The sequence below is a fragment of the Nonomuraea sp. JJY05 genome, from assembly GCF_043496855.1.
Lineage (GTDB): Bacteria > Actinomycetota > Actinomycetes > Streptosporangiales > Streptosporangiaceae > Nonomuraea.
Genome location: NZ_JBIEIS010000041.1, coordinates 41,164 through 122,801, shown reverse-complemented (window position 1 = coordinate 122,801; position 81,638 = coordinate 41,164). Strand labels below are relative to the sequence as shown.

At 69.9% G+C, this 81,638-nt stretch carries 72 protein-coding genes and 4 pseudogenes; 49 read left to right on the top strand and 27 right to left on the bottom strand.

Features of this window, described 5'->3' with window-relative positions; genetic code table 11:
- Window positions 1-288: pseudogene (locus ACFKCF_RS46260) on the top strand (hypothetical protein); the annotation flags it as partial.
- 85 nt (window positions 289-373) lie between these two features.
- Here ACFKCF_RS46260 and ACFKCF_RS46255 read toward each other — a convergent pair.
- Entirely contained in the window at window positions 374-1,045 is a 672-nt protein-coding gene (locus ACFKCF_RS46255) for a TetR/AcrR family transcriptional regulator (RefSeq protein WP_394501740.1), read from the bottom strand.
- A 154-nt stretch (window positions 1,046-1,199) separates the two neighbouring features.
- Here ACFKCF_RS46255 and ACFKCF_RS46250 point away from each other — a divergent pair, with 154 nt between their 5' ends.
- The 4 genes from ACFKCF_RS46250 (at window position 1,200) to ACFKCF_RS46235 (ending at window position 5,685) form a co-directional block, all read left to right on the top strand.
- Window positions 1,200-2,423 carry an oxygenase MpaB family protein gene (locus ACFKCF_RS46250; protein ID WP_394501739.1) on the top strand — a complete coding sequence of 408 codons (1,224 nt, stop codon included), beginning with the start codon at window positions 1,200-1,202 and terminating at the stop codon, window positions 2,421-2,423.
- Window positions 2,424-2,572: 149 nt separating this feature from the next.
- Complete coding sequence (locus ACFKCF_RS46245) at window positions 2,573-3,529, top strand: D-alanine--D-alanine ligase family protein (RefSeq protein ID WP_394501738.1); 957 nt, start codon at window positions 2,573-2,575, stop codon at window positions 3,527-3,529.
- Window positions 3,526-4,908: a UDP-N-acetylmuramoyl-tripeptide--D-alanyl-D-alanine ligase gene (gene murF, locus ACFKCF_RS46240; RefSeq protein ID WP_394501737.1), complete on the top strand. Its 1,383-nt coding sequence runs from the start codon at window positions 3,526-3,528 to the stop codon at window positions 4,906-4,908. The genes ACFKCF_RS46245 and murF overlap by 4 nt, the downstream gene beginning before the upstream one ends.
- Before the next feature lie 84 nt (window positions 4,909-4,992).
- The gene (locus ACFKCF_RS46235) at window positions 4,993-5,685 is read left to right on the top strand and encodes an aspartate/glutamate racemase family protein (RefSeq protein WP_394501736.1); all 693 of its coding nucleotides are present in this window, start codon (window positions 4,993-4,995) and stop codon (window positions 5,683-5,685) included.
- Window positions 5,686-5,734: 49 nt separating this feature from the next.
- Here the strand turns inward: ACFKCF_RS46235 and ACFKCF_RS46230 are convergent, their stop codons facing one another.
- Together ACFKCF_RS46230 and vanY-N are read right to left on the bottom strand one after the other, a co-directional pair.
- The gene (locus ACFKCF_RS46230) at window positions 5,735-7,777 is read right to left on the bottom strand and encodes an ATP-binding protein (protein ID WP_394501735.1); all 2,043 of its coding nucleotides are present in this window, start codon (window positions 7,775-7,777) and stop codon (window positions 5,735-5,737) included.
- Window positions 7,778-7,876: 99 nt separating this feature from the next.
- Window positions 7,877-8,449: a D,D-peptidase/D,D-carboxypeptidase VanY-N gene (gene vanY-N, locus ACFKCF_RS46225; protein ID WP_394501734.1), complete on the bottom strand. Its 573-nt coding sequence runs from the start codon at window positions 8,447-8,449 to the stop codon at window positions 7,877-7,879.
- Window positions 8,450-8,639: 190 nt separating this feature from the next.
- Between vanY-N and ACFKCF_RS46220 the strand changes: the two genes are divergently transcribed.
- The 4 genes from ACFKCF_RS46220 (at window position 8,640) to ACFKCF_RS46205 (ending at window position 11,699) form a co-directional block, all read left to right on the top strand.
- On the top strand, window positions 8,640-9,314 hold the full coding sequence (locus tag ACFKCF_RS46220) for a response regulator (protein WP_394501733.1): 675 nt from the start codon (window positions 8,640-8,642) through the stop codon (window positions 9,312-9,314).
- A gap of 7 nt (window positions 9,315-9,321) precedes the next feature.
- Window positions 9,322-10,812 (top strand): ATP-binding protein, encoded by a 1,491-nt coding sequence (locus tag ACFKCF_RS46215; RefSeq protein ID WP_394501732.1) that lies wholly within the window; start codon window positions 9,322-9,324, stop codon window positions 10,810-10,812.
- The gene (locus ACFKCF_RS46210) at window positions 10,809-11,303 is read left to right on the top strand and encodes a hypothetical protein (protein WP_394501731.1); all 495 of its coding nucleotides are present in this window, start codon (window positions 10,809-10,811) and stop codon (window positions 11,301-11,303) included. Before ACFKCF_RS46215 ends, ACFKCF_RS46210 begins: the two co-directional genes overlap by 4 nt.
- Window positions 11,304-11,573: 270 nt before the next feature.
- A complete protein-coding gene (locus tag ACFKCF_RS46205; RefSeq protein WP_394501730.1) occupies window positions 11,574-11,699 on the top strand; it encodes a hypothetical protein in 126 nt (41 codons plus the stop codon).
- Here ACFKCF_RS46205 and ACFKCF_RS46200 read toward each other — a convergent pair.
- Complete coding sequence (locus tag ACFKCF_RS46200) at window positions 11,684-12,322, bottom strand: hypothetical protein (protein ID WP_394501729.1); 639 nt, start codon at window positions 12,320-12,322, stop codon at window positions 11,684-11,686. The genes ACFKCF_RS46205 and ACFKCF_RS46200 overlap by 16 nt on opposite strands.
- 937 nt (window positions 12,323-13,259) lie before the next feature.
- Here ACFKCF_RS46200 and ACFKCF_RS46195 point away from each other — a divergent pair.
- Window positions 13,260-14,093 carry a cellulose binding domain-containing protein gene (locus ACFKCF_RS46195; RefSeq protein WP_394501728.1) on the top strand — a complete coding sequence of 278 codons (834 nt, stop codon included), beginning with the start codon at window positions 13,260-13,262 and terminating at the stop codon, window positions 14,091-14,093.
- A 182-nt stretch (window positions 14,094-14,275) separates the two neighbouring features.
- Here the strand turns inward: ACFKCF_RS46195 and ACFKCF_RS46190 are convergent, their stop codons facing one another.
- Window positions 14,276-15,775, bottom strand: a complete 1,500-nt coding sequence (locus tag ACFKCF_RS46190; RefSeq protein ID WP_394501727.1) for an alpha/beta fold hydrolase — start codon at window positions 15,773-15,775, stop codon at window positions 14,276-14,278.
- 948 nt (window positions 15,776-16,723) lie between these two features.
- Here ACFKCF_RS46190 and ACFKCF_RS46185 point away from each other — a divergent pair.
- Both ACFKCF_RS46185 and ACFKCF_RS46180 read left to right on the top strand, forming a co-directional pair.
- A pseudogene (locus ACFKCF_RS46185) lies at window positions 16,724-16,920 on the top strand (hypothetical protein); the annotation flags it as partial.
- Window positions 16,921-17,251: 331 nt separating this feature from the next.
- Complete coding sequence (locus ACFKCF_RS46180; protein WP_394501726.1) at window positions 17,252-17,905, top strand: CAP domain-containing protein; 654 nt, start codon at window positions 17,252-17,254, stop codon at window positions 17,903-17,905.
- Window positions 17,906-17,989: 84 nt separating this feature from the next.
- On the opposite strand, the gene ACFKCF_RS46175 is transcribed toward ACFKCF_RS46180, so the two are convergent.
- A complete protein-coding gene (locus ACFKCF_RS46175; RefSeq protein WP_394501725.1) occupies window positions 17,990-18,271 on the bottom strand; it encodes a hypothetical protein in 282 nt (93 codons plus the stop codon).
- 592 nt (window positions 18,272-18,863) lie between these two features.
- Here ACFKCF_RS46175 and ACFKCF_RS46170 point away from each other — a divergent pair.
- Together ACFKCF_RS46170 and ACFKCF_RS46165 are read left to right on the top strand one after the other, a co-directional pair.
- Window positions 18,864-19,556 (top strand): response regulator, encoded by a 693-nt coding sequence (locus ACFKCF_RS46170; RefSeq protein ID WP_394501724.1) that lies wholly within the window; start codon window positions 18,864-18,866, stop codon window positions 19,554-19,556.
- On the top strand, window positions 19,556-20,674 hold the full coding sequence (locus ACFKCF_RS46165; RefSeq protein ID WP_394501723.1) for a sensor histidine kinase: 1,119 nt from the start codon (window positions 19,556-19,558) through the stop codon (window positions 20,672-20,674). The genes ACFKCF_RS46170 and ACFKCF_RS46165 overlap by 1 nt, the downstream gene beginning before the upstream one ends.
- Before the next feature lie 234 nt (window positions 20,675-20,908).
- Here the strand turns inward: ACFKCF_RS46165 and ACFKCF_RS46160 are convergent, their stop codons facing one another.
- From ACFKCF_RS46160 to ACFKCF_RS46150, 3 genes are all read right to left on the bottom strand, one after another.
- Complete coding sequence (locus tag ACFKCF_RS46160; protein WP_394501722.1) at window positions 20,909-21,400, bottom strand: hypothetical protein; 492 nt, start codon at window positions 21,398-21,400, stop codon at window positions 20,909-20,911.
- 140 nt (window positions 21,401-21,540) lie between these two features.
- Entirely contained in the window at window positions 21,541-23,325 is a 1,785-nt protein-coding gene (locus ACFKCF_RS46155) for an ABC transporter ATP-binding protein (RefSeq protein WP_394501721.1), read from the bottom strand.
- Between the two features lie 75 nt (window positions 23,326-23,400).
- On the bottom strand, window positions 23,401-23,616 hold the full coding sequence (locus tag ACFKCF_RS46150; protein ID WP_394501720.1) for a hypothetical protein: 216 nt from the start codon (window positions 23,614-23,616) through the stop codon (window positions 23,401-23,403).
- A 213-nt stretch (window positions 23,617-23,829) separates the two neighbouring features.
- Here ACFKCF_RS46150 and ACFKCF_RS46145 point away from each other — a divergent pair, with 213 nt between their 5' ends.
- Complete coding sequence (locus tag ACFKCF_RS46145; protein ID WP_394501719.1) at window positions 23,830-25,077, top strand: DUF418 domain-containing protein; 1,248 nt, start codon at window positions 23,830-23,832, stop codon at window positions 25,075-25,077.
- Between the two features lie 1,122 nt (window positions 25,078-26,199).
- Here the strand turns inward: ACFKCF_RS46145 and ACFKCF_RS46140 are convergent.
- Window positions 26,200-27,084, bottom strand: a complete 885-nt coding sequence (locus tag ACFKCF_RS46140; protein ID WP_394501718.1) for a LysR family transcriptional regulator — start codon at window positions 27,082-27,084, stop codon at window positions 26,200-26,202.
- Window positions 27,085-27,173: 89 nt separating this feature from the next.
- Here ACFKCF_RS46140 and ACFKCF_RS46135 point away from each other — a divergent pair, with 89 nt between their 5' ends.
- From ACFKCF_RS46135 to ACFKCF_RS46120, 4 genes are all read left to right on the top strand, one after another.
- Window positions 27,174-27,542 (top strand): VOC family protein, encoded by a 369-nt coding sequence (locus tag ACFKCF_RS46135; protein WP_394501717.1) that lies wholly within the window; start codon window positions 27,174-27,176, stop codon window positions 27,540-27,542.
- A gap of 134 nt (window positions 27,543-27,676) precedes the next feature.
- Window positions 27,677-28,954, top strand: a complete 1,278-nt coding sequence (locus ACFKCF_RS46130) for a serine hydrolase domain-containing protein (protein ID WP_394501716.1) — start codon at window positions 27,677-27,679, stop codon at window positions 28,952-28,954.
- Between the two features lie 277 nt (window positions 28,955-29,231).
- Window positions 29,232-29,747, top strand: coding sequence for a DinB family protein (locus ACFKCF_RS46125; protein ID WP_394501715.1), 516 nt, complete (start codon window positions 29,232-29,234; stop codon window positions 29,745-29,747).
- Window positions 29,748-29,831: 84 nt separating this feature from the next.
- Window positions 29,832-29,966, top strand: coding sequence for a hypothetical protein (locus ACFKCF_RS46120; protein WP_394501714.1), 135 nt, complete (start codon window positions 29,832-29,834; stop codon window positions 29,964-29,966).
- Between the two features lie 307 nt (window positions 29,967-30,273).
- On the opposite strand, the gene ACFKCF_RS46115 is transcribed toward ACFKCF_RS46120, so the two are convergent.
- The 5 genes from ACFKCF_RS46115 to ACFKCF_RS46095 form a co-directional block, all read right to left on the bottom strand.
- Window positions 30,274-30,822, bottom strand: coding sequence for an RICIN domain-containing protein (locus tag ACFKCF_RS46115; protein ID WP_394501713.1), 549 nt, complete (start codon window positions 30,820-30,822; stop codon window positions 30,274-30,276).
- 197 nt (window positions 30,823-31,019) lie between these two features.
- The gene (locus ACFKCF_RS46110) at window positions 31,020-31,199 is read right to left on the bottom strand and encodes a hypothetical protein (RefSeq protein ID WP_394501712.1); all 180 of its coding nucleotides are present in this window, start codon (window positions 31,197-31,199) and stop codon (window positions 31,020-31,022) included.
- A gap of 333 nt (window positions 31,200-31,532) precedes the next feature.
- Window positions 31,533-31,775 (bottom strand): hypothetical protein, encoded by a 243-nt coding sequence (locus ACFKCF_RS46105; RefSeq protein WP_394501711.1) that lies wholly within the window; start codon window positions 31,773-31,775, stop codon window positions 31,533-31,535.
- Between the two features lie 16 nt (window positions 31,776-31,791).
- On the bottom strand, window positions 31,792-32,241 hold the full coding sequence (locus tag ACFKCF_RS46100; protein ID WP_394501710.1) for a hypothetical protein: 450 nt from the start codon (window positions 32,239-32,241) through the stop codon (window positions 31,792-31,794).
- A 154-nt stretch (window positions 32,242-32,395) separates the two neighbouring features.
- The gene (locus ACFKCF_RS46095) at window positions 32,396-32,521 is read right to left on the bottom strand and encodes a hypothetical protein (protein WP_394501709.1); all 126 of its coding nucleotides are present in this window, start codon (window positions 32,519-32,521) and stop codon (window positions 32,396-32,398) included.
- 636 nt (window positions 32,522-33,157) lie between these two features.
- Here ACFKCF_RS46095 and ACFKCF_RS46090 point away from each other — a divergent pair.
- On the top strand, window positions 33,158-34,165 hold the full coding sequence (locus tag ACFKCF_RS46090) for a hypothetical protein (protein WP_394501708.1): 1,008 nt from the start codon (window positions 33,158-33,160) through the stop codon (window positions 34,163-34,165).
- A 1,067-nt stretch (window positions 34,166-35,232) separates the two neighbouring features.
- Window positions 35,233-35,604 (top strand): hypothetical protein, encoded by a 372-nt coding sequence (locus ACFKCF_RS46085; RefSeq protein WP_394501707.1) that lies wholly within the window; start codon window positions 35,233-35,235, stop codon window positions 35,602-35,604.
- A 237-nt stretch (window positions 35,605-35,841) separates the two neighbouring features.
- Here ACFKCF_RS46085 and ACFKCF_RS46080 read toward each other — a convergent pair whose 3' ends face one another.
- Both ACFKCF_RS46080 and ACFKCF_RS46075 read right to left on the bottom strand, forming a co-directional pair.
- A complete protein-coding gene (locus tag ACFKCF_RS46080) occupies window positions 35,842-36,606 on the bottom strand; it encodes a class I SAM-dependent methyltransferase (RefSeq protein ID WP_394501706.1) in 765 nt (254 codons plus the stop codon).
- Window positions 36,607-36,694: 88 nt separating this feature from the next.
- On the bottom strand, window positions 36,695-37,831 hold the full coding sequence (locus ACFKCF_RS46075) for a transposase (protein WP_394501705.1): 1,137 nt from the start codon (window positions 37,829-37,831) through the stop codon (window positions 36,695-36,697).
- Window positions 37,832-38,057: 226 nt separating this feature from the next.
- Here ACFKCF_RS46075 and ACFKCF_RS46070 point away from each other — a divergent pair, with 226 nt between their 5' ends.
- From ACFKCF_RS46070 to ACFKCF_RS46015, 12 genes and pseudogenes are all read left to right on the top strand, one after another.
- Window positions 38,058-38,207: a hypothetical protein gene (locus ACFKCF_RS46070; RefSeq protein ID WP_319710823.1), complete on the top strand. Its 150-nt coding sequence runs from the start codon at window positions 38,058-38,060 to the stop codon at window positions 38,205-38,207.
- A gap of 50 nt (window positions 38,208-38,257) precedes the next feature.
- Window positions 38,258-39,217: an MvdC/MvdD family ATP grasp protein gene (locus ACFKCF_RS46065; protein WP_394501704.1), complete on the top strand. Its 960-nt coding sequence runs from the start codon at window positions 38,258-38,260 to the stop codon at window positions 39,215-39,217.
- Window positions 39,214-40,212: a TIGR04500 family putative peptide maturation system protein gene (locus ACFKCF_RS46060; RefSeq protein WP_394501703.1), complete on the top strand. Its 999-nt coding sequence runs from the start codon at window positions 39,214-39,216 to the stop codon at window positions 40,210-40,212. The genes ACFKCF_RS46065 and ACFKCF_RS46060 overlap by 4 nt, the downstream gene beginning before the upstream one ends.
- A complete protein-coding gene (locus ACFKCF_RS46055) occupies window positions 40,209-40,397 on the top strand; it encodes a hypothetical protein (protein ID WP_394501702.1) in 189 nt (62 codons plus the stop codon). Before ACFKCF_RS46060 ends, ACFKCF_RS46055 begins: the two co-directional genes overlap by 4 nt.
- Window positions 40,398-40,417: 20 nt before the next feature.
- A complete protein-coding gene (locus ACFKCF_RS46050; protein ID WP_394501701.1) occupies window positions 40,418-42,529 on the top strand; it encodes a peptidase domain-containing ABC transporter in 2,112 nt (703 codons plus the stop codon).
- A gap of 416 nt (window positions 42,530-42,945) precedes the next feature.
- Window positions 42,946-43,608: an ABC transporter permease gene (locus ACFKCF_RS46045; RefSeq protein ID WP_394501700.1), complete on the top strand. Its 663-nt coding sequence runs from the start codon at window positions 42,946-42,948 to the stop codon at window positions 43,606-43,608.
- Entirely contained in the window at window positions 43,605-44,342 is a 738-nt protein-coding gene (locus ACFKCF_RS46040; RefSeq protein WP_394501699.1) for an IclR family transcriptional regulator, read from the top strand. Before ACFKCF_RS46045 ends, ACFKCF_RS46040 begins: the two co-directional genes overlap by 4 nt.
- A 14-nt stretch (window positions 44,343-44,356) precedes the next feature.
- Window positions 44,357-45,694 carry a histidinol dehydrogenase gene (gene hisD / locus ACFKCF_RS46035; protein WP_394501698.1) on the top strand — a complete coding sequence of 446 codons (1,338 nt, stop codon included), beginning with the start codon at window positions 44,357-44,359 and terminating at the stop codon, window positions 45,692-45,694.
- On the top strand, window positions 45,691-46,917 hold the full coding sequence (locus tag ACFKCF_RS46030; RefSeq protein ID WP_394501697.1) for an alpha-hydroxy acid oxidase: 1,227 nt from the start codon (window positions 45,691-45,693) through the stop codon (window positions 46,915-46,917). The genes hisD and ACFKCF_RS46030 overlap by 4 nt, the downstream gene beginning before the upstream one ends.
- Complete coding sequence (locus ACFKCF_RS46025) at window positions 46,896-47,621, top strand: SDR family NAD(P)-dependent oxidoreductase (RefSeq protein WP_394501696.1); 726 nt, start codon at window positions 46,896-46,898, stop codon at window positions 47,619-47,621. The genes ACFKCF_RS46030 and ACFKCF_RS46025 overlap by 22 nt, the downstream gene beginning before the upstream one ends.
- A gap of 269 nt (window positions 47,622-47,890) precedes the next feature.
- Window positions 47,891-48,026, top strand: a pseudogene (locus ACFKCF_RS46020) (IS30 family transposase); the annotation flags it as partial.
- Between the two features lie 43 nt (window positions 48,027-48,069).
- On the top strand, window positions 48,070-48,294 hold the full coding sequence (locus ACFKCF_RS46015) for a hypothetical protein (RefSeq protein WP_394501695.1): 225 nt from the start codon (window positions 48,070-48,072) through the stop codon (window positions 48,292-48,294).
- A 95-nt stretch (window positions 48,295-48,389) separates the two neighbouring features.
- Here ACFKCF_RS46015 and ACFKCF_RS46010 read toward each other — a convergent pair whose 3' ends face one another.
- On the bottom strand, window positions 48,390-49,328 hold the full coding sequence (locus tag ACFKCF_RS46010; protein ID WP_394501694.1) for a hypothetical protein: 939 nt from the start codon (window positions 49,326-49,328) through the stop codon (window positions 48,390-48,392).
- Complete coding sequence (locus ACFKCF_RS46005; protein WP_394501693.1) at window positions 49,325-49,657, bottom strand: PadR family transcriptional regulator; 333 nt, start codon at window positions 49,655-49,657, stop codon at window positions 49,325-49,327. Before ACFKCF_RS46005 ends, ACFKCF_RS46010 begins: the two co-directional genes overlap by 4 nt.
- Window positions 49,658-49,877: 220 nt before the next feature.
- Between ACFKCF_RS46005 and ACFKCF_RS46000 the strand changes: the two genes are divergently transcribed.
- From ACFKCF_RS46000 to ACFKCF_RS45980, 5 genes are all read left to right on the top strand, one after another.
- Window positions 49,878-50,162, top strand: a complete 285-nt coding sequence (locus ACFKCF_RS46000) for an SDR family NAD(P)-dependent oxidoreductase (protein WP_394501692.1) — start codon at window positions 49,878-49,880, stop codon at window positions 50,160-50,162.
- Between the two features lie 202 nt (window positions 50,163-50,364).
- Window positions 50,365-52,185 carry a flavin-containing monooxygenase gene (locus ACFKCF_RS45995; RefSeq protein ID WP_394501691.1) on the top strand — a complete coding sequence of 607 codons (1,821 nt, stop codon included), beginning with the start codon at window positions 50,365-50,367 and terminating at the stop codon, window positions 52,183-52,185.
- Window positions 52,182-52,535, top strand: a complete 354-nt coding sequence (locus ACFKCF_RS45990) for an SMP-30/gluconolactonase/LRE family protein (RefSeq protein ID WP_394501690.1) — start codon at window positions 52,182-52,184, stop codon at window positions 52,533-52,535. The genes ACFKCF_RS45995 and ACFKCF_RS45990 overlap by 4 nt, the downstream gene beginning before the upstream one ends.
- A 51-nt stretch (window positions 52,536-52,586) precedes the next feature.
- A complete protein-coding gene (locus tag ACFKCF_RS45985) occupies window positions 52,587-53,120 on the top strand; it encodes an SMP-30/gluconolactonase/LRE family protein (RefSeq protein ID WP_394501689.1) in 534 nt (177 codons plus the stop codon).
- A 498-nt stretch (window positions 53,121-53,618) separates the two neighbouring features.
- On the top strand, window positions 53,619-55,493 hold the full coding sequence (locus tag ACFKCF_RS45980) for an alginate lyase family protein (RefSeq protein WP_394501688.1): 1,875 nt from the start codon (window positions 53,619-53,621) through the stop codon (window positions 55,491-55,493).
- Window positions 55,494-55,551: 58 nt separating this feature from the next.
- On the opposite strand, the gene ACFKCF_RS45975 is transcribed toward ACFKCF_RS45980, so the two are convergent.
- The 3 genes from ACFKCF_RS45975 to ACFKCF_RS45965 form a co-directional block, all read right to left on the bottom strand.
- On the bottom strand, window positions 55,552-58,365 hold the full coding sequence (locus ACFKCF_RS45975; protein WP_394501687.1) for a BTAD domain-containing putative transcriptional regulator: 2,814 nt from the start codon (window positions 58,363-58,365) through the stop codon (window positions 55,552-55,554).
- 109 nt (window positions 58,366-58,474) lie between these two features.
- A complete protein-coding gene (locus tag ACFKCF_RS45970; protein WP_394501686.1) occupies window positions 58,475-58,681 on the bottom strand; it encodes a peptidoglycan DD-metalloendopeptidase family protein in 207 nt (68 codons plus the stop codon).
- Window positions 58,682-59,200: 519 nt separating this feature from the next.
- Entirely contained in the window at window positions 59,201-60,238 is a 1,038-nt protein-coding gene (locus tag ACFKCF_RS45965; protein WP_394501685.1) for a helix-turn-helix transcriptional regulator, read from the bottom strand.
- 130 nt (window positions 60,239-60,368) lie between these two features.
- Between ACFKCF_RS45965 and ACFKCF_RS45960 the strand changes: the two genes are divergently transcribed.
- On the top strand, window positions 60,369-61,493 hold the full coding sequence (locus ACFKCF_RS45960) for an epoxide hydrolase family protein (protein WP_394501684.1): 1,125 nt from the start codon (window positions 60,369-60,371) through the stop codon (window positions 61,491-61,493).
- Entirely contained in the window at window positions 61,490-62,290 is an 801-nt protein-coding gene (locus ACFKCF_RS45955; RefSeq protein WP_394501683.1) for a winged helix DNA-binding domain-containing protein, read from the top strand. The genes ACFKCF_RS45960 and ACFKCF_RS45955 overlap by 4 nt, the downstream gene beginning before the upstream one ends.
- A 251-nt stretch (window positions 62,291-62,541) precedes the next feature.
- Here ACFKCF_RS45955 and ACFKCF_RS45950 read toward each other — a convergent pair whose 3' ends face one another.
- Window positions 62,542-62,733, bottom strand: coding sequence for a hypothetical protein (locus ACFKCF_RS45950; protein WP_394501742.1), 192 nt, complete (start codon window positions 62,731-62,733; stop codon window positions 62,542-62,544).
- Here ACFKCF_RS45950 and ACFKCF_RS45945 point away from each other — a divergent pair.
- The 5 genes from ACFKCF_RS45945 to ACFKCF_RS45925 are packed head-to-tail and all read left to right on the top strand — an operon-like array spanning window position 62,690 to window position 73,626.
- The gene (locus ACFKCF_RS45945) at window positions 62,690-64,528 is read left to right on the top strand and encodes an acyltransferase domain-containing protein (RefSeq protein WP_394501682.1); all 1,839 of its coding nucleotides are present in this window, start codon (window positions 62,690-62,692) and stop codon (window positions 64,526-64,528) included. The two genes, ACFKCF_RS45950 and ACFKCF_RS45945, sit on opposite strands and share 44 nt — an antisense overlap.
- Window positions 64,525-67,461 carry an SDR family oxidoreductase gene (locus tag ACFKCF_RS45940; protein ID WP_394501681.1) on the top strand — a complete coding sequence of 979 codons (2,937 nt, stop codon included), beginning with the start codon at window positions 64,525-64,527 and terminating at the stop codon, window positions 67,459-67,461. Before ACFKCF_RS45945 ends, ACFKCF_RS45940 begins: the two co-directional genes overlap by 4 nt.
- Window positions 67,458-69,989, top strand: a complete 2,532-nt coding sequence (locus ACFKCF_RS45935; RefSeq protein ID WP_394501680.1) for an SDR family NAD(P)-dependent oxidoreductase — start codon at window positions 67,458-67,460, stop codon at window positions 69,987-69,989. Before ACFKCF_RS45940 ends, ACFKCF_RS45935 begins: the two co-directional genes overlap by 4 nt.
- Entirely contained in the window at window positions 69,986-71,320 is a 1,335-nt protein-coding gene (locus ACFKCF_RS45930; RefSeq protein ID WP_394501679.1) for a cytochrome P450, read from the top strand. Before ACFKCF_RS45935 ends, ACFKCF_RS45930 begins: the two co-directional genes overlap by 4 nt.
- Window positions 71,317-73,626, top strand: coding sequence for an SDR family NAD(P)-dependent oxidoreductase (locus tag ACFKCF_RS45925; protein WP_394501678.1), 2,310 nt, complete (start codon window positions 71,317-71,319; stop codon window positions 73,624-73,626). Before ACFKCF_RS45930 ends, ACFKCF_RS45925 begins: the two co-directional genes overlap by 4 nt.
- 50 nt (window positions 73,627-73,676) lie before the next feature.
- Here ACFKCF_RS45925 and ACFKCF_RS45920 read toward each other — a convergent pair whose 3' ends face one another.
- Genes ACFKCF_RS45920 through ACFKCF_RS45910 form a run of 3 tightly spaced genes read right to left on the bottom strand, consistent with a single transcriptional unit; the run spans window position 73,677 to window position 76,406 of the window.
- A complete protein-coding gene (locus ACFKCF_RS45920) occupies window positions 73,677-74,813 on the bottom strand; it encodes a mandelate racemase/muconate lactonizing enzyme family protein (protein ID WP_394501677.1) in 1,137 nt (378 codons plus the stop codon).
- On the bottom strand, window positions 74,810-75,745 hold the full coding sequence (locus tag ACFKCF_RS45915; protein ID WP_394501676.1) for a dihydrodipicolinate synthase family protein: 936 nt from the start codon (window positions 75,743-75,745) through the stop codon (window positions 74,810-74,812). Before ACFKCF_RS45915 ends, ACFKCF_RS45920 begins: the two co-directional genes overlap by 4 nt.
- A complete protein-coding gene (locus tag ACFKCF_RS45910; protein WP_394501675.1) occupies window positions 75,732-76,406 on the bottom strand; it encodes a GntR family transcriptional regulator in 675 nt (224 codons plus the stop codon). The genes ACFKCF_RS45915 and ACFKCF_RS45910 overlap by 14 nt, the downstream gene beginning before the upstream one ends.
- 179 nt (window positions 76,407-76,585) lie before the next feature.
- Between ACFKCF_RS45910 and ACFKCF_RS45905 the strand changes: the two genes are divergently transcribed.
- The 4 genes from ACFKCF_RS45905 (at window position 76,586) to ACFKCF_RS45890 (ending at window position 81,221) form a co-directional block, all read left to right on the top strand.
- Complete coding sequence (locus tag ACFKCF_RS45905; RefSeq protein WP_394501674.1) at window positions 76,586-77,944, top strand: ABC transporter substrate-binding protein; 1,359 nt, start codon at window positions 76,586-76,588, stop codon at window positions 77,942-77,944.
- A complete protein-coding gene (locus ACFKCF_RS45900) occupies window positions 77,941-78,873 on the top strand; it encodes a carbohydrate ABC transporter permease (protein ID WP_394501673.1) in 933 nt (310 codons plus the stop codon). Before ACFKCF_RS45905 ends, ACFKCF_RS45900 begins: the two co-directional genes overlap by 4 nt.
- Window positions 78,870-79,775 (top strand): carbohydrate ABC transporter permease, encoded by a 906-nt coding sequence (locus ACFKCF_RS45895; RefSeq protein WP_394501672.1) that lies wholly within the window; start codon window positions 78,870-78,872, stop codon window positions 79,773-79,775. Before ACFKCF_RS45900 ends, ACFKCF_RS45895 begins: the two co-directional genes overlap by 4 nt.
- A 360-nt stretch (window positions 79,776-80,135) precedes the next feature.
- Window positions 80,136-81,221 carry a GRAS family protein gene (locus ACFKCF_RS45890; RefSeq protein ID WP_394501671.1) on the top strand — a complete coding sequence of 362 codons (1,086 nt, stop codon included), beginning with the start codon at window positions 80,136-80,138 and terminating at the stop codon, window positions 81,219-81,221.
- A 97-nt stretch (window positions 81,222-81,318) separates the two neighbouring features.
- Here ACFKCF_RS45890 and ACFKCF_RS45885 read toward each other — a convergent pair.
- Window positions 81,319-81,638, bottom strand: a pseudogene (locus tag ACFKCF_RS45885) (hypothetical protein); the annotation flags it as partial.

The window sequence follows — 81,638 nt, the reverse complement described above, 5'->3', positions numbered from 1 at the left end:
AAGGTCATCGACTCGGCGGCCCTCGGCTCCAGCGGCACCGTCTACCTGACCTTCAACTCCGCCAACGGCAACAACTGCGTGGCCACGATCAAGAAGACCTCGCTCGGCAAGGCCACCGCCACCGCCGCCTTCCTGGAGGTCAAGGGCAAGACCCGGGCCACCGACACCGGCAACTTCGACTACTACGCCGGACCCGTACGGGCCGCCGCCGCCGACAAGTGCGTCAAGTGGGGCGGCAAGGCCGGGACGAGCACGTACGAGAGCCCCTTCGAACACTGCGGCGGCTGATCCGCCGACCCGATGACCGGTGGCCGGATCGCGCAGTTGGCGATCCGGCCACCGGCGGTTCGCACAGCCGGCGGGAGACCGGAGATCAGGCCGGCGGCTCCAGCATGGGCACGAGGAAGCGCCGGGCCACGGCAGCCAGTTGCTCGTCGTCGTCCAGGTCGATGATGGCACTGGGAATCGTCAGGAAAGAGGTCGAGATCCGCACCATCATCTCGGCGACGAGGTCGACGTCAAGGCTGCTCGACACGTTGCCCGCGCGTTGCTCGCTGCGGAGCTGTCCGGCGACGAAATGCCGCACGGTGGCGAGGGTCTGACCCCCGTCAGCCGTCATGGAGGGAACCAGCAGGTCTGGTTCCGTGGCGATGAGTCCGCCGATCAGCGGGTTGCCGTGAATGGCCCGCAATGAGCTTACGAAGCCCAGAACGACCCTGTCGGCAGCGGTGCCGGCTTGCTCTATGTCGATGAGGAACTGGTCGAAATAGCGGCGGAACTCCCGGCGCACCACATGTTCGATCAGCGTGTCCTTGGTGTCGAATCGCCGGTAGACCGTGATCCGCGACACCTTCGCCCGTCGGGCGACGTCCTCCATGGTGGAGCGCCTGATGCCCATCCGGCAGAACTGCTCGTACGCCGCGTCAAGGATGCGCGTCCGCAGCTCGTCGCCGTCGTCGACGCGCTCGACGGCATCGACATAGGCGCGCTCCAGCAACGAATCCGAGTCCGACAGTGCCACGAATCCGGACAGCACAGATTCCACGATCACCTCCTGTAGGGATTCTCCCTCAACTGCGGTCTTGTGATGCCCGTCACACTGTGCTCTGATGATGATACACAGACTCATGATTTGTATCTCAGTATCATCCATTTCTCGCATGCCCTGAGCGGGGCCCCACCTCGAAGGAGTGCAGAGCATGGCAGAGTTGAGCAGGCGCGAGATACTGATCTCGGGCACCGCCCTGGGAGCGCTCGGCGCGTTAGGGATGGCCTCCCCGGCCCAGGCGGACTCCCTGTCCGGCGACTGGACCTGGCCGGCCAGTGGTTCGATCGCGGGCTCCGGCAGCGGCGCCGACCCCCGGTGGGTGTGGGACGACGTGGCCGATCCGCTCCTCGCCTCGCTGCTCGACCGCGGCGCCATACCCGAGGTCAACCGGCTGCTGTACGACTGGAACCGCAACGACCAGCCTCTGCCCGCCGGGCTGCCGGAGGATCTGCGGGCCTTCATCGAGCAGGCGCGTCAGCTGCCCTCGTGGGCCGACCCCGCCTTGCTGGATGCCGGGGCGCGGTTCCACGCGCTCAAGGGCAACTACATCGTCGTCCTCACCATCGTCGGCGCCGGGATGCTGGCCACCGCCATTCCCAAGGAGGCACGCGCCGTCTATTACTCCGCGGGCGGCGCCGACCTGAAAGACCGGATCGCCAAGACGAACATCCTGGCGTACGCGGTCAGACCCCGGAACGCCTGGGGCGCCGGCGGCACGGCCGTGGTCGAGGCGGTGAAGACCCGGCTGGTGCACGCGGCCGTGCGGCACCTGCTGAAGTCGTCTCCCCACTGGTCCGGCCCCATCCCGATCAGCCAGGAGGACATGCTCGTCACGTGGCACACCCTGGCGACCTACTCCATGCGCGGGATGCGGGAGTGGAAGGTGCGCATCTCCTCCACCGAGGCCGCGGGCTACCTGCACTCGGTGCAGATGCTGGGGCACATGCTCGGCATCAGGGACGAGTTCCTCCCCGCCACCTGGGACTCCTCCTACGCCCAGTCGGACCTGGTCCTGCCCAGGAACATGGGGCCGACCCCGGAGGGGGTGGAACTCAACGCCATCCTGCGAAACATGCTCGCGGAGCTGACCAGCCCCGGCAGCATCGACAAGCCTCTCGTCAACGCGTTCTCCAGGTACCTCACCGGCAACCAGGTGGCCGACTGGAACGGCATCCGGCCCGAGCCGCTGTGGGACCCGGTGGTCAAGACCGCTTGGCCGCTGCTGGTGCAGTTCCGGGAGGGTGTGATCGGGCTGCCGCTGGTGCCCGCCGCCGCCTGGCTCCTCGACGAGATGGTCAAGAAGTGGACCACGTACTACCTCACCAAGGGAGCGCAAACCAAGATCGTGATTCCGACGGGCAACCGGCCCAGCTGATCACGGTCCCCTCCGGTCGGGAACTGGACAGCGAATGGCCTGGTAACCGGTCAGACGAGGAGCCGACACTCGGCAGGCTCATGCTGCGCCGGCGAACCCCGTGTTCGCCGGCCGTGCTGTCTCCGTGCCCTGAGGAAGGCTGATCGATCGTGACTGAACGCGTACGCGTGGCTGTGCTGGCGGGCGGGCCGTCCGCCGAGCATGAGGTGTCGCTGCAGTCGGCGCAGGCCGTGCTCGACGCTCTGCCGAGGGAGCTGTACGAGCCCGTCGCCGTCATCATCGACCGGCAGGGCAGGTGGCCGGTGGAGCTGCGACGCGAGTCGGCGGACGTGGTCTTCCCCGTGCTGCACGGGCCGTTCGGCGAGGACGGCGTCGTCCAGGGTCACCTGGAGACGCTCGGCATCCCGTACGTGGGCTGCGGCGTCCTGGCCTCTGCCGTGGCCATGAACAAGGTCGCGATGCGGCGCACGTTCCTGGCGGAGGACATTCCGGTCACCCCAGGCGTGTGGTTCACCGAGCACGAGTGGCGTACCACCACCGACCATCGGGGTCTGGTGAAGTCGCTCGACTGGCCGATGTACGTCAAACCGGCCAGCATGGGCTCCTCCATCGGCATCTCACGGGTCACCTCCATGGAGGAGCTGCGCGCGGGCGTGGATCTGGCGCTGGCCTACGACCGGGTGGTCATCGTCGAGCAGAGCGTGAGCGCGCGCGAGCTCATCTGCGGCGTGCTCGGCGGCTATGACACTCCGGACGCCTCGCTGCCCGGCGAGCTCATCGTGCCCGGCGACTGGCTCGACTATGAGGCCAAGTACCTCAGCCAGGCCGAGATCGCCATCATCCCTGCCGCGCTGCCGGAACGGGTGGCCGAGGAGGCACGCGAGCTGTCACTGCGCGCCTTCCGGGCGATCGGCGGCTACGGCCTGTCCCGTGTGGACTTCCTCTACGAGGAGGGCACGGGACGCCTGTACGTGCTGGAGATCAACACCATGCCCGGTTTCACCTCCCGTTCCGTCTACGCCAGGGCCTGGGCCGCAAGCGGTGTCCCGTACCCGGACCTGCTGCGCCGCCTCATCGACCTCGCGCTCGCCAGGAGTGGCTCGTGATCCCCATGACGCTGAACGAGATCGCGCAGGTCGTCGGCGCAAGCCTGTGTGACGTGGACGACCCGCAGGCGCTGGTGACGGCGCCCTCGGCGGTCGACTCCCGCGAGGTGGTGCCCGGCGGCCTGTTCGCCGCGACGGTCGGCGCCCGCGTCGACGGTCACGACTACGCGGCGGGTGCCGTCGCGGGCGGCGCCGTCGCCGTGCTGGCCTCAAGGCCCGTCGGCGTGCCCGCCCTCGTGGTCGAGGACGTCCAGCTCGCGATCGGCCTGCTGGCCAGGCACCTGCTCGAACACATCAGCCCGACCGTGATCGGCCTGACCGGCTCCGTGGGCAAGACCACGACCAAGGACCTGCTGGCCCAGGTGCTCGAACGGCACGCCGCGACGGTCGCCACCGACAGGTCGTTCAACAACGAGCTCGGGCTGCCGCTCACCGTGCTGCGCGCCGACGCCACCACCCGATACCTGGTGCTGGAGATGGGAGCGGGCCGGAAGGGCGACCTGACGTACCTGACCGGGCTCGCACCGCCTCAGATCGGGCTGGTGCTCAATGTCGGCACCGCGCACGTGGAGCGGATGGGAACCGGGCCGGCCGACGTGGCCGAGGCCAAGGGCGAGCTGGTCGAGGCGCTTGCGGCGGACGGGTTCGCGCTGCTCAACGCCGACGACCCGTACGTCATGGGCATGGCCGGCCGCACCAGAGCCAAGATCCTGTTGTACGGCCGGTCGCCGGAGGCGCGGGTGCGAGCCGAGGACGTGCGGATGGACGACCGGGCGCGAACCGCGTTCGAGTTGGTGACGCCCGCCGGGCGGGCCCCGGTCGAGCTCGACCTCATAGGCGAGCACCAGGTCAGCAACGCCCTGGCCGCCGCCGCCGTCGCCACCGTACTCGGCCTGGGCGTCGCCGAGATCGCCGATGGGCTGAACGCCGCACGGCGGCGCTCCGCGGGCCGGCTGGAGATCGTCGAACGACCTGACGGCATCACCGTCGTCAACGACGCCTACAACGCCAACCCCGAATCCATGCGGGCCGGGCTGCGGGCGGTGAAGGCCCTGGCCGGCACCCGTCGTACCGTCGCCGTGCTCGGCGCGATGGGGCAGCAGGCGGACGCCTCCCGCGCCCGGCACGCGGAGATGGGCCGGCTCGTCGCCAACCTCCGCTTCGACGTGCTGATCGCGGTCGGCGCGGGGGATCCGCTCGCGATGGCGGAGGCGGCGGAGTCCTCGAACCCGGGCGTGGCCGTCCACACCGTCGAGGACGTGGCCGGGGCCCTCAGGCTGGCCACCGCGCTGCTCGAACCGGGAGACGTGGTGTTCGTCAAGGCTTCCAGCGAGATCGGGCTCGGTGCCTGCGCCCGTGCGCTGGCGGCGCCGAGCTGAGCACGGGGCTGAGCAGCTTTTGGTCTGCTGAATGAGCAGGCACTCCGTCTAGCCTGCCGGCACAAGCTGGCGAAACGGAGTTCCATGCGCACTATAGGTCTCATCGGCGGGTTGAGCTGGGAATCGACGGTGATCTACTACCAGATCATCAACCAGCGGATCCGCGAGCGACTCGGCGGCAGCCATTCCGCCAACAGCCTCATCTGGTCGGTCGACTACACGACCGTCGAGGAGCTGATCTTCGCCGACCGCTGGGACGAGGTGAGCACGTTGCTGACCGGTGCCGGCAGGAAACTGGAGGAGCTCGGCGCCGGCCTCCTGCTCGTCTGCAGCAACACCTTCAGCCGGGTGAGCGACGACGTGGAGCGGGCCGTGAGCGTGCCCGTGCTGCACATCGCCGACGCCGTGGGCGCCGAGATCCGCGCCAGGGGCATGCGCAAGGTCGGGCTGCTCGGCACGCAGTTCACCATGGAGCATCCCTTCTACCGGGATCGGCTGGCCGCCCACGGCTTCGACGTGGTCGTCCCGCGGCGTGAGCAGCGGGAGCTGGTGCATCGCGTGATCTTCGACGAACTGGTGCGCGGGGTGCTCCGGGAATCGTCCAGGGACGCGTACGCCCGGATCGTCGACGATCTCGCAGCCGACGGCGCTGAAGGCGTCATCCTCGGCTGTACGGAGATCGAGCTGCTGATCAGCGAGAAGGACAGCGCCGTCCCGGTGCTGCCGAGCGCCCGGCTGCACGCGGAGGCGGCGGCCGGCTTCGCGCTCGCCGGCTGACATGCCCTCTGCCGCGTTCGCCGCCGCACGCGCCGGCGCGTGCGGCGGCTCAGGTGGATCGGTACGCCGGCGCGTCGGTGCCGTACAGCTCCCGGTGCCACAGGTCGGCGCAGACACGTTCGATGCCGGCCGTCAGATGGCGGCGGTAGGTGGTGAAAGGCAGGCCGAGTCGTTCCGCGGCCAGCTCCTGGGTGGGCGTGCCGCGGAGGAAGGTGACCGACAGCGCCCGGTGGAACTTGACCGCCCGCGGATCCTCACGCAGGTCCTCGATCGCCTGGCGGAGCAGGTCGCCCAGTGCCGTGGCCGGGTCCTGCCCGGCCCGCTCGGCGATCAGCCTGGTGCGCGTCAGCGGGGAAGCGGCCAGCGCGTCCGGCCGCGACAGCTGGCGCAACGCCTTGCGCACCGCCTCGGCGAACTCCGCCTGGGACAGCACCGCCAGTCTCACCGTCGCGGCGCTCGGGCCGCCGGCAGGTCCCACGGCGAGCAGTCGGTTCGTCCGCTCCAGCCACGCCTGCGCCGGCACCGCGCGCCAGTCATGAACGAGCAGGGTGTACGCGTCATCCCCCTGCCGTGGCCGCTCGGAGATGTCACGCATCCCCCAATGCCGTAAACGCTCCACCCACGCCTGGTTCGGATGCCGTATCTCGATATATGACCATGCCATCCGCTCGGCCCGCAAACAGTTGCCGATCACTCGCCGCTGGATCACCTCCATCACCGGCGAGTTGCCGCGATACGGCGGCAGCGCCCAGATCCGGCTGACCGCCAGATGCTCACCGGCGCGCAACGGCGTGGTGGCACGCGCATGCGCCCACGCCAGGGCCACGATGGGATCGGCCGACAGCTCCTCCTCATCGAGTTCCGCCAACCGCAACCACGCGGAGAAGGCCACGGGCTCGCCGGTTTCGGTCCGCCGATACAGCCGGAACGCCTGCGGCTGACGTTCCGCCCAGAAGGCGGCGCAGGCCGCGGACGCCGCGCCCTCCCCCGCCGTCGCCACCCGGAGCAGCGTGCCGACGTCCTCCTCCCGCAACGCCTCTTCCTGGAACTCGCCCTCGTCGTGGCGGCCGTGGAAACCGGCCGGCGCCCCGTTGTCGCGATGCAGGTAGAGCAGCGCCGCCACCGCGCCGGGCACGTCGGCGTCGCCCGCCGTGCGCACCCTCTCCGCCAGATGCGCATGCATGCGGTCGTGCATCACCGCGTACCTCTCGGGATCCCGCCATCGCAGGTCCGCCTCCAGCACCTCCCGTACCACGTCATGCGGGAACAACCCGGCGCCGCCCGACTCCACGAACGGCAACCGCCGCAGCCACCGGAACAACCTCCCGGCGTCCTCGGGCAAGATCGCCCGCAGCAGCTCCTCCGTCGTCCTGTACGCATGCGCGCAGATCTCCAGGGCACGCCGGTGCGCCGCCGAAGGCAACTCACCCACCAGCTGATCCAGCAACGCGGCCACCACGTCCTGATGCGGCGTCCACCGCCTGCCGGCCCCGCCGTCCTTCACCGCCACGGCCGCCCCCACCAGCAGCGCCAGCGGATGACCACCGGCGAAGGCCAGCAGGGGCTCGCGTGACTCGGCCGGTACCCCTGAGGAGTCCATCAGGGCCTGCGCAGCTCCGGCCCGCAGGGGGCGCAGCGGCAGTACCTCCAGCGCGCCCGCCCATCCCGGATCCGCCTGCCACCGCATGTCCGGCGGGTTCCGGCCCGCGATCACCACCAGCGCCCCCACGGGCACCCGCGGCAGGAACCGCTCGCGCAGCCATCCCTCCAAGGGCTGAATTCGTTCGAAGTTGTCGACCAGCAGCACCGCGTCCGCATCGCGGAGCACCAGCCCGGCCTCGGTCCCCAACATGCGCCCGTCCACCATGGACACCGGCCGCCCCGCCACCGCGGCCTCGTGGGCGAACCGCCGCAACAAGGCCGACTTCCCGATGCCGCCGGGACCGTGCACGTACAGAACGCTGCAGCCGCCGCCGTACAACGCCGCTTTGAAAACCGCGAGCTCTTCCTCCCGGCCCACGAACGCCGTCTCGCGCGCCGCTTGCAGGCGCCATCCCAGCGATCCGGACCGGTTGTCATTTTCCGATGACATACCCCTAGCACCTCTCCGACGCCCCTGGGGCGCGCTGGTCGGATCATCGGTTCGGTCCCGGGCCCGAATCGCGCACGTGGACCCGGACCCGGATCTGGGCTACAGCTGGTCCCCGTTCCCGATGACGTGGCCCACGCCAGGGTGAGGTCGCCGTCGAGGTGGCGTGCCGCCGCTGTCCGGGCGGTACTCGAAGTGCCACCACTCGTTGTCGTACATGCGGTAGAGGTCGTAGCGGGCGCCGTGTTCCTCGAGCCAGCGCGCGCCTTCGTGGGGGCGCACGTCCAGCGCGATGCCCTTGACGTGGGAGGATTCCGCCGCCGGTAGCACGAGCATGCGTGCCGAGATCGGGGAGCCGGAGCGGCGCACCTCCTCGTCGAACATCCGCTGCTGGACATGGGGGTCGCGGTATCCCGAGGTGAGGCCGAGGAGCTGGCCGTGGCGCCACAGCGCCTCGGTGCGCGCCGCGGTGAACGCCGCCATGGCTCCGTCGGTGAGCCCGGTGAGGTCCTCGGCGGGGAATCGCATCCGCAAAGCCCAGCGGCAGGCCCATTCGCGGGCATGGCCGGGATGGCGAACGACCGCCGCGGGCAGCAGGAGCACGGCCAGCACCAGCGTGACCGCGGCGTACAGCCGGTCTCGGGGCCGAGGTGGGATCGTGCGTGGTTCGTCCATGACGAATCACGATCGGCGACGAATGTGCGCGGGTTGTCCGCCGAATGTCACCGTTTCTCGACGGCGGCGCCGCCGGCGCGACCGTGACACAACCATGACACGGCGCGGACGAGGCGGAGACACGGACGGCCGACAGTAGATTAGGTTGACCGGGGGGCGAGTTACGGAGCAGGCTGTGATACTCGGCGGCGTGTCGCGAGTGTTGTTGATCGAGGATGACCCGGCCGTGCGGGAGGGCCTTGAGCTGGCCCTGACCCGGCACGGGCACCGGGTGAACGCGGTGGAGTCCGGCGAGCAGGGGCTGGACCGGCTGCGTATGGGCCTTCCCGACGTCGTCGTGCTCGATCTGATGTTGCCCGGCATCGATGGGTTCGAGGTCTGCCGCCGCATCCGGGCCACCGGGGAGGTGCCGATCATCATGCTGACCGCGCGCGGCGACGACATCGACGTGGTGGCCGGGTTGGAGGCGGGCGCCGACGACTACGTGGTCAAGCCGGTGCAGCCCAGGGTGCTCGAGGCGCGCATTCGCGCGGTGCTCCGGCGGATCGGCCGCGACCAGGCGGAGCTGGAGCGGCACGGGGACCTGACCATCGATCGGGCCGGGCTGGTGGTCGCCAACCGCGGCGTGCCGGTCAGCCTCGCCCCGACCGAGTTGCGCCTGCTGCTCGAACTCTCCGGCACGCCGGGCCGGGTGCACAGCCGCCAGCAGCTGCTGGAGTCGGTGTGGGAGCACGGGTATTTCGGCGACTCGCGTCTCGTGGACGCGTGCGTGCAGCGGTTGCGCGCGAAGATCGAGGACGACTCGGCGGCCCCCGTCTACGTGCAGACGGTGCGTGGGTTCGGGTACCGGTTCGGGCCGGTGTGAGCCGCCGGTGACACCTCGGCCGAGCCTGGGCCTGCGTGCCCGGCTGTTGTTCGCGTTCGCGCTGCTGTGTGTGGTCACCACGGGGGCGGTGGCCGGCGGGATCTACGTCCAGGCCCGCAACGACATCCTGCAGCGGGCCCAGGATGCCGCGGTGCAGGCGATGAAAAGCCGCATGGAGGAGCTCTTCCCGTTGCGGAGTGCGACGCCGGGCCCGGACGAGCTCGGCGAGATCGCCGGCACCGTGACCGACGGCGACAGCCGCGCGCTCGCCGTCTACCACGAGTTGTACGCGCCGAACGGCCCGCCCGGCCCGCCCGGCCCGCCGCCGGGGCTCTGGAGGCCGGGCGGGATGGGGCAGATCCTGGATCCCGGGGGGCTTCCGCCGAAGCTGCGGCGGATGGTGGCCGACGGCGAGATGGCGTGGCAACGCGTGGTGTGGCAGGGCGAGCCCTACCTGATCATCGGCACGCCGTTGCTGATCGTCGAGCGAGACAGGACGACGCGGGTGTCCGGCATCGAGGTCTACATCGCGCACAGCCTGCTTCCCGAACAGCGCAGCATCGACCGGCTCGCCACATTCGCCTGGCTCACCGGCGCGGCGGCCATGGCGTTCGCGGTCGTCCTCGCGCTGCTGGCCACCCGTGGCGTGCTGCGCCCGGTGCGCGAGCTGGGCCGGGCGGCACGCCTGCTGGGCGAGGGCGAGTTGCGGACCAGGATCGCGGTCCGCGGCTCCGATGAGCTGGCCGACGTGGCACGCACGTTCAACAACACCGCCGCGGAGCTGGAACGGCACGTCAAGCAGCTGCGCGAGATGGAGGCCGACGCCCGCCGGTTCGTGGCCGACGTCTCCCACGAGCTGCGTACCCCGCTGGCCGCGCTCGCCGCGGTCGCCGACGTCCTCGACGAGGAGGCGGCCCGGCTGCCCGAGCCCGCCGGCAGGGCCGCCAGGCTGGTCAGCCAGGAGACGCTCAACCTCACCGGGCTGGTGAACGACCTCATCGAGATCAGCAGGTTCGACTCCGGCGTCGCGGCGCTCGCGCTGAACGAGGTCGACGTGGCCGAGCTGGTGCCCGCGACCCTGCGTACGCGAGGCTGGTCGGAGCAGGTGGACACCGAGCTTCCACCCGCGGTGACGGCACGGCTGGACCCCCGCCGGGTGGACGTCATCCTCGCGAACCTGGTCGGCAACGCGCTGAGGCACGGCGAGCCACCGGTGTCGGTACGGCTCACCGCCGACCCGCACTGGATCGCTCTCGAAGTCCGCGACCACGGGCCGGGGCTGGACGAGGCGGTGCTGCCGCACGTGTTCGACCGGTTCTACAAGGCCAGCGCGGCCAGGGCCAGGTCCGAGGGCAGCGGCCTCGGCCTCGCCATCGCGCGGGAGAACGCGCGCCTGCACCGAGGCGATCTCACCGTCACCAACGCCCCGGGCGGCGGCGCCGTGTTCACGCTGCGCCTGCCACGCCGGGCACACGATCCGGACGGAGGCGCCGAGTGAGGACCGGGCTCGCCCGCCGCGTGTTCGCCGCGGGCCTCGTATCGCTCGTCGCCGTGGCCGGCTGCGGCGTGCAACCCACCGACGCCATCCGCGCCGGCGACCCGCCGAGCGGACCCGTCGCGCCGACCATCACACCAGCCATGAAGATCACCCTCTACCTGGTGAAGAACGGCCGGCTCAGCGCGGTGAAGCGGCGGCCCGTCCGCCGGCTGTCACCGGCGGACACGCTCGCGCTGCTGGCTGCCGGACCCAGCGCGGCGGAACAGGCGGACGGACTCACCACCGAAGTCCCGCGCGAAGCCGCCCCGTTCTCGGTGACCGCCGAGCGGGCCGGCCACTTGGTGGTGGCCCTGTCCACTCCGGCCGGCGAACTGTCCCCACTTGCCGTCGAGCAGATCGTGTGCACGGCCGCCGCCAGGGCGCCGGAAAGCCCTGCCCAGGTCACCGTCGTCGGTGCTGGACAGGGCGCCCCCCGGAGCTGCCCCTTGTGATCCGAGCTTCCGGTTGGTCGCCCGCACCGCCTTGAGCACCAGCCGAGCCGTGATGTGAGGTCCGGCGAAGCCGAACGAGCCGACGCGACAACGATCAGCTGATATGCCCGGTTGATGTCCGGTCGCTGCCCTGGTCCGGGCTTTCCCGCTGCCACACCCTGAGCGAGGCGCTTTATGCGCTCTTTATGGGTCTCGATCGCCATCGAAGGGTGAGCCATGCCGCCAAGCGATCCAGACAGCAACGAAACGGTAGTTCATCGCATTGCGGTGGTGATGATCCTGGTCCTGATCGGCGCCCTCGTCGACGCGCTACCGCCGAAACCCGCGGTGGCGACCGTGGCGCGGGCGAGGGCCGGCGGCGATCCCCGGGCCATGCCCCCTCAGTCGGCCAGGTAGGAGATCGAGCGAACCTCGTAGCCGGCGTTCCCGGAGCCGCGTACGTGCATCAGCATCGCACCGCCCTCATAGGAGTAGGCGCACGAGTAGCCCTGCGGCTCCTTGCTGCAGCCCTGGAAGAAGTGGGTGACGCCGCGCGGGTCGTACTTGACCTTGAACAGCTTCTGCACCGTGGCGGAGGTGGCGACCTCGAGCCCGGCGTACGCGTCGCCCCGCTTCCAGGCGGCGAAGAGATGCTTGGCCACGGTGGGCGGCTTGGTGATGTGCCGCGACAGGTAGACCTTGCTGACCTTCGAGCCGGAGACCACCATCGCGATGCCGTCGAGCCCGCCGGGCACGCGCACGCTTGTGTGCACGAACCGGCACACGTTGGCGGAACAGCCGTCGAAGCGGTCGGGCGCGCGGTAGACGTAGGTGAAGATCGTCTTGACCGCGGCGGGGGTGGCCGCCTTCGCCGCGGCCGTGCGGTCGGCGGCCAGCCAGGCGCGGAACAGCTTGTTGGCCACCGTGCCGGGCGCGGGCGCCCCGGCCGAGGCGTGAGCGGCGAAGGCGGGGCCGGCGGAGGCGAGCGTCAGTGTTGTGGCCGCGGTGAAGGCGGCGCCGAGGAATAGTCGTTTGAACACGCTGCGACGCTAAGGGGAGCGCCTTGCGCAGGGATTGAGCCCGGCTTGCAGTGGTCCGAGAGTCTTGCGGCGGTTGCGTTCGCCCCCTGACGATGCGGCTCAGCATGACGTTGACTCCAGTGAGATCATCCTTGCCGATCAGCGCCGCCACCCGGAGCTCCACCTCGTCGATCGTCGCGTAGCCGACCCTCGATGCCCTCGTCCGGCTGCGCCAGGCCCGGGGACTGCCGTTCCTCGTCTCCTCGTCCCCGTCGCGGCCGCGACCCGCGTCCGGGCGGGTGGCGCTGCACCAGCTGCGCCGACCACCCAGCCGCCGCCGGCCGCACCGCCCCGAACTCCAGGCCAAGTCCCGCCGCCGGCACCTGGCCAGCCTCGCCGATGAAGATCTGGTGTGCGCTCAATACAACGCTCGGAGGGCCATCGAGGCCCGGGACGGATGCAGCTGAGTTCCTCCGCCGCGCCGGCGAGTCGCGCGCCGCCGCCGAGCTGGCGGAGGGTGTGCGTCAAGGAGCCCATCCTGATGACGTCGCACCCTGTCTTGAGCTCGCCCGGTTCCCCTTTGCCATGGTGGCGACCCTGGAAGACGCGCTCCTGGTCCTCCGTCCGTGCGCCGTGCCTTCGCTGACCGACGAGGCTTCGATCTGAGCGCTGGTGAGGTCCACGCCGGGGCGGCATGCAACCTGTGGTCAGCGAGGTCGTACGCCCCAGCGAACCACAGCCCCGGCATCCACGTCGGCGGTTGACACGTTGACGTGGTGTTGGAGCCCGCGCCGTGTTCGCGGCCGACGGCTGGACCCGGTCCAGGAATTGAAAGATTCATCCGCCCACACGGTTCACCAGGAGCTACGCGCGGTGGATCAGGTGGTTCGTTGACTCCATGCATGAGCGCGCACACAATGTCCGTCGAGACGGCCGGGCGACGGAGGGGTGCTGGCTGATGCAGAAGACCTGGGTGGGCTTATCGGGACTCGTCGCGGCGGTCGCGATCATCGCGTTGCTCGCCGGAAACGCCATGGCGGCCCTGGTCGCTGTGCCGTCCTCGTCGCCGGATCCGTCCGGCTCGCCGGCCCCGTGCAGTACGGGGACCTCGCTGCCGACACTACCCCCCAGCAACAGTCCGCCGACCGCGCCCGCGACACTTGAGGTGGTACGGGTGCTGCTCAACTCGGTCGAGTTGCGCTGGACCGCCGCCACGGACAACAACGGCATCGCCTGCTACCGGGTACGGGAGCGGCGCGACGGCACAGCCACCACGGTGGCGACGTTCCAGCCGACGGCCACCGAGGGCACGGTGTACCTGCCGTGGCCTCCGTTCGGCGTGCCCTCGCAGACGCACATCCTGGACGTGGTGGCCGTGGACACGTGGTACACGCCGGGGCCCGCCTCCCCCACGGTGACCGTGACCATCTACAACGACGTCATCTCGTCACCAACCCCGCCGCCGGTGGGCGACTGTGACGTGACGTACGCGTCGTGGGCGTGGAACTCCGGCATGAGCACCAACCTCACGATCACCAACACGGGCAGCACACCCGTCCGCGACTGGCGCCTGACGTTCAACTTCCCCGACGCGGGCCAGCGCGTCACCTCGGGCTGGTCCGCCGCCTGGTCGCAGACGGGCACGGCCGTGACGGCCGGGCACCCGCAGTGGAACAGCGACATCGCGCCCGGACAGACCCTCCGCATCGGCTTCACCGGCTCCAGCACGGGCAGCAATCCCGCGCCTACGGCCTTCTACCTCAACGGCGCGAGATGCCGGATCTCACCGTGACGCCCGTCCTCAGCGGAGAGTAGCGGATCATCGGTAAGTGTGCGTGAGCCTCGGCTCGCCTGCTCCGGTAAGCGGCGGCGACCGCGGTTCCTCGACCACGTGGTCGAGGAACCGCCACCGCTCGCGGCCTTCGAGACCGCGCAGCCCCCAGCGATACGCAGCGTAAGGCTGCCCTGCCGTGGTCAGCAGGCGAGGTCGGAGGCGGGTAGCACACCGGCCGAGAGGAAGTCGTTCACCGCTCCGTTCAAGCACGCGTCGCCGTGGTAGGGGAACGGCGCGTGCGTCCGGGCGTCGACGGTGACCAGGCGTGATCCCGGCAGGCGGGCCGCCACGGCCCGGCTGACGGCGAGGGGCACCGCCACGTCCCTGAGCGCGGCCGTAACGAGTACGCCGGGGGCCCGGTCGGATACCTGGCCGGGCGTCGGCGGCGCCGGGTGGTCCATCGCCGGGGGCCAGAAGGCGCAGGGCGTGATGTTGGCGTTGGCCGGTCCGAAGAGGGGGTACCGCGTGCCGTAGGTAGCGAGGTCCCGCAGGTAGGTACGGGGATCGCGGGGCCAAGGACCGTCGGCGCAGCGGTAGGCGATGTTGACGGCCGTGTGATTGTCCGCAGGCACCCCGGCGACACCCGGCGGCGGCACGGGGCGGATCGGGAACGGCACGAACGGCTCCTGGCCGGCGGCGACGGCCGCCAGCGCCGAGGCGATCAGCCCTGCGTACTGCTCATAGTAGATCCCGGCCACGATCAAGGAGCCGAGTTCGCCCGCGGTCCACGGGTGACCGGCGATGACGATCGGCGACGTCCGCGCCCGATCGAGCAAGCTGCTGACGGCCCGCGTGACCTCCTGAGCGGTGTCGCCGAAGCCGTAGTCGGCGTCCCGCTCGGCGATCCAGTCGGCCAGTTCGGCGAAGCCTCGGTCGAACGCCGGGGTGCGGGCCAGGTCGAACGGGCGCCAGATGATGGCCGGGTCGACCGGGCTGTCCAGCGCGAACCGGTCCACTCGATGCGGGAAAAGGGCGGCGTAGACGGCACCGAGCATCCCGGCGTACGATCCGCCCAGGTAAGAGATCTTGTCCTCGCCCAGGGCCGCCCTGATGAAGTCCATGTCCCGGGCGGCGTTCACGGTGGTGGCGTAGGGCAGCGCCCATCGCGCGGCGCGTTCGCAGTCCTTCGCGTACTGCCGCGCCTCCGTGGAGTCGGCGGCGAAGCTCCCGGGTGTCGCCGTACGGACCCAGTAGCCGGCCGGTTCCTCGACGGGTTGCCCGCAGCTGATGGGGGTGCTGCGTTCGACGAACCTGATGTCGAATCCGATCAGGTCGTACTGGGCGCGGACGTCAGCGGACAGGGACGGCGCCAGGGTGCTCGGCAGCGGCACTCCCGGCCCGCCGGGCCCGCCCCCGGTGGTGAGCAGCACGCCGCGACGCCTGGCGGGGTCGGTGGCGGGGAGCCTGGAGATCGCGATCGAGATCGTACGGCCTCGCGGGTGCCGGTGGTCCAGCGGCACAGTCACGGCGGCGCACTGCAGCTCGGGGTCGGTGATGCCGGCGCATCCGGTCCACTGCGGATTCGGGTGCGCCCCCGCCTCGGCGGTCGGTGCGAACGCCGTCACCACCGCGGCCAGAGCCACGGCCAGCGTACCCCGCACGAATGTCCGAGCCCGTCGTAAGCCCATCGGATCGGCCATCAGCGATCTCCTCGCATCGCGCACCAAGATCAAGCCGATCGTACAGAGCAGACGGCGGGTTCGGCCATCCTTGGCACGGTGACGGATACGCCTGGGAGGAAGTGACAAATACCTCTGGGCAAGGAGTGCCGAACGTCCGTACGCGATGGACGTTCAGTGACAGTTATCGCTAGGAGTCACACCGCGATGGCCAGCGTTATCGATGTCGCGACAGGCTCCAGGCCGCTTGCCGTGAACAGAGCGAGGAGCCTAATCAGGCGTGACGATGTCCCCGTCGTATTCGACGGCAGAACGGTGATGCAGATGCTCGACATTCCGCCCTCCCCCATGGTGGGGGCCGCGATCCGGCACCTCCAGGAGGTTCACCTGGAACGTGGCCCCCTCACCCGCGACGAGGCCGCCACCGAACTTCGCCGCTGGGCCCAGAGCTTTCCGAGGCACTCGATGAGTCGCGAGCCGCCGGGATGTGACACACAGTGAACGTAGTGGCGCTGACGTTCGAGCGGAATCGCCCAGTCGGCGACCAAGGCGCCGCCGACCGCGGTTGACACCAGCGGCGATCGAGCGCCATCTGCCTCCGAGCCTGGTCATACAGCGGCTGCCCATCGCCCGCCAGTCCCCGCAGGAACGAGGGCCGTCACACAGCTACCAACGCCTCACATGCTCCCGCATTCGCGACGCCCTGCTCGGCATCGCCCGACTCCGGCAGACGTGCCTGCCGGGCGACTCAGCGCGGCACGTCTCGAGGGAACGCAAGATCGGGCCGCCGACCGGCGTGGACCCACCGCGCCGTCAGAGCTTGTCCGGCTCAGTGCTGGCGAATTACTCGCGTTACCGACGAGTCTTCGTGCTGCGAGTTTGACCTGTTCACCGCCCAACCGGGCTGGCGTCCGAGCAGACGCTACGGAAACTCGCGAGCCTGCGCGACGACGCCCAAGACTGGCTGAGCTTGTGCCCTACAAGGGCCGCAACAAGCCCGCCTCGCAGAAGGCCGCCGCGCCAAGCTCCGCGGACCGGGCGAACGCGCCAACGCTCGGCCGGAGACCTGGCGCATCCTGCGCAAACTCCGCTGCTGCCCGCTTCTCGCGGGCAACCGCCAATCCTCGTCCTCCAGGTCGGCGAAACGGCATGACAACACTCATTGACCGCTGATCTCGGGGCAGCCCAGTGGCTCCACGATCTCAATGCCGATGGGTGCCACAGTCCCCCTAACGCCAGGACCAGTAGGACGGCTCTACTCCGCCTCTCCACGCCACCACTCCCCCAACCGCTCATCGCCACAATTGGCGAAGCCATCAGCATGGGGCATGTCGATCGCGAGTGGAAGGGTGTCAGTGCCCGAAGGCTGCCGGCCGACACGGAAAGACCGCGCGAGCTCCGGCGGGGCTTCGGCCTGCAGAAATCTGAGTAGGGCCTACTCAGGCGCCCGCCCGGGAGCCGCCGTTTCACTGGAGGCTCAACGAAGGGAGTCCTCTCATGAGCGATCTGTCACCATCCATCCGACGGCGGCCCCAGCTCCCCGCCGTCCTGCCGCGCACCGTCCGCCTGCTCGGTGCTGCCGCCCTCGGCCTGACGGCGCTGAGCGCCGTGGCGAGCGCCCCGGCCGCCGCCGCGCCGAACTGCGCTGCCGCGTCAGCGTATTACGACCAGGCTCCCACCAGCGGCAACCTCACGATGGTGCGGCAGGCGGTGCACTGCCTCATCGATGCTGAGCGCGCCAAGGCCGGGCTGGCCCCGCTCACGCGCAACAGCCAACTCGACGCCGCGGCGGCCGCGCACGCCGACGCCGCCGCGACCCTGAAGTGGTGGCGGCCGGGCGCGGACTCGCACACCAACCCGCAGACCGGTTCGACGCCGTACAGCCGGATAACGGGCGCGGGCTACTGCCCGAACCCGCTCTCCTGGGCCTACGCCGAGACCACCTACACCGGCTGGGGCGGGTCGGGCACGCCGCGGGCCGCCGTCCATTGGTGGGTGTACGTCAGCACGTACGGCCACCGCCAGATCGTACTGAGCCCGACGCTGACCGACGTGGGCATCGGCGCGGCAGCGGGAGCGGCGGACCCGTCCGGCGCGGGCGCGGCGGGCGGTGGGACGTTCGTGGTCGACTATGGACGCTGCCAGCGCTAACCGGGCTGGACCGTCGTGCGTGGCAGCGTTCCCGGCCGGACGTCGACCAAGCGTTCTGGCCCCGGCGGCACGGCAGCTCCCGCGTCACAGCGAACCCGATCCCCGCCTGTGCGGAACCACCGACGGGCGGTCTCGCCAGTCGCGGTCCCAGGCCTGCACGTGATCGTGAAGTTGCCGGGCGAGCTCGGCGCCGGCGCGGCCGTACCCGCAGGTGCCGAACTCCCAGCGAAGCTCGGCGGCCTCATGGCGCTGTGGTTGGCGGATGGTGAGGTAAGCGAAGCTGTCGTGGGTGATGAGGAGGGGACAGTACCAGCGCATGGCCGGCTCGATGAGGGCGCTTTCGCGGTCCGGATCCCGCCAGAACATGCCGGTGCCCCCACCGGCGGAGAACGATGGCACCCGGGCATGGAGAAGGCCCAGGAAGGGCCGGCGTCGCGCCCAAAAGGCTCCTATCGCCGCGAATCGTGACAACCCCGGCACAGTTCAGGAGCGCCGTCCAGATGTCCTTGACCGCCCTTGACGGGTGCGCGGGCCCGATGTCCTCGATGTCCCGCAACCGGCACCGGTACAAGCACACGACCTGCACCGCCCTCGCCCGAGGCAGTCTTCACCGGGCGCACATACGGGATACACCCGCTGATACAACCCGGATAAGTGCGCAGACTCGTTCGCGATGCGTGGTCTGCGGCAGAGCGTCCGGCCTGATGGGCGATGCAGCGCGAGCCGTACGCCAGGAGAAAGGAGTTACCGCATGAGGTTCACTCTTGGTCCGCGAGCCCATCAAGCACCCAGACGGCTCCACCCAGCCGGCGGGGGTATGACCCCCGGCTGGCGGGGATATTACGGACTTCAGGCGGATGCCTTCTAACCTGCCTGTTTCTCAATCTTGAGTCATGGCGCAGCGCTCAGGCACTGCGACCAATCGGAGTTTTAAGATCGGAAAGCAAGGCTGGCCAGAGTGGGCGAGAGCGAGGCGGAGCACGTGATCCGGGTAGTGGTGGTGGACGACGAGGCTCTGGTGCGGTCGGGATTCAGCCTCATCCTCGGTGCGGCTGACGACATCGAGGTCGTCGCGACCGCGAGCGGGGGCGACGCCGTCGAGACCATCCGCCGGGAGCAGCCCGACGTGGTGCTGCTGGACATCCGGATGCCGGACGTCGACGGACTCACCGTCCTGCACCAGCTGCAGATGATGCCGAGCGCACCCGTGGTGGCGATGCTGACGACGTTCGACACCGATGAGTACGTTCTGACCGCGCTGCACTCCGGCGCGGCCGGTTTCCTGCTCAAGGACACCGAACCCGACCAGCTCGCCCACCTGGTGCGCACCCTCGCAGCGGGCGGCGTGGTGCTGTCGCCCAAGGCGTCCCGGGCCCTGCTGCACAGTCACCCCGGTATCGAGGCGGCTGTCGACGAGGAGGCGGCTCGCGTCCGGCTGCTCACCCCCCGCGAGCGTGACGTCCTGGTCCTGGTGGCGGAGGGGTTGTCGAACGCCGACATCGGAGCGCGTATCCACCTGGGCGCCGGCACGGTCAAAGACCATGTCAGCGCGATCCTCACGAAACTGCGGGTGACGAGCCGGGTACAGGCCGCCCTGCTGGCACAGCGGGCCGGGCTGCTCGACGACCGCAAGCAGTCGCAGGCCGGCTGATGAGCCGCGCAGGCGCCCTGTGGGGGCGCGTGCCCGCGCCGGTCGTCGACCTCGCCCTGGTGGCGGTGGCGGCCCTGGACGTGTGGGTGAACACCTGGGAGGAAACCCGCCTCGGCGTCGCGTTCCCCGTGCTCGGCTGCGGCGCGCTGGTCTTCCGGCGCAGATTCCCGTTCGCCGTCTTCCTGCTCACCCTGCCGATCATGGTCACCACCGAGGTGGCCGTGGCTCCGCTCGTGGCGCTCTTCACCGTGGCCGAACGCTCCCGCAACCGCCGCTTTCTCGCGGTATGCGTCGCCTTGACCGCCATCGCGGGCAGCATTCCGTGGCCTCCGTCCGACCTCTCCGAAGTCGGCCAGACCTTTACGCTGCTCTTCTTCGTCTACAACCTGGCGATCGCCGTCGCCCCGGTCCTGTTCGGTCAGCTCGTCCAGGCGCGACGGGACCTGGCCCGGCGGCTGGAGGAGATCGAGGAGGCCAGGGAACACGAACGTGCCCTGCACGCTCAGGCCGTGGTCGCCAGGGAACGTGCCCAACTGTCTCGGGAGATGCACGACGTGGTCTCCCACCAGGTGAGCCTGATCGCGGTGCAGGCCGGAGCCCTACAGGTCGCTACCAAGGATGCGGACGCCAAAGAGGCTGCCCGCACGATCCGTTCGCTGAGCGTCACCACGCTCGACGAACTGCGCACCATGGTCACGCTACTGCGCGCCTCCGGCGGCCACACCACCGAGCTGACTCCTCAGCCCACCCTGGCCGACCTGCATAAATTGGTGGCATCAAGCGGCACTCACGCGGAGCTGACGGGTGAGCTGCCGCCCACCGTGGGCACACCCGCGCAACGGGCCATCTACCGCACGGTCCAGGAGGCGCTGACCAACGTCCGCAAGCACGCCCCCGGCGCCACCGCTTGCGTCGAGCTGTGGCAGGAAGGCGACGACGTGGGAGTGACCGTCACCAACACCCCGCCCACGCGTCCCTCGCTCTCCCTCCCCGGTTCGCAGCAGGGCTTGGTCGGTCTGCGGGAACGGGCCGACATCCTGCACGGCACCCTGGATGCGGGCCCGACCACGGAGGGCGGCTACCGGGTGTGGCTGCGGATTCCCCTCAGCGCGGACTGACCGACCCCTCATGCTGTTCCGTCGGCTTGCGGCTCACGAGACCCACTCGTGGTCCGCGTCCGGCAACGAGAAAGGGGGGCTGGCGCCCGTGCTCCGCCCGGCCTGCACGCTCGTCCAGCTCCCGGTCCTGACCGTGTCCGGTGCCGCGTCAGGACAGCGCAGATCCCGGCACCGGGCTGACGGCCCTGGTTTCACCGCGCCCTCCTCACCGGCATCTGCGAACAAGTCGCCGCGTCACTTCAGCAGGGTGCTGACCAAGGCGACGGCCACCCCTAGGAGCGCGTCGGTACAGCCGATCTTGAGGGCTCGTCCCCACGTGCGGCCCGCGGCCCGGGAGGCGAGCAGGCCCCAGCACAGCAGCAGGACGGTGTTGACTCCGAAGGCGACGTACTCGATGCCTGTGGAGCGCCACCAGCCAAGGCCCGCCCCCCACAGCAGCAGTGTGGTGGGCAACGCCGCCACCACCAGCGGCCATTCGGCGAGCACGGCACGCACCACACCCCGTACGCCGGGATGGCCCTGCGCGTCGCGGTGGGCGATCTCGTGGGCGTATCCATGGGCCAGGGCCGAGGCGAGGGCGGTGAACAGGACCCACAGGGCGTCGTCCATGCGTGCCGCTCGAGTCGTCTCGCCGAACTGGGTGAGCGCGGCGACGGCCGAACCCGACACCAGGAGCCCGTACACGCCGCCGAACAGCGCGGTCGGCTGAGCCAGCCAGTCCCACACCGCACGTCTGTAACGGATGGCGGACTCGGTGCGCATAAGGGGCCTTTCGCGGTCTTGGTTTCCGTGCATGTCGGCGCGTGGGGTTGTCCGGTCGGGAGTGGGGCAGCGGACGACCGGACAACCCCGCGTGTGATGGGTCATCACGCGGGGGCCAGGAGCTGGGTGGCCGCCAGTAGCGCGTACAGCCGGTCCTGGGCCACCAGTTCCTCATGGGTGCCCACCGAGCGGATCCGGCCGGCGTCCATCACGACGATCCGGTCGGCGCCTGTCACCGTCGACAAGCGGTGGGCCACCACCAGCACGGTGGTCTCGCGGGACACCTCCGTGATGACGTCGCGCAGCGCCAGCTCGTTGACGGCGTCGAGCTGCGAGGTCGCCTCGTCCAGGAGCAGCAGCCGAGGCCTGCGGAGCAGGGCGCGGGCGATGGCGATGCGCTGCCGCTCGCCGCCCGACAGCTTCGAGCCGCGGTGTCCGACCGGGGTGTCCAGGCCGTGGGGCAGGCGCTCGACGAGGGTGTCGAGCTTCGTCCGGGCCAGGACGTCGCGGATGTCGTCGTCCGTCGCGTTGGGCGCCGCGAAGACCAGGTTCTCCCTCAGCGTGCCGGCCAGCACCGGAGCGTCCTGCTCCACGTACCCGATGGCAGACCGTAGCTCGGACAGGGACCAGTCCTGTACATCCTTGCCGTCGACCAGGACCCGGCCGCCGGTGGCCTCGTAGAACCGCTCGATGAGCGCGAACACCGTCGACTTGCCCGCGCCCGAGGGGCCCACGAAGGCCGTCATTCCGGTTCCCGGCACCTCGAAGCTCACCTGCTGGTGGGTGTACGGCAGGCCCGGACGGTAGCGGAAGGACACGTCCTCGAAGCGGACCGACGCCGGACCTGACACCGCTGTCCCCTGCCTGGGCAGGGCGCCCTCCTGCCGGGCGGGCGGTTCCGTCGACAGGCGTTCCACCTGCGCGATCCGGGAGATCGCGGCCGCCCCCTCCTGATAGGAGGACACGGCGTCGACCAGCTTGGACACCGGCTCGATCAGGTAGAAGAGGTACAGCAGGAAGGCGATGAGGGTCGACACGGGGATCTCCCCGGACGCCACGCGCGCCCCGCCGACCCCGAGCACGGCGAGAAAGGCCAGCTGTACGGCGAGTTCGTCGGCCGAGCCCGCCACGGCCTCCCACTTCGCGCTCTGCATGCCGTGCCGCCACGCCCGCCGCGCCGCCGCCTCCACCCGGGCGGTCTCCCGCTCCTCGGCACCGGACGCCTTCACCGTGCGAAACGCCCCGAGAGCCCGCTCCAGCGCGACGGAGATCTCCCCGACCGCCTCCTGCGACCGCTCGGTGGCGCGGGCGATCTTCGGCATCACCAGGGCGACGGCCCCGCCGACCAGCACGACCACACCGAGCGTCACGCCGAGCAGTACGACGTCCAGGAACGCCATCATCACGATCGCCGCCACGAAGGCCACCGCGCCGGTGGCCGCGGAGACGACCGCCTGGGTGCTGACCGCCCGCAGCAGCGTGGTGTCCGAGGTGACCCGGGACATCAGATCGCCCGGCGGGGTCCGCTCCCACTCCGCGATCCGCAGCCGCAGCAACCGCCCCACAAGGGTGCGCCGCGCGGCCAGGACCACCGACTCCGCCGTCCGCTCCAGCACATACGCGCCGAACGCCTCGACCGCCGTGCCCAGCACCACCAGCGCTGTGAGCACGATCAGGATCCCGGCGATGGTCTCACCTGTCGCGAGCCGATCCACGAGTGCCTTGGTGGCCAGCGGCTGCAGCAGTCCCCCGGCGGCCCCGACCAGGGCGCACAACAGGCCGAGGGCGACGGCCCACCGGTGCGGCCGGACATGGGCGCACAGTGCCTTGACCGTCTCTCGGGCGGACAGGGACGTTTCATCCGTCGTCGGGGCGGATGCGGTGTTCACGAAGTTCCTTTCTTCTGCAGTCTGCCGGGCACCGCATCAGCGGTCCGGCACACCAGGGCGTGAGCAGGTGTCGGCTCAGTGGACGAATGCGGCCGCCCTCGCGGCGAGGGCGTGCGCCAACCCTTCGGAGACCTCAGGACGCACGACGGACAGGACGAAGGCGCCCGCCGCCGGCGTCAGACCGAGGAATTCCAGCAACTCACCCCTGCCAGGGACGGCGTCACGGGCCGGCGCGTCGGCCGATGATCCGAGGAATCCCTCGCGCTCGTTGTGTCGCGCACGGTCTGTCATGCCTCCAGCCTGGAAGCCCGTCCGCCCCACGCCCACCCGGCAACTGTCGGGTCCACCCCCGCCGAGTGGCTGAAGAAGACCGCCGTCCGGTCGCACCGGACCGGCCGGGGACGAGACTCCGCCGATCGGCAGGGCGGTACCCGCCGATCGGCGGGGGCGTTACCGAAGCCTGCCGGATGGTCCGCCCCCTGACGTCCACACGAGATTCTCCGTATGACACAGACACAGCCGCCGCAGGAGACACCGGCTCCGCAGGAGAACTCGCCTCCGCAGCCCCGAACCCCGCCCGAGTCCGCCGTGCCGGCCTCGCCCGGTCCCTCGATGGGACGCCTCGTCGGGGTGGACCTGGCCCGCGCGCTGGCCGTGTTCGGCATGTACGTCGTGCACATCGGCCCCCCGCTGTCGGCCACGGACGGCGTCGCCAGCTGGGTCCGGTACCTGGCGGACGGTCACTCGTCGGTCCTGTTCGCCACCCTCGCCGGGTTCTCCCTGATGCTGATCGCCGGCCGCCGGGAGCCGAAGACCGGCCTGGCCGGTCGGCAGGCGAAGGCCAGGATCGCGATCCGCGCCGTGATCCTGCTGGCGCTGGGCACCGCGATGGCGATGGTTTACGGGGGAGTGATCATCCTCAACTTCTACGGCGTCTTCTTCCTCCTCGCCCTGCCCCTGGTGCGACTGCGCGCCAGGACCCTCGCGATCACCGCGGCCGTCCTCGCCCTCGTCACACCGCAGCTGGCCTTGGCCCTCAACTCGCTGCTGACCGAATCGCTCCAGCAGAGCATCAACGTCTACGACCCGCTCCACCGCCTCAGCGGCGTGGGAGTGCTCGATCTGCTGCTCACCGGCTTCTACCCGGCGCTCACGTGGATGTCGTTCGTGATCGCGGGCATGGCGCTGGGCCGCCTCGACCTGTCCTCCGGCACTGTCCAGCGACGCCTGGCCGCGCTCGGCGCCGCCCTCACCGTGACCGCGTACGGCATGTCCTTGCTGCTGGCCGGCAAGGACGCGTTGAGGAGCACGGCGGAGGACGGGTCGTCGTCCAGCGGCTCCGTGTCGATACCCCTCGACAGCGGGTCGTTCCCCGATATGCCGGCCTCGTCGCTCCTGACGGCCGGGCCGCACAGCGGCACCACATTCGACATCATCGGCAGCGTCGGAGTCGCGATCCTCGTGATCGTCGGCGCGACGGTGGCGATGGACCGCCTGCCGCGACTGCGCCACCTGGCCAAACCCGTCATCGCCGTGGGCACCATGTCCCTGACCGCCTACGTCGGCCACTTCGTCGCACAGTCCGTGCTGTCCGTGCCCGGCGGGACCGGCACCCAGCAGTCCTGGATGCCGCTGCTCATGTTCATCGGCGGGGCGATCGCGTTCGCCTCCATCTGGTCCCGCTTCTTCCGCCGCGGACCCCTGGAGTACCTGCTCAACGCCTCCACCAAGCCGGCGAAGTACATCCGATGAGACCCGGCCGGGGTGGCCGCCTCCACGCTCCACCCCGGCCTGGACCGCCCAAGGATCCAGCGAGCGCATAGTCCTCGCAGGCTTTCACCCATAAGCCTGGCTCGTCACCGAAAGGTGCACCGAGGGTGTCAACGGCCAAGTCCGTGTGCAGACTGGCTCCGCCCACCACCCGAACCAGCGATAGCACCACTCCTGTTGCGCTCTGTACGTTCAGCCGTGTCAGCTCTGAGCTGCATCAACGCCAGAACGCCACGGCGCGGACCCCGAGAGAACTCCTGCCCATCCGGCAAGGTCACCCGGACCTGAGGCGGGGTCGACTCGGCAGAGGACATGTCGTCACCGTACGGGACGCCGCTTGCGACGCCCCGCCGCTGGTACAGACGCGATGATGGACGTCAGCGCCGAGGTGAGGAGCAGCGCGTGGGAACCAAGCACCTCGCCCGACTGCAGTTCGACGAGGACGGCGGTCGTTTCTTGGGCACCCAGGCGACCGATCGTGCCCTTGTCGACCGCTGGAGGTCCCGTCAGCACCAGTGCTCGCACCGGTCTACGCAGCTGAACAGAAGTACTTGGCAGGGAATGGAACGAAGCCGCAGACCGTCAGGTTCAGCCCGAGGAAGTGGTCGCCGTCGTGGATGAAGGTGAGTGACCGGCTGACGCCGCCGCGTTTGCCACCACCGCGCCGCCCGCGCCGTGCCCGGCGCGGTGGAGGAGAGGTACGCGGTACCGGCGTCGATCGTACCGACGGCCTGGGCCGGCCGACCTGAGCCGTGATCGCCAACTGGCTGCTGCACCGCTCGTCGGCCTCCACCTGGCAGGCGCGGCTGCTGGCGCTGGCCGCGTTCGGCCAGGGGACAGGGCATCTTGGTGATGGTCAAGTCCTCTCGCGGGCGCCGGCTCCGCGGCCGGCCTCACACGGGCGGCCGATGCGGGTCACACTCCGATGCCAGCGGGGGGCGCTCAACCGACTGGGCGTATCCGGCCGTCTCCGATCCGAATGCGGCCTGGAACGGTGCGCTCCCCACCCGGCGACGTGCCCGGCACGACGCCGAGGCGCTCGGCCGTGCCAGACACAGGGTGTCCAGGCTCTCCACGAGCTTGCCTGGGGCGGGCGCGTACGGGTCAAAGGGCGATGGGGCCGAGGTCGCGGGCGGCCTCGGCGAAGTCCCTGATCAGGGTGGTCTCGGTGGCGGTGCGCCAGATGAGCGCCCAGCGGGCCAGAGGGGCGTCGCGGATGGGCACGTAGATGTGGTCGGGCCGGGCGTAGTAGCGGATGGAGTGTGCGAAACACGGTGAGACGGCCTCGCCGTTCGAGACGAGGGGGATCATCTCGGCAGAGGTGGTGACTATGGGGCCGATCCGAATCGGACGTCCGCTGGGAGTGTGGGTGGGGACAAGCCAGTTGCGCCAATAGTCCGGCCGGGCCCCGCCGAAGACGATCTCGTCCCCGAGGTCTTCGTACGACACCGATTCCCGGTCAGCCAGCCGGTGCTCGGGGCCGACCACGAGCACGACCGGTTCGGTGCAGACGACGGGGCCCACAGTGAGGTCGCTCTCCCTGACGGGTAACCAGGCGATCAGCAGGTCGATGTCTCCGGAGCGCAGCAGCCTGAAGGGATCGGCGAAGCCGGCGTAGCGGAGCTGGAGGTCGCATTCGGGGTGGCGGCTCTTGAAGGCGTCGAACAGCGGGCGCAGGTCCTGGGGATTTTCGTTGACCATGCCCAGGCACAGCACGTTCGTCTTCCCCCGGGCGGTCAGGGCGGCGCGTTCGATGCCGTCGAGCAATCCGCGGTACATCGGCTGGAGGTCGTCGAAAAGCTGCTGCCCGATCGGGGTCAGCGCCACGCGGCGGTTGTCGCGTTCGAACAGGGCGGCGCCGATGCGGCGTTCCTGCTTCTTGATCGCCTGGCTCACGCGTGCCGGTGTCACGTGCAGCCGTTCCGCCGTACGGCCGAAGTGCAGCTCTTTGGCGAGAGTCAGGAAGATCTCGATGTCGCGAAGTTCCACGCGGCCCCGTTCGTCGTTTAGTGAGAGGTTAAGGCACGATGCCGGATCCGGCGTTGTCGTCCCGGATGGCCTGGCGGCACGCTTATGGCGTGAACATCATCGCTTCCGCGGTGACGCTGAACGTCGACGACGTGGCGGCGGCCAGTGCCTTCTTCACCACCCACCTGGGCTTTCACGAGTCGGTGGCGAATGGGGCATATGCCTGTCTCGTCCGACCGGACGCCGGCGCCGACATCGTGCTGCAGCTGCGAGAGGCTGGAGAGCGGCCCGCGACCGGGGTCGTGCTGACCTTCACCGTCACTGACGTCACCGCCGAGTACGACAGGCTCGTGCGAGAAGGGGCAGCCGTCAGCGTGCCGCTGCGCAGGGAGCCGTGGGCGGAGCTGCTGTTCGAGTTGACCGACCCCAACGGCATCGTGGTCCGGCTCGTCGAATGGACGGCGCCGGCAGGCGCCTGAGTGCGACGGCCGGGGCGAGAGCCGATCAGCATGCGGCAGATCAGTAGAACCACCCTGCAATGTTGCGTACATCGTTCCGGACAGCGTGCCATGTGCGCACAGCGAGAACAACCTATAGGAAAGGACGTTTAGCCATGTCGAAAGTCGCCAGTTGGGACATGAAGGGCACCTGGGACACCAAGGGCGCTTGGGACACCAAGGGCCGCTGGGAAGAGCGCGAGCGGCCCGGCCTGTCACAGGCGGGGCTGGAGCGGATGCGCCAGGTCCTGGCCGGACACGTCGGGTCGGGAGCCGTACCCGGGCTGGTCGCGCTGGTCGGCCGGGGCGACGAGACGCACGTCGAGGCCCTGGGGACCCTGCACGCGGGCGGCACCGAGCCGATGCGGCGGGACACGCTCTTCCGGATGGCGTCGCTGAGCAAGCCGGTCACGGCCGCCGCGGTGATGATCCTGGTCGAGGAGTGCCAGCTGCGGCTGGACGACCCGGTCGAGGAGTGGCTGCCCGAGCTGGCCGACCGCCAGGTGCTCAGGAGCATCGACGCCCCGCTGGACGACACGGTCCCCGCGGCCCGGTCGATCACCGTGCGCGACCTGCTGACCTTCACCTTCGGGTTCGGGGTGGTGCTGGCGGCGCCCGACACCTACCCGATCCAGACCGCGATCCGCGAGCTCGGCCTGGACACCACCTCGCCCGACTTCGGGCCGCAGGAGTGGATCCGCCGGCTCGGCACGCTGCCGCTGATGCACCAGCCGGGCGAGCTGTGGCAGTACCACGTCGGCTCCGACGTGCTCGGCGTGCTCGTCGCCAGGGTGGCCGGGCAGCCGCTGGAGGAGTTCCTGCGCGAGCGGCTGTTCGGCCCGCTCGGCATGAAGGACACCGGCTTCCACGTGCCCGCCGACCGGATCCACCGCCTGCCCACCAGCTACGCGCACAACCCCGAGAACGGCGAGCTGGTCGTCTGGGACGAGGCCGCCGGCGGCAAGTACAGCCGCCCGCCGCTCTTCCCGGCCGGCGGCGACGGGCTGGTCTCGACCGTCGACGACTACCACGCCTTCTTCCGCATGCTCCTGAACAAGGGCACCTTCGGCGGAGCCCGCGTCCTGTCGCGGGCCTCGGTCGAGCTGATGACGATGGACCACCTGACGCCGGGGCAGAAGGTCGAGAAGGACGCCTTCGGCGACCACTTCGGCCGGCACGGCGGGTACGGCTTCGGCCTGGCGGTCCGTACCCACCGGCGCGACCTGGCCTCGCCGGGCCAGTTCGGCTGGGACGGCGGCCTCGGCACCACCGGGTACGCCGACCCGGCCGAGGATCTGGTCGGCATCCTGCTGACGCAGAGCGCGATGGACTCCGTCCACACGCCGCGCCTCCACAAGGACTTCTGGACCACCGCCTACCAGGCAACCGGGTGAACGTGACCGGGGCCTTTCTGCCTGCAGCACGGCAGGCAGCCAAGTGGTGCTGACGGCGAAGAGCGCGACAAGGTGACTGGATCCCAACCTCGGAGGGGATCCAGTCACCTTCAGTCCTGTCCACCGACTTCGAGTCGCGCCGCATCGAGCACCACCGCGCGCTGCGCCAACCCCTGGACCCGACGGCGGTCATCGACGGCCAGAGGGATCCTGCAACGTTCGAGGCTGCCGTTCTAACTGTTCGACATGCTCTCCGAGAATGCGGGACGCTACCGCGATGACACAACGAACCGATACGCCGCCCGCATGGGATGAACGCACACAGCTGATCACCTTCCTGGACTACGTCCGTGACACGGCGCGGGCCAAGTGCGAAGGTGTGTCCGCGGAAGACGCCCGCAAGGCCCCCCTCCCGGGTTCACCGCTGATGACGATATGCGGGCTGATCAGCCATCTGCGGTGGGTCGAGCACTACTGGGTCGAGGTGATGTTTCTGGGGCAGGAACTCGAAGGTCCGCTCAAGGAGGCGACCGATGACGACCCCGACCCTGAGATGCGGATAGCGGTCGATGTCCCACTGCCCCAGCTTCTCGCCGAATACGAGGAACAGGGCTCCCGCTACGGTCGGCTGCTCGCCGACCACGACCTGGACTCACCGGCCAAGCGTCCTATCGGGGACGGCCGCCACGTGGACCTCCGCTGGGTGATCCTGCACCTGATTGAAGAGACGTCCCGCCATAACGGCCACCTCGACATCGTGCGTGAGCTCGTCGACGGCCGGACCGGCGTATAGGTAACGGCTTGTCATGAACAATCGCGGCGGTGTCTGTGACACGGCACCGATCACCGGCACCGCACTGATCAACAGCGACAGGTCATGGCAGGGTGCATCCAGGCCATCAAACTGCTGCTTCCGGCCGGCACCACCGTGATCATCTACTACCCGGACCCGGCAAATCCGGCAGAACTGCTTGAAGTCACCGTGCGCGGCGTCGGCCGCTGGCTGGACTGAGCCTGGCAGGGGTTGCGTGGCGAACCGGCCGACCTGGGGACATACGCCGTTCTCGGGGTCGGCCGGTGTTCTCCGTGAAGCGCGCCTGCCTGGTCGCGGGCGGAACGTGTACTCGTCCAGCGGAGGTTTTCATCCGTTGCCGCCGGTCGACCCCGTAGTAGATCGGTGCGCGGTCGTCGAGGGATGCCGCGCCTTTCGGCCAAGAAACCCCGCTCTCAAGCGGACCAGGTCACACTTGGAGGCTCTCCCGAGCCTGCAAGTGTGACCGGCGATCCCCGCACCGCAGCATAGGTCCTGTAGCGAGGGCTCAGCCGTAGTAGTCGCGGATATCCCAGAAGCGGGAGGGGTGGCCGTCGCAGGTGTACTGGACGGCCTCGAGGTTGTTCTCGGTGCTGACGCCGCCGGCGATGGTCAGGCACTTGCCGGTCTGGACGTTCCGGAATTCGATGTGTTGGCCGACCTGATTGCCGAGCGCCCAGTAGCGCGAGGGGTGGGTGTCGCAGGTGTACTGGAGGGCGACGACGTTGTTCTCGGTGCTGACGCCGCCGGCGATGGTGAGGCATTTGCCGGTCTGGCGGTTCTTGACCTGCAGGTACCCACTGGAGTAGCCCCAGACGTCCCAGCGGCGGGAGGGGTGGCTGTCGCAGGTGTACTGGACGGCGTGGACGTTGTTCTCGGTGCTGACGCCGCCGGCGATGGTCAGGCACTTGCCGGTCTGCCAGTTCACGAGCTGGACGTTCGACGCGGCCCAGACGGCCGTGGAGGATGGCGCGGCGGATACCGGGGTGGCGGTCGTCGCGCCGAGGGCGAGGAGCGGAGCGATGACAGCTGCCGCGCGAAGGATGTATGACCTCATGTGACCCAGCGTGCGGGCGTGGGGCCGGTATGGCTTGAGTACCTCGTACTCAATGTGTGCCCTGGGACGGGTTGCGCCGGGCGGGAACAGATGCGCGGACAGGACAAAGACGACAGTTGCCTGCCGTCGGACGAGTGGCTATGAAGACGGAACGTCCCCCCGTCCTGCCGGAAAGGGGGACAAGGGACCGCCGCGCGTCACACCGGGCGCTTGGCACCCGACTCGCCGTCGGCCAGCACCACGGCGCCGGGCGGTGATGGCTGTTGCGGCTTGCGGATCACGGTGTCCGCATGCGCAGGAGTGATGCCCAGCACCAGCACGGCGGCCAGGCCGGCGGCCAAAGCGGCGGCACGGCGAGTCCAGGTACGGGTCTTCATACGGCTCTCCCAGTCGGCCGATGATCATGACAGTACTGTCCACCAGCATCAGTGCTACATCCCCGCCCGTCCACCCCAGGAAGGCCGAGTGGCCACAAGCGGACAGGCCCTCGCACCCGCAGACGTTCACGACGGCTACGGGCTCGCGCCGGTCCCAGTGCAAGAGATCAACGGTGCTCCGGCGTGGTTGTGACGTGCATCGCTCGATGTCCAGCCCGCCGCGACCTGGGCGGATGTAAATCATCGGCGGGCGCAGTGTCGCCGGGGACCTTGTGGGCCACCAGGGCCGTGAGTGGTGCGCGAAACGTCGCGTTGCGGAAAGTCGGCGTACAGCTACGGGGTGGGCCGTGTGGAGCCGTCGTCGAGCGGCTCGGGCCGTCGACTGTGGACGGCCGAGCCTCGGCCGATGGCCACCCGGTCGACAGGGTCGGCGTCGCCAGGTGGAAACGACGTGAGCGATTCGTCCTTCGTGTACGTCAGCGGCTCGTTCGCCTCGAAATAGCCGTCACGCTGGAAATGCACGAGCTCGACCGCGCTCAGGTCAAGTGTCCGGCGAGCAGGGGGAAGCTCAAGCACCGTGCGACTCAGGACCCTAGAAATCCCATCGCTCGGTGGTGACCGGAGAGACCGTCGCCGACTGGACCCTGACCTTCCGCCATGAGAAGGCGTACTTGTTGAATACAGCTTCATTGATGATCCAGCGGTAAGCACCGTACCGGCTGTCCCAGATGAAGACCTGAGGGCTGGAGGCGGACTTGACCAAGTGCGCGCCGTTCAGGTTGGTGAAGCTGCCGAAGCAGGCCGAGAAGTCGTTGAGAATGACGATCCCGTCATAGGTCTCCCAGAGGCTGAAGTACACGGTCTCGTTGGGGATCCATCTGGCTCGATTATCGGGATCCACGAGGAAGATGGCCGGGCTGGTCGGTGACTTGAATCGTTGTCCCGGTGCGGGGCAGGCCGCGCTGCTCTCGCTGTCAGCAGTCGCGGCGGTAGTACCGAGCACAGCCAGCGAAAGTGCGGCCAGTGTGATGCGTAACGTCATGCGAACGGTTCTCATCGTGTTCCCCTTCTCGTCAGGATGGGCTGCGGCCAACCATCGAGATGGCCGGAATCGGCGCACGCGCGCCTCCTCGCGGCAAGTTTCGATCAGCGAGGATGATCAGACCAGGACATACGGCGGGCATTGACCGGGCATGTCATGTCAGGAGGGCGGCAGCTCTCCTGACCAGTTCAACCGGCACCTTGACCCCGCGCGGCACCGGCGCCGGATTCAGCAGCAAATCCACCATGCGGCGGGCCAGGCGGGCCACGTCGTAGCGCACCCCGTCACCTGGGGACAGGGCTCGGCGGGGCGTTGCCCGAGGAGGCGGCCTCAGGCGTTGTGGCGTCTCGTGATCGCCGCGTGGATCTTTGAAACGATCTCCTCGGCGACCGGCGACGCCGTGATCACCAGCATCGCTCCTGGACGACAAGCGCAGGAGCGAGAAGATGTTCGTCACCGTGAGGTAGGCCGAGCGCAGCACCACAACCGATCATCATGCCGCTCACCGGAGCGCCCGGGACACCGCCGGGCCGAGATCGCCCATCCTGCCTACGACCTACGCGGATGAATATTCGGCACGCGCGGGACTGTGATGATCACAGGGAGACATTTTCGGCTGCGGCGTGTGGTTGTGAGAAACCGCCCGTAATACCGGGGGCGCCCGGCACACTACGTGGTGCTGAAGTATCGTTCCTGCCGCCGCACGGCAGGGGCGGACTCGTAACCGACCCCATCGGAGCACGACATCAAGACATCACATCGCCAGGACGTCGAGAGTCACCCGCGCTTACGACTCGTCCGCGCGTTCGCCCGGAGCTCCTTCTCCGCCGCCGTCGCCCTCGCCTTCCTCGCCGCAGCCCTTTCCACGAGCGTCGTCGCCGGCGCCGAATTGGGTACGCGCGGTTCGGAGGAGGTCGTGAGTGCCATCGACGCCCGGCCCAACGACGGCTCCGGCTACTGGCCGGACTTCTCGAACACCGGCTACGCCAACACGCCGGCCAACGCCGGAGGGCTGGGCCTCGGCGCGTACCCGGGCAAGCTCACCGACTACGCGCCGGACATGAGCGCCGACAAACCGCTGAGGCTCGAGTTCCCGGACAACAGCGTCATCTCCTACCAGCGTTTCCTCGGCCTGAAGGTGCTGATCTACGGCGACAATCTCACGTTCGTGGGCTGCCTGTTCGAGGGCACCAATCCCAACGACAACCTCGTCCAGATCTACTCGGACAACAACATCAAGTTCCTCTACTCGACGTTCAAGCCGAACTCCTACGCGATGCCGCCCGGCAACGACGGCACCGTCTCGTCGTCCCACACCAAACCGGGCACGCCCTTCGACAAGTCCTGGCAGCTCGCCACGACGATGAAGGAAGCCGTGGCGGTCATGGACCACAACGACATCTGGGGCAACGCGGGCATGATCATGGTGACGGGTTTCCCGGACCGCCCGTCGACCTGGACGAACAACTACATCCACGACATGGCGGATACGTCGCATGACGAATACCACCACGACGGCATAGGCCCGCAGAGCGAAGGCAACGGCGGCCCCATGATCGTCCACCACAACACCCTGGCCTCCCTGGGCAACACCAACGCCCTGGCCCTGCAGGGCGACGGCGTGTACGACCACATCTCGTTCACGAACAACTACGTCTCCGGCTGGGGGTACGCGATCAGCATCGGCGTCGTGAACAACGCCACGAACATCACCGTCACCGACAACATCTTCTCGGCCGAACTCGAGCAGCTGTACGGCTTCCTGTACGGCAACATCTGGGGCGGGTCGGCGCGCGGCTCCACCTGGCGCCGCAACCTTGTCCAGGCCCGTACGGGAGACGACAACCAGAGCTACACGACGGCTGACCACGGCCGATACCTGTGGCCGAGCGGCGAGACCCACGCCACCGACTACACGGGCTGAGCCCCTTCCCGCCTGACGCGCGCCTCGCTGCTCTTCGTGAGCCACTCCGGACCGGAGAGCGGCGAGGCTGCTGCGGGGCTGTCCGGCGAGAGCCACTCGCCACCTTGACGAGGCGGCCGGTGGCGCCGCCTCCTCAACGGAGGCAGTAATCGCCAAGCCAACGCCGCCCTCTACCGCATCGTCCGCGTTCTGGCACCGCACAACGCCGCGAAGGAGGCCTCCGTTCGCAGCGGCGCAGTCGGGGCCGACGCCGACGCGCACCAGCACTCACAGGGGGCGGGAGGCGCCGGCTGGGAGACAGTGTACTGGCGGTCAGCGCGCGGCGGCCCGGGGCTCGGCCGTGTGCGCCGGGCTTGCTCGGGGTCGCCGAGCGGGCCGCGGCGGTGTCGTCATCGATCGGGTCCTCGCCGCGGCCCGGTCCACGGCGCGGGCACCGAGCTCACCGGACGCCCTCGACGCCTTGATCGTGCTGGCCACCGACGGGCAGGGTGCCGCGGTTCCGCTGCTTCGCCACGCCCTCTACGACATAGGCGAGCCCCGCACCGCGACAGCTCACCGAACTCCTATTCCACGTCCAACGTTGCACCCCACGGCGGGTATGGGTCATGCGGATGAGCGCGCATACGGCCGGTACAAAAGTTCGTTCCACGGCTTTGTCAGGGGCGCGCCATGCTCTGCTCGGCTGCTCTCGACTCTCCGTCCTGCGCCCTGAGGGGAGGCGGTGAAGGTACGGGACCGCGGCCAGCCCCCTGAGTGGGGCAAGCCACCGCACCCTGCGCCTGCGAGAGCGCGTTCCATACCTCGTGCCGCGGGCATGAACCGGGTCGCCATCGTCGGCCGTAACGAACGCGCCCGCGGACGTGACCGTGTTTCCCCCTCACACGTTGGCCGCCGTACGAGGAAGGTTGCCGGTGCTCAGCCGCCCAACCTCCACGTCGCAGCGCACCACATCCCTCTAATGGCCATCGGGTGGATAGCCGCATCTGGGCGTCTTCATCCACACCCCGGTGCCAAGCAGCGGCGCTGTTTGGCTGATCCGCCTGAAAGAGGCGGACGGGGAGGGCACGATGGGGCTCTCACCCGCTGTCCAACTCGTGGAGGAGAAGGTGCAGGACGCCTCGTTCAGCGGTCCGTCAGCCGAGCCGGAACCGATCGTGATGACCCTGTACCCCGAGTATTACGAGCTGATGTGGCAGGGGCTCAAGACGCACGAATTCCGGCGCAGGTTCCTGCGTGACCAGCCGGCGAGGTGGTGGGTGTACCTTAACGCGCCCGTCTCCCGGCTGATGGCAGTCATCGACCTGGGCCCGGCAATCGTGGGCAGCCCGCAGGAGATCGCCGCGATCGCCGAGCGAGTGAGGCCCGGCAACGGGGCCAGCATCTGCGAGAAGATCGCAGGCGGGGAGCCGATCCGGCAGATGACCGTGCACCATCCGTAAGCTGCCGCACCGCGGCGAGGGGATGAAGGGCCGATGGCCCGCCGTACGGAAGCACAGGCAGAACCGTCGCCGCTGCGCCGGGCGCGTGTAGGGCGTCACACTCGCGCGTGTGGTGAGCTGCCACTGTCGCTGGAGTGAGGAACGCGTCTCGATCTCCGCGAGGCTGAGATCGCGTCGCGTGGCCAGGGAGTGGCTTCAAAGTCTCGTCTGCCCGGCGCTGTGTGGTGCGCACGCTCCCTAGGGAATTCGGGGAGGTACGGGCTCTGCGGTATCGCGCCGCGCCACGAACACGAACTCCCTGCCCGGCCGGTCGGGTGCGTCGCGTACGTCCTCGACGACGAAGCCGTGCTCGTGCAAGTCCCGCTCGATCTCCGTACGTTCGCGGAAGCGAAGTGTCGATTCCGAGGTCAGTACGTCCCCGTCCGCAGCGAACACGTGCGTACCCCGGAAGCTCACCAGCGGCAGGCTCACGTCCGTCAGCTCGGCCCAGGTCTCGACGCGGCCGACGCCCAGGATGTCCGTCATGCGGTACGTGGTCTCGCGCGTCCACTCCGCCCACTCCTCCCACACGCGCTGGGCCGGATCGCGCGTCTCGAAGACAAGCCGCCCGCCGGGCCGCAGCGCCTCGTACGCGCCGCGCAGCGTCGTACGCCATGCCTGCGGATCGGCGATCGCCTGGGCGACGTTCCCGGTCATCGTCACCAGGTCGATCTGCATGGGCGGCAGGTCCCCCGCGTCGCCGTCGAGCCAGCGCACGCGCTCCGCGCCCGGCTTGCCACGCGCGACGTCGACGGACGCCCGCGCCGGATCGATGGCGGTGACCGTAAGCCCGCGCTCGGCGAGCAGCAGCGCGAACACGCCCGTACCGCACCCGATGTCCAGCACGGACCGCGCGCCGAACTCCTCCGCCATCGCGAGATACGCGTCGAGATCGCTGCGGTCCGGATCGAGTGGGTCGTAGATGGCGGCGAGGCGCGGATGCCCGAAAGCTGCGTCAACCATGGAGGCGAACGTACGTGGCCCCGAGCCCTCGCGGCCACTGCTTTTTCGGGTTACGGCGATGTCGTGGAGACTCTACGATCAGAGAGGTTCAAAGGCTGAAGTTACGGGGTTTTTGACGAGGCCGCTCTTGGCGATGAAGCCGCTGATCAGCTGAGGTCGGTACTGCATCTTCTTCAGCCGAATCTTGATCAGCCGAGCGAGTTCGTTCAGGGTCCTTGGCCAGGTTGTCCAACGACCGTTTCAGATGGGCCCAGACGCCCTCGACCGGGTTGAGCTCAGGGGCGTAGGAGGGCAGCTGGATGACCGTCAGCCAGGCCCGACGCTCCACCAGAGCGCGCATGGCCGCACTGACGTGGGTGTTCAAGTTGTCCCAGATCAGCACGATGGGGCCGCCGAGTTGCTGGTGAGCGGCATCCAGCAGGGCCGCGTAATCAGCTTCGGAGAACGACTCGCGTTCGCCCTTGCGCCCCCGGCGCAGCCGCATCCGGTAGATCAGCCTCGGCGCGTGGCCGGGCTTGGTGGCGATCAGCCCGGCGATCATCACGGTGCCCGACCTGCCGCCGGACACCGTCACCACCGCTGTCATCCCGCGCCGTCCCCAGCTGCGGCCGCGAGGTGGTCTCAGGCCTTGACCGGCCTCGTCTTGCCAGCAGAGCCAGGCGTCCAGGTTCGCCGCGGCCCTCTTCCTCCGGCCAGCCATGCTCACGCCAGGCAGCGATCGCTGGTTCCTCGCGCTCGGCCCCCCGCCGGGCGGGCACCTGCCGGCCCTTCGTCCAACGCCTGCTGCAGTGCCTGCGACTGCGGCTCGGTGAGCTTGCACTTCTCCCCCGCCCGGCCCCTTGGACAGCAGCGCCTCCCGGCCGCCGGCGGCGGGGGCAGAAGGCTGAGCGCGTGGCCGGAAGTATCCGGTGATCAGGTGCTGATAGTGCCGGTGGAAAGTGGCGTGCCGGAGGCCGAGCCGGCACATGGCGCCCTCGGAGTCGCCCCATGTGACGACATGCACGACGCTGCTGCCAGGACGGCGGCGTGCCAAGTTCAAGACCTGCCGCCCGCTGGGCAGCAGGTACCAGACGGCGGGATCGCCGACGGCTCGTTCGGCCAGGACCTTGGTCGCGGTGATGGTGTCGCGGAGCCACGCCACCATCTCGCGGACCTTCTGCATGTCGAAGCTGGCGGTGGCAGTGCCACGGTCGCGGGTACCGAAATCGTCGCAGAGGCGATTCATCGGCGCCGTCCTGTCCGGCGGCGAGCCCGCCACTGATCACGCCGGTGTCGGGCCCCGCCGGTGCCATGGACCGCGATCCGCCTGACCACCGACTGACGCTGCTCCGCCCCCAGGGTGAGAGCTGATCATCCATGCGACGGACGACGCCCTGTATACCGCCTCTCTAACGTGTTCCACGCGACGGGGTGCATTCGGCTCCCCGCATGGACAAAGGGTGGGAATGAACATGGGTAAGACGCGTACCAGCCTCGACAACATCGCGGCCCTGGGCGCTGAGCTCGACGAGGGCCAGCTGCTCCAGGTGAGCGGCGGCGCCAAGAGCCAGGTCATCGAGATCCACGGCGGCCACACGCACACCTCCGGCGACAGCAACTAGTGAGCCGCGGGGGCGCGACCCAGGTCGCGCCCCCGACCGGAACCACGCTGATGATCCTCGTACTGACCTGCGACGGAGACGAGCACGCCGAACGTGTCGTGGGGGCGCTCGCCGGGACGGACGTCACCGTCTTCGACCCCGCGCAGTTCCCCGCCGCCGCCACCTTGGAGATCGGCCATCTGGGAGACGGCTCGACCGTCCGGACCCTCAACCGTGGCGGACGCCATCTCGTTCTCGACGAGCTGACCGCGATCTGGTATCGCCGCCCGGGGAATCCGGTGGCCCACCCTCTGACGGCCGCCCGCGACCACGTCGAGGAAGAGTGCCGCGTCATGGCCGAGAGCCTGTGGGACGGCCTGGGATGCCTCAAGGTCCCCGCCTCCAGGCCGGTCATCGACCGCGCGGGGCGCAAGCCGTACCAGCTCGAAGTGGCCAGGCAGCTGGGCTTCGAACTGCCCGCGACGCTGATCACGAACGATCCCGAGCGCTTTCTCGACTTCTACGACCGGCACGAAGGCCGAGTGATCACCAAGCCCGTGCACGGCAATCAGCTGGAGGCGGGCGGTGAGCGGTTCGGGCGGTTCGCGGCGCCCGTGACTCCGGCGGACCTCGGTCATGCCGACGCCCTGCGCCTATGCCCGATCATTGTCCAGGCGTACGTTCCCAAGCAGGTCGAAGTGCGAGTGACGGTGGTGGGCGGCGAGCTCTTCGCGGCGGAGATCCACTCGCAGGTCAGCAACCACACACGATACGACTGGCGGCACTACGACCCGGGTGCCACCCCCGTGCTGGCGCATGACCTGCCCGGCGAGGTCTCCCGGCGCTGCCTGGAGCTGGTCGAGCGGCTCGGGTTGTCCTACGGCGCCATCGACCTGATCCTCACGCCGGACGGCCGCCACGTCTTCCTGGAGATCAACCCGAACGGCCAGTTCCTGTGGATCGAGGACGCGACCGGGCTGCCGATCAGCGCAGCGATCGGCGGACTGCTCAAGAGGGGAGTGAAGCGATGACGTACGGGCCGATGCTCGCCGACGCGGTAGGCCTGCTCAGCTCGGGCGGGCCCGAGCGTGGCCTTGAGGGGTTTCGTGCGGCGTACCCGCAGGCCCGGACACGACTGGTGGCTCAGCGCGAGGAGTTCGACGGCTCGCTGCACCACGCCCTGCTCATCAAGGACGGCGACGGTGCCACGATCTCGCTGTCCTGGTGCGCCGACCGGGCCCTGCCATGGCCGTTGCGCGGCGTGCACCGTGCGGGCGAGCACCTGCTGCTTCGGGTCAATGGCATCGAGACACCGGTGGCCAGGGCGATCGCCTGCCTGGACTTCATCTGGGACGAGTCCGCGCTGGCCGACCGGCTCGTCGCCGACAGCCTCGTACGTGAGGAACTGGAGGAGACGCTGGAACCGCTGAGCGACGCAGCGCTGCAGGAGGCGATGGACGCCTTCCGCCGCGCCCGTGGTCTGCTGACCGGGGAGGCGACCCGGGCCTGGATGGAGCGCAACCGCATCTCCCACCAGGAGCTGGAGGAGCTGGTAGCCCTTGAGGCCGCCGTCGCCGCACTCCGCTCGCGGGTGGCCGCGGGACGGGTGGAGGACTGGTTCGCCGAACACGGCGGGGAGCTCGACGTCGCCCGCGTCGCGCGGGCGGTGTTCGTCACCGAACCGGCCGTGCCCGACGCGGCCGGGTTCCTGCACCTGGTCGAGCGGGCCTTCGCCGACGGCAGCGCCCATCCGGGCGAGGTGTTCGCCACCCTCCGCCGGGTCGACCTCGATGAGGAGGTGGGGGAGCGGATCTTCGCGGCCCCTCCGGGGACGATCACCGGGCCGTTCCCGGTAGAGGGCGGCCACCTGCTGGTGAAGGTCTTGGCGGTGGAGCCGGCCGTCCTCGACGAGACCGTACGCGACCTCGTCGAACGCCGGATCTTCAGCGAATGGATCGAGGAGCGCAGGAACGCGGCCAAGATCGAATGGTTCTGGGGAATCGCGGAACGGACGGCGGGCAGGTGAAGCCGCTCCCGTACCGGGAAAAGGCGGTTCACCACCATCAGGGCGTCCGGCGGCACGCCGAGCGCCCCTACCGCCTCTCCGGGACACTCCTGGCCTGGCTGTGGATCTACGTGGGCCTGCTCGCGCTGGCGCTGGCGATCGTGGTGCTGCTCGGCGTCCTTCCCGCGCTCGGTGACGCGCGATGAGGCGGGCCCGGGTACCCGTGATGAGGCAGAACACGATGGCCGACTGCGGCGCGGCGTGCCTGGCGATGGTGCTCGGTCACCACGGGCGCCGCGCGAGCGTGCGTGAGGTCGCCGCGGATCTCCAGGTGTCCAGGGACGGGCTGACTGCCTTCGCGATCGTCGAGGCCGCCAAGTCGTACGGCCTGCGCGCCAAGGCGCTCTCGATCGCGCCCGAGCGGCTCGGCTCGGTGCCGGGGCCGTTCGTCGTGCACTGGCAGTTCAACCACTTCCTGGTCGTCGAGCGCTGGCGCCCGGACGTCGTCGAGGTCGTCGATCCGGCCTCCGGGCGGCGCCGGCTCACGCCGGAGGAGTTCGACCTCGGGTTCACCGGGGTCGTGCTGGCCTTCGAGCCGGGCCCGGACTTCAGCCTCCAGGGGCCCGAGCGGCGTCCGTGGCGCGCCAACCTGCTGCGCGCCCTGCTCGTGCGCCACCGCGGCCTGCTGATCCAGGCGCTGCTCGCCTCAGTGCTCCTGCAGGTGGCCGCGCTCGTGCTGCCCCTGCTCTCCGGGCTCGTCGTCGACGAGGTGCTGCCCGGCCGCGACCGGTACCTGCTGCGCGTCCTCATCGTCGGCCTGCCGATCGTGGTGCTGATCCAGACAATCCTCAACTACCTGCGTACGGCCGTGCTCCTCATGCTGCGGGCACGGGCCGACACGGAGTTCACGGGCGGGGTGGTCGGACAGCTGTTCGCGCTGCCTTACGGGTACTTCACCCTGCGCGGAACGAGCGACCTGGTCATGAGCACACAGAGCGCGGCCAGCCTGAGAGCCATGCTGTCCGGCCAGGTGCTGTCGGCGCTCCTCGACGGTCCGCTGGCCGTGGTGCTCATGATCCTGGTGCTGGCAGGCGATCCCGTGCTCGGCGGGTGCCTGGCCGCGATGGCGGCCGTCCAGGTCGTCCTGCTGCTCCTCACCCGAAGACGGATCGCCGATCTCACCGGGCGCGGGCTGACCGCCGCCGCCACGACCCAGGGCCGGCTCATCGAGTCCATCCGGGGCATCGAGTCGATCAAGGCGTCCAGCTCGGAACGGCGTGCCGTCGAGCGGTGGGCAGCGATGTTCACCTCCCAGATGAACGCCGACCTGCGCCTGGGCCTGACCCGCGGGCTCCTGGACTCGGTCCTGTCCGGCATCAGGATTCTCGCTCCCGCGCTGCTGCTGCTCGTGGGCGCGGTCCGAGTGCTCGACGGCGGGCCGAGCCTGGGAACGATGCTCGCGCTCAACGCGCTCGCCGTCTCCGCGCTCACCCCGCTGACCTCGCTGCTGACCAGCCTCCAGGAGCTCCAGGAGGCCGGAGCTCACGTCGAGCGGCTCGCCGACATCGTCGAGGCCGAGCCGGAACGCACCGGCGGTGCGCGGCCACGGCTGCGCGGGGAGGTGGCGCTGAGCGGCATCGGGTTCCGCTTCGACCCACGTTCCCCCTGGACGCTCAGGAACGTCACGCTCAGGATCGATCCCGGACAGAAGGTCGCGCTGGTGGGCAGCTCGGGCTCGGGCAAGAGCACGCTGGGCAGGATCCTGCTCGGCCTGTACGAGCCGGTCGAGGGCGAGATCCGCTACGACGGGACGCCCGCGCGCGACATAGACCCGGGCTGGCTGCGCGGCCGATTCGGCGTGGTCACCCAGGACCCGCACCTGTTCACCGGGACCATCAGGGAGAACATCGCCCTGGCCATCCCCGGCGCCGCGCTGGACAGGATCGTGGCCGCCGCCAGGCTGGCGCACGTCCACGACGACATCATGGCTATGCCCATGGGGTACGAGACGATGCTCACCGAGGGCGGCGGCCTGTCAGGCGGCCAGCGGCAGCGGATCGCCCTCGCGCGGGCCCTGCTGCCCCAGCCGCGGATCCTGCTGCTCGACGAGGCCACCAGCCACCTGGACACCGTGGCCGAGGCGGCCATCGAGCACAACCTCGCGGCCCTGCCGCTGACCCGCGTCGTGATCGCCCACCGGCTGAGCACCGTGCGCGACGCCGACCAGATCCTCGTCATAGAGGCGGGCGAGGTGGCCGAGCGAGGAACCCACGACGAGCTGATGCGATCCGGCGGACGGTACGCGGCCCTGTCCGACCTGGCACGACCGCGGCTGTGACCCTCCACGGAGCGGGGCTCACAAGGCAGGATCGTCCACACGCCGGGAGTGAAGCCCTCGGTGGCGTTGGTGGCCAGGTGGCGTCCTCGCCGTTCTCTGAACCGCTCCGGGATCGTTGGAGGCGTCACCGCCCGCATCGGACTCTGCAGCAAGAGCCCGCCCGAACCCCCGTTGCACCGTGACCGACCTCGCCCATGTCTGGGTCACCCAGCGCAGATCCTCGGCGGACTGATCAACGAGTACTCCCGGGTCGCCTGACTGAACGCGGATTCTCGGACGCCACACGCCTTCAAGAGCCGGATAGGCACAAGCCAGGAGGGCCGGGCAAGCCGGATGACCTGCATGGTTGACATTGTCGGCAGGCACTGCCAGCCGCTCAGTAATCCCTTTGTGACGGCACGTAAATTACCGAAGTCATGCTTGACGGATCACATCCATTCTGGGCCGCCTTGGTGGAAGGGGTCGCCGACGGCACGCTGCTCACCGACGTATGGGCGAGTGTCCTTCGCATCTCGATGGGGTTCCTGATCAGTTCGGCGCTGGCCGTGCCCATCGGGGTGCTGATGGGCTCGTACAAGGCGATCGAGGCCGCATTGGAGCCGCTGATCGGCCTGATCAGGTACATGCCGGCGGTCGCCTTCATCCCTCTCACGCTGATCTGGTTCGGGACGACCGAATTGCAGAAGACCTGCATCCTGTTCATCGGGGTCTTCTTCCAGCAGGTGCTGATGGTCATGGACAACGTGAAGACCGTGCCCGCGAACCTCATCGACGTGGCGCGGGCCCTCGGGTTCCGGCCGCTGGCCATCCTAGTCCGGGTGGTCGCCAAGTCGGCGCTGCCGGGCATCGTGGACTCCCTGCGAATCTCACTGGGCTGGGCCTGGACGTATCTGGTGGTCGCGGAGCTCATCGGCGCCGACGAAGGGCTGGGCTTCCGCATTCAGCAGGCCCAGCGATTCGTGGAGACGCCGAAGATCATCCTCGGCATCACCGTGATCGGCCTCCTCGGGCTGGCCTTCGACCTCGCCTTCAAGAAGCTGCACGCTCGTTCGTTTCCGTACCTGAGGCGGGAGACATGACCGAACAGATCGAACCAGGCACCACCAGCAACCGATCCGTCAGCCGGGCACTGGCCATCCTGGAACTGCTCGCGCAGACCGGCCGGTCCTCCTCGCTCGGCGAGATCGCCCGAGACCTGAGCCTGCCAAAAAGCAGCGCGCTGACCCTGCTGCGCGCCCTGACCGCGCACGGCTTCATCACCGTGGACGGTAAGGGGAGGTACGTGCTCGGGCTTCAGAGCTTCGAGATCGGCTGTGCCTATTTGCGCAGGATGACGCCGGTGGTGGCGGCCGAGCAACCGTTGCTGGAGCTCACCAGGAAGCTGGGGGTCACCTCCCATTTCGCGGTCTTGGCCGGTGACGAGGTCGTGTACCTGGCCAAGCACGACCCTCCGAGGCCGGCGTTGGGGCTGGCCAGCGCGCTCGGAGCGCGTCTCCCCGCGGAGATCACCGCGGTGGGCAAGGTCCAGCTCGCCTACCGCCACGGGTCCGTGAGCTCATGGCCGCGGCTCCTGCGCGCGGAGATCGACTCTGCGCTGAGGCTCGGCTACGCCACGGATGACGGCCGTACGGCGACCGGCATCCGCTGCCTGGCCGCGCCGGTGTTCGACGACCGCGGCTGCTGCGGCGCCATCGGCGTGAGCTACCTCCTCCACGACGACCTCACCACCCAGATGGCGGCGGCGGAGGTCACCCGTGCCGCCCAGGAGACCTCGCTGCGGCTCGGGCACCGGGTGCAGTGCAAAACCGGCTGAACGAAAGGCACATCATGCCCGAACCCCTGCGCGTCGTCGGCGAGTGGCGACGGCTGTCACCCGAATCGTACTCCACGCTGATGCGGCGGGGGCTGGACCACATCTTCGACGCCTCCCTGCGTGACACGGTCCTGGAGATCATTGAGGATGTACGTGTGGCGGGCGACGAGGCGATCGCACGGGCGCTGCGTACGTTCGACGGCTGCGACGTGGAGCCGGGCGGCCTCCGGGTGAGCGAGGAGGAATTCGCCCGCGCACGGGCGGACGCCGACCCCAGGTTGGTGCGAGCGATCAAGGACAGTATCGAGCGCGTCAAGCGCTTCAACGAGTGGATCATCGAGCGGGCCGGCTGGTGGCGCGAGTGCGCGCCGGGCCTGATGGTCGGCGAGGTGGTCACCCCGATCGAGAGTGCGGGCCTGTTCGTGCCGAGCGGCAAGGGCTCCTACCCATCGGTCCTCATCCAGATCGGCACGCCAGCCGTCGTGGCCGAGGTGCCGCGGATCGCCGTCGTGGTCCCTCCCCTCGCGGGCTCCCACGGTGAGGTTGATCCCGCGGTCCTCATTGTGGCCGACGAGCTGGGGTTGCGCGAGGTATTCCGCGCCAACGGCCCGGCCGGCATCGCGGCGCTGGCGTTCGGCACGGCAACAGTGCCCAGGGTACTCAAGGTCGTGGGCCCTGGAGGGCCACCGGTGACGTGTGCCCAGCTGGAGGTGCAGCGGTTCGGCACGGTCAGCCATCTGCTGCTGGGACCGAGCGAAAGCCTGGTCATCGCGGACGACACGGCCGACCCCGTACTGCTCGCGGCCGATCTGCTGAACGAGGCGGAGCACGGGCCCGACTCCTCCTCTTTCCTGGTCACCGACAGCCGACGGCTGCTCGGCCTGACGCAGGCGGAGGTCGCCAGGCAACTGGCGGAGCTGCCCGAGCCCCGCCGCTCCTACGCTGCGCGGGCGCTGGGACGCAACGGCGGCGCGATCCTCGTCCGTGATCTCGACGAGGCCGCCGAGGTCGCGAATGCGCTGGCGCCCGAGCACATGCAGGTCGTGACTGCCGACCCCGGCAAGCTGCTGCCCCTGCTGAGGAACGCCGGGGAGAACCTGCTCGGCCCATGGACGCCCATCTCTGCGGCGAACTTCGCGATCGGCTGCCCGGCGGCCCTGCCCACCAGCGGGTACGCCAAGGTCTGCGGCGGCGTGAACGCGGACGTCTTCCGCAAGCGGACGGCCATCGCGCAGGCCGACGAACAGGCGCTGATCCGGATGGCGCCCACCATCGCCGCGCTGGCCGGGCACGAAGGGTTCCCGGCGCACGCCGCGAGCGCGCTCCGCCGGTTGCGAGGCCCCGAAAGGTGAGACCACGGCAGATCCTGCGCACCCTGGGCCTCACGGAGCGTCGGCGGCACGGGTCCCTGTCGTCCTGTCACGACATCGAGGACCTGCGCGCGGCGGCACGCAGGCGGTTGCCGCGCGCGGTGTTCGACTACGTCGACGGCGGCGCCGACTCCGAGATCACGCTCACGGCCAACCGGGTGGCCTACGAACGGTGGCGCTTCCTCCCCCGGATCCTGATCGACGTGAGCGAGGCGGACCTGACCGGCGAGGTGTTCGGCGTACGACTGCCCGTCCCCCTGGGCCTGGCACCGACCGGGTACACCCGGATGACCCACCCGGACGGCGAACTCGCGGTCGCGGCCGCCGCCGCGGCGTACGACCTGCCGTACTGCCTGTCCACCCTGGCCACGACGTCGATCGAGGAGGTCGGCGGGACCGGGCACGACAAGCTGTGGTTCCAGCTCTACGTGACCAAGGACCGCGACCTCACCCGTTCGCTCATCGACCGGGCCGCCAAGGCGGGCTTCCAGGGGCTTGAGGTGTCGGTGGACACCGCCGTCTCGGGCCAGCGGGTGAGGGATCTGCGCAACGGCCTGACGATCCCGCCCCGGCTGGGGCCGCGTGCCCTGCTCGACATCGCCGCGCACCCGCGCTACTGGTACGGCATGCTCCGCGCCCCCGAGCTGACCTTCGCCAACGTGGCGGGAACGGCCGTCGCGGCCGGCCGGACGGTCGCCGACATCACCGCGCGCTTCGACGCCGCGCTGAGCTGGGACGACCTCGCGGATATCCGCGCCCGCTGGCCGGGCCCGCTGCTGCTCAAGGGCCCGATCAGGCCCGCCGACGCGGTACGGGCGGTGTCGATGGGCGTGGACGGCCTCCATCTGTCCAACCACGGAGGGCGCCAGCTCGACCGCTGCGTCCCGCCGCTCGACCTCCTGCCGGCCGTACGCCGGGCGGTCGGCGGCGAAACCGTCATCGTGGTCGACTCGGGCCTCCGGCACGGCTCCGACCTGGCCATCGCGCTGGCCTTGGGCGCCGACCTGTGCATGGTGGGCCGCCCCTACCTCTACGGGCTGGCTGCCGGCGGCCGGCGGGGGGTCGAGCGGGCCCTGGAACTCCTCACAGCCGAGTTGCGGCGGACTCTGCAGCTCATCGGCGTGACCTCGATCGGGGAACTGAGAGCTCACGGGAATGCGATCATCATGGAGGAGCACCAATCGTGGACGCACGCCGCATTCTGATCTCCGGGGGAACGAGCGGCATCGGGTACGCCTGCGCGGAACACCTTGCCTCCCAGGGCGCCCGCGTGTGGGTCTTGGGGAGCAACGAGGAGAGCGCCGACGCCGCCAGGCACGCTCTGCCGCTGGCCGGCGCGGGAGCCTGCGACGTTTCCGACGAGCGGGCCGTCGATGACGCGGTACGCGCGGCGGTCGCCTGCCTCGGCGGTCTGGACGGCGTGTTCGTCAACGCCGGCGTGGACGGCCAGGCGAAGCCAGCGGCCGAGGTGACGGCGGCCCACTTCCACCATGTGCTGAATGTCAACGTCATCGGCGCCTTCCTGGTCGCGCGGGCGGCGCTGCGCGATCTGGCCAGGCCGGGCGCCATCGTCTTCAACGCCTCCTCCAACGCCCTACGCCCCGAAGCCCACTTCGTGGATTACAACGCGAGCAAGGCCGCCGTCGTGGCGATCGCCAAGACGCTCGCCCTGGAGGTCAGTGCGGAGGGCGTCTCGGTCACCGCGATCTGCCCCGGCTACCTGCCCACGCGGATGACCACGACCTACCTCGACGATCCCGAGGCGCGCCGGAAGATTCTAGGGCGCATCCCGGCGGGCCGGATCGGCGCCCTCGCCGAGGTGGCCGCGCTGGTGGACTTCCTGCTGGGGCCGGGCTGTCCCTTCCTGACCGGGGGCGTCATCGCGATGGACGGCGGGAGCAGCATCTGAGCGGAGCAGCACGTCCATCCGGACCGACGGGGCCTGTCCGAATCCCGACTTGAAGTGGCTGATCGCATGCAGCTTCTCCTCCACCCAGGGGTGCTCCCGGGGGTAGAGGCGGTCGCCCACCTCGAAATAGGCGCACCCTCAGTCAGTGGTGTATCTGGGCGGAGATGCACGTGTGCCACGAGACCACCGCAGCCCTGGACATGCGAGCTGACCCGAGCGATGCGCAAGCCCCGCCGCCTCGCCCAGCAGCGCCAGTCCCCTGCAGCGTGCCGATGGTCATGATCAGCGAGCGGCTCGCAGAGGCCGACGACCGCGCGGTGCCGGGCCACTGGAAGGGCGACTGCGAACATCATCGGGAAGAACCAGGCATCGTCCATCGGCACTCTCATCGAGCGCACCCCTCGCTAAGTGATGCTCGTCCACCTGCTGATCGACCGCAGTTCAGCGCATGCGCGACGCCCTGGTGGAGGTCATGGTGACCCTGCCCGCCCATCTCAAGCGCTCCCTGACCTGGGACCAGGGCAGCGAGATGGGCCGCACCACGAGTGCTCCGTCGACACCCGCGACCAGCTCGTACGCCGTCGCTGCCGGGCTCAACGCCCGACCACGCAAAACGCTCGACTGGGAGACCACAGCGGAGCGTCTCGTCACGCTGCTCACCGCAGGTACCTAGACCTTGGGTCTACGCGTGAGTTCTGGTATCAAGCTCAGCGACGGTGCCACTACCCAGCTAAGGCCGCCTGGACGTTGATCCGCTGGACGTTCTTCTCAAGAAGCGGGGGCTCGGCTCCGGACGCTCCGCCGCCGGCTCAAGGCAGCCGTGGCGGTGAAGGCCAGGGCCGCGCACCCGAGTTGGGCAAGGGCCGTGGGGGTGGGCACCGACGGCAGGTCCCCGAGGTCGCCCAGCGCCGCCGCGGGCAGGAACAGCAGGAGCGCTGCCCGCCGCCCCACGGCTGACCGGCACGCGTACCCGGCCGCCAGTCCGACCACGACGATCCAGGGCACGGGTTTCCAGGTCACGATGTCGTGGTGGGCGATCACGTCCACCCAGCGCACGATGGCCTTGCCGGCGGTCAGCCCTGCCACGGCGAGCGGCCCCCATAGCAGGAATGCGTGCCGGGGAACGACCGTGATCGCGCGATGCGCCGCGGGTGCGAAGGCGATGGCGACGGTCGCGAGTTGGGCCACCAGGACCGGGCCGTGGTTGGGGAACAGCAGCGTGTCCAGATCCAGGAGGCGGGGGTGTTCGGCCTGATACAGCGCGAACGCGACCACGCCGAGCACGGCGATCCATCGTCGGCCGAGCAGCACGGCCAGCACCGGCAGGGCCGCGATGACGATCGGCTGGGCAAGGTACAGGATCCAGGTCGGCCGCTCCACAACGGCGGCCCCCGCGTTCCCCACGGCTTCGGCACCGTGGAGCAGCCCGGTCGCCAGGGCACCTGTCAGCATCAGGAACGGCCACAGTGCCACGGCGAGTGCCAGCCCGGCGCGCCAGGCCGGCGCGGACACCGGGCCGAAGGCCCGCCGCCCGTGGACGCGCAGCGCGCCCCACAGTAAGTCTGCCGCGTCGCTCGGATGGGGACGGGTCTGGCCGGACCGCGCTCCGGCGAGGAGCACGCCGATCATCTCTTCCTCATGCCGCGCCCGGTGGTCGCGCGGGTAGGCGGCCAGGAGACGGCGGTAACGGGCTTCGAGCGGGCTCATGCCGTTCCTCCCGCGCCGATCGCGCGCAGGCGTGCGGTGGCCGCCTTGGCGTGCCTGCGCATCCGCTCGGCCTCCGCCGCCAGTCTCGTCGCGCCGTCGCCGGTCAGCCGGTAGTAGCGGCGCACCCGGCCGTCGACGATCTCTTCCCGGTCCTCGATGATCAGACCCTCTTCCTGGAGACGGTCGAAGGCGGCGTACAGGGTGCCGGCGCGCAGGCGAACCTGACCGTCCGAGATGCGCTCCACGTCGGTGATGACGCCGTATCCGTGTTGTGGACCGGCAGCTAGCGCGGTCAGGATCAGGAAGGTCGGCTCCTGCATCTGTCTCATGTGATCAATATATACCGACCATCTATCTATAGGCGCGATCGTTGAGCGGCGACGCGGGGCCCCTTGTTCGCCGGACGTGCCACGGACATGGCTCTCACCACCATCCGGACAACACTGTCCACGTACTCGACCTCAGCATGCCCGGCATTCGACAACGATCAGTCAGACGAGCTACATTGCCACCGGACAATATTGTCCGGTTCCAGTCAGGAGAGGACGTTTGAGCGCTTTCGACAGCAAGAGCTGCCTGATCACAGGCGCGGGCTCCGGCATTGGCCGGGCGATGGCGGTCGCCTTCGGCAAGCCCGGCGCTCGCGTCGTGGTCTGTGATGTCAACGAGGAGAGCGCCCGTCGTACCGCTGCTGAGATCGGCGACGAGTCCTCGGCCGCCGCGCCGGTCGAGACCGCGATCGGCACGTACGGGCGGATCGACGTGCTGTGCGACGACGCCGGGATCATGGACACCATGGCCCTGCCCGCCGGCATCACAGCAAGCACGAACTGATCGAGACCATCCAGCAGGCACCGGACCGTCCTGGAGCTGCCGGTGGAATGGGTCGAACTGCGCGAGCGCTGCCGATCGGGCCGAGTTCGCCGCGTACAGGAGCGCCCGCGTCGTCGGCAACCGCAACGAGGACGCCTTTGAGCACACCGCCGAGCTGGGCCTCTACCCGCTCCCCCACCTACTCCCGAATCGAAGGGCATCCATGCACCACTCTCCGACGCCGCCTGCCCACCTCACGGTCGCGGAACTGGGCTTCGACCCGGACGTGCTACGCGCCAGGTACCGCCACGAACGCGACCGCCGGCTGCGGCCCGACGGCAACGCCCAGTACCAGGGCGCCCGCGGCGAGTTCGGCTACTACGCCGCCGACCCGTACACCGAACGCGCCGAGCGGGAACCGGTCCGCGACCGGGTCGAGGCGCTGGTGGTGGGCGGCGGCTTCGGCGGGCTGCTCACCGGCGCCAAGCTCCGCGAGGCCGGCGTGGACGACATCCGGATGCTCGACGAGGCCGGCGACTTCGGCGGCACCTGGTACTGGAACCGCTACCCGGGCATCCACTGCGACATCGAATCATCGGTCTACCTGCCGCTGCTCGAAGAGGTCGGCTACCTGCCCACCATGCGATACGCGCCCGGCGAGGAGATCCGTCAGCACGCCGTCGCGATCGCAAAACTCTACGATCTGTACCGCGACACGCTGTTCCACACCCGCGTCACCGAGCTGCGCTGGGACGACGCCGCAGCCGAATGGCAGGTACGCACCGACCGCGGCGACGACTTCCGGGCCCGCTACGTCGTCATGTCCGCCGGCACCCTGACCCAGCCGAAGCTGCCCGGCATCCCCGGCATCGAGACGTTCCGCGGGCACACCTTCCACACCAGCCGCTGGGACTACGGCTACACCGGCGGCGACCAGAGCGGCGGCCTGCACCAGCTCGCCGACAAGCGGGTCGCGGTCGTGGGCACCGGCGCCACCGGGATCCAGGTCATCCCGCACCTGGGGCGCGACTCGCAGCACCTGTACGTCTTCCAGCGCACCCCCTCGTCGGTCGACGTGCGCGACAACCGTCCCACCGACCCGGCCTGGGCCGCCTCCCTCAAGCCCGGCTGGCAGCGGGAACGGAGGGAGAACTTCCTCACCGTCGTCACCGGCGGGCGCGCCGAACAGGACCTGATCAACGACGGCTGGACCAGCACCGCACGGCTGCAACGCCACCTGCTGGCCGGCACCGTCGACACCGACCTGTCACCCGGGCAACGCGAGTACCTCGACGAGATCGCCGACTTCCAGAAGATGAACCAGATCCGCGCCCGCGTGGACGAGGTCGTCGGCCACCCGGCCACCGCGGAACTGCTCAAGCCCTGGTACCGCTACATGTGCAAGCGGCCCACCTTCAGCGACCACTACCTGCAGACGTTCAACCGGCCCAACGTCACCCTGGTCGACACCGCCGACCACGGCGGCATCACCGCGATGACCGAATCGGCGGTCGTGGTCGGCGAGCACGAGTACGAGGTCGACTGCGTCATCTTCGCCACCGGCTTCGAAGTCGGCGTCTCCGGCATCGTCTCCGGCGCCCTGCCCGTGTACGGCCGGGGCGGCGCGCCCCTGCTCGGCACCTGGCGGCAGGGCCCCCGCACGCTGCACGGCTTCTACAGCCACGGCTTCCCGAACCTGTTCCACCTGGGCCCGCTGCAGAACGCCTCCGCCGTCAACTTCGTACACATCCTGCAGGAGCAGGCCACCCACATCGGCGCCGTGGTCGCAGAGGCCCGCCGGCGTGGCCTCGGCGTGGTCGAGCCGACCAAGGACGCCGAGGACGCGTGGGTCGCCACCATCCGGGAGCTGGCGCCGGACAACAGCCGGTTCCAGGCCGAATGCACGCCCGGCTACTACAACAACGAGGGCAAGCCCCGCCCGGTCAGCCAGACGTACGGACCCGGCCCGGTCGCCTTCCACGACCTGCTGCGCCGCTGGCGCGCCGAGGGCGGCATGGACGAGGTGCTGGCGGGCACCCGATGAACCGCCGCAAGGCCGAGCTGCTGGTCCGGGCGAGTCCGCTGTGGGGTTCGAACGGCATGGCCTTCGGACCCGACGGACGCCTGTACGTGGCCCAGTTCCTCGCCGGGCAGATCAGCGCCGTCGACCTGGCCACCGGCGATGTCGAGGTGGTCGTGCCACCGGACGGACCCCTGCACTCCCCCGACGACCTCGCCTTCGACGCCGACGGCGCGATGTACGTGACCGACCTGGTCCCGGGCCGGGTGTGGCGACGTGACCCGGCCGGAGACTTCGTGCTCGTCACCGACGAGATCACCGCGCGCCCAACGGCATCGCCTGCGTCGGCACGCGGGTGTTCGCCAACGAGATGATCCCGGGTGGACGCCTGCTGGAGCTGTCCCCGGCCGGCGACGAACCCCGCGGTGCTCACGGCGGGCCTCGCCATGGGCAACGCCATGCAACTCGGCCCGGACGGGCGGCTCTACTACCCGCACATGCTCACCGGCGAGGTGTTCCGTATCCCGCTCGACGGCGGTGAGCCGGAGCTGGTGGCCGCGGACGTCCCGGATCCGGTCGCCGTACGCTTCGACCGCGCCGGCACCCTGCTGGTCCTCTCCCGCGGCGAGTCCGGGATCGTCACGCGCGTCGACCTGGCCGGCACCGGCGACCGGTCGGAGATCGTCAGCGAGCTCAACGCCCTGGACAACGCCGCCTTCGACGCCGACAACCGGATGTTCGTCTCCAGCTACGCACATGGCGGCGTCGCCGAGCTCGCGGCCGACGGACGTACCCGCCAGATCGTCCCCCGCGGGCTCGGCGGCCCCTTCGGAGTGACCATCGATCTCGGCGGCGGCGTCCACGTGGCCGACCACTACCGCCTCACCCGGCCCGCCGACGGGCCGGAAGAAGACGTCACCACCACCCAGCTGCTGACCCGCCCTACCACGTCGGCCTGAGATCGTGGTCTTCATCGCTCTTCCGCGGCCCGGAGGAGCTGCCTGGCCGATCCTGTACGACCCCGCACACGCCCTCCTCGTACCGCCGAGACCGGATGGACATTGCGGCGCGGTGGGCAGCCGGGGCCGCGGCTTGCCAGAGCCATAGGAGTTGCGGGCCTTAACCGCCGCTGCCACGACAGCGGCCTGCACACCGCCCTGGAAATCTCCGGCCTGCTCGACCGCCGACGCCCTGCTCGCCCACCCCTCCGGATCAGGCGCTGCTGGAGCGCGTACACGCCCGATTCCGTGCTCACGGCGTCCGTACCTGCCGGCCGTGCGGTGTCCGGGCGGCACGCAGGCCACTTTCCCTCACAGCCGGTTCTTGACCTGTAGCTGCTCGTGCTCGCCGAGGTGTGCGGTATGTGGCGGGTATATCGGGCCGCCTCCACGGCCCTTCCGCCTTGACCTGGTGAGTCGCCGGCTGGCGAAATGGACGTTCAATCTGAAGGGGAATCCGTGCGTCTCTCTCGTCCTCTTGCGGTCAGCATGCTCGTGGCCGCCGCTTTAGCCGTGCCGCAACCTGTCCAGGCGGCTGCGTTCAAGCATCCTGGCGTCCTGGTGAGCCGGGCTCAACTCGACTTCGTCAAGGCCAATCTCGGCAACGAGCCGTGGAAGTCCGCCTGGAACTCCATGCGAAGCAGTTCTTATGCCTCGCTGTCCTATACGGCCAAGCCGCGCGCCACCGTGAACTGCGGCCCCTCGTCGAAACCCGACGAGGGCTGCTCGGACGAGCGCAAGGACGCCATGGCGGCGTACACGCACGCCCTTCAGTGGTACCTCACCAAGGACGACCGTTACGCGAAGAAGGCGATCCAGATCATGGACGCCTGGTCGGCGGTGATCAGCCAGCACACCGGGGACAACGCGCCGCTGCAGACCGGCTGGGCGGGCGCCAACTTCTCCCGTGCCGCCGAGCTCATCAAGCACACCTACACCGGATGGACCCAGGCCGCCCGGTTCGCCGGCAAGCTCCGTACCGTGTACCTCCCGACGTTGATCGCCGGAAGGCCGAACAACAACGGCAACTGGGAACTGATCATGACGGATGCCGCCATCGGCATCGCCGTGCATCTGGACGACCGGGCCTCGTTCGACCGGGCGGTCGCGACCTGGCGCGGCAGGCTGCCCGCCTACATCTACCTCGCGACGGACGGCTCGCTGCCCAAGGCGCCGCCCGGCAGCAAGTACGACACCAAGGCCGAGATCATCGACTACTGGCACGGGCAGACCACGTTCGTGGACGGCCTGACACAGGAGACCTGCCGCGACTTCTGGCACACCGGCTGGGGTCTCGCGGCCATCTCGCACGTCGCGGAGACGGCCGGCCACCAGGGCGTGGACCTGTACGCCACGGCCAAGCACCGCCTGCGCCTCGCGATGGACCTCCACGCCCGCCTGCAGCTCGGCGGCACGGTGCCGTCGTGGCTGTGCGGCGGCAAGGTCACCAAGGACCTCGGGGAGCACTTCGAGGTCGGCTACAACGCGCTGAACCACCGTCTCGGATACGCCATGCCCTCCGCCACGAAGTGGGTCGAGCAGAACCGCCCCGTCGGGGCGTCACACTTCCTGGGCTGGGAGACCCTCACCCATGCGCGGAACCCGCACTTCGGCGGGCCGAAGGGTGAGACGTTGGTCTATGGGGTGCTGCCGGACGGGCGGCTGACGTACACCACCATCAACGCCGCCACCGGCAGGCGCACCCGCGGCGCGGTCCTCTCCACGGCCACCCTCGGTTTCACGCCCAAGGCCATGGCCACAATCGACGCCGACACCATCCTGGTCACCGACGCCGAGGGCAAGCTGTACCGCATCGACGTGACCAGCCGTGACAGCCTCGCCTTCAAGCCGCCCGTCCTCCTGGGCAGCGGCTACCCGCACGACCTGCTCGCGTACGACGGCGCCGGCCACCTGTTCGGCATCACGAACGGAACCCTCCACCGTTACACCGTCACCGCCGCTCAGCCCGCCCTTGACGACATCACCGACAACATCGTCATCGGCGGCGGCTTCACCCTCAAGACCCTCACCGCCACCGGAGCCGACTGGATCCTCGGCACCACGGCCGGGGGGCAGCTCATCTCCTACAACATCAGCGGTGCCGGCTCCTGGAAGCGTTACCAGCTACGCGACTCCACCTGGCAGGGCTTCGACCATCTGCTATCCCCCGGCGGGGGCGTCTACTACGGCCACCACCCCAACGGCTCCGTGCACCGCTACCTCGACATCAACCCCTACGACGGCCGGAAGGACGACCTGATCGGCCAGGGCACCGTCGACACCGAAGGCTGGGTACAGACCCTCCTGTCCGCCCAGCCCGCCACGGTCACGTGAGCGAATGACGATGGAGCGTCACCAAGGACCCCGGTATCGGCCGATGCCGGGGTGAGGGTCAGAGCATGTTCTTGATCGGCTGGGGGGTCTCCGGCACGGGCTGGGCGAGGATCTCGGCCGCCTCCCGTGGGGTGAGCAGGCGGGCGTCGCGCAGAAGTCGGACGGACTCCTCCCACTGCTCCCGTGCCTCGCCGTGCCGCCCGAGGGCATGCAGGGTGTCGCCGAACCTCCAGCGCGACACGGCCTCCTTCAGGCGGTATCCCGACTCGCGGAACAGCCGTACGGCCGTCGAGTAGCTGTCCACCGCCTCGGTCAGCCGGCCGGCATGGCGGTAGACGTCGCCCAGCGAGTCGTGTGCCGAACCCCCGCCGGCGCGCGGGTCCGTCTTCGGCCACAGCTCGACCAGCTCGCGTGCTTCGGCGATCGCCTCGTCGAAGCGCCCCTGCCGGAAGTAGACGTGCACCCGGTTGTTGCGGAGCACGGCCGGGGCCCCAGGGCGTTCGGCGTCGTCGTTGAGCGCCAGAGCGGACTCCAGGTAATCCAGCGCGTCGTCCAGACGTCCCACGATCGTGTGAATGACCCCGAGGTTGCTGAGGGCTCCCACCTTCCTTTTGGGCAGGCCCGCGTGGTCCCAGTCGGTGAGAGCCGTCTTCAGCTGCGCAATCGCGGCGTCGTGGCGGCCCTGGTCCCGGTAGACCCAGCCGAGGAAATTGCGGAGCTGGGCCTTGTCCTCCCATGCCCCGATGCGGTCGGCCACCTCGATGGCGTACGCGTAGACGTCGGCCAGTTGCCTGTGCCAGCCCTGGTAGCTGAAGGGCCATTGGAGTCCGATGGCCAGGCCGATGGCGGTCGCCGGGTCGGCGCAGGCCAGCGCCTGCTGCGCGGCGGCGAGCAGGTTGTCCCGCTCGTCTTGAACCCATCGTTCCGCCTCGGCCGGCTCCTTGAAGACGCTCTCGGGCAACTCGACGGGGCATCGCGGGACGGACTCGTTGTTGAACAGGGCGCTCGCCATCCAGACGGTGGTCAGGTAGTGGTGGAGCGCGCGCTGTACGGCGGCGGCGCGTTCCTGCCCCGGCATGTTCTGGTGTGCCCGTTCGCGGGCGTAGAGGCCGACCAGGTCGTGGAACCGGTAGCGGCCGGGGCCGGCGGCCTCGAGGAGGCGGGCGTCCTGGAGGCGTTCCAGCGCGTCTTCGGCGCGGTGGTGCGGCCAGCCGGTCAGGGCGGCGGTGACGGCGGGGGTGTGGGTGGGCAGGCCGAGCAGGCCGAGCAGGGGCAGCAGCTGGGCGGCGTCGCGGCCGGCGGGCTCTTCCCGGAGGTGGTGGTGGCTGACCGCGATACTGGCGCGGACGGCCAGGTCGGCATACTCCAAGGTGTCCAGGCGGCGGGTGGTGTCGGACAGCCGTGCTTCCAGGTCGGACAGGGTCCAGTCCGGGCGGGCGGCCAGGCGGGCGCCCACGATCCGCAGGGCGAGGGGGAAGCCGCCGCACAACTGGACGATCCGCTCGGCCGCCCGCGCTTCGGCGCGCACCCGGTCGGGTCCGGCCAGCCGGGACAGCAGCGCGGCGGCGTCGGCGGCGTTCAGGGTGCCCAGGTGGAGGCGGCGGGCGTTGTCGAGGGTGGCCAGCGGGTCCCGGCTGGTGATCAGGACCCGGCAGCCGGGGCCGGCGGGGATCAGCGGGCGGATCTGGCGGACGTCGCGGGCGTTGTCCAGGATGACCAGCACGTTGCCGGTCGCGGTCAGGGAGCGGTAACGGGCGGCGGCCTCGCCGGGGTCGGCGGGGACGGCGGCACCGTCCAGGCCGAGGGAACGCAGCAGGTGGCGCAGGGCTTGGCCCGGGGGCAACGGGTCGAGTCCGGGGGTGGATCCGTGCAGGTTGAGGTAGAGGACGCCGTCGGTGAACCGGCCGGCCAGGGCGTGGGCGACGTGAACGGCCAGCGCGGACTTGCCGATGCCGCCGGGTCCGTCGATCACGGTGATGGCGGGCCCGTGCGCGGGTCCGAGCGCCGTGCGCAGGTGGTCGATCTCGGTGCTGCGGGCGGTGAAGGCATGGGTGTCGGCGGGCAGTTCGGCAGGGATGTACGGCCGGCCGGGGGTGATCTGCTGGGCCGGGCTGGTCAGGTCGAGTACGGGGTCCTTGACCAGGACGGCCTGGTGCAGGCGGCGTAGTTCGGCGCCGGGTTCGATGCCGAGTTCGGAGATCATGACCCGGCGGGTGTTCTGGTAGACGGCGAGCGCCTCGGACGGGCGGCCGGCACGGTGCAGGGCGAGCATGAGCTGGGCGGCGGGGCGTTCGCGCAGCGGGTGGGCCCGTACGTGTGCGGCCAGGTCGGCGGTCAGCGCGTGGTGGTCGCCGGCGGCCAGGCGGAGATCGGCGTGGTCCTCCAGGAGGGTGCGGTGCTCTTCCTCCAGGCGGGTGGCCTCGATGCGGGCCCAGGGGTAGGGCAACCCGGCCAGGGGTTCGCCCCGCCACAGTTGCAGGGCGGCGCGGAACAGGGCCTCCGCGGCGGCGCCGCCCTCCCGCGCCTGGGCGCTGCGGGCGCGTTTGGCCAGGCGGGCGAACAGGTGGGCGTCGATGTGATCGGGGTCGAGCGCGAGCCGGTAGCCGCCGGGCACGGTCTGGATGATCTCTTCGGTGGTGTGCGGTGCGAGGGTTTCGCGGAGTTTGGAGATCACGATGTGGAGCTGTTTGGACACGGTCGCCGCGGAGCCGTCCTCCCAGATGTCGGTGAGGACCCGCTCGGCGTGGACGACCTGCCCGGCGTTCAGGGCGAGCCTGGCCAGCACGCCGATGCGTCGTCGCCCGGCGAGCCGGACCGGTGCGTCACCGGCCAGGACCTGCCACGGTCCAAGGAACCCGATCTCCAGCGTCATGTAAAGCGCTCACATCCTTCAACAGAGTCGGCGTATTACGCGGTGAACTGACTCTTTCGCGGCGACGACGGATGAAATGACGCCTTCGCGCGATTTCTGGCGTCTCAGTTCACATGTGCAGGTCTAGACGGGCGGGCTTACACGGGACTTGCAGGTTGCCGATCACGAGGATGTAGGTGGTGAAGTAGCCGCCACCGTGATCGAGCTGCACGACGTTGCCGCCGTTGTCGTGCCAGAAGGATCTGTCGACGGTCCCGCCGGCGGCCGCGATCAGGGTGGCGCCCTCGGTGCCGTGCTGGTCGGGCTCCTTCACCATGTCGAGCGCGGGTGCGTGGGCCCAGCTGTTCAGCTGCCACTTCTGTCCGCACGGAAAGTGGATGGAAATCCGGGGCGGCCGGCGCCGGGCTCACCAGGCCGGCGATTCCGAGTGCGGCGGGGAGCAGCAAGGCAGCGATTTCGCGCCATGAGGCGGCTGGGGACATGCGATTCCTCCAGATGGGATTCATCCAGGAATGGTGCGCGTTCTCCGCGGGATCGCCTCAACGCGATGTCCGCTGTTCCGGTGGTTTCGCCGTGCGGCATCGACCATAGAGATCGGCGGTATGGAGGAGGTATGGCGACCATGCGCGAGGTATGGCGACCGTGCGCGAGCCGGCGAACGGACCGGCCATCCCGCGGGTGAGCGCTTCGGCAGTGCCGAGTTCGCTGTACACCTGGCAGGAGGCCCGCTCCTACCTGCACGCCAGACTCGGCAGCCTGACCGGGGACGCCTCGAGCCACGAGCGGAGGGCCTGCCAGGTTGAACACGCCACCTGGTGGTCCTGTGCGGACAAGATCAACCCTGTCCCGATTCCGGTGGAGACTCGTGCTGCTGGCGATGGCGGCTTCTGTGCGCGGAGCCGGCAGATGTTTGCCGGCTGGCGTCGATCGCCCGCTGATAGCGCTGCGCCAGGTTGTGCAGCGTGTCAACCAGTTCCGGCGAGTCCACGATCGTGAAGTCCGCGTCCAGCAGCCCCAGATAGAGGGCGAGCATCTCTGGATGGTCCGAGCCTGGCTCGAACGCGCACCGGTCTTCGCCCAGGGATTCCACCTCCATGGGGATCGGCAGCCGACCCCGCACGTATGCCGCGGGCGCGTGCACGATCACCCGTGCTCGGTACCGCCAGGTCGCCTCGCCGACTCCGCGCGCCACCTGCGCCGCGATCTCCTGGTCAGGCGGCAGCGCACGGGGCGTGAAGCGCGGCCCTGCCGGCGTCCGCGGCTCGATCCGGTCGACCCGGAAGGTACGCCAGGCGTCCCGCTCCAGGTCCCAGGCCACCAGGTACCAGCGCCGCCGGTCGTTCACCAGGCGGTACGGCTCCACCGAGCGCCGACTGGCCGCGCCGGAATGCGCCCGATAGTCAAACCGGAGCCGCTCATGGTCCCGGCATGCGCTCGCGATCACGGTCAGCACGTCTGGATCCACCTGCGGGCCACGCGACGGCATCGGGAACGCGTACGACTGGAGGGCGCTGACCTGGTGGCGCAGCCGCGAGGGCAGCACCTGCTGCAGCTTCGCCAGCGCGCGCACCGAGGTCTCCTCGATGCCCGCGATCGAGCCGTTCGCGGCGGTACGCAATCCGACGGCGACCGCTACCGCCTCCTCGTCGTCCAGCAGCAGCGGCGGTAGGGCACGACCCGTGCCGAGCCGGTATCCGCCGGCCACACCCGGCCGCGCGTCGACCGGATAGCCGAGCCCGCGCAACCGACCGATGTCGTTACGGATGGTGCGAGTGGTGACGCCGAGCCGGGTGGCGAGCTCGGTACTGGTCCAGTCTCGTTGAGCCTGCAACAGGGACAGCAGGCGCAGCAGCCGCGCCGAAGTTTCCAACATTCTTTGATCCTGGCGCCAATCTAGGAACGATCCTTTCCCTTATTATTCCTAGTCTTCTCCATGTGAGCACAAGAGCTCCCCGTTGAAGCCTCCCGGGCCGTACCGGTCGTGTTGAACAAGGAGAAGCGCCATGAGCGACGACATCCAGCCCTTCCGCATCGAGATCCCCCAGTCCGACCTCGACTACCTGCATGACCGGCTCGCAGGCGCCCGCTGGCCCGGCGAACTGCCCGGCACGGAGTGGACTCGCGGCGTACCGCTGGCCTACCTGAAGGAACTCGCCGAGTACTGGTGCACGCAGTACGACTGGCGCGCCCAGGAGGCGCAGCTCAACCAGTACCCGCAGTTCACCACCGAGATCGACGGCCAGCGCATCCACTTCCTGCACGTCGAATCCGATCAGCCCGACGCCAAACCGCTGCTGATCACCCACGGCTTCCCCAGCTCCGTCGCCGAGTTCCTGCACCTGATCGAGCCGCTGGTCAACCCGGCAGCGGGTCAGGCCTTCCACGTCGTCGCCCCGTCCCTTCCCGGGTACGCCTTCTCGACCCCGCTGGGCGGGACAGGCTGGGCGATGGGTCGCACCGCACGCGCCTGGGCTGAGCTGATGCGCCGGCTCGGCTACGAGCGGTACGGCGTGCACGGCGGCGATGTGGGCGCCGGCGTGTCCGGCATGGTCGCCGGCCTCGACGGCGAGCGGGTCATCGGCGTACACGTGGTGACCGATCCGCTGACCGCCGCGAACGTCGCCACCTTCCTCCCAGGGATGGCCGACCGGCTCGACGAGAACGACCCGGTCGACAAGCTGATCCTGGACCGGATGGACGCCTTCGCCAAGGAAGGTTCCGGGTACCTGGCGATCCAGAACAGCCGGCCGCAGACCATCGGCTACGGCCTGGTCGACTCACCGCTGCTGCAGCTCGCCTGGATCGCCGAGAAGGTCCACGAGTGGACCGACCTGCCGGTCGACCGGGACCAGTTGCTCACCACCGTCAGCCTGTACTGGTTCACCGGCTCCGGCGCCACCGCCGCGCACACCCTGTACGAGCAGGCGCACTCCTCGGACTGGGGCGCGCCGTCGGCCGTACCGCAGGGGTTTGCGGTCTTCGGCGCGGACGAGACGGTCCGGAAGCTGGTCCTCGCTCCGGCCGACGCGCACTGGACCGAGTTCGAGCGCGGCAAGCACTTCCCGGCGATGGAGGCCCCGGCCCAGCTGGCCGCGGACCTGCAAGCCTTCTTCGGACCGCTGAAGTGACCGATGTGCTGAGCCGGCGTGGTCTCAACCGGGCCACGCTGGCTCGCCGGCACCTGCTGGAACGCGCTTCGACATCGGCGATCGACGCGATCGAGCACCTGGGCGGGATGCAGTCCCAGGCGCCGCTCGCTCCTTACGTGGGATTGTGGACCCGTCTCCACGACTTCTCTGCGGCAGAGCTTTCGACGCTGACCGAGCAGCGTCAGGTGGTACGGCTGCACCTGATGCGCAACACCGTGCATCTCGTCAGCGCGCGCGACTGCCTGGACTGGCGCCCGCTGTTCCATCCGCTGCACGCCGCCCAGTTCAGCGGGCACTTTCGCCACGGGACCCAGGGAGTGGACCGGGATGCGCTGCTCAGGCAGGCGAAGCAGCTGCTGAAGGAGCAGCCGCGCACCCGCGCCGAGCTCGGCAAGCTGCTGGCGGAACACTGGCCAGACGCCGATCCGAACGCGCTGGCGTACGCGGCGACGCATCACATCCCGCTGTGCCAGGTGCCGCCGCGGGGCGTCTGGGGCAAGAACGGTCCCGCGGCATGGGCACCGGTGCAGAGCTGGCTGGGCGCGCCGCTGCGTCCGGTAGCGGTGGATGCGCTGGTGCTGCGCCATCTCGGCGCGTTCGGTCCGGCGCAGGTCGCGGACATCCAGGTGTGGTCCGGGCTGACCCGGCTGCGCGAGGTGGTAGAGCGGCTGCCATTGCGGACGTTCCGCGGGCAGGACCGAGGCCGCACAGCTGTACGCGTTCCTTGCGCCCCAAGCGTCGCACGACATGGTCCTCGACAAACCGTAGATCGTTGATTGGTTCCTCGGTGGCCGTGGACCACCCTCCGTGCCGGAGCACCAAGCCGCGCATGCCGCTCGCGACGCCTGATCCCTTGGGCCCTTCCGGTTCACACCCCTGAGGCTGCCCGCCCTGATCGGAATCGGCAGAGCCCGTCCGAAACGGCGGCGTCTCAAACCAACGCCGACGCTCGGCCTGCGCTATTACCACCGGGACTCCGGGGCGGGGAAGAGATGCCGGCACCGCTGGCTGCCGCCGGCCGTCCCGCTCAATCCCGTTTCCCGCCGGGGAGGGTGACCGGCTCCCCGGCGGGGAACGACTCGCTGGCGGCCAGTCCGATCGCCAGGGCGTGGGCGCCGTCCCGCTCGTCCGCGAGCGCCACCGGGGAGGCCGCGCCGTCGAACATCGCGGCCAGCATGCGCTCGTCGGCGCCGCCGTGCCCCTCGTGGACCACCGTCACCGGGACGTCGCGCGGGGGCGCCCACAGAGCGCGCCGCCATCCGGGACACGAACCAGGTGGCCGCGTTCGAGATCGGATCCGGCGGCGCGCTGAAGGAAGCCGCGGAATCACCGTTCCCGACGGGCGGAGAGCGCCCGCTGAGGCACGGGGCGAATGGCCCACCGCCACGCTCGCGCTGATCGCCGGCCCCGCCGTTCAAAACCCGCAGGTTGACCCTTTGTGGGCCCGAGGTCCATTCCACGGCTTTGCGATCACCCCTGACTTCACGCTTGCTTTAGGGGTGTCCGCGATGCGTGTAGCGCGGTTACCTTGGCTTCATCGAGCTCGCACGCGGAATATTCCATGCGAATCCCAGGACTGGGACTTTTGCCGACACCGTGCTCTGAGGGGGACCGGAATGCTGAGCTCCGTTGAAATTGTTGTAGGTCTTTTCCCGGGTCAGGGAGCCTATCTGCCGGGCGCTCTGGCGCGGCTACGCGCACATGACCCCGAAACCGCCAAGGTGATCGAAACCATTGACACGGTGGCCGACGGAATTCTCGGAAAAGGCCTGAGCCGGGCCTTTTCCGATGATTCCGCCGATCAATTGGTCGAAGCGGCGCCGGACGTGCTCCAGCTGGCTGTTTTCGCCACTTCGGTCGCCGCCTTTCGTGCGCTCTCCGATCAGGGAGCGCGGTTCAGCGTGCTCGTCGGGCACAGTCTCGGCGAGATCGCGGCGCTGGTCGCCGGTGGCGCGCTGGGCGTCGCCGAGGGCGCGGAGATCCTCTGCCACCGGATCACCGTGCTGCGCGAGCACGACACCAGCGGCGGCGGACTGCTGGCGCTGGGCTGCGCGCACGACCGGGCCCAGCAGATCCTCGACCTGCTGCCGACCTCCGGCGCCGTGATCGCGGTGGACAACGGGCCGGCGCAGACGGTGGTCGCGGGGCGGGCGGACGCGTTGCGCCGCACGGCGACGATCGCCACTGCGATCGGGCTGCCGTCGACCACGCTGCACTCGCCGCATCCGTTCCACAGCCCGCTGCTCGCCCCGGCGCGGCAGGAGCTCGCCCGCCGGCTCAGCGGATACGGCCGCCGGGGCCTGCGCATTCCCGTCTTCTCACCCGTGCTCGGCCGCTACTACCGTGATTCCGACGACCTCGGCGAACTGCTCGCCTCCCACCTCGTCACGCCGGTGCGGTTCGGACCCGCTGTGGAGCGGCTGCACCGCGCGGGCGCCGGCGTGTGGGTGGAGGTGGGCGCGGGGCGCGCGCTGACGTCCCGGGTCCGCTCGATCGAGTCGTCCGCCTCCGTGCACACGCCGCTGCTGGCGGACCTGGACACGCTCCGCGAGACCGGCCAGTTCCTGGCCCCCGCCGCCGAGCCGCGGACGGTCCGGCACACCGGCACGACCATGGCGGACCCGCCCGCGCCCGCCGCCGTGACACCGGAGCCGAGCGCGCCTCCCGCCTCGCTTCCGCCACAGGACACGAGCACGCCCCCCGTGCGGACGCTGCCACCGACGCCACCGGCGGAGACACCCCCGGGGCCCACGTCGAGGGAGGCGGTCGCCGTCCGGGTGCGTGATCTCTACGCCACCACGCTGGAGTACCCGGAGGAGGTCTTCGAGGACGGCGCCGAGTTGGAGGCCGACCTCGGCGTCGACTCGGTCAAGCGGGTGGAGCTGATGGGCAGGCTCGGCGTGCTGTTCGAGCTGGGCCCGCCGCCTGACGACCTGCGGATGGCCGATTACCGGACGTTCGGCCAGGTGGTGGACTTCGTCGTCGACTCGCTGACGAGGGCGGGCACGACATGACAGGCTTCCACGGCCGTGTCGCCCTCGTCACCGGCGGCGCGGGCAGCGTGGGCGCGCGCATCGTGCGCTCGCTCGCCGAGTCCGGCGCCAGGGTGATCATCAACTGCTTCCACTCCTATGACGAGGCCAGGACCCTCGCGGCCGAGCTGGGCGACGGCGTCGAGGTGATCAGGGCGTCAGTGGCCAAGCCGGATCAGGTGCGGCGCATGTTCGACCAGGTCAGCGCCACCCACGGACGGCTGGACCTGCTGGTGAACAACGCCGCCGGCGGGACGTTCACCGCCTGGGACGAGCTGGCGGAGGAGCACCTGGACCAGGCGTTCGAGGTCAACGTCAAGGGCGCGCTCTGGTGCGCGAGGGCGGCCCGCCCGCTGCTGGCCCGATCCGGCGCGGGCTGCATCGTCAACGTCTCCTCGCTCGGCGCGTTCTACGCCCCGGCCAACTACCTGCCGATCGGGCTGTCCAAGGCGGCTTTGGAGGCGCTGACCCGCTACCTGGCGGCGGAGTTCGCCCCGGACGGCATCCGGGTGAACACCGCCTCCGTCGGGCTCATGGACAATCCGGTCGGCCGCATGTTCCCGGGGTTCGAGTCGGTGAGCGCCAACCTGGTGGCGGCCACCCCGCTGGGGCGGCTGGCCACACCGGACGACCTGGCCGACCTGGTCCTGCTGCTGGCCGCTCCCGGCGCGGGATGGATCACCGGGCAGACCGTGGTGGCGGACGGCGGCATGTCGTTGCAGCGCCGCGCCACGTCCCCAGACCCGGAGCCGAAACCAGTACCAGGCCCGAAGCCGAAACCAGACCCCGAGCCAGAACCAGAACCAAAGCTGGAGACGTATTCCGATCAAGAGGTGGATCCTGTCGCGGTGGTCGGCATGGGGCTGGCCGTGCCGGGGGCCAGCGATCCGGACGGCTTCTGGTCGCTGCTCATGGAGGGCGCGGAGCTGTTCGTCGACGTCCCGGCGGATCGCTGGTCGATGGCGGGCTTCCATGACGACGACCCGAGCGCCGCCGACAAGACCTACCAGCGCCGCTCGGGCTTCATCACCGGCTTCGCGCCGCACTCCAAGCTGGCCGCCGAGCGGCCGGACGACGGGCTCGACTTCACCACGGTGTGGCTGCGGCACAGCGTGCACCAGGCACTGGAGGGCGTGGCCAGGCGGGACGGCGACACGTACACCGCCTGTTTCGGCTACACCCCCGACGGCAGCCAGCACCTGCAGGAAGCGCTCATCCGCGAGGAGCTGGGCGAGGTCCCCGACTCCGTGCTGTGGCACGGTGACGCCACCCGATCGCAGCCGTTCCCGCACCGGATCGGCGCCAGCGCCATCGAGGGGCTGTTGCCGGCGGGCACCCGGCTGCTCATGGTGGACACGGCGTGCTCATCCTCGTTGTACGCGATCGACCTGGGACTGCGTGACCTGTTGTCCGGCCGGGCCGACGTCGCCGTGTGCGGCGGGGCGTTCGCGCTGGTCCCCAGCGGGTCGGTGCTGTTCTCCAAGCTGTACGGGTTGTCCAGGAGCGGAGAGGTGCGCGCGCTCGACAGGACCGCCGACGGCGTGCTGTTCTCCGACGGAGCGGGCGCCGTGGTGCTGAAGCGGCTGTCCAGGGCGCTCGCCGACGGTGACACCGTGTACGGCCTGGTCGCCGGGGTCGGCCTGTCCGCGGACGGCAAGGGCAAGGCCATCTACGCGCCGTCCAGCGCGGGCCAGGAGCTGGCCGTCGCCCGCGCGCTGGACAAGTCGCGCGTGAAAGCCGGCGAGGTCGACTGGGTGATCGCGCACGCCACCGGAACCCCGGCGGGCGACGAGGCCGAGTTCCTGAGCTTGCGCGCGGCCTACGCCGGGACGCATCCGGTCCAGGTGACCTCGAACAAGTCCCTGATCGGCCACACGGGCTGGGCGGCTGGGGTGGTGTCGGTCATCCACGCTCTTCTGGGGCTGCGGCACGAGGTCATTCCCGCTCAGCACCGCTTCTCGGCGGCCCCGGACAGCTTCGGCCTGGAGTCGTGCAACCTGGAGATCCCCAAGCGACCCGTGCCCTGGCCGGCGCGGTCGGACCGGCCGCGCACCGTGGCCGTGTCCGGCTTCGGTTTCGGCGGCACCAACGCGCACCTGCTGATCCAGGAGTTCCGGCCGGGCCGTCGCGGCAAGGCCGGCTACGGAGCCAGGACAGGCGAGCCCATGGTGATCGTCGGCTGGTCGGCGCACGTGCCCGGCGCCGAGAGCAACGCACAGGTCGCAGAGTGGGCGCAGGGAAGGCATATCCTGCCGAACTCCTTCGGCGACGCCTACCCGAGCCCGCCGTTCGCCCGGCTGCGCTTGCCGGCCTCCACGATCCGGGCGACCGACCGCACCCAGCTCATGATCATCGAGTGCATGCACCGGATGGACCCCCGGATCCGCGAATTCTGCCGGCGGCACAGCCGTACCACCGGGGTGGTGGTGGGCCACACCGGGCCCACCAGAAACGCGGTCCTCTACGCGATCCGCGCCCACCTCGACGAGCTCGACCGCCAGGCCGTCCCCAAGGCGCAGGAGCTGCGCGAGCGCGTGACCGGACTGATCGCCGAGCCGGACGAGGACTCCTTCCCCGGCGAGATGCCCAACGTCATCCCCGCCCGGCTGTGCAGCTACTTCGACCTGCGTGGGCTCAACATCGCCGTGGACGGCGGCGGAGCCTCGCTCGCCGACGCCTTAGAGGTGGCCGAGTGTTACCTGGACTTCGGCGACGTGGACGTGGTGCTGGTCGCCGTGAGCAACGGCAACAGTCTCACGTCCTGGGGCCGCCTGCTGGGCTGCGGGGAGATCGGCGAGGGGACGTTCTTGTTCGCGATCACCAGGAAGTCGCTGGCGCTGGCCGAAGGCCTGCCGGTGCTCGCGGAGGTGTCCGTGGAGTCCCCCGTGGAAGAGATGCTGGAGGCCATCGCATGACCCGCGCGAACTTCCTGGGCGCGCAGGGCGGGCGCGAGCTGATCGCCTTCCTGAGCGGCGCGCAGAGCCAGACGGAGGTCGAGCTCAGAGCCGACCGGCGGGCGAGCCCGCGGGTGATCCGGCTGAGCAGGCAGCCGAAAGCGGCCTGTCTGCTGGACCGCCACGTGATCGAGCTGGCGCCCGCCCCACGCCGGCCCATCCGCTCCGCCCCGGCCGCGATCCCGGCGGACTCCGTCGTGCTCACCAACTCCGCCGCATTTCGCACCGCGCTGGACCACCAGGACGGCCGGGCACCCCGGCACGTACGGGTGCTGGTGGACGCCACCGACCCCAGCCTGCGCGAGGCCCGCTGGTCGGACCCGGTCCGCGAGCTGCTCGCACTGCACGAGCGCACGTTCATGACGGCCAAAGAGTGCGCGCCACGCCTGGCGGGCGGCTCGTTCGTGGTGAGCGTGGTGGGCGGCGTCACCGAGGCGGGGGTGCCGCTGCCCATCACCGGCTTGTTCACGGGCCTGGTCAAGAGCCTGGCGCTGGAGCTGCCGGACACGAACGTGCTCGCCACCGTGCATGCGGCGGCGCCGCTGGAGGAGGTGCTGGCCACGGTGAGCGCCGAGCTGGGCGCCGGCCAGCTCCTCCCGGTCACCTATCACGTCGGCGGGCGCCGGCTCACCCCGCGAGCGGTGCCCGCCGAGGCCACGCCGGACGGGGTGCCGGCGCTGGGCCAGGACTCCTTGGTGGTGGCCGCGGGCGGGGCGCGCGGCATCGGCGCGCCGATCCTCGCGGCGATGGCCCGGCGATACCGCCCGCGCATCGTGATCCTGGGCAGCTCCCAGTTGCCCCGCGACTCCGGGGAACTGCCCGAGCGCAGCACGTTCATCAGGGCCCAGCTCAACGGGCCAGGCCGGGTCAGCGTGGCCGAGGCGAACGCCAGGTTCGACCGGCTGCGCGAGCAGCGGCAGGTCCGGGACACGCTCACCGAGCTGGAGCGGCTGTCCGGGCCTGGGCGGGTCCGCTACCTGCGCTGCGACCTCCGGGACCCGGACGCGGTCAAGCGTGCCGTCGACTCCGTGGACGGCCCCGTCGACCTCCTGCTCAACATCGCCGGCACCAACCGGGCCTCCGACGTCACCGCGAAGTCCGTCGGCGACTTCCGCACGGTGCGTGACCTGAAGGTGCATACGTACCTGAACCTCAAGGAGGCGCTGCGCGGTCGGGAGCCGCGCCGCTGGTGCAACTTCGGCTCGTTCATCGGGCTGACCGGCCAGCGCGGCGAGACCGACTACGCCGCGGCCAACGACTTCCTCAACATGGCCGCGATGAGCGCGGAGAACGAGTTCACCATCGGCTGGACACTCTGGCGCGACGTCGGGCTCGGTGCCACCCCGCTGATGCGCGCCTTCCTCGCCGAGATCGACGCGTACACCCCGATGCCGACCGAGGAAGGCGTCGACCATTTCCTCACCGAGCTGACCGCCGTGCGGGACGCGCCGGCCACGGTGTTCCTGGGCGACAAGGAACGTGAACTCGTCAGGGGCATCCGGCCGGAGTTCCTGGACTTCTGCATGGGCGAGGCGCGCGCTCTGCCGTACATCGACACGGTGCTGCGCCGCGACGCCACGGACCTGGTCGCGGAGCGCACGTTCACCCTGGACAGGGACGGTTATCTGGAGTTTCACCAGGTGCGCGGTTATCCGACCTTGCCCGGCACCTTCGTGCCCGAGCTGGCCGCGCAGGCGGCGGTCTCGCTGGTGCCGAACCGGGTCCCGGTCGTCTTCGAGGACCTGCGGCTGGAGTCGTTCCTGCGGATCTACCGGAAGGACCGGCCCGAGGTCAAACGGCTCACCGCCACGCTGCTGCGCACCGACGAGCGCGAGTCGGTGGTCGCCGTCCGCGTGCTGGGCGACGTGGTGGCGCCGAACGGCGTGACCGTCGCCCGCGACAAGCTGCACTTCTCGGTCACCGTACGGCTGCGCGACGCTCCCGTGCCCGGCCCGAGGTGGACGCACTGGGACGAGCACGGCAGCAAGCCCCTCCGCGACCCCTACCACGCGCCCGGGTCGGACGTACTCCTGCGCGAGGTGTTCCGGTCGACCACCGGCACCCGGGAGCATCCGCTGGGACGGCGAGGCCGGCTCGCGCTAGACGCGCCCGCGTTGCGACGCTGGTTCCCCGACCTGCTGGTCCCCTCCGTCACGCTCGACGGTCTGGTGCGCGTGGCCGTGCTCCACACCGTCGCGGACCGCTGGACGCCCGTCGCGATCCCGCGCACGGTCCGCCGTATCGACCTGTACGGCGGCCACACCGACCTGACGCTCGCCGCGCTGACCGAACCGGTCGAGCTCTACGTCACCCCCGTCGACCTCGATCTGGAGGATCCCGAGCCGGAGAACCGGGCGATCGCGGTGGCCGCCGACGGCGAGGTGCTGCTCCAGGTGAAGGACATCACGGGCGCCATCGTCGGCTACGTGGACCAGGAGAGCGGCCAATACCTCGACAGGGAACGATTCGACCGCCAGGAGCGCTCATGACACGCCAAGGAACCTGCCCTGTCGCCCACGGCCCGGCCGGGCTGCCGGTGATCGGTGACGCCATCCCCTACTTCAAGGACCCGCTGGCCTACACCCTGCGCATGCAGGAACGCGACTCGCTGGTGTCGGTCAAGCTGCCCATCCCGTTCGTGCAGGTCACCGAGCCGGAGGCGATCGAGCGGGTGTTGCGTACCAACCCGGACAACTACGTACGGGGCAAGCTCTACCGCGGCTTCTCCGGCGTCATGGGTTCCGGCCTGCTGACGCTCGACACCGACCGGTGGCGCGGGCCGCGCAAGGCCGTCCAGCCCGCGTTCAGCCTGCAGCTCGTGCGGAGCAACGCGCGCGAGGCGGTCTGCGCCACCGAGGAGATCATCCGCCGTTGGACGGCGCACGCGGACTCCGGCAACGTCGTGGACGTGGCACCCGACCTGATGGACATCGCTGCCAGGGTCCTGGGCATGGCGCTGATCAGCCAGGACCTGTCGGGCACCGACTACGCGCGAGCAGCCGCGATCGCCAACAAGGTCATCTTCACCCGCACGATCATGGGCTTGCCCGCCATGATCCCCTCCTTCGTGCCGACCCGGTATCACCGCGACCGGAAGTGGGCGAACCGGGTGCTCGACGGCATCATCCACCGGGTGATCGGCTCACGCCGCGCCAGTGGCGAGTACGGCTCCGACGCCGCGGGGCAGCTGCTCGGCGCCGGCCTTTCCGAGGCGGAGGTGTCGGACAACCTCCGCACCCTGCTGCTGGCCGGCTCCGACACCACCGGCCAGGCGCTCGCCTGGACCATGTACGAGCTGGCCAGGCACCCGCAGGCCCGCCGCGCCGTCGAGCGCGAGGTCGACGAGGTGCTCGCGGGCCAGGCGCCCGCACCGGACCGGCTGGGCGAACTGGTGCAGACCACGGCCGCGATCAACGAGGCGCTCCGGCTGCACCCGCCGGTCTGGCAGTTCCCGCGTGACGCCGTCGAGCCGGACTGCCTGGCCGGCCGCACGGTGCCGGCGGGGACGACGGTCCTGCTCAGCGTGTACGGCACGCACCGCTCACCGGAGCACTGGTCCGACCCGGAGGCCTACGATCCCCGGCGTTTCCTCGACGACACCCAGGGCAAGCGGCACAAGTACGCCTTCCTGCCGTTCGGCGGCGGGCGGCGCATGTGCATCGGCAAGGGGCTGGCGATGGCCACGCTGGTGACCGCGGTGGCCATGCTGTCACAGCGCTACCGGCTGCGGCTGCCGGGTGCGCACACCGTGCGCAGCGGACACTACGTGACTCTGTTCCCCAGCAGCGGGATCCCCGCGGTCGTGCAGGAGCGGACGTGACGGCCGCCGCGCCGGTCCGCCCGCACCTGGTGTCCTTCGACACCACCTCTTTCGTCCGGCCCGTCCGTCGCATGATCTGGGAGCCCGCACCGCACCCGCTTCCGCCTCCCTCCCCTGTGGCGCGGCGGCTGCTGGTCATCGGCTCCGACGCGGAGCTGGCCGCGCAGGTGGCGCGCGCGCTCGGCGCGGACCTCTGCGTGCCCGGCCGCGAACCCGAGCGGGACGACTGGGACGGGATCATCGACCTGAACGTCGTGGGCGTCCCCTACCGGTTCGACGGTGGGGAATGGCGGGACGCACTGGTCAGGACGACCCGGATGGTGCAGCGCAGATACGGTGCCTGGGGAGCCGACCCCCGCGCCGACCGGTACTGCTACATCGCCGTCACCGCCATGGGCGGGCTGATGGGTTACCACGACGGGGCGATCGACTCCCCGCTGGGCGGAATCTGGGCCGGCTTCGCCAAGTGCCTGCCCCGCGAGCTGCCCAACCTCGCGGTAAAAGTGCTGGACGTCGACGCCGTCGACCCGGCCCACCTGGCCGAGCTGCTGACAGCCGAGCTGGCAGCCTGGGACCTGTTCGAGATCGGCTACCGGCGGGGAGTCCGCCACGCCTTGAACGCGCGGCCGAGCCCGGAACCGCCGCCCCGCGTCGAGCTGGGGTCCGACGACATGGTGCTGATCTCGGGAGGCGCCCGTGGCGTCGGCTTCGCCCTGGCCCGCGGGCTCGCCGAGGAGTTCGGCTGCCAGGTCGTGGTGACCGGCCGCGGCGAGCTTCCGGCCGAGGCCGGCTGGCTGACCATGGACGACGCGGACTACTCCGAGTACTGCCGGGCCAGAGTGCGGTCCGCCCGCACCGCCAGGGAACTTCGGGACGTACGCGCCGCGCTCAAACGAGAGACCGAGCTGCGGCAGGTCGGCGCGAACCTGGCGGCGGCCCGGCGGGACGGCCTGCGCATCACGTACGAGCCGTGCGACTGCGTGCGGCCGGAAGAGGTCGACGCGCTGTTCGCCCGCATCCCCGATCCCAGCGTGATCGTCCACAACGCGGGCATCGATCTGCCGACCAGGCTCGACAACAAGACCCCGGAAGACGTGGTGCGAACGGTCGACGTGAAGGTGACGGGCTTCGCCAACCTCACCCGCGCGGTGCTCCACACTCCCGGGAGGCGGGACACGCTCAAGGTGTTCTGCAACGTCGGCTCGCTGGCCGGACGCATGGGCGGCATGATCGGGCAGATCGACTACGCCGCGGGCAACGAGGCTCTGTCCAGACTCGGGTTCTGGGCGCGCAACACGCTCGGGCTGCCCGCGCAGACGTTGTGCTGGCCGACCTGGGAGCGGCTCGGAGTCATCGCCAACTACGACGCGGCGGTCCGCTACGTGTCCACCATCGATCCGGCCGAGGGAGTCCGGCGGTGGATCCGCGAGCTGCGCTCCGGCCGCACCGGGGAGGTCATGTTCATCGGCCAGGTCGGCAGCATGCTGGTGCCCACTCAGCTACGCGGCTTCCGGCTCTTCACCGGGCATCCGGATCTGCCCAGGTTGCACGGGCTCGCGCACTTCCTGGGCACCGTCGAGCTCTTCGAACCGTCCCGCCGGCTAAGCAGCAGCGTGATCCATACGCCGGGCTCCCATCCGTGCCTGGCCGAGTTCACCGTGGACGGGCGTGCCGCGCTGCCGATCTCGGTGCTGATCGAGCAGGCGTGCTCGGTCGCCGACTGGGTCGTGCCGCCCGACCGGCCGCCGCAGCACCTGGTCGAGATGCGGGACGTGGAGGTCCGGCTGTCCGCGCTGATCCTGGCCCCGGACGGGAGCCGGTTCACCACCCGGGCGCTGGGCGAGACCCTCGAGGAAGGCTGGAGCGTCCAGGTCACGATCACGGCCGGGACCGGGGAGACGGCCGGGTCGATGCGACTGCTCTACCGGTCGTCGCCGCCGGTGCCCGCGCAGCCCGTACCGCCATCGGTCACGCGCGGCGTGGCCGCTTCCGGCGGGCGGCTGGCCTGGTCGGGGCTGGTGCTCGGCGCGGGAGACCGGCTGCCCACCGTGACCGCCGCCGATCTGTGGACGTCGCCGTTCCCGCCGCCGCACGGGATCGCCCCCGCCGCGCTCGATGCCGTGGTGCGCCGAGCGGGACCGGTGACGGGCGACCTCGTCAAGATCGCCCGTATCGTTCCGTATCCAGGGGCGCAGCAGGTTGACGAGCTCCGTCCGGTCGCCGGCGGCTGGGCCGGGCTGAGATCAGGCCGCCAGGTCCTGTCCATCGAGGGGGTGGCAGCCGGGCCCGCCCTGTCCACTCCCTGAGCCGCGCTCCGTCGTGGCTGTGTTTTGGCGCGGTACAGGGCCCCGCGGTGTCAGCAGAACGCGAGGGACCCGTCCGGCCGGACGGGGACCCGGCGTTCCCAGTGCACGTAGTCGTCCTCCGCCAGGGCGTCCTCGTCGATGGTGATCCCCCACCCGGGCCGGTCGGGACGCAGCTCCAGGTGCCCGTCGACCGGCACGTACGGGTCCGGGCACCACCTCGTCGTCTCCGGCTTGTACTCCAGGATCGAGAAGTTGCTGCAGGCCGCGGCGAAGTGCACGTTGTGCGCGGTGGCCAGTGGCCCCATCGGGTTGTGGGGCGCCACCATGGTGTTGAAGGTCTCGGCGAGGGTCGCGATGCGCCGCATCTGGGACATGCCGCCCACCACGCAGATGTCGGGCTGGACGAGGTCGGCGCCCCCGTGGGTGAGCAGGTTCAGGAACTCGTGGGGAGAGTAGAGGCTCTCCCCGGTGGCCAGGGGCACCTCCAACTGCTGGCGCAGGTAACCCCAGGAGGCGAAGTGCTCCGGGCGGATCGGCTCCTCCAGGAAGAGCGGGTCCATCGGCGCCAGGGCGTTGCCGAGCTGAACCGCCTGGTAGGGCTCGAAAATCTTGGCGTGCGCGTCGAAGGCGAAGTCGAACTCCTCCGGGCAGCACCGCCTGACCTCCTGAGCCCATTCCGCCGTCTCGGCGACGACGAGGCCCCAGCGTCTGGCGTGCAGGTCCGTACGGAACGGGCTCAGCTTGAAGGCGGTGAGCCCGTGGCGCCGGTGCAGCTCGGTGGTCTGGCGGCGGCACTCGTCGGGGTCGGGCGCGGAGTAGAGCCCGCAGTAGACGCGCACCCGATCCCGTACGGCGCCGCCGAGCACCTGGTAGACGGGCACGCCGAGCGCCTTGGCGGTGATGTCCCACAGCGCGTGGTCGATGGCGGCGATCGCCGCCAGCCCGAGCGCCCCCTGCGGGAACCTGGCGGTGCGGAGGAGGAGCTGGGACACGTATTCCACGCGCCGCGGGTCCGTACCCCTGATCTGCCCGCCGAGGTAGTCGAGCAGGGGGCCGAGCGCCAGGTCGGGACCGTGGTTGTAGGCCTCGCCCCAGCCGCTGACGCCCTCGTCGGTGTCGACGCGCACCAGCACCCGGGGACGCTCGCCGACGCGCTGCACGAACGAGCGCAGGCCGCTGATCCTCATGACGCCGCCGCGGGCAGGGGCCCGAGGTCGTCGGCCTTCGCCCACTCAGTGAGGATCCGCGCGACCTCCTGCCGTTCGCCTTCGCCGAGGACGGTGCTCGGCGCCCGGACCGCGCGGTCGCACAGGCCGAGCTGGTGCATCGCCTCCTTGACGACGCTGACGTTGTTGGCTCCGCCGTCGACCGCGCGCAGGTGCTCGAACCGCGCGATGTCGTGGAGCATCCGCTCCGCCGCCGGATAGCGCTCCTCGCGCAGGGCGTCCCTGAGCCGGAGCGAGAAGCCGGGGTTGACGTTCACCAGCCCGGAGGTGAAGCCCTCGGCCCCGTGGACGGCGTAGGACAGCGCGTACGGCTCGGCCAGCCCGGCGATCCAGACGAACCGGTCGGGGCCTGTCTCCGCGCGTAGCTGCGCGAAACGGTTCACGTCCGCGACGGCGTACTTCAGGGCGATCACGTTGGGGCACAGGTCGCCCAGCCGCGCCAGCAGCCGGCCGTCGACCCAGGCGTTGCGCAGGTAGAGGACCAGGGCCACGTCCGGCACCGCTTCGGCGATCTCCCTGTGGTAGTCGAGCCAGCCCTGGGCCGACACGTGCGGGTGCACCGGCTGGTGCACCATGACCATCCGGATGCCGTGCGCCGCCGCGTGGCGGGCCTCCTCGACGGCGGTGGCGACGTCGAGGCCGATCCCGGCCATGAGGTACGCCTCTCCCCCCACCGCCTCCGCGGCCGCCGTGATCAGCTGAAGCCGCTCCTCGGCGCTCAGGGCGTAGAACTCGCCGGTGTTGCCGTTCGGGGTGAGCACGTTGACGCCCGCGTCGACCAGGCGGCGCAGCAGCGAACGGTACAGCTCGAGGTCGGGAACGCCGCCGGCGTAGGGCGTGACCGGGATGGCGACGACGTCGCGCAGGGCCCGGGAGAGCTCACCGAACCTCACGGCCGGCCTCCTTGATCTGCTGAAGCGCCCGCTCCTGGAACACGCTGATGTGCTGCAACACGAGCCTGGCCGCCTCGTCGGCCTGCCCGTTCAGTGCCGCCTCGAGAATCTGCCGGTGCTCCTGCGCCTCGTCCTCCCAGGAGGGACGCTGGGACCAGACGTTGACGGAGATGAGGGCCGTCTGGTCGCGCAGCTGGTCGAGCACGCCGACCAGCACCTCGTTGTCGCAGTCGGCGTAGAGGGCGCGGTGGAAGTCGCGATTGGCGAGGCTGCGGGTCACCTCGTCCGTGGCCTCGTCCGACTTGCGCAGGGCCTCGCGGGCGAGCCGGCCGCCGTCGCGCAGTCCCGCCTCGACGCTTCGCCGCACCGCGGCCGGCTCGATCAGGCACCGGGCGTCGAACACGCTGCGGGTGAGGCGCTCGTCGACCTTGCGGACCGTCACCCCGGTGTATTCGCTGATGGTGACCAGGCCGGCCCCGCTGAGCGTCTTCAGCGCCTCGCGCACCGGAGTCTTGGAGACACCGAAACGGCTGGCGAGCTCCACCTCCACGAGGGCACGCCCGGCCGCCAGCTCGCCGCTCAGAATGCCGCGACGCAGCGCTTCGAGGACGAGGGCCGTCCTCGAAGACGCTTTGATCGCGCCCAACGCTGTCTCACTCACCCGCGCTCCTTCATTTGTCGTCGATCACCATAACCGGCGCTCCGTCTGGCCGCCGGGGTGGGATCGGAGGGCACATGGCCCATTGTATAGAACCGACCATACCCTAAATCTCATATCTCATGTACCGTATGGCAACCGCACAGCGGAGCGCAGTTCTTGGTGAACGAGAGGAAAGACCCATGACCCGTCAGCACCACCCGGCCGAGGTCCTCGGCCCGCACGCGCTGTCCCGGCGCGGCTTCATCCGGACGGCGGCACGGGCCGGCGTCGCCATGGGTCTGGCGTCCGCGGTGAGCGCCTGCGGCGGCTCAGGCGGCGGCAGCGGCGGCAGCGTCACGCTGCAGTTGTGGGACACCGACACCCGGCCGGAGCGCACGGCCAACCTCAAGAAGCTGATCTCGATGTTCGAGGCCAAGAACTCCGGCATCCGCATCAACTACCTGGGCCTGCCCACCGACCAGTACATGCAGAAGATCAACACCGCCATCGCCACGCGCTCCACACCCGACCTGCTCACCCCGAAGGCGTCCGACCTCGCGGCCCTGGTGGCCCAGAACGCGCTCGCTCCCCTGGACGAACGCGTGCAGAAGGCCGGCCTCGAACAGCACATCTCCGAGCAGATGCTCAAGTCCTCCCGGGCCGCCGCCCCCGACGGCAAGCTCTACCTGACGCCCACCACCAGCCTCGCCGACGTGATCTACTATCGTGCCGACTGGTTCGAGGAGGCCGGGCTGAAGCCGCCGGTCACCTGGGCGGACTTCGACGCGGCCGCGAGCCGCCTCACCGACGCCTCCTCCGGCCGCTTCGGCTACACGCTGCGCGGCGGCAACGGCTTCTTCGCCCAGCTCGTGCAGATGGTCTATCCACGAGCGGGCGTGAGCACGTTCTTCCGCGAGGACGGGTCCTCGACGCTGGACGACCCCGCGGTCATCGCCGCCTGCGAGAAGTACGTGGCCCTGTTCGGCAAGCAGACCGCGCGCAGTGACCTGACCGCCGACTTCAAGACCATGGTGGCCCAGTTCGGCAACGGCGGCGCGGCCATGTTGAGCCACAGCATCGGCTCCTACCCCAACCACGTCGCCGCCCTGGGGGCCGAGAAGGTCGGCGCCGTCGCGCCCTTCCCCGGGCCGGACGGCCAGGTGCTGACCGGCTGGATGACGACCGGGTTCGCGATGTTCCGGGAGAGCGAGCACCAGGAGGAGGCCTGGAAGTTCCTCGCCTACACGATGGAGCCCGAGGGCAACAGCTTCTGGGCCCAGAAGTCCGGATACCTCCCGGGCAACAAGACGGTCGCGAAAGAGCAGTGGGTGACCGAGAACGCCGCCATGAAGGCCGCGCTGGACGCCGCCGCGAAGCCCGGCGTCGTGACCCTGGAACTGCCCTACTACCTGCCGGAATTCACCTCCATCACCGTCACCGACCTGCTTCCGGAATGGCAGAAGGTGCTGCAGGGCAGCCTGACGTCCCGTGACTTCCTCACCGCCGCGGCCGCGGCCCTGACCACGGCCAAGCGCAAGTACGACAAGGAGCACGGATGAGCTCCACGACCGCTGAACCGGTGCGCCGCCCGCCCGCGGCGCGCCGCCCGACCGGGTCCCGGGCCGCGCACGCGTACCTGCTGATCGCCCCGGCCGTCGTGCTGGTGCTGGTGTTCCTGCTCTATCCGGTGCTCAGCGTCTTCTGGGAGAGCCTGCGCCACCACAACCTCACCCGGCCGCTCGACGACGGGTTCGCCGGCCTGGACAACTACCGGGCACTGCTGGCCGACGAGCTGTTCTGGCGGAGCCTGCGCTTCACCGCCCAGTGGGTGTTCGTGGAGGTGGGGCTGCAGTTCGTGCTCGGCCTGGCGCTGGCGCTGGTGCTGAACCGCACCTTCGTGGGCCGCGGGCTGGCCCGCGCCCTGGCCTTCAGCCCATGGGCGGTGTCGGGCATCCTCACGACGACGATCTGGATCCTGCTCTACAACCCCACCACCGGGATCGGGCACTACCTGGCGTCCATGGGCATCGGCGAGTACGGGACCTCCCTGCTGTCGGATCCCGACACGACCTTCTGGGCCTTGGTCATCGCCGAGATGTGGAAGGGCATCCCGTTCTTCGCCATCCTCATCCTCGCCGACCTGCAGTCGGTGCCACTGGAGCTGTACGAAGCCGCGAACGTCGACGGCGCCGGGCCGCTGCGCCGGTTCTCGGCGGTGACCTGGCCGCACATCCGCAGGGCCGTGGTCATCGCCACGCTGCTGCGGGCGGTGTGGGAGTTCAACAACGTCGACCTGCTGTACACGATGACCGCCGGCGGCCCGGCGGGTTCGACGACCACGCTGCCGCTCTACGTGGCCCAGACCGCCATCCACGACCAGGACTTCGGCTACGGCTCCGCGCTCACCGTCACGGCGTTCCTGCTGCTGACCTTCGCGTCTCTGGTCTACCTGCGCATCAGCTCCGGCAATTCCAAGGAGGACAAGTGAGCCTCGCCACCCGCGACGACGTCGGACGGGCCCCGGCGGCACCACCGACCCGGCGGCAAGCGACCGGCGCGCACGCGGCCCGCAAGCGACGGCGCTCGGTGGGCGACCGCCTGATGCTGTGGTTGCCGCTGACGTTGTTCCTGCTCTTCACGCTCGTCCCGTTGTACTGGATGGTGCTGTTCGCCTTCCGGCCGCCGGGTTCCACGGCCCTCGTGCCGTGGCCCATCACGCTGGAGAACTTCCGCAGGGTCTGGGAGGGCTCGGGCTTCGGCGTCTACTTCCGCAACAGCATCGCCGTCGCGGTCGCCAGTCTCATCGTGTCGACGGTGATCGGCATGCTCGGCGGGTACGCGCTCGCCCGCCTCACTTTCCGCGGCAAGAACGTCTTCCTGGTCATCATGCTGTGCACGCAGTTCATCCCGGGCGCCATGATGCTCATCCCGCTCTTCCAGATCTTCAACGGGCTCTACCTGACGAACAGCCTATGGAGCCTGATCATCGCCGACACCGTCTTCCACCTGCCGCTCTCCCTCGTCCTCATGGCGGGCTTCATCAGAAATGTGCCGGTCTCCCTGGAGGAGGGGGCCCAGGTGGACGGGTGCGGCCGGATCCGGGCGTTCTGCGCGGTTGTCCTGCCGCTGCTGAAGCCCGGGATCGTCGCCGTGGGGTCCTTCGCGTTCATCAGCGCGTGGAACAACTTCCTGTTCGCCATCATGTTCATCAGCTCGCAGGACCGGTTCACCGTGCCCGTCGGGCTGAGCTACCTGCTGGGCGAGTTCGGCACCGACTTCGGCGCCCTCGCCGCCGGGGGCCTGATCGCCGTCGCGCCCGTCGTGCTGCTCTTCGCGTACGTCCAGCGCTTCCTCATCCAGGGGTTGAGCGCCGGCGCGGTCAAGGGCTGACGCCGGTGCGTGGAGACGCGCACGCCGGGTGCGGCGGGCGGGCCGGGGAAACCCACCGTGAACAAGTACGGCAGGGCGCCCCGGTCCGGCCCGGCCCGCCACCGCGCCTGCCGAAACTACATCCATGCAGTTGAAGCTGCATGTGAGTATTCGTGGAGGACTCGACCGAGCCGGTCTCTCCGGCGGGGGCCGCTTGGTTATCGCCTGCGCGGATGGAGCACGCCGTGCGGGGTCGCCCACGCCGACGTCGTCGCACGGGCGCGTCCTCGTCCATTCCTGACCGCCAAGAGCATCCCAAGTTGATTCCAAGGGCATCGCGGCATCCTCGATCATGACCGACGTCGAAGGAAGGGCTTGCACGTGAATTCCCATGCATTCGACCTGCTGTGCCGGGCCGTGGAGGAGACGGACGCGGGCCGCGCCGACACCGCGGGGCGCCGGCTGGAGAAGCTCCGCAGTGTGATCGACCCCGAGAAAGCCGGCGGCGACGACTTTCTCCATCTGCTCTATCACGACGCTCTGACCGCCCGCCATGGAACGTGCCAAGACGAGCGGGACAACCTCTATCTCCGCAGCTTCGAGCGTCCGCAGATCCAGCTGTTCGACCTCGTGGCCGAACACCTGCCGATCGTGAATCTGGCAGGTCGCATCGGCGGCACGCTCCTCGCCGGGCACCTCGCCGGTCAGGACGAGGCCACCCTGCTGTCGGTGGGGATCGGCTCAGGCGGCCAGGAGGCGGCGGTGCTGCGGACGCTCGCGGACCGCGATCAGGCGCCCGGACGGCTGACGGTCATCGGGGTGGACCCCGCGGCGGCCAGCCTCCGCCAGGCCGAACAAGCCATCCGCGACACCGGTGTCACGCTGGACTTCCACGCAGTGCCCCGACTCGCCGAACACATGACCGGCGAGGACTGGGACCTGGTACGCCGTGCGCCACGCCCGCTGGTCATGAACGCCGCGTTCGCGCTGCACCACCTCCGGGACAGTCCGTCCGGCGTGGACGAGCGGAGCACGTTCTTCGAGAGATTGCGCGCGGCCGAGCCGGACGTCGTGGTGCTGTGCGAGCCGGACTCCGACCATCACCGGGTGGCGCTCCCCGAGCGGTTCCACAACTCGTGGGAGCACTTCCACACCGTCTTCCGGCTGATAGACGCGCTGGAGGTGGCGGCCGCCGACCGCAACGCGATGAAGCTGTTCTTCCGCCGCGAGGTGGCCGACATCGTCGGCACAGCCGACGACGAGGAGCGCTACGAACGTCACGAGCCGACCGCCACCTGGCTCGCCCGGCTGCGTGAGGCCGGGTTCCACCCGATGCCGGTGCCCCCGTCCGCGGTGCCGGAAGCCGCCACTCCCGCCGCCATCCGCCAGGACCCGGACAGCGTGCGCATCGGATTCGAGGGCGAGTCGCTCGTCTCCGTCCTGTACGCGGTACCCGCGCGGACGTAGCCGGCGGCCGCGCGGGAATCCGGGCGGTGATCTGTCCGCGCTGCGCGGCCATTCCGGAAGCGATGTGCCGAGACGCCGCCGGACGAACGAGTGGTGCTCATGAGGAACGAATCACGATTGACATCGCCTTGCGAGCCTTCGCTTTGCGTGATCTGTGGAGACGGGGCACGGGAACTGCTTGAGGACGATGAGCGCAGAGCGAGAGCGCGATGAGCGGCATGAAGACGCCGAAGACGCCGGCGCCCAGGTGGTACGACACCGACAAGCCGGTGTAGCGGATCCGGGACGGGAACAACTCGGTCAGATAGGCGGCCGTCGGCGCGTACACCATGGCGCTGAACACGATCTGCAGGGTCACCGCCACGACGACCTGCGCCGCGAAGCCCTGGAGCAGCCGCAGCATCGCCGCCGCGTCTC

What these genes read in the sequence shown, in the direction of transcription:
- ACFKCF_RS45945 (WP_394501682.1), top strand. Translation starts at nt 62,690, where the DNA reads ATGCGCTCGTCGGCGCCGCCGTGCCCCTCGTGGACCACCGTCACCGGG.
- ACFKCF_RS46080 (WP_394501706.1), bottom strand. Translation starts at nt 36,606, where the DNA reads ATGGTTGACGCAGCTTTCGGGCATCCGCGCCTCGCCGCCATCTACGAC.
- ACFKCF_RS45975 (WP_394501687.1), bottom strand. Translation starts at nt 58,365, where the DNA reads ATGACGCTGGAGATCGGGTTCCTTGGACCGTGGCAGGTCCTGGCCGGT.
- ACFKCF_RS45920 (WP_394501677.1), bottom strand. Translation starts at nt 74,813, where the DNA reads ATGAGGATCAGCGGCCTGCGCTCGTTCGTGCAGCGCGTCGGCGAGCGT.
- ACFKCF_RS45960 (WP_394501684.1), top strand. Translation starts at nt 60,369, where the DNA reads ATGAGCGACGACATCCAGCCCTTCCGCATCGAGATCCCCCAGTCCGAC.
- ACFKCF_RS46110 (WP_394501712.1), bottom strand. Translation starts at nt 31,199, where the DNA reads ATGAAGACCCGTACCTGGACTCGCCGTGCCGCCGCTTTGGCCGCCGGC.
- ACFKCF_RS46235 (WP_394501736.1), top strand. Translation starts at nt 4,993, where the DNA reads ATGCGCACTATAGGTCTCATCGGCGGGTTGAGCTGGGAATCGACGGTG.
- ACFKCF_RS45930 (WP_394501679.1), top strand. Translation starts at nt 69,986, where the DNA reads ATGACACGCCAAGGAACCTGCCCTGTCGCCCACGGCCCGGCCGGGCTG.
- ACFKCF_RS46150 (WP_394501720.1), bottom strand. Translation starts at nt 23,616, where the DNA reads ATGACAGACCGTGCGCGACACAACGAGCGCGAGGGATTCCTCGGATCA.
- ACFKCF_RS46250 (WP_394501739.1), top strand. Translation starts at nt 1,200, where the DNA reads ATGGCAGAGTTGAGCAGGCGCGAGATACTGATCTCGGGCACCGCCCTG.
- ACFKCF_RS46120 (WP_394501714.1), top strand. Translation starts at nt 29,832, where the DNA reads ATGGCAGGGTGCATCCAGGCCATCAAACTGCTGCTTCCGGCCGGCACC.
- ACFKCF_RS45905 (WP_394501674.1), top strand. Translation starts at nt 76,586, where the DNA reads ATGACCCGTCAGCACCACCCGGCCGAGGTCCTCGGCCCGCACGCGCTG.
- ACFKCF_RS46060 (WP_394501703.1), top strand. Translation starts at nt 39,214, where the DNA reads ATGACGTACGGGCCGATGCTCGCCGACGCGGTAGGCCTGCTCAGCTCG.
- ACFKCF_RS46045 (WP_394501700.1), top strand. Translation starts at nt 42,946, where the DNA reads ATGCTTGACGGATCACATCCATTCTGGGCCGCCTTGGTGGAAGGGGTC.
- ACFKCF_RS46070 (WP_319710823.1), top strand. Translation starts at nt 38,058, where the DNA reads ATGGGTAAGACGCGTACCAGCCTCGACAACATCGCGGCCCTGGGCGCT.
- ACFKCF_RS46065 (WP_394501704.1), top strand. Translation starts at nt 38,258, where the DNA reads ATGATCCTCGTACTGACCTGCGACGGAGACGAGCACGCCGAACGTGTC.
- ACFKCF_RS46085 (WP_394501707.1), top strand. Translation starts at nt 35,233, where the DNA reads ATGGGGCTCTCACCCGCTGTCCAACTCGTGGAGGAGAAGGTGCAGGAC.
- ACFKCF_RS46115 (WP_394501713.1), bottom strand. Translation starts at nt 30,822, where the DNA reads ATGAGGTCATACATCCTTCGCGCGGCAGCTGTCATCGCTCCGCTCCTC.
- ACFKCF_RS46040 (WP_394501699.1), top strand. Translation starts at nt 43,605, where the DNA reads ATGACCGAACAGATCGAACCAGGCACCACCAGCAACCGATCCGTCAGC.
- ACFKCF_RS46165 (WP_394501723.1), top strand. Translation starts at nt 19,556, where the DNA reads ATGAGCCGCGCAGGCGCCCTGTGGGGGCGCGTGCCCGCGCCGGTCGTC.
- ACFKCF_RS45990 (WP_394501690.1), top strand. Translation starts at nt 52,182, where the DNA reads ATGAACCGCCGCAAGGCCGAGCTGCTGGTCCGGGCGAGTCCGCTGTGG.
- ACFKCF_RS46125 (WP_394501715.1), top strand. Translation starts at nt 29,232, where the DNA reads ATGACACAACGAACCGATACGCCGCCCGCATGGGATGAACGCACACAG.
- ACFKCF_RS46175 (WP_394501725.1), bottom strand. Translation starts at nt 18,271, where the DNA reads ATGTTCTGGCGGGATCCGGACCGCGAAAGCGCCCTCATCGAGCCGGCC.
- hisD (WP_394501698.1), top strand. Translation starts at nt 44,357, where the DNA reads ATGCCCGAACCCCTGCGCGTCGTCGGCGAGTGGCGACGGCTGTCACCC.
- ACFKCF_RS46145 (WP_394501719.1), top strand. Translation starts at nt 23,830, where the DNA reads ATGACACAGACACAGCCGCCGCAGGAGACACCGGCTCCGCAGGAGAAC.
- ACFKCF_RS46075 (WP_394501705.1), bottom strand. Translation starts at nt 37,831, where the DNA reads ATGAATCGCCTCTGCGACGATTTCGGTACCCGCGACCGTGGCACTGCC.
- ACFKCF_RS46230 (WP_394501735.1), bottom strand. Translation starts at nt 7,777, where the DNA reads ATGTCATCGGAAAATGACAACCGGTCCGGATCGCTGGGATGGCGCCTG.
- ACFKCF_RS45995 (WP_394501691.1), top strand. Translation starts at nt 50,365, where the DNA reads ATGCACCACTCTCCGACGCCGCCTGCCCACCTCACGGTCGCGGAACTG.
- ACFKCF_RS46050 (WP_394501701.1), top strand. Translation starts at nt 40,418, where the DNA reads ATGAGGCAGAACACGATGGCCGACTGCGGCGCGGCGTGCCTGGCGATG.
- ACFKCF_RS45965 (WP_394501685.1), bottom strand. Translation starts at nt 60,238, where the DNA reads ATGTTGGAAACTTCGGCGCGGCTGCTGCGCCTGCTGTCCCTGTTGCAG.
- ACFKCF_RS46005 (WP_394501693.1), bottom strand. Translation starts at nt 49,657, where the DNA reads ATGAGACAGATGCAGGAGCCGACCTTCCTGATCCTGACCGCGCTAGCT.
- ACFKCF_RS46180 (WP_394501726.1), top strand. Translation starts at nt 17,252, where the DNA reads ATGAGCGATCTGTCACCATCCATCCGACGGCGGCCCCAGCTCCCCGCC.
- ACFKCF_RS46130 (WP_394501716.1), top strand. Translation starts at nt 27,677, where the DNA reads ATGTCGAAAGTCGCCAGTTGGGACATGAAGGGCACCTGGGACACCAAG.
- vanY-N (WP_394501734.1), bottom strand. Translation starts at nt 8,449, where the DNA reads ATGGACGAACCACGCACGATCCCACCTCGGCCCCGAGACCGGCTGTAC.
- ACFKCF_RS45935 (WP_394501680.1), top strand. Translation starts at nt 67,458, where the DNA reads ATGACCCGCGCGAACTTCCTGGGCGCGCAGGGCGGGCGCGAGCTGATC.
- ACFKCF_RS46195 (WP_394501728.1), top strand. Translation starts at nt 13,260, where the DNA reads ATGCAGAAGACCTGGGTGGGCTTATCGGGACTCGTCGCGGCGGTCGCG.
- ACFKCF_RS45900 (WP_394501673.1), top strand. Translation starts at nt 77,941, where the DNA reads ATGAGCTCCACGACCGCTGAACCGGTGCGCCGCCCGCCCGCGGCGCGC.
- ACFKCF_RS45970 (WP_394501686.1), bottom strand. Translation starts at nt 58,681, where the DNA reads ATGGTGAAGGAGCCCGACCAGCACGGCACCGAGGGCGCCACCCTGATC.
- ACFKCF_RS46100 (WP_394501710.1), bottom strand. Translation starts at nt 32,241, where the DNA reads ATGACGTTACGCATCACACTGGCCGCACTTTCGCTGGCTGTGCTCGGT.
- ACFKCF_RS46015 (WP_394501695.1), top strand. Translation starts at nt 48,070, where the DNA reads ATGCGCGACGCCCTGGTGGAGGTCATGGTGACCCTGCCCGCCCATCTC.
- ACFKCF_RS46010 (WP_394501694.1), bottom strand. Translation starts at nt 49,328, where the DNA reads ATGAGCCCGCTCGAAGCCCGTTACCGCCGTCTCCTGGCCGCCTACCCG.
- ACFKCF_RS46190 (WP_394501727.1), bottom strand. Translation starts at nt 15,775, where the DNA reads ATGGCCGATCCGATGGGCTTACGACGGGCTCGGACATTCGTGCGGGGT.
- ACFKCF_RS45940 (WP_394501681.1), top strand. Translation starts at nt 64,525, where the DNA reads ATGACAGGCTTCCACGGCCGTGTCGCCCTCGTCACCGGCGGCGCGGGC.